Origin of the sequence: Pseudonocardia benzenivorans CB1190, assembly GCF_000196675.2 — a bacterium.
Lineage (GTDB): Bacteria > Actinomycetota > Actinomycetes > Mycobacteriales > Pseudonocardiaceae > Pseudonocardia > Pseudonocardia benzenivorans.
The window spans coordinates 6,407,771-6,520,723 of sequence record NC_015312.1 but is presented as its reverse complement, the minus strand read 5'-3'; the positions used below and the strand labels follow the sequence as shown (position 1 = coordinate 6,520,723).

Here is a 112,953-nt window from a genome sequence, read left to right as displayed (position 1 = left end):
GCGGGATCGCACGTCGCGGAGCCCGATGCCGAGCGCGGGCACTGGTACACGGTCCGGCGGGTCGAGGGCACCCGCCTCACCGTCGACGTGATCGCGCACGAGGGCGGCGCGGCCACCTCCTGGCTGCGCCGCGCCGAGGTGGGCGACCTGCTCTCGGTCACCTACCGCAACAGCTGGTTCGTCCGGCCCGCCGACGTCCGGTGGCAGCTGTTGCTCGTCGACACGACCGGGTTGCCGGCCGCCGGGCGGATCGCCGAGGAGGCTCCCGCCGGTCTGCGCACGCTGGTCGTCGCCGAGGTGTCGACGGCCGACGACGAGCAGGAGCTCCCGAACGCCGAGGTCAGGTGGGTCCACAACCCCGGCGTCCGGCACGGCGCGTCCGAGCTCGAACGGCTCGCCCGTGAGGTCGAGATCCCCGAGGGGCCGGGGTACGTCTACGTCGCCGGGGAGGCGGCCGCGACCCGGGCGGTCCGCCGGTACCTGCGCCACGAGCTGCGGCTGCCGTCGGGCTCGTACGGGGTGATCGGCTACTGGCGGCGCGACGCCGCGGCGTGGGCGGAGCGGCTCGCGCGGGCATCGGTCGATCTCGGCGACCTGTGGGAGCGGTCGGAGGCCGAGGCGTCCGACGAACAGGAGGCGCTCGACCTGTACGAGGAGCGGTTGACGCGCGCCGGGCTGCTCTGAGGGCATTCTCTCTCTGATTGCGTATCTGCGTGTATACGCAGATAGTAGGTGAGTGCTCCCTGAGATCCGCTCCGCCGTGTGCGCGCTCGCCGCGTTCGCCGTCGCCGCCCCCGGTCAGCTGCTGGGCGCGCCCGCCGCGCTGACCGTCGTCGCCTGGGTGGTCTGCTACGCCGCGGGCGGATGGGAACCGGCCTGGTCGGGCCTGCGAGCGCTGCGGCACGGCAAGCTCGACGTCGACCTGCTGATGGTCGTGGCCGCGCTCGCCGCGGCGGCGATCGGGCAGCCGTTCGACGGCGGCCTGCTCGTCGTCATCTTCGCGACGTCGGGCGCGCTGGAGGCCGTCATGACCGCGCGGACCCGGCGCGGGATCGAGGCGTTGCTCGACCTCGCGCCCGAGACGGCGGTCCGGGTCGACGACAGCGGCGAGACCCGAGTCCCCGCCCGCGACCTGCGCGTCGGCGACGTCGTCCTCGTCCGGCCCGGCGACCGCGTCCCCGCCGACGGCGAGGTCGTCGACGGGGCGAGCGAGATCGACACCGCGTCCCTGACCGGCGAACCCTTGCCGCGGGCGGCCGGGATCGGGACCGCCGTGCACGCCGGCACGGTCAACGGCACCGGGGTGCTGCGGGTACGGGTGACGCGCGAGCCCCGGGACTGGGTCGTCGCCGGCATCCGGGAGCGGGTGCAGCGTGCCACGGACTCGGCATCGCGGCGGCAGCTGCTGATCGAGCGCATCGAGCAGCCCTACTCGGTCGGCGTCGTCGTGGTGACGCTCGCGCTGCTCGGGGTGCCGCTGCTGTTCGGGGCCGCGTTCGAGCCGACCCTGCTGCGGGCCATGACGTTCATGATCGTCGCGTCGCCCTGCGCCGTCGTGCTCGCGACGATGCCGCCGCTGCTCGCCGCGATCGCCGTCGCCGCCCGGCGCGGGGCACTGCTGCGCGACGCGACCGTCGTCGAGGCGCTCGCGGCCGTCGACGCCGTGGCCATGGACAAGACGGGGACCCTGACCACGGGTAGGCCACGCGTCGTGACGGTGCGCGCCGCCGATCCCGACGGGCTCGTCGCGCTGGCCGCCGCGGCGGAGGCCGGGAGCGAGCACGCGCTGGGGCGCGCGGTCCGCGAGGAGGCCGAGCGCCGGCGGCTGACCGTCCCGGCGGCGAGTGCCTTCGTGGCCGAGCCGGGAATCGGGGTCCGCGCCACGGTCGGCGGGCGGGAGGTGACGGTCGGCCGCCCGTCGCGGGGCGATGCGGCCGGTCCGGCCGGTTGGATCGGTCCGGCCGGGGCGGTCGAGGACGTCGAGGGTTCGGGGGCGACGGCCGTCGTCGTGAGCGTCGACGGGGAGGTCCGGGGAGTACTGGGCATCGCCGACGACGTGCGCCCCGGCGCCGCGTCCGCCGTCGACGCGCTCACCCGCCTCACCGGCGCGGCCCCCGTCCTGCTCACCGGGGACGCCGCGCGCCCCGCGGCCGCGGTCGCCGCGCGGCTCGGCCTCGTCGACGTCCGCTCCGGACTGCTTCCCGACGACAAGGCCGACGTCGTCGAGGCCTGGCGGCGCGACGGGCGGACCGTCCTCGCGGCGGGAGACGGCGTCAACGATGCGCCCCTGCTCGCCGTCGCGGACGTCGGGCTCGCGGTCGGGGCGGGTGCGAGCGCCCTGAGCGTGCAGGCCGGCGACGGCGTGCTGCTGCGCGACCCCATGGCCGTGCTGCCCGCGCTCGTCGAGCTCGCTCGCCGGGCCACCCGCGTCGCCCGGGCGAACCTCGTCGTCGCCGGCGCAGTGATCGCCGGGTTGGTGACCTGGGACCTGGTGGGGACGTTGCCGCTGGTCCTGGGGGTCGCCGGGCACGAGCTCTCCACCGTCGTGGTCTGCCTCAACGGCCTGCGGCTGCTGGTCGGCGGCGCGCGGGTCGCCCGGGAGCTCCCTCTGTCGGCCGCCGACCGGGCCGAGGGCAGCAGCGAGGTCGTCCGGGGATAGCCGGCCGCAACCTGGCGGTCGTTGCCGGGGCGGTGGGCAGCAGTGGGGTTGCGCGGGGATGGCCGGCCGCAACCTGGCGGTCGTCGCCGGGGCTGTGGGCAGCGGTGAGGTTGCGCTCGGGTGGCGGGCAGCAGCCTGTCGCGCGAGGGGGAAGCGGGCGGGTGGGCTCGGCGGCCGGGTGGTCAGGCCGCGGGAAGCGTCGTCAGGGCGGTGAGGGCCATGCCGCGCAGGAGCGCGGCGACCTCGCGGGTGCTGCCGCGCGCACCGCTGTGCGGGGTCGAGTTGAGCAGCCCGAACGCGCCGTGCGCCGCGATGCGGGCGGCCTCGGGCGTCAGCCCGGGGGTGATCTCCCGCAGCACGTCCACCCAGATCTCGACGTAGGTGCGCTGCAGCAGGCGAACCCTGCGCCGCGGCTCGGGGGGCAGGTTCGCGAGGTCGCGGTCCTGCACGACGATCAGGTCGGGCGAGGTCAGCGCGAAGTCGAGATGGAAGTCGACGAGTGCCTCGAGCGTGGCCCGGGCGTCGCCGTCGACGGTGGCGCGTTCGCGGCCGCCGGCCAGCAGGTGCTCGCTGATTCCGACGAGCATCTCCGCGAGCAGCGCCTCCTTGCCGGGGAAGTGCCGATACAGCGCCGGGCCGCTGACGCCCACCGCCGCGCCGAGGTCGGCGATGCTCACGCCGTGGAACCCGTGCCTGGCGAACAGCCGGGCCGCGACGGTGAGGATCTGCTCGCGCCGGCCGGTGGCGGCACCCGTCGGAACGGCCATCGGCGCAGCGTAGCCGGTTAGCAACCGCTAACGCAGGGGGTGTGGCCGCGGCCTCGCGACGGGTGCGGCCGGCGGGCGGCGCGTCGGCTCGCGGGTCGGGGCTGCGCTCAGGCCGAGGTCAGCTCGAGCCAGCGACGCCGGTCGAGCAGGACGTCGATGTCGTCGCGAAAGGCTCTGGCGAGGCTGGGGAACTGCGGCGTCGCCTGGCGGATCCGGGCGCAGAGGGTGGTGAGATGCCGGTCGAGCGTCGCCAGGTCGGGGCACTCGTAACTCGTGCCGCGCGGCCCGGTGACGACCGTGAGGACCTCGGAGTCCTCGGGCGATGACGTGGTCTTCGGAGCCATGTGGGCCTCCTTCTCCTGGCGCGTCGCTGTGGCGCGCTCGACGCTGTATGCCCGTTTCCCGGTCGTCGAATCCTGCGGGACGCAGAAATCCGGCGGGGTGGCGCTCCTCGCACGTCCCCGGTGGCCCTGGCGCCCGACGTTAACAATCGCTAACATGTTAACGATCGCTAACCGAGGAGGGTGTCCATGACGTCGCTCGACACCGACGTCCGGGGGGTGGCCCCCGTGCTGGGAACCGCGGCCGACCCCACCTCCGAGTCGTTCCGGCGCAACTCCGCCGCGCACCGCGACCTCGTCGCCGACCTCGCCGCGACCCTCGCGACCGCCCGGCTCGGCGGTTCGGAGCGGGCCCGGACGCGGCACGTCGAACGCGGCAAGCTCCTCCCGCGCGACCGCGTCGACGCGCTGCTGGACCCGTCGTCGCCGTTCCTGGAGCTCTCCCCGCTGGCCGCCCACGGGCTCTACGGCGGCGACGCGCCGGGTGCCGGGATGATCACCGGCGTCGGCCGGGTGTCCGGGCGGGAGTGCGTGATCGTCGCCAACGACGCCACCGTCAAGGGCGGCACCTACTACCCGATGACGGTCAAGAAGCACCTGCGTGCGCAGGAGGTGGCCCTGCACAACCGGCTGCCCTGCATCTACCTCGTCGACTCCGGCGGCGCGTTCCTCCCGCAGCAGGACGACGTCTTCCCGGACCGCGAGCACTTCGGGCGCATCTTCTACAACCAGGCCACGATGTCGGGCCTCGGCATCCCGCAGATCGCCGCGGTCATGGGATCCTGCACGGCGGGCGGGGCGTACGTCCCGGCGATGAGCGACGAGGCCGTCATCGTCCGCAACCAGGGCACGATCTTCCTGGGCGGTCCGCCGCTGGTGAAGGCCGCGACGGGCGAGGTCGTCACCGCCGAGGAGCTGGGCGGCGGCGAGCTGCACTCCACCGTCTCCGGCGTCACCGACCATCTCGCCGACGACGACCCGCACGCCCTCGCGATCGTCCGCTCGATCGTCGCCACCCTGGGGCCACGCGCTCCGCGGCCGTGGGACGTCGTGCCCACCGAGGAGCCGGTGGTGGACCCCGCCGAGCTCTACGGGATGGTGCCGACCGACACCCGCACCCCCTACGACGTGCGCGAGGTCGTCGCGCGGATCGTCGACGGGTCGCGGTTCCACGAGTTCAAGGCCGGCTACGGCACGACGCTCGTCACCGGCTTCGCGCGCATCCACGGCCATCCGGTCGGGATCGTCGCCAACAACGGCATCCTCTTCAGCGAGTCCGCGGTGAAGGGTGCGCACTTCGTCGAGCTTTGCGACCAGCGCGGCGTCCCGCTGGTGTTCCTGCAGAACATCTCCGGCTTCATGGTGGGGCGCGAGTACGAGGCGGGCGGCATCGCCAAGAACGGCGCGAAGATGGTCACCGCCGTCGCGTCGACGCGGGTGCCGAAGCTGACCGTCGTCATCGGCGGGTCGTTCGGCGCCGGCAACTACGCGATGTGCGGCCGGGCCTACTCGCCCCGGTTCCTGTTCATGTGGCCCAACGCCAGAATCTCCGTCATGGGCGGCGAGCAGGCCGCGACCGTGCTCGGCACCGTCGGCACCGCCGACCCCGATGCGATCCGCGCCCAGTACGAGACGCAGGGCCACCCCTACTACTCCTCGGCCCGGCTGTGGGACGACGGCGTCATCGACCCCGCCGACACCCGCCGCGTGCTGGGCCTGTCCCTCTCGATCGCCGCCAACGCGCCCCTCGGGGATCCCGCGTTCGGCGTCTTCCGGATGTGAGCGCCGTGCGCATCAGGCTCCCCGAGCTGCAGGAACGGCACTTTCCCGCAGCCCAGTTGCGGGAAAGTGCCGTTCCTGCACGAGGCGTCGGCCACGAGGAGGTCCTGTGTTCGGCACGGTGATGGTCGCCAACCGCGGCGAGATCGCGCTGCGGGTCATCCGCACCCTGCGCAGGCTGGGCATCCGGTCGGTCGCGGTGTACTCCGACGCCGACGCGGGCTCCCCGCACGTCGCGGCGGCCGACGTCGCAGTCCGGATCGGGCCCGCCGCCGCGGCGGAGAGCTACCTCTCGATCGAGCGCGTGATCGAGGCCGCCCGCGCGACGGACGCGGAGGCGATCCACCCCGGCTACGGCTTCCTGTCGGAGAACACCGCGTTCGCGGCGGCGTGCGAGGCCGCCGGGATCGTGTTCGTCGGCCCACCGGCGTCGGCGATCGAGGCGATGGGCGACAAGATCCGCGCCAAGCAGACCGTCGCGAAGGCGGGGGTGCCGGTCGTCCCCGGTTCCGACGGCGCCGGCCTCTCCGACGACGACCTCGCCGCCGCCGTCGACGAGATCGGCTACCCGGTGCTGCTCAAGCCGTCCGCGGGCGGCGGCGGCAAGGGCATGGTCGAGGTGCACCGCGCCGAGGACCTCGCCGACGCCATCGTCGGCGCGCGGCGCGTGGCGAAGGGCGCGTTCGGCGACGACACCCTGCTCGTCGAGCGGCTGGTCACGACGCCGCGGCACATCGAGATCCAGGTGCTGGCCGACGCCCACGGCACCGTCGTGCACCTGGGCGAACGCGAGTGCTCGCTGCAGCGCCGGCACCAGAAGATCGTCGAGGAGGCGCCGTCGGCGCTGCTCACGCCCGAGCAGCGGGAGCGGATGGGCGCGGCGGCGGTCGAGGCGGCCCGGTCGGTCGGCTACACCGGCGCGGGGACCGTCGAGTTCATCGTGGGCGGCGACCGGCCGGACGAGTTCTTCTTCATGGAGATGAACACCCGGCTGCAGGTCGAGCACCCGGTCACGGAGCTGGTCACCGGTCTCGACCTGGTGGAGCTGCAGCTGCGGGTGGCGGCGGGCGAGCGGCTCCCCCTCACGCAGGACGACGTCTCGCTGCAGGGGCACGCGATCGAGGTCCGCGTCTACGCCGAGGACCCGGCCGCCGGGTTCCTCCCGACGGGCGGGCGCGTGCTCGCGTTCGAGACGCCGACCGGCCCGGGTGTGCGGGTCGACGCGGGCATCGAGGCCGGCGGCGTCGTCGGCTCCGACTACGACCCCATGCTCGCCAAGGTCATCGCCCACGGTGCCGACCGCGACGAGGCGATCCGCCGCCTCGACACCGCCCTCGCCCACACCACGCTGCTGGGTCTGGGCACCAACATCGGCTTCCTGCGCACCCTGCTCGCCGACGACGACGTCCGCGCCGCGAACCTGGACACCGGCCTCGTCGGCCGCCGGCTCGAGGACTGGACCACCGCCGACCTGCCCGCCGACGTCCTCGGTGTCGCCACCGGCGTGACCCTGCTCGGTCTCGAGCCCGCGGGACCCGTCGTCGACCCCTTCGACATCCCGGGCGGCTGGCGCCTCGGCGACCCCGCCGCGACGACGCGCACCCTGCTCGTCGCGGGCCACGACCCGGTCGAGGTCCGGGCCCGTGGCCGCGCGGCCGACGCGTCGCTGGCGATCGCTTCCGACGAGCCGGTGCAGACCTGTACAGAGGTCGTGAGTGGCGATGGTCGCCGTGGCGACTATCGCCACGCACAGGGGGGTGTCAGCCGGCGGTACAGGGCAGCGCGCGCCGACGACGGCACGCTGTGGATCGGCCGGGACGGGTACACCTGGGCCGTGCGCGAGCAGGGACGGCTCGAGGCGGCCCGTGCCGACGCCGCGGCCGGCGGCGGACCCGTCGTCAGTCCCATGCCCGGCACCGTGACGGTGGTCGACGTCGCCGAGGGTGACACCGTCGTCGCGGGTCAGCGGCTGGTCGTGGTCGAGGCGATGAAGATGGAGCACGTGCTCACCGCACCGGTCGACGGTGTGGTCCGCGACCTGCGCGCCCGGGCGGGCGCGGCCGTCGCGAAGGACGCGGTGCTGCTCAACGTGGACACGGAGGAGGAGTAAGCGGTGGATCTCGAGCTCAGCGAGGAGCAGGAGGCCCTGCGTCGCACGGTCGAGGACTTCGCGCGCAAGGACGTCGCCCCCGTCATCGGGGAGTTCTACGAGCGCGAGGAGTTCCCGTACGAGCTCGTCGCGAAGATGGGCCGGATGGGCCTGTTCGGCCTGCCCGTCGACGAGGACCTGGGCGGCATGGGCGGCGACTACACCGCCCTGTGCATCGCGCTGGAGGAGCTGGGGCGCGTCGACTCGTCCGTCGCGATCACCCTGGAGGCGGGTGTCTCGCTCGGCCTGATGCCGATCTACCGCTTCGGCACCGACGAGCAGAAGGCCCGCTGGCTGCCCGACCTGGTCGCCGGCACCAAGCTCGGCGCGTTCGGCCTCACCGAGCCCGGCGGCGGCTCCGACGCGGGCGCCACGCGGACCACCGCCCGCCTCGACGGCGACGAGTGGGTCATCAACGGCTCGAAGTCGTTCATCACCAACTCCGGCACGGACGTCACCTCGCTGGTGACGGTCACCGCGATCACCGGCGAGCGCGAGGGCGGCAAGAAGGAGATCTCGGCGATCATCGTGCCGTCGGGGACGCCCGGGTTCACGGTGGCACCGAAGTACTCCAAGGTCGGCTGGAACGCCTCGGACACCCACGAGCTGTCCTTCGACGACTGCCGCGTCCCCGCCGGGAACCTGCTCGGCGAGCGCGGCCGTGGCTACGCGCAGTTCCTGTCGATCCTCGACGAGGGCCGCGTCGCGATCGCCGCGCTGGGCACCGGGCTCGCGCAAGGCTGTGTCGACGAGTCGGTGCGCTACGCCCACGAGCGCGAGGCGTTCGGCCAGCCGATCGGGAGCTACCAGGCGATCCAGTTCAAGATCGCCGAGATGGAGTCGCGGGCGCACACGTCGCGGCTGGCCTGGTACGCCGCGGCGGCGAAGATGCAGGCCGGCAAGCCGTTCAAGAAGGAGGCGGCGATCGCGAAGCTGGTGTCGTCGAACGCCGCGATGGACAACGCCCGTGACGCGACGCAGATCTTCGGCGGCTACGGCTTCATGAACGAGTTCCCCGTCGGCCGCTTCTACCGCGACGCCAAGATCCTCGAGATCGGCGAGGGCACGTCCGAGGTCCAGAAGATGCTGATCGCCCGCCAGCTCGGGCTGTAGCGGGCCCGCGGTACCGTCGCCGCGACGACCGGGAGGAGCCGACGTGGCCAGCTGGGACGATCTCGTGTCCTACGTCCGTGTGCGCTACGAGATCATGCGCCAGAGCGACGAGGAGCTCTGGTTCAACCTGCCGACGAGGGGCGAGCGCACCCAGCTCGTCGTCGTGCGTCAGGTCGTGGGCGACGACGGGCACGCGTGGGCGCAGATCTCCTCGCCGATCTGCCGCGTGGCCGACGTCGACCTCGCCGAGCTGCTGACCCTCGCGAGCGCGTCGGTGGTCGGCGGGGTCGCGGCCACCGACGGCGTCGCGGTGTTCCGGCACTCCGTGCCGCTGGCCGACGCCGAGCTCGGCGATTTCGACAGGCCGTTCCGGGTCGTCGTCGCGGTCGCCGACGACCTCGAGGAGAAGCTCACCGGCGGCGACGAGCACTGACCGGCGCCGAGCACCGACCGGCGCCGAGGAGCACCCGGTCCGCGGCGCGTCAGCTGATCGGTTCCAGCGCCTGGTCGACGACGACGCGCAGGCGCGCGAGCAACTCGTCGGCCTCGGCCCAGGTGAGAACGCCCGACCGGATCCCGAGACGAATCTCCTCGGCCACCGTGCGGGAGAAGTGCGTCGCCCACTCGGCGCGGCTCCACGCTGCGTCCATTCGCAGATGGTGCCCTGCGCCACACCCGTGTCACGATCCGGGGGTGCGTAGACACGTAGCGTGACCGAAGGCCACGCTACGCGGTCGGCTCAGTGCGCCGACGTGACGACCACCCCGCCCAGGACACCGGGGACGGCGGCCACCGACCGCAGCTCCGTCACCGTCGGGTGGCCCGCGGCGAGCAGCCCCACGTCGCTGGTCGGCGACGGCTGCTCGCCCACCTCGTGCAGCGACGACCGCAGCGTCCCGTGCGTCGCGCCGCCCGGTCCGGCCTCCCGGTGCTCGACGACGACCTGCGCCGTGCCGAACTCGGCCAGCTCCGCCTCCCGCAGCTCGCGCAGCGCGGCGGGATCGACGTCGGGCGCGTTGTAGGACAGGACCGTCCCGGGATCGCGGGAGAGCAGCAGGTCGAACACCTCGGGCAGGCCGGCCGTCGCGGCTTCCCAGTGCGGGTGCTCCGGCGGGGTCCAGCCGGTGTCGAGCGACACCGCGAGTCCGTACCAGCCCTGCAGGCCCGCCGTCAGCGCGGCGCCGACCGTGCCCGAGTGCAGCACCGACCGTCCGACGTTGGCACCGAGGTTGATCCCGGAGACGACGAGATCGGGCTTCGGCTCGAGCCAGCCGCGGCCGGAGGCGTAGACGATGAACGACGGGTGCCCCTCGACCGCGTACGCGGGAACGCCGTCGAGCCCGGGCAGCTCGCGCGGGTGCACGGCCACGCCGTCCTCGCCACGGACCGCGAAGACCGAGGCGCCGACACCGCTGGCGTCGCGGTGCGGCGCCGCGACGACGACGTCGAAGCCGGCGTCGCGGGTGGCGTCGGCGAGCGCCCAGAGGCCCGGGGAGTCGATCCCGTCGTCGTTGGTGATCAGAGCCCTGAGCCTGCGCGAGGATGCCACGGCTCCACGGTAGGCGAGGGCGCCCGTGCCGACCGCCGGACGAGAGCAGCCCCACCCGCCCGGACGCGACGTTCAGTTCAGGTTCGCCAGCTGGGCACGCGCCGTCTCCCGCAGCGCGTCGCGCTGCGCCGGCTCGAGCGGCGCCTCGGGGTCGTCGGCGGCGTCGCGCAGCAGCGTGGCGGCCTCGGGCCAGCGCGCCTGCTTGCCGAGCGCGTCGGCCAGCTCGACGAGCAGCGGGATCGCGGTCTCCGGGGCGCCGGGGACGGCCAGCCGCATCCGCAGCACCCACTCCAGGTCGGCGGGGCGCCTGCGCCTGCCGTAGACGCCGCGCAGGTTCTCCAGCATCCGGACGAGGATCTGGCGGTTCGTCGCGACGGGCATGAGGTCGCGGCTGAACCGCACCGAGCGCGTCGCCGATCCCGTCGACGCCCGGAACAGCCGCTCGCAGTCCGCGTCGTCGAGCAGCCGGCCGCCGGAGAAGACGTCGACATGGACCCCGGTCTCGGCCTCGCGGACCAGGAAGTGCCCGGGCATGCCCACGCCCTGCAGCCGTACCCCGGCCCGCCTGCCCACCTCGATCGTCACGACGGCGAGCGTGATCGGGATGCCCGTGCGCCGGCGCAGGACGTGCGGCAGCAGCGAGTTGCGCGGGTCGTAGTAGTCCGTCGTGTTGCCGGTGAAGCCCTCCTCCTCGAACAGCACGCGCAGGACGCCGGTGACGCCCGAACCCGCCGGGACGGCGGCCGCGAGCCGGTCGAGCTCGCGCAGCCAGCGGTCGGGGTCCAGGCCCGGCTGGGCGCCCGCGGCGATGGCGAGCGCGCCGACGTCGAGGTCGGGCTCGCCCCGGCCCACGAGGGCGCCGAAGCGCGCGACGGGGTCCATCCCGACATCCTCCGCCGCCGGGCCCGCCGGTGGCAGGTCAGAGAGTCATGGTCACCCGAATGACGGTGCCCCCCGCGTCGCTCCACACCTGCAGGACGTCGGAGAGCTCGGAGGCCAGCCACAGCCCGCGCCCGCGCACCCCCGTCGGCGGCGGGGCCACCAGCCCGGGGAACGGCACCCGCAGCCGGCCCGCGTCGTGCACCTCGGCGACGACCTGGCCGTCGGTGACCCACATCCGCAGGGTCCCCGAGCCGGGCCCGTGCTCGACGCTGTTGCTGGCGATCTCGTTGACGGCCAGCACGAAGTCGGCGACCCGTTCGGTCCGGAGCCCCCCGTCGGTGGCCACGGTCGCGACGGTGCGGCGCAGCCCGCCGAGGCCCTCCAGACCGAACGGCAGCACGACCCCGGGCTCACCCAGGTCGGGAGGTGGCGGAGGGGGGAACTCGGCGACGACCTCCAGCGGCTCGCGGAACGCGGCCGTGGGGACGGAGTGCCCGCCGGAGAGCAGCGTGCGGTGCGTCGTGCGGGAGAGCACGTCGTCGCCGTCGGGGAACGGGCAGAGCACCTCGACGGGCAGCCCGGCGAGCGCGACGTCGAGCGCCGCGTCCAGGCGCGCCCAGTAGCCGGGACCGTCGCCGCCGGGCAGCGCGACGTGTTGGCCGACGACCGTCGCCCGCGCGCCCGGCTCGGCCCGTCGGCTCAGCCGCGCCCAGCGCACGGCGACGGTGAACGCCGGGACCCGGTAGACGTCGGCGGGGTCGAGGAACTCGATGCCCGACGCCGCCGTGCCCAGCTCCGCGCCGAGGGCCGCACGCTCGGCCTCGTCGAGCACGGCGACGACGGGCGCGGCCGTCCGGAGCGCGGCGTGCAGCCGCGGGGCCAGCTGGACGGCGAGGGCGCCGGCACCGCCGAAGGGAACACCCTCGTGGTGGGGGGTGACGGGATCGGGCGGATCGGTGGCCGTCACGGTGGGTCCGCCGCGAGTGCCGCGGACGTCCGGGCACACCCGTCCCGATGCGTCATGGCACCACCGTTTCCCTGACGGGACCGGTGCCCCGCCCCCGCGGCTCCCGGCCCCTACGCCCCTGTCGCAGGCCGCACGATAGTGCCCCCGGTGGTGCGATCGCGAACCGAGAGCGGATCCGCAGGTGTGGCGCTCGCCGCGGCGGGGGCGGTGCGCGGATGTGGCAGGGTGACCGGATCGGCCGGGGTCGCCCGGGAGCCTCGCGGGAAGGGCAGGAGATGCGCGTCTTCAACGGTGTGGACGATCTGAAGGGGGCCGTCGGGACGACCGTCGGCGAGAGCGACTGGTTCACCATCGACCAGGGCCGCATCGACGGCTTCGCCGACGCCACCGAGGACCACCAGTGGATCCACGTCGACGTCGAGAAGGCGAAGGCCGGTCCGTTCGGGACGACGATCGCGCACGGCTTCCTCAGCCTCTCGCTGCTGCCCGTGCTGATCGGGCAGGTCTACCGGATCGAGGGCACCCGGATGGGCATCAACTACGGCCTCAACCGGGTCCGCTTCACCTCGCCGGTGCCCGTGGGCAGCAAGGTGCGCGCCGTCGTCGAGATCGCGGACGTCACAGACGTCGACGGTGGCGTCCAGATCACCACGAAGGCGACCATCGAGATCGAGGGGTCGGAGCGGCCCGCGCTCGTCGCGGAGTGGCTGACCCGCCAGTACGTCTGAGCAGTCCGTCCGGGCCCGTCCGCGGGCAGGCGGTCGACGGGATCGAGGTAGGGGCGACGATGCGTGACGCGGTGATCTGCGAGCCGGTGCGAACCCCCGTCGGGGGTTTCGGGGGGTCGCTGCGCGACGTCCCCGCGCAGGTGCTCGCCTCGACGGTGGTCGCGGCGCTGCTGGAGCGCACGGGGTTGCCGGGCGAGGCGGTCGACGACGTCGTGCTCGGGCACTGCTACCCGACGATGGACGCGCCCGCGATCGGCCGGGTCGTCGCGCTCGACGCCGGTCTGCCGGTCACCGCGGGTGGCATCCAGATCGACCGCCGCTGCGGCTCCGGACTGCAGGCCGTGATCTACGCGGCGATGCAGGTGCAGACGGGCGCGGCCGAGGTCGTCCTCGCCGGTGGCGCGGAGTCGATGTCCAACGCGCCGTTCTACTCGACGGGCATGCGCCGTGGGGTCAAGGGCGGGCCGGGCGTGATGCTGCACGACGCGCTGGCCCGCGGCCGCGTCACCGCGGGCGGGGTGAACCATCCGGTGCCCGGCGGGATGCTCGAGACGGCCGAGAACCTGCGCCGGGAATACTCGATCCCGCGCGAGGAGCAGGACGAGTTCGCCGTGCGCAGCCACCAGCGGGCGGCGGCCGCGCAGGCGGCGGGCCGGTTCGCCGACGAGCTCGTCCCGGTGACGGTGAAGGGACGGAAGTCCGACACGGTGGTCGATCAGGACGAGCACATCCGTCCGGACTCCACGGTCGAGGTGCTCGCCGCGCTGCGCCCGGTGCTGGGCCGCGACGACCCGGAGGCCACCGTCACCGCGGGCAACGCCTCCGGGCAGAACGACGGCGCCGCGATCTGCGTCGTGACCCATCCGGCACGGGCGGCGGAGCTGGGGCTGCGGCCGCTGGCGCGCATCGTGTCGTGGGGGCTCGGTGGCGTCGCGCCGAGGACGATGGGCATCGGCCCGGTCCCTGCCGTCGCCAAGGCACTCGACCAGGCCGAGGTCGCGCTCAAGGACATCGACCTGATCGAGCTGAACGAGGCCTTCGCCGCGCAGGTGCTGGCCTGCACCCGGGAGTGGGGCTTCACCCCGACCGACTTCGACCGGCTCAACGTCAACGGGTCCGGCATCTCGCTGGGCCACCCGGTCGGTGCCACCGGCGGCCGCATCCTCGCGACGCTGACCCGTGAGATGCAGCGGCGCGGGGCCCGGTACGGGCTCGAGACGATGTGCATCGGCGGCGGGCAGGGCCTGGCCGCGCTGTTCGAGCGCGTCTGAGCGGAGCGGCACGTCGTGAACGGGTTCCGGCCGCCGTCGCCCGACGCCGAACCGGGCGCCGGCGGGCTCGCGCCCGCCGCGGTCGGCGACGCGGGGGTCCTCGACATCGACGGCGCCGACCGCATCGGCACGGGGCTCGTGCGGCTCGTCCGGCTCATCGAGCGCGCCTACGCCCTGCACCAGATCGAGCATCCCGACGGCGTCGAGCGAGCCACCTACGTGCTGCTCGTGCACCTGGTGAAGGACGGCCCGTACCGCTCGCGGGCGCTGGCCGACGCGGTGCACTCGGACCCGTCGACGGTGAGCAGGCAGGTCGCGCACCTGGTGCGGCTGGGGCTCGTGGAAAGGGTCACCGATCCCGACGACGGCCGCGCGGTGCTGCTCGTCGCCACCGACGAGGGGCGTCGCGTCTTCGCCGAGAACCGGCGGCTGCGCAACGAGGGGATCGCGCGGATGCTGGCGGACTGGCCGGCGGCCGACCGCGACCGCTTCGCCGACCTGCTGACCCGTTTCGCCGACGAGATGGAGAAGACCCGGGCCGCAGAGGGCCCACCCGGTGCCGCCGGGCGACGCTGACGAGGCCGCCACCGGGGGACGTGCGAAAGGACCGGCCGGATGGAGGTCCGGGGTCCGGGTGTCGCCGTCGGCCGGCCGAAGCGCCTGTCCGGGCAGGTGGGCGAGGCCGGCTCAGCCGCTGCCGCGCGACGCGGCGAGGTCGGCGGCGATCTCGGCGAGGAAGTCGTCGAGGAGGCGGTTGAGCTCGGCCGGTCGTTCCAGCCAGACGAGGTGGCCGGCGTCGGGGACGATCTCGAGGCGGGCGCCCGGGACGGCCTCCGCGACCGCGCGGTTGTACCAGGGCAACGTGATGAGGTCCTGGTCGCCGTGCACGACGAGCGTCGGGCAGGTGATCGTGCCGAGGCGGTCCCGGGTCTCGTGCGACAGGTCGGCCCGGAAGTGAGCCGCGGTGCCCGGCGGGTTGCGGGACGTGTACTCACCGAGGAGCGTTTCCACCTCGCGTTGCAGGTCCGGTTCGCGATCGACTACCGCGGGCGCGGACATCCAGAACGCGAACTGGGCGAAGACGTCGAGCGGCCCGTTCTCCAGTGCGTACAGGCGCGACTCGAAGTGCCGGCGGATGTGGTGCTCGCGCGCCGTCGACGACCAGGTCGCGACCAGACCGAGAGCGTGGACGAGGTCCGGACGGGCGAGGGCGAGCTCCTGCGCGACCGCCGATCCCAGCGACAGCCCGACCACGATCGCCGGGCCGACGCCGACGGCGTCCATCCACTCGGCGACGTCCCTCGCGAGCTCGGCGACGGTGAGGTCGTCGAGGGGCCCTTCGCTGCCCGCTCCGCGCAGGTCGACGGTCAGGCAGCGGTACCGGTCGGAGAAGTGGTCGGTCTGCGGCGACCAGCTGCGGCCGTACAGACCTGTGCCGGGGATCCAGACGATCGTGGGCCCGGCACCGGTCTCCTCGTGGTGGACACTCACCGCGCCACAGGTTGTGATGGGCAACTCGGCTCCTCCGTTGCTCGGGAGGGGACCGTAACCCCCATGTCGGACGGCGGAGGCAGACTGCGTGAACGAGGCCGAAACCGCCGGAGGTGTGAGTGTGACCGGACGTCCGGACAACCCCGACTGGATCATCCGGCGCAAGATCACCCCGCCGCCGCTCGGCCCGACGGTCACCCGCCGGCCCCGTGTCGAGGCGCTGCTGACCAGGTTGATCGAGCAGCATCGGCTCGTCGTCGTGTACGCGTCGGCGGGCGCGGGCAAGACCACCGCCGTGCTCCAGGCCGCCGAGCGGCTCGAGCGGCCGCTGGCCTGGCTCGACCTCGACACGACCGACGTCGCCACCGGTCGGCTGCTCGTCTATCTCGAGGCGGCGCTCGCGCGCCGGATTCCGGCGATCCGGGGTGTCGCCAGCGGGGCGCTCGCGGCGAATCTCGCCCACTCGGAGGTCGCGGGGCTCCTCGCGGAGGCGGTCGAGGGCAGCGACGTCCTCGTCGTGCTCGACGACGCCGAGCGCCTGGCGGACTCCCCGGCGGCTCTCGGCGTGGTGTCCGCCTTCGTCAACTACCTGCCGGCCTCCGCGCGGCTGGTGCTGCTGAGCAGGGTCGAGCTGGCCGTCACGACCTCGGGATGGGGACCGTGGGTGGCGGCCGTGGGTGAGGAGGACCTCGCGCTCACGGTCCAGGAGGCCGCCGACGCGCTGGAGATGTCCGGGCGCACGGACATCGACCCGGTGGAGGCCCTGATCGAGACCGGGGGGTGGCTGACCGGCGTCCTGTTCGAGGCCTGGCGTTCGACGGACCACGTCATCGGCCTGGGCGGCGAGGCCGATCCGCTGCACGGCTACCTCGCGACGCAGATCCTCGACCAGCTGGACCCGGCCGACCAGGACTTCCTCGTGACCACGGCCGTGCTGCAGGAGGTCACGCCGCGTGCGGCCGAGGCCGTCGGGTTGCGCGGGGCCTCGTCGCGGCTGCACGCACTGCGCGGGCGGCGGCTCCCCGTGAGCTGGGACGGCGACCGGATGCGCTGCCATCCCCGGTTCCGCGAGTTCCTCCTGCGCCGGCTCGAACGACGCGGCGAGGAGGAGCTGCGCAGGCTTCGGATGGCCTACGCGCGGCTGCTGCTGGCGTCGGGACACGACGAGGAGGCGCTGGAAGAGCTCTTCGCTGCGGATGCACTGGACGAGGCCATGGCGGTGGTCCAGCCGGCCCTCGAGCGCGCGATCGAGCGCACGGACTTCCCGACGGCCGAGCGCTGGCTCGAACGGCTGCAGCCGGTGCGCCGCGAGCACCACGTCGCCCTCGCCGGAGCCGAGCTGATGCTCGCCGTCGTCCGTGAGGGCTACGCCGCGGGTGTCCGGCTCGCCGACCGGCTCGACGCCGCGGGCCGACGCGACGAGCTGGCCAAGGCGTCGGGACGGGCGGCGGGACTCATGGCGTGGTGCTACCTGCACGCCGGACGTCCGGAGGACATGCGCGAGGTGATCGAGTCGGGCGTGCCGGGGCCCGACGTCGACGCCGCCCGGTACGCCATGCGGATGGTCGACGTCGAGGCCCCGCCCGACGATGTGGCACCCGGCCTGGGGGCGCTGAGCGGCGGACCGCTCGACGCCCTGGTCATGCGAGCCCACTTCGACCTCGGCCGGCTCCAGGAGATGGACACCCGCCCCGCGTCGCTGTGGGCCCAGCGGGCCGCGGACTCCTGGATGGTGTCCGGGCTGCTCGCCACGGGCCGCACCGCCGAGGCGTTCGAGCTCTACCACCGCCTCGTCGACGCGGTCAGCGAGCACAGCGTGTGGCTCCAGGCGCTGGTCGGGCCTCGACTCATGGCCGAGCTCGGCGAGGAGGAGGCGGCCTGGCGTCTGCTGCGCGACGGGCGCGAGCGGATCGCCGGCACGGGTTCGGTCCTGTTCGAGGCCTACAGCCGGTTGATCGAGGCGGAGTTCGCCCTGCGCCTGGACCACGACCCGGCGGCGGCGACCCGGGCGTTGCGGCCCCTCGTCGCCAGCTCGATCGGACGCAGCTACTCGCTGATCGCGGAGCACCTGGCGACGGTCCAGGGCCGGATCGCCCTCGCCCAGGACGACGTGGACGCCGCGATCGCCCACCTGCGGCCCGCGGTGCAGGGGATGCAGCGAGGCGGACGGCTGCTCCACCTGCCCGCCGCGGCGGTCTACCTCTCCGAAGCCGCCTGGCGGACCGGGGACGAGGACGCTGCGGACACTGCGGCGGATGTCGCGCTGGAGGCGGCCAGGGGCCAGGGCTCGACCCACATCCTGCTGAACGCACTGGCCGAGTTCCCCGACGTGCTCGCGCGTCGCCTCGACCTCGAGGTGACGGCCGAGTCCGCATGGCACGAGCTGGGCCGTGCGCTCAGTGCGCGGGTCGGCGGGCTCGGTGAGGTGATCGGCGCCGCGGTACACGTCGCGGAGTTCGGTCGCACCGCCGTGATCCTCAACGGTCAGGAGGTCAAGCCGCGACTCGCCAAGAGCGTCGAGCTGCTCGCGTACCTGTCGAACCGTGGGGAGCGTGAGCACGCGACCCGCCCGCAGCTGCTCGATGCGTTGTTCGAGGGGCGACGCGACGAGTCCGCGTCGTCGTACCTGCGGCAGGCGATCCTGCACCTGCGCAAGGCGGTACCGGACGTGCTGGAGACCGAGACCGGTCCCGGCGTCGTGCGGCTCGCATCTCGGGTGCGGGTGACGACCGAGTCGAAACGGGTGGTGTCGCTCCTCGCGCAGGCCCAGGCCCTGCGCGGAGCCGACCGGCTCGGCCTCCTGCTCGACGCCCTCGCGATCGCGGGCCGCGGCGACTACCTGCCGGGCATCCGGTCGGGGTGGGCAGAGGAACGCCGTGCCCAGCTCGCGGAGATCCTCAAGGACGTCCGGTTCCAGGCGGCGGAGGCAGCCTACGAGACCGGGTCCTTCCGCCATGCGGAAGAGCTGCTGGCCGCCGTCCTGCGGGCGGATCCGGCCCGGGAGGCGGGCTGGCGCCTGCAGATGCGGCTCGCACACGCGGTGGGGGACTCGGACCGGGTACTCGCCGCGTACCGATCGTGTGAACGCGCGCTGCGCGAGCTCGGGACGAAACCGTCGGCGACGACGTGCGCGCTGGTCGAGGATCTCCGCCGCTGATCAGGCCCGGTTTCGCCCCCTCGTGAGGGCGGTACGGACCCTGCCGACACCGGCTCGGGCACGCGCACGGACGCGTGTGGGTACTTCGTTCGTTTCGCTGCCGTTCACGCCGCCGCTTCCGTCCTCCGGTGCCCGCACGCCACGGTTCCGCATCACCCCGCGGCCGGCTCGGCCGCACGAAGGAACGAGGAGCCCGGCGTATGCCGTCCACCTGGCTGCTGATCGCCCACGGCACCGTCGTCGACGGCGCCGGCAACCCGCCCGTCCCGAACTCGTCGGTGCTGGTCCGGGACGGCCTGATCCATGCGGTCGGCGCGGACGTCACGCGTGAGCAGGTGCCGCGCGGCGAGACCCTGCGGGAGATCGATGCGACCGGGCGCACCGTCATGCCCGGCCTGATCGACGCGCACTGCCACATGACCTACGGCGAGTCGCGGTCCGAGGAGGAGATCGACCTCTACACCAGCCCGGAGTCGCGCACGCTGAAGGCCGCCTTCCACGCGCAGAAGGTGCTGCGCGCCGGGGTCACCGGGATCTCCCAGCCCGGGGGCAGCTACTACATCGGGGTCGCGCTGCGCGACGCCATCCGCGACGGGGTCGTGCAGGGCCCACGCATGACGTCGGCGGGTCGCTACCTGTCCACCAGCAACGGGCTCACGGACTGGTACCCCGACTCCGTCGGGGTGCCCGAGGGTTCGATCGGGATCGTGCACAACCGGCTCGACGACATGATCGACGAGGTCCGCCACCAGGTGAAGAACGGCGTCGACCTGATCAAGCTCGCCGACAGCCCCTACGGCGACTTCCAGGCGTTCACCACGCACGAGATGACGGTGCTCGCCGATCTCGCCCACCAGCTCGGCAAGAAGATCACGATTCACGCCCGCGGTTCGGCGGAGGTCGACGCGGCCGTCACGGCCGGCATGGACTGGATCATGCACGGCAACATCCTGAGCGACGAGACCGTCGCCCACCTCGCCGAGTCCGGGACGCCGCTCGTCCCGACCCTGCTGCTGCTCGCCAACGCCGGGGACTGGGGCCATCTCGTCGGTGCCCCCGCCCCGCTGCGCGACGGGATGAAGCGGATGCTGGAGAAGTCCGCCGACGCGCTGCACCGGGCACACGCGGCCGGCGTCCCCATGGTCCTCGGCACGGACTCCGGGTTCTCGCTGAGCCCCTACGGTGTCTGGCACGCCCGGGAGCTCGAGCTGCTGATGCGCTACGCGGGACTGACCGCGCTGGAGGCCATCCAGGCGGGCACCGGCAACGGCGCCCTCATGCTCGGCCTCGAGGGCAGGATCGGGACGGTCGCCCCTGGAATGATCGCCGACCTGATCGTCGTGAACGGCGACCCGGTCGCCGACATCACCGTCCTGCAGCGCCGCGAGGCGATCGAGACGGTGGTCCAGGACGGCCGGGTCGTCGAGTTCGACGAGGACGCCATCGCCCGCTCGTGGCCACACGAGCGCGGCATCGGCTACTCGGTCACCGACCTCACCTACGACGTCGTCCACGGGCTGGGCAACGGTGCGGACCCTCGCGACCTCGCCACGCCCGGGGAGTTCCGCTTCGACGACGAACGCGCCGCCGACCTGGTCTCGGACATGGGCCGTCGGGAACGTTCCGCAGGCACCTTCTGAGGAGCCGTGTCCGGCGGCCCACACCGCACCGTGTAAGCCCCATCCGTGATCCCACCCACGAGAGAGGGACGCCCGTGTCCACGAGTGACGAAATCTCCGACCCCCTGTCGGACGCACTGTCCGAGGACGGCCTCGACGACATCGAGCTCGTCGACGAGAAACCGCTCTCCTGGTTCGACGTCTCCGCCATCGGCACCGGTGAGATGCTCTTCACCGCCGGCTGGGCGTGGATCGTGTTCATCGCCTCGTCCTTCGGGATCCTCTGGTCGATCCTGGGGTTCGTCGGCGGTGTGGTGATCATCCACACGGCCTGGTGGCTGTACCGGGAGATGATCACCGCCGTCCCGGAGCCCGGGTCGCTCCAGTCCTACGCGCGTGAGGCGGGGGTCTTCCCGCTCGGCACGAGCTACCTCGTGCTCTACGCGCCGGTGTACGGCGCGTTCATGTGGCTGGAGCTGCTGATCGCCAACGAGCTCTTCGCGCTGCTCTTCCCGAGCGTCCCGGCGGCGATCTGGCCCTATGTGGTGCTCGTGCCGGTCCTGGCACTGAACCTGCTGGGCCACCAGATCACCGGCAAGGTGCAGTCGACGCTCGTCGTCATCACGCTCGTGGCCGACATCGTGCTGGCGATCTGCGTGTTCGCCCTGATCGCCAACGCGGACTCGTTCTCGCTGAACTGGCCCTCGCCGACCCCCATCACGTTCCTCGGCTTCTTCACGATCGTCGGCCTCTGGCTCGGGATCATGGCCGGGATCATGGAGGTCCAGCAGGTCCTCGTCGACGAGTGGAAGGACTTCCGGCGCTCCCGCGACATCGGGCTGCTGTCCGCGGCGTGGCAGCTGTGGATCCGCCAGATCCCGCTGGCCATCGGCATCCTGGGCAGCCTCCCGATCGCCGCGCTGGTGCTCATGCCGGTCCCGACGATCGGGGTCGTCGAGGAGAAGTTCGGGAACAACCCGCTGTTCTTCCTCGCGCTGATCGCCATGCTCATCGCGACCTACACGACGCTGTCGGTCTACTTCATGGGCATGGGCAAGATCCTCGCCCTCTACAGTCAGCAGGGCGCCCTGCCGCGGGTCATCGGCCGCTACTCGCGCCGCTCGGTCCCCTGGGTGGCGATCCTCATTCTCGCGGTCTTCGCGCTGATCGGCGTCTACATCGGAGACTTCACGTTCGTGTCGCACGTGCTGTCGACGTGGTCGGCGACGCTGTACTTCTTCGTCGCGCTGTTCTACCTGCTCATGAAGCGGCGCAAGGATCTCGACCGGCCGCTGGTGGCCCGCCTCGGCACGCCGCTCGCGGTCTTCCTGCTGGTGGTCACCGCGATCGTCGGCATCGCCATCGCGGCGACCGACTGGGCCGCCGCCACGACGTGGGCCGCCCTGGTGGTCGTCGTCGTCCTCTACGACATGTTCGTGGTGCCGCGGACCAAGCGCGGCGCCCTCTACCGCCAGCAGCTGCTGCGCCGGCGCACGTCGGCCGCCCGGCTGTAGGCCCTCCGCCGCCACCCCACGGCCCCACCGCACCACGGAAGGACCCTGCATGAGCACGACCAGGCACGCGGAGATCGCGGGTGCCGGCCTCGGCGGACTCGCGTTGGCGATCGCGCTCGCCCAGAAGGGATGGAGCGTCCGCGTCCACGAGCGGTCGGACGACCTGCGCATGTTCGGCGCCGGGATCTGGCTGTGGGAGAACGGGTTGCGCTCCCTCGAGGCCCTCGGCGTCGAGCAGACCGCCACGGCGAGGGCGAAGCGGATCGAGACCATGGTCGCCCGCGACCAGGACGGTCGGCCGTTGCTGCGTCGTTCCTTCGGCACCGAGGACCGGCTGATCCTCCCGCCGCGGGCCGATCTCTACGACGCGCTGATCGCCCGCGTCGGGGAGCTCGGCGTCGAGGTGGAGCTGCGGTCCACGGCCATCGGGATCACCCCGCGCGGCGAGCTGGAGATCGAGGACGGCAAGACGCTGCAGGCCGACCTCGTCGTCGCGGCCGACGGGGTGTTCTCCCGGCTGCGCGAGGCGCTCCTGCTGACCAGGCGGGTCGACTATCTCGACGAGGGCTACACGCGGCTGCTCATCCCGCGCCGCCCCGACGACCCGGACACCGAGGTCACCGAGTACTGGAGCGGGTCGCGCCGGCTGCTCTACGACCCCTGCACCGACGACGTGGACTACGTCTGCCTGTGCTGTCCCGTCGACGACGAGGCCGGCCGCCGCGTGCCCGTCGACAAGGAGTCCTGGCTCGCCTCCTTCCCGATGCTCGGCGGGATCATCGAGCGGATCGACGACTCGGGCCGTTGGGACCGCGCCATGCGGGTGACACCGCGGGCGTGGTCGCGTGGCGTCGCCGCGATCGTCGGCGACGCAGCCCATGGCCAGCCGCCCAACCTCGGACAGGGTGCGAACCTGACGTTCCAGAACTGCCTGGCCCTGGCCGAGTACCTGGAGCGTGACGCCGACGTCGCGACCGCGCTGGCCCGTTGGGAGCGGGAGGAGCGCCCACTCACCGACCACATCCAGCGCTGGACCGACCTCTACGGTCGGGTCGCGAGTGCGTGGCCGGACCGGTTCGCGCACCGGCGCAGCCAGGTCCTGGAGACGGTGACCAGGATTCCGTGGGTGGACCGGCAGCTGAACAAGGCGGCGCGACACCGGCCCCTCGGGGCCCGGTGAGGAGATGACGATGAGCGAGGACACCACAGGCACGCAGTACCTCCCGCGGCCGGAGAAGATCACGGCGGAGTACATGAGGGACGTGCTCGACGAGTACTACGCGAAGAAGTGGAACGCCAACCCCGACACGGTCGCGGCCGTCTCGTCGTGGCGGAACTGGCCGCTCGTGGTGCGGATGCCGGACCTCAAGCAGGACTTCACGGTCCTGATCGACGACGGCGTCGTCCAGAAAGTCAGTGTCGGGCTCCCTGAGCGGCCGCGCATCCTCACCGTGATGCTCGCGGACACCATGCAGCGCATCTACTACGACGAGACGACGTCGGCCATCGAGTCCATCTCCGGGCGGATCAAGATCCGGGGCAACGAGGTCGAGCGACGGCGCCTGCTCGCCGCGATCTCCTTCCTGACGTGGTGAGGAGGAGGACGTGACCGAGACACAGGCCCGTCCCACGGGCGTGGCGCCGCGGCTGGTCGGGACGTCCGTCCCGCGCAAGGAGGACCTGGCTCTGCTCACGGGCACCGCGCGGTTCGTCGACGACCTGCGGCTGCCCGGGATGGTGCACGCGCGGATCCTCCGCAGCGAGGTGGCCCATGCCCGGGTCCGCTCGATCGACACCGCGCCGGCGCTGGAGGTCCCCGGCGTCCTCGACGCCCTGGCCGGCGCCGAGCTCGTCGGCAAGGTCAAGCCGTGGGGCGACCTCATGCAGGACCTCCTGGTCGGCGACCACTTCCCGTTCGCCACGGACAAGGTCCTCTACCAGGGCCAGGAGCTCGCCGCGGTCGTCGCCGAGACGAAGTACCAGGCGTGGGACGGCTGCGAGGCCGTGCGCGTGGACCTGGACGAGCTGCCGGCGGTCGTCGACCCGGAGGAGGCGCTGGCGCCGGACGCGCCGCTCGTCCAGGAGCAGATCGTCTACGAGTTCGGCGAGGGAAACGTCTTCGACCGCTACAAGGTGCGCATCGGCGACTTCGGCGCCGCCGAGGCCGGGGCGGCCGTCGTCGTCCGGCAGCGGTTCGCCACCAACAAGCAGGCCGGTGCGGCCCTCGACCCGCACGGGTGCGTGGCCGACTACGACTCCTTCACCGGCGTGCTCACGCTGTACTCGTCCACCCAGTCGATCTACATGGTCCGGGACGTGCTCGCCGACGTCCTGCAGATCCCGCGGACGAAGGTCCGGGTCGTGGTGCCCGATGTCGGCGCGGGGTTCGGGTCGAAGGCGCAGATCTTCGGGCACGAGGTGATCGCGTCGCTCTTCTCCATGCGCCTGGGCCGCCCGGTCAAGCTCGTGCTCTCCCGCGGCGAGATCTTCCGGTCCGGCACCACCCGTAACGCCCAGGTCCGCTACGCCGAGCTGGCCATGGCCGCCGACGGCGAGATCACCGGCTACCGGGACTACGTCGTGCACAACACCGGGGCGATGTCGGTGTGGGGCAACCAGGTCGTGCACATCGGCACGAACGTCGGCATGCTGCCGTACCCCATCCCGAACATCCACGTCGACTCCGACATCGTGCACACCACGACCGCACCGGGGGGCCCGCTGCGCGGCTTCGGGATCCCGCAGGCGATCTGGGCCAAGGAGCAGCTCGTCGACATGGCCGCCCGCGAGCTGGGCCTCGATCCGCTCGCCGTGCGCGAGCGCAACGTGATCGACCCCGACGAGTTCCCCTTCCGGACGCCGATGGGACACGTGATCGACTCGACCTCGATCAAGCAGTGCCTGCAGGCGAGCGCCGAGGCCGTCGACTGGTCGGCTCCCCGTGCGCCGTACGAGGGCAAGGGCCTGGCGGTGTCGATGAAGTACACCAGCTGCCGGCACCCGTCCCTGGACACCGACCTCTCCGCCGTGCGGCTTCGCCTCGAGACCGACGGCACCGTCACGATCTACTCCAGCGACGTCAGCCACGGGCAGAGCCACGCGACCATGCTGGCGCAGATCGTCGCGGACGGGATCGGCGTCGGTATCGAGAAGGTCAGCCTCGCCCCGCCGGACAGCATGACGGCCCCGTTCGGGCTGGGCACCTACGCATCGCGCGGGGCGGCGGTGCTGGGCACGGCCTGCCGGCTCGCCACCGAGCGGTTGCGGGACAAGATCCTCGCGATCGCGGCGCACGTCCTGGAGGTCGGGCCCGAGGACCTCGACACCGGCCACGACCGCGTCTTCGTCAAGGGCCTGCCCGACAGCGGCATCTACCTGGAGATCATCGCGGCGACGGCCGCATACCGCACCCACCAGCTCCCGCCCGGCTTCGAGCCGACGTTGGAGACCGTCGCGACCTACGACACCCCGACGGAGCGTGAGGGCAGCGACGGGTCCGGCAACCTCAGCGTCACCTACTCCGGAGCGGCCCACGCCGCGCACGTCCGTGTCGACCCTGACACCGGCCGCGTCACCGTCGTCGACTACGCGATGGTCCACGACACCGGAACGGTGATCAACCCGCTCGTCGTCGAGGGCCAGCACCACGGCGGCTTCGCCATGGGGCTGGGGATGGCGCTGTCGGAGGACTACGTCTACGACGCGCAGGGCCGCCAGCTGAACGCCTCGTTCAAGGACTACCTGGCGGTGACCGCGCCCGACGTCCCCGAGCTGACCAAGACGGCGGAGATCCCCGCGCCCTCGACGATGATCCCGGGCGGGCAGAAGGGCGCGGGCGAGTCAGGAACCGGTCCCGTCCCCGCCGCGATCGGCAACGCCGTCTTCGACGCCACCGGGGTTCGGTTCACCGTCCTGCCGATCACACCGCAGCGCATGCTCGTCGCGTTGCGGGAGAAGGAGCGCCAGGGCGTCGAAACGCTGCGCTACCCCGACGACATGCCCGACTTCACCGGGCCCCGCCGTCACGCCGACTGGCCGTCGCCGGTCTCGGCGGGCGCCGACCTGGACTTCGACTTCGACTGGGAGGACGACGACTGATGCGGCCGTTCACCTGGCTCGCCCCCGACACCACGGAGGAGGCCGTCGCCCTGCTGCGCGAGCACGGCAGCGGAGCGCGTGTGATCGCGGGCGGCCAGAGCCTGCTGCTGGCGATGAAGGAGCGCACCGTCGGGCCGTCGCACCTGGTCTCGCTGGGCGGCATCACCGGGCTCGCCGGGGTCACGACCGAGCCGGACGGCGCGCTCGTCGTCGGCGCGGCCACGACCTACGCCGCGCTGACCCGAGCCGCGCTGCGCGGCTGGCACGGCGTGCTCTCCGACGTCGCGGGCGACCTCGCCGACCGTCCCGTCCGCAACCGGGGGACCATCGGCGGCGCGCTGTGCGCCGCCGACCCCCGCTTCGACGTGCCCGCGTTCGCCGTCGGGGTCGACGCGGTCCTGCGGATCAGCGGGGCCGGGGGCGACCGGACCCTCCCGGCGGGGGAGTTCCTGCTCGGCAACGGGCTCACCGCCATCGGCCAGGACGAGATCCTCACCGCAGTCGTGCTGCCGCCGCCGGCGACGTGGGACGCCGTGGTCTTCGAGAAGTTCCGCCACCGCGTGTTCGACGCCGCGATCGTCTCGGCGACCTGTGCCCTCCGCCGCGGCTCCGGCGCAACGCCGGCGGCGGTCCGGGTCACCGTCGCGGGGGCGACCGCCACCCCCGTCGTCCTCGCCGTCGACGCCGGGGCCACCGGCGCGCACGCCGGGGAGGTCGCGGCCGCGTCCGTCCTCCCCGACGCGACGGACGAACCCACGCGCTACCGCCGCGAGCTGGTCCGCACCCTGGTCCGCCGCACCGTCGACCGTGCCCGCACCCAGCAGGGAAGTGCCTGATGCAGAAGGTCTGCCTCACCGTCAACGGCCGCGAGGTCAGCGCCGAGATCGACGAGCGAACGCTGTTGCTCGAGTTCGTCCGCGACGTGGCCGGTCTGACCGGGACCCACAACGGCTGCCTGGAGGCGCGCTGCGGATGCTGCGTGATCGAGGTCGACGGTGATGTCGTCAAGTCCTGCAACGTCCTCGCCGTCCAGGTCGACGGCGCCGAGGTCACGACGATCGAGGGTCTCGCCCCACAGCGGCTCGCCCCCGTCGACCACATCACGACGCAGAGCCTCGCGGGGATGTACCGGCCGCTCGAGGCCGTCCGCGGGACGCCCGACGACCTGCACCCGGTGCAGGCGGCGTTCCATCGGTGCCACGCGGTGCAGTGCGGGTTCTGCACCCCGGGGATGGTCATGGTCCTCAAGGACTACCTGGAGGAGAACCCGGAGCCGACCCGCGACGACGTCCGCCGGGCGATCGCCGGCAACCTCTGCCGCTGCACCGGCTATCAGCACATCGTCGACGCCGCGATGGAGGCGGCCGCCGAGCTGCGCGGGGACCCGGCGCCGGAGGGTGCCGCGCACGGAGCGACGGCCGCTGCCGACGGTGGCTGAGCCCGCCGGCGGCGCTGACGACACCGCTCCCGCCGACGCCGTCGCCTCCCTCGTCGCGGCGCTCGGGGGCACCGGGTACGTCGCGGACCGTGAGCTCGCGCTCGTCCTGCACCTCGCGGAGGTCCTGGAGCTCCCGGTGCTCCTCGAGGGCGAGCCGGGCGTCGGGAAGACGGCTGTCGCCGAGGCGCTCGCGGCCGCGACGGGCGCGCGGCTGGTGCGGCTGCAGTGCTACGAGGGCCTCGCCGCCCACCACGCCCTCTACGAGTGGGACTACGCCCGCCAGCTGCTGGCCATCCGCATGGCCGAGGCGCGTGGGCCGGTCGGGGAGGAGCTGCGCGCGGAGGTGTTCTCCCCGGACTTCCTGCTGCGCCGGCCTCTGCTGGAGGCGATCGACCCGCAGGACGACCGACCCGTCGTCCTGCTCGTCGACGAGGTCGACCGGGCCGACCAGGAGTTCGAGGCCCTGCTGCTGGAGGTGCTCGGACAGTTCCAGGTGACCGTCCCCGAGCTCGGCACGATCGTCGCGACGCGCAGGCCGCGCGTCGTGCTCACCGCCAACCGCACCCGCGCCCTGTCCGACGCGCTGCGCCGGCGCTGCCTCTACCACTGGCTGCCCTACCCCACGACCGACCGCGAGGTGCGGATCGTGGAGGCCCTCGTCCCCGGGGCGTCCGAGGAACTGGTCCGGCGCGCGTGCGCGCTGGTCGCGCAGGTCCGGGCGAGCGGCTACCGCAAGACGCCCGGGGTGTCCGAGACCGTCGACTGGGTCCGGGCGCTGACCGCGCTCGACGGTTCCCTCGACGCCGACACCGTCCACGGCACGGCCGGCTGCCTCGTCAAGGACGCAGCGGACCTCGCGCGGTTCCGTGCAGGCGACGGCGCGCGCCTGCTGCGCGCGGTGGGCGGCGGGTGAGCGGCGAGGCGTCGCGACCGGGAGGGCGCGGCGGAGCGCGGCACAGCGTCGCGCGCGCCCGCGACGCCCGCCGCCGGCGCACCGGTCGGCTCGCCGACGACATCGTGATCTTCGCAGAGCTGCTGCGTTCCTGTGGCGCCGCCGTCCCCGGCGGGGCGCCCGCCCGGGCCGTCCGCGCGCTCGGTGAGGTCGCCCTGGACCGCCGGGAGGACGTGCAGGCGGCGATGCGGGCCACGCTGGTCTCCGATCGGCCGTCGACCCGGCTCTTCGACCTGGTCTTCCCGGTCTTCTGGAGCCGTGCCGACGTCGCCGTCACCGCCGCGGACCCCGTGGCGGGGGACACGTCCACCTCGCCCGCCGAGGGCGGCGCCGCCGAGGACGGGGACAGCGGCGGGGACGCGGGCCGGCAGGGGGACCGCCGGGTGCCCCGACCGACCGCGAGCCTGCGACGTGGGGAACCGATGCCGGTCACCGCGGTGGACGACGACGACGTCGACACGGAGGTCCGCCGCATGGTGCGGGCCCTCGCCCGCGCACCCGGCCGGCGACGCCGCACCGCGCCGGCGGGGGACCTGCTCGACCTGCGCGCCAGCCTTCGCCACGGGCTGCGCTCCGGCGAGCTCGTCGAGCTGCTGCACACCCGGCCGCGGCCCGCCCGAGCCGAGGTCGCCGTGCTGTGCGACGTCAGCTCGTCGATGGCCGGTGTCACCGGCCTGTTCCTCGCCGTCACACACGCGCTCGCGCGGCACGCGCGGCTCGTCGAGGCCGGCGTCTTCCACGTCGAGCTCACCCTGGTCGGCGCCGAGCTGCGGCGCCACCCGCGACAGGTCGCCGTCCGCAGGCTCGCCGCCCGGGCGGGCGCGCTGTCCGGCGGCACCCGGATCGGCCACTGCCTGCGGGAGTTCGTCGACGCCGTCGAGCCGGGGCTCACCCCGCGGACGGTCGCGTTCGTGCTGTCCGACGGTTGGGACGTCGGTGAGCCCGACCTCCTCGCCGCCCAGCTGCGCCGGCTGCGCGAGCGCGTCGGGCGGGTCGTCTGGTGTGACCCGCACGCCGCCGCCACCGGCTTCGATCCCCAGGTCCGCGGGCTGCGCGCCGCGCTGCCCCACGTCGACGACCACCTCGACCTCTCCGGCACCGCCGCCCTGCGCGGCGTCGCCGACCACCTCGAACGACACCATCGCAACCCCGGAGGAGCCCATGACCGTTCGTGAGGAGCTCGTCGTCCCCGGCGGGCCGCCCGCCGTCTCGCACTACACCGACGCCGTCCGCTTCGGTGACCTGCTCCACGTCTCGGGGATGGTCGCCCTCACACCCGACGGCGAGGTCGTCGGCAAGGGGGACGTCACGGCACAGGCCCGGTACGTCCACGAGCTGCTGGGCAGGACGTTCGGCCTGGTCGGGGCGTCGTTCGCCGACGTACTGAAGGTCACCGTCTACCTGACGGACATCGACGACCGCCAGGCCGTCAACGAGGTTCGCAAGGAGTTCTTCGGCGCCGCGAAGCCGGCGTCGACGCTGGTGCAGGTGTCCGCGCTGGTCCTGCCCGAGCTGCTCGTCGAGATCGAGGCCGTCGTCGGGATCCCGTCGTGACGGCGTTCCGCCGGCTGGGCCCGGCAGGTTCCGAACGTCCGGTCGTCGAGATCGACGGCACCGTCTTCGACCTCACGCCGCTGACCGCCGACATCGACGGCGCCTTCCTCGCCGCGGACGGCCTCACCCGGGCAGCGGAGGAGGCTCGTGCGGGTCGGCTCCCCGTCGTCGATCCCGCCGGTCTGCGGATCGGCCCGCCGGTCGCGCGACCGCAGGCGATCCTGTGCATCGGGCAGAACTACGCCGCTCACGCGGCCGAGTCCGGCAGCCCGGTCCCCGAGCAGCCGATCCTGTTCCTCAAGCACCCCAACACCCTCGTCGGACCCGACGACGACGTCGTGCTGCCGGCGGGCTCGACTCGTGGCGACTGGGAGGTCGAGCTGGCCGTCGTCATCGGGTCACGGGCCGCGAACTGTGTCACCGACGAGGACGCGCTCTCCCACGTCGCCGGGTACGTCGTCGCGAACGACGTCTCGGAGCGCGAGTACCAGTTCGATCTCTCAGGGGGCCAGTGGTCGACGGGCAAGACGTTCCCGACGTTCTGTCCGCTCGGTCCCGACCTCGTACCGGCCGCGGAGGTCGAGCCGCAGGCGCTGCGGTTGCGATCCTGGGTGAACGGCGAGCCACGCCAGGACTCGTCGACGAAGGACATGGTCTTCCCGGTGGCAGCTCTCGTCCGGGTGCTGTCCCACCGGCTGGTGCTCGAGCCGGGTGACCTCGTACTGACCGGGACGCCCGAGGGCGTTGCCCTCTCGGGTCGCTTTCCGCATCTGCGCCGCGGGGACGTCGTCGAGATGGAGATCGACGGTCTCGGTCGTCAGCGACAGAACGTCCGCTGACACGGCGAGTCCGGCCGTCGAGGGCCGAGGAGAGGATCCGGGCCGCAGAGGGCCCACCCGGTGCCGCCGGGCGACGCTGACGCGGCCGCCACCGGGGGACGTGCGAACGGACGCTAGTGGTCCTCGTGCTCCGCGGCGGCCTCGTGGGCGCGCTTGCGGGAGGCGAGGATCTCGGACTCGGCGTCGGCGCGGCCGACCCACGTCGCGCCCTCGACGCTCTTGCCCGGCTCCAGCGTCTTGTAGATCTCGAAGAAGTGCTGGATCTCCGCCCGGTCGAACTCGGGCAGGTGGTGGATGTCGCGCAGGTGCTCCTGGCGCGGGTCGTCGGCCGGGACGCAGAGGACCTTGTCGTCGCCGCCCTTCTCGTCCTTCATCCGGAACATGCCGATGGCGCGCGAGCGGATCAGGCAGCCCGGGAACGTCGGCTCCTGGACGAGGACCAGCGCGTCGAGGGGGTCGCCGTCCTCCCCGAGGGTGTCCTCGATGAATCCGTAGTCGGCCGGGTACTGGGTCGCGGTGAAGAGCGTCCGGTCGAGGCGGATGCGTCCCGTCTCGTGGTCCACCTCGTACTTGTTCCGGCCGCCCTTGGGGATCTCGATGGTGACGTCGAAGTCCACGGTTCGTTGCTCCTGATGGGTCGGTGGCGGCTGTCGGGAGCCGACGCCGGTCGGGCGACCGGCCCCGGCGCCTACCTCTAGTGTGGGGGACCGCCCGACGGTGTGGGCCCTCCGGGGGTGCGGGTCACCCCCGTGAGAGAGGTCGCAGGCAGGAGGAACGGGTGGGTTTCGGACGTCGGATCGGCGACACGTTCCGAGTCCCGGGTCGTGGGCTGCGCCGCGGCGTCGCGGTGCTCACTGTTCTCGTGACGGCCGCGGCGATCGGTTCGGCGGTCGCGCTGTCGGCTCCCCAGCTGCTCGGCTCGTCGGCCGCGGACGCCCCGGCGATCCCGGTCCCGGTGCCCGCGCTGGGGCCGCTCCCGGCCGACGCGCCGCTGCCGACGGCCGCCGGCCTGACCGCCGCGCTCCAGCCCGTCACCGGGACCAGCGCGCTCGGGACGTTCGGCGGTGCCGTCGTCGACCCCTCGACGGGGTCGCAGCTGTGGCAGCGCGCCGTCGACCAGCCGCTGGCCCCGGGATCGACGGCCAAGCTGCTCACCTCCGCCGCCGCGCTGCTGACGCTCGCGGGGACCGATCACCTCTACACGAAGGTCGTCCAGGGCCCGACGCCCGGCTCGGTCGTGATCGTCGGCGGCGGTGACCCCTCGCTGACCGACCTGCCCCCCGGCAAGGACTCCGTCTACCCCGATGCCCCGCGGCTGGCCGATCTCGCCGCCGCGGTCGAGAAGTCGATGGGGAACCAGAAGATCACCTCCGTGATCGTCGACACCAGCCGCTACACGGGGCCGACGTTCGCGCAGGGGTGGGACCGGGCCGACATCGCGGGCGGCGACATCACGCCCATCGAGCCGCTGATGCTCGACGGCGGGCGCATCGACCCCACCGCGCAGGACGGTGCCCGCGTCGCCGACCCGGCCGGTGCGGCGGGCCAGGCGTTCGCGAAGGAGCTGGGGCTCGACCCGTCGGTGGTCAGCTCGGGCACCGCGCCGCCGAACGCGCAGGTGCTGGGCACGGTGTCGTCCGCGTCGATCTCCGACCTGATCGAGTACATGCTCGAGGCGTCCGACAACGTGACGGCCGAGATCCTCGCGCGCGAGGTCGCGATCGCCCGTGGCGGGGAGCCGTCGTTCACCGGCGGCGCGGCGCAGGTGCTGGCCGCATTGAGCCAGGCCCGGATCGACCCGTCGGGCGCGGTGCTGGTCGACGGCAGCGGGCTCTCGACGGTCGACCGCATCCCGCCGCGACTGCTCACCGGCATCCTCGCGGCCGCCGCCGCGCCGCCGCAGGGTCCCGACGACACCGACTTCCTGCGGCCGATCCTCGCCGGCCTGCCCGTCGCGGGCGGCGACGGGACGCTGGAGGACCGCTTCGGCACCGGGACGTCCGCGGCCGGGCGCGGCGTGGTGCGCGCGAAGACGGGCACGCTGACGGGTGTGAGCAGCCTCGCGGGCGTCGTCACCGACGCCGACGGCAGGCTGCTGGTGTTCGCGTTCATGTCCAACGGCCCCAGCCCCGCCGACGTCCGGCCCCGCCTCGACGCGATCGCGGCGGAGTTGAGCCGCTGCGGCTGCCGCTGACGGCCCGGCCCCCGAGCCGACTACGCCGACCCACGAGGCAGGACGCCGGCCCACGAGGCAGATGGAGTGCCGTTCGGGGTGCGGTCGGACCACCCCGGGTGCGTAGCCTCGGGTAGGTGCCGTCCGCTCCGACCCAGACCCCTGTGCCCGCCCCGTCCGGCCTGCCCGTCAACTGGGACCTGGCCAAGCGCACCGCCGGCCGACTGATGGGCCCGGGCCCGCAGGCGTCCCGCGCCGAGGCCCGCGAGCTGGTCGTCCGGCTGCGGTCCGACGCGGCCGTCGCCGAGGGGCACGTCCGCCAGGTCACCGGGTTGGGCGCGGGCCTTCCGCTGCTGCCCGCCGACGTCGTCGACCGGCCGGCATGGGCCGCGGCGGCCGTCGACGGCATGGCCGCGCTGACCGCGGGCGCGTCGCTGCCCCGCACGGCCCGGGTCGCCCGTGCCGTCACCGGGACGACGGCCGGTCTGCAGGTCGGGTCGGTGCTCGCGTACCTGGGCGGGCGGGTGCTCGGCCAGTACGACCCCTTCGGCGGCCCCGACGGCGCGGGCCGGCTGCTGCTGGTCGCGCCGAACGTGCACGCGGCCCGGCAGTCGCTCGACGTCCCGGCCGCCGAGTTCGGCCTGTGGGTCTGCCTGCACGAGGCAACGCACAGGCTGCAGTTCACCGCCGTCCCGTGGCTGCGCGACCACTTCGCGGGACAGGTCGGCAAGTTCCTCTCGTTGGCCGACACCGACGGCAGCGACGTCCTGTCGCGGCTGCCGGAGGTCGCGAGGCGCATGCGGGAGACGAAGGGCGACGCGCTGGCCGTCGTCGAGCTGCTGCAGGGCCCGGAGCAGCGCGAGGTGCTCGACGGCCTGCTCGCGCTGACGACGTTGCTGGAGGGCCACGCCGACCACGTGATGGACGCGGTCGGCCCGTCGGTGGTGCCGAGCGTCGCGACGATCCGTGAGCGGTTCACCGTCCGGCGCCGCGGCGGCGGGCTGCTCGACCGGCTGCTCCGTGCGCTGCTGGGCGTCGAGGCGAAGATGAAGCAGTACGCGGTCGGGGCGGCGTTCACGTCGTACGTGGTGCTGGCGGTGGGGATGGACGGGTTCAACCGGGTGTGGGAGTCCCCCGAGACGTTGCCCACGCGGGCCGAGCTGGCCGAGCCGGCGGCGTGGCTGCGCCGGATGGGCTGAGCGGCGCGCGGTGACGACGACCCGGGCGGGGAGCGCCGTGGCGTCGCTGCGGCTCGCGGTCCGGCGCGCGCTCGTGGCGCTGCCCGCGCCGGTGCGGGAGGCGCCCGTCGTCGTCGGCTGCTCCGGGGGTGCCGACTCGCTCGCCCTGACCCTGGCCGCCGCCGCCGAGCTGCCCGGACGGGTCACGGCGGCGATCGTCGACCACGGGCTGCAGGAGGGCTCCGCCGCCCGGTCGGCCGCGCTGGCTGCCGATCTCGGCGCGCGGGGCGTCCCGGCCGGGGTGCACCCGGTCGTCGTCGGCGGACCGGGCGGGTTGGAGGCGGCGGCCCGGCGCGCCCGGTACGCCGCGCTGCTGGCCGCACGCCCGGCTCCCGACAGCCCGGTGCTGCTCGGGCACACCCTCGACGACCAGGCCGAGACCGTCCTGCTCGGGCTCGGCCGCGGTTCGGGGCCGCGCTCGATCGCCGGGATGCGGCCGTGGGACCCGCCGTGGGCGCGGCCGCTGCTCGGCGTCCGGCGTGCGACGACCCGGGCTGCGTGCGCGGAGCTGGGCGCGACCGCGTGGAACGACCCGCACAACGACGACCCCCGCTTCACCCGCGTGCGGCTGCGCCGGGAGGTGCTGCCGCTGCTTGAGGACGTGCTCGCGGGCGGGGTCGCGGAGGCGCTGGTCCGCACGGCCGCGCAGCTGCGCGAGGACGGCGATGTGCTCGACGCACTGGCCGGCGAGCTGCTGGCTGCGGCCCGGCTCCCCGAGGGGGGCCTGCGGGCCGCGACACTCAGCCCGGCACCGCAGGCCGTGCGCCGCCGAGCCCTCCGGGAATGGCTCCTGACCAGCGGTGTGAGAGATCTCACCGACCTCCACCTGCGCGCCGTGGACGATCTCGTCGGACGCTGGCGCGGTCAGGGCGGCGTCGCCCTCCCGGGCGGTTTGGACCTGGTCCGCCGAGATGGCAGGCTCTCCCTGCATCGGGCCGAGCCACCGCCGGTGGGCTGAGCCCGCGGAGGTACGTCCCGGGGACACGACCGCACGAACGTCGGGCCGACGAGCCCGGACCGAGGAGGCCCACCCCGTGTACGACGACGGCGACATCGCGTCCGTCCTGGTCACCGAGCAGCAGATCCGCGACAAGATCGCCGAGCTCGCCGAGCTCGTGGGGCGGGACTACGCCGATCGTCCGCGGGGGCGGGAGACCGATCTCCTGCTGGTCGGCGTCCTCAAGGGCGCCGTGATGTTCATGACCGACTTCGCGCGGGCGATGCCGCTGCCGGTGCAGCTGGAGTTCATGGCCGTCAGCTCGTACGGCTCGTCGACGTCGTCGTCGGGTGTCGTGCGCATCCTCAAGGACCTCGACCGCGACATCGCCGGCCGCGACGTGCTCATCGTCGAGGACATCATCGACTCCGGGCTGACCCTGTCGTGGCTGCTCAAGAACCTGGAGTCACGGCGTCCGGCGTCGCTCGAGGTGTGCACGCTGCTGCGCAAGCCCGACGCGGTCAAGGTCGACGTGCCGGTCAAGTACGTCGGGTTCGACATCCCCAACGAGTTCGTCGTGGGCTACGGGCTCGACTACGGCGAGCGCTACCGCGACCTGCCGTTCATCGGGACGCTCGCACCCGAGGTCTACGCCTGACGGTGGGCGCCCGTCCGGCTCGGCTCAGCCGCCGAGCGGCGGGCCCGCCGGCACCGCCACGGCCGTCGCGGGGACGCCGGGCGGGCTCTGGGTGAACGCCCGCGTCCCCGGCACCAGCGCGATCGGGCCCAGCCCGCCGTACTCGTTCGCGTAGGCCAGCGCCCTGGCCAGGTCGGCCACCCCGTTGCTGACGGGCAGGGGTGCGAGGTTCAGCGTCGACAGCACGGCGACGGCGCCGCCGTTCGCGTCGAGGTAGCCCGACCCGGAGTCACCGGGGACGCCGGGGCTCGTCGTGTAGACCTCGTGGCCCCAGCCGCCGTTGGTGTCGCCCGCGCTCACGCCGCCCTTGGGGCTCAGCGCGCTGATGCCGCCGCGCAGCGGGGAGTTGCCGTAGGTGAACGTCTGCGCGCCCTCGGGCAGCCCCGCCGAGGAGACACCGGTCGGGCCGCCGAAGAACGGCATCGTCGGGTTGACCGACGCGACGTCGGCCGGGTCGATCGCGACGAGCGCGAAGTCGTTGGCCTCGCACGCACCCCGGTCGGTCTCGCCGCGTGCCTGCATGGCCGACCACGAGCTGTAGGCCAGCACGCCCTTGCGGGTCGCGCCCGTGATGTCGACCTCGGTGCCCAGCGGCAGCAACGTCGAGGTGCACCCGTCGGTGTCGGTGGCCTTGCCGGTGGCGCCGCAGTGCGCGGCCTGCCCGAGGTAGGTGCGTCCGCCCGCGGTGAACACGAAGTTCGACGTGCACTGGCCGCCGCCCGTCGTCGTGGTGAGGACGCCGGGGTGGATGGCCGCGCTCTGCTCGGGCGCCCAGGCCGGGGCCGCCGGGGCCGCGGGGGCGACGGCCGCCGCGGGGCGCGCGGGTTGCGCCGTGGCCGTCGCGGGCAGCACCAGTGCCGTCACGGTCGCCGCTGCGGTGAGCACCGCCGCCGTGACCGCCCCACGCAGCTTGTTCCCGGACCCTCGACGCATGCGTTCCCCCCGCGGAACGAGGTGGGTCGACGCCCCCTCGCGTGTCGTGCTCGTCGGCTGCCCAACGACCGTCGGCAGCCCCGGGATACCCCTTGCCGGACGATCCTTCCCGGGGCCGCCGGCGGGAACACCGGCGGGGTGGTGTTCGTTGCCCGGGCACGTACCGGTGGTGCTCCGTCCGCGGGGCGCTGCCGCACGCGCACCGATGCCGGTGAGCAGCGGTGCCGCGGTCGGCCCGACGGGCAGCTATCCTGGCTGATCCGGGGCCGGTGCGAGTCCGACAGACTGCTCGGGGCGAGTGTCGGACGCCGCCGGGAAAATCGTCCAGGGAGGGTGAAGGCCGCGAGGCCGATGCTGCATGGATCGCAAGCGCCTGCTCCGCAACCCGTTGATCTGGGTCCTCGTCGTGATCCTGGTCTACTTCGCCTTCTCCACGCTGTTCGACGACACCCGCGGGTACACGCAGGAGCCGACGTCCACCGCGATCGCGCAGATCACCAGCGGCAACGTGAAGGACGCGGTGATCGAGGACAAGGAGCAGCGGCTCCGGCTCACGCTGGCCACCCCGCTGCCCGGCACCTCGACCACGCAGATCATCACCCAGTACCCCGCGGCGTCGTCGGGCGCGATCTTCGACGCGCTGCGCCAGGCGGGCAACAACCCGAGCTACAACACGATCGTCCGTCAGGACTCGTTCCTGATGTCCATGCTGATCTACCTGATCCCGCTGGGCCTGGTGCTGCTCATCCTGTTCTGGATGATGAACAACGCCCAGGGCGGCGGGAACCGGGTGATGTCGTTCGGCAAGTCCCGGGCCAAGCAGCTCAACAAGGACATGCCGAAGACCACCTTCGGTGACGTCGCGGGCGCCGACGAGGCCGTCGAAGAGCTCTACGAGATCAAGGACTTCCTGCAGAACCCGGGCCGGTACCAGGCGCTGGGCGCGAAGATCCCCAAGGGTGTGCTGCTCTACGGCCCGCCCGGCACCGGCAAGACACTGCTGGCGCGCGCGGTCGCGGGCGAGGCGGGCGTGCCGTTCTACACGATCTCGGGCTCCGACTTCGTCGAGATGTTCGTCGGTGTCGGCGCGTCCCGGGTGCGCGACCTGTTCGAGCAGGCCAAGCAGAACAGCCCCTGCATCATCTTCGTCGACGAGATCGACGCGGTCGGCCGCCAGCGCGGCGCGGGCCTCGGCGGCGGGCACGACGAGCGTGAGCAGACGCTCAACCAGCTGCTCGTCGAGATGGACGGGTTCGACGCGCGCGGCGGCATCATCCTGATCGCCGCGACCAACCGCCCCGACATCCTCGACCCGGCGCTGCTGCGGCCCGGCCGCTTCGACCGGCAGATCCCCGTCGGCGCGCCCGACCTCGCGGGGCGCCGCGCGATCCTGGCCGTGCACTCGAAGGGCAAGCCGTTCGCCAACGACGTCGACTTCGACGGGCTGGCCAAGCGCACCGTGGGCATGTCGGGCGCGGATCTGGCCAACGTCATCAACGAGGCGGCGCTGCTCACCGCGCGCGAGAACGGCACGCTGATCAACGGTGCCGCGCTCGAGGAGTCGGTCGACCGCGTCGTCGGCGGCCCGCGGCGCAAGGGCAAGATCATCTCCGAGCAGGAGAAGAAGATCACCGCCTACCACGAGGGCGGGCACGCGCTCGCCGCGTGGGCGATGCCCGACCTGGAGCCGGTCTACAAGCTCACGATCCTGCCGCGCGGGCGCACCGGCGGGCACGCGCTCGTCGTCCCCGAGGACGACAAGGGCCTCATGACCCGCTCGGAGATGATCGGTCGCCTGGTCTTCGCAATGGGCGGGCGCAGCGCCGAGGAGCTCGTCTTCCACGAGCCGACGACGGGCGCGTCCTCCGACATCGACCAGGCCACCAAGATCGCCCGCGCGATGGTCACCGAGTACGGCATGAGCGCCCGGCTCGGCGCCGTCCGGTACGGCCGCGAGCAGGGCGACCCGTTCCTCGGCCGCTCGATGGGCAACCAGGCCGACTACTCGCTCGAGGTCGCCCACGAGATCGACGAGGAGGTGCGCAAGCTCATCGAGGCCGCGCACAACGAGGCGTGGGAGATCCTCAACACCTACCGCGACGTCCTCGACGACCTCGTCTTCGAGCTCCTGGAGAAGGAGACGCTCACCCGCAAGGACCTCGAGCGGATCTTCGACCGGGTCGAGAAGCGGCCGCGGATCACGGCGTTCAACGACTTCGGCGGCCGCACGCCGTCGGACAAGCCGCCGATCCAGACACCTGCCGAGCGCGCCCGCGAGCGTGGCGAGCCCTGGCCGCCCGACACCCGGCCCGCGCTGGAGCCGGCCCCGGTCGGCTCGTACCCCGGTGGCGGCAACGGCGTTCCCGCGCCGGGCCCGAACGGCGGTCCTCCCGGCAACCAGCCGCCCTACCCGGGCGGCGGCTTCCCGCAGGCCCAGCAGGGCTGGCAGGACCGGTCGACGCACCAGGTGCCGCTGCGGCCCGGTCAGGCGGCTGTCGCGGGACACCACCCGCCGCGGTCGTCGCAGTCGAACCCCGGGCAGCCGAACGCGGTGCCGCCCAACTACGGCGCGCCGCCGGACTGGCGTCCGGCCACCACCCCGGCCGGGCAGAGCTGGCCGCCCCCGGAGTGGCAGCCCGGCCCCGACGCGCCGGCCACCGGTCCCGCCACGGGCCCTATCGCGGGCGGGACGCCCGTCACCGGCAACGGGCACGGACCGGACCACCAGGCGGCCGGCGGGCATCCCGCCGAGGGCGGCGGCAACGGCACGGCGCCGCGCGACGGGTCCGACGAGCGTCCCGGGCAGGGGGCCTGATCGTGAGCTCCGCTTCCGCGGCCGCCCCGACCTCCTCCGTCAACGGGCACCGCGGCGTCGACCGCGCGCGCGCCGAGGCGGCGGTGCGCGAGCTGCTCATCGCCATCGGTGAGGACCCCGACCGGGAGGGCCTGCGCGACACCCCGGCCCGGGTCGCGCGCGCCTACGAGGAGATCTTCGCCGGGCTGTACACCGACGCCGACGCCGTGCTCGACAGGACGTTCGACGAGCAGCACCAGGAGCTCATCCTCGTCAAGGACATCCCGATGTTCTCGACGTGCGAGCACCACCTCGTGCCGTTCCACGGCGTCGCGCACGTGGGGTACATCCCCAACGTCACCGGTCGCGTCACGGGCCTGTCGAAGATCGCCCGCGTCGTCGAGAACTACGCGCGCCGCCCGCAGGTGCAGGAGCGGCTCACCGGGCAGGTGGCCGACGCGCTCGTGCGCAAGCTCGAGCCGCGCGGGGTCATCGTCGTGATCGACGCCGAGCACCTCTGCATGGCGATGCGCGGCGTGCGCAAACCGGGCTCGCGCACGACGACGTCGGCGGTGCGCGGCCTGTTCTCGACGTCGTCGACGTCGCGGGCCGAGGCGATGTCGCTGATCCGGAGCGGCTGACCCGTGGCGGGGGACCTGCCGCAGCCGGGACGGTGCGCGGTCCTGGGCATCCTCAACGTCACGCCGGACTCCTTCTCCGACGGCGGGCGCTTCCTCGACCCCGATGCCGCCGTCGCCCACGGCATCGCGCTGCGCGAGGCGGGGGCGGACATGGTCGACGTCGGCGGCGAGTCGACGCGGCCGGGCGCGCACCGCGTCTCGGTCGACGAGGAGCGGCGCCGCGTCGTGCCGGTCGTCCGGGAGCTCGCCGGGCACGGCGTGCCGGTCAGCATCGACACCACCCGCGCCGAGGTGGCCGAGGCGGCGCTGGAGGCGGGCGCCGACGTCGTCAACGACGTGTCGGGCGGGATGGCCGACGCGCGGATGGCCTCGGTCGTCGCGCAGGCCCGGGTGCCGTGGATCCTCATGCACTGGCGCGGCCACAGCGACCGGATGGACGATCTCGCGCGCTACGACGACGTCGTCGCCGAGGTCCGCGACGAGCTCGTCGCGCGGGTCGACGCGGCCGTGCTCGCCGGGGTCGACCCGGCCTGCATCGTGCTCGACCCCGGCCTGGGCTTCGCCAAGACCGGCGACCACAACTGGGCGCTGCTGCACCGGCTCGACGTGTTCGTCGAGCTGGGCTTCCCCGTCCTGGTCGGGGCCTCGCGCAAGCGGTTCCTCGGCACGTTGCTCGGCGGACCGGACGGCGTCCGGCCGCCTGCCGGCCGGGAGGTCGCGGGCGCTGCCGTCACCGCGCTGGCGGCGCAGGCGGGTGTGTGGGGGGTCCGGGTGCACGACGTCGCGTCGTCGGTCGACGCGATCGCCGTCGCGCGCGCGTGGCGGCTCGGCGCGGCGCCCGATCGCGCAGGAAGGACGAGCAGGTGACCGACCGCATCGAGCTGCGGGGGCTGCGGGTCCGCGGCAACCACGGGGTGTTCGACCACGAGCGTCGCGACGGGCAGGACTTCGTCGTCGACGTCACGGCCTGGGTGGACCTCGCACCGGCGGCCGCTTCCGACGACCTGGCCGACACCCTCGACTACGGCGCGCTCGCCCAGCGCGCGGCGGCGATCGTCGGCGGCGAGGCGTGCGACCTCATCGAGACCGTCTCCGCCCGGGTCGCCGACGACCTCATGGACTTCGACGCGCGGCTGCAGGCCGTGGAGGTGACGATCCACAAGCCGCAGGCGCCCATCCCGCTGGAGTTCGCCGACGTCGCGGTCGTGGCACGGCGGTCGCGGAAGGCCCACGACAACCGCGGACGGATCGTGCCCGCATGACCCGGGCCGTGCTGAGCCTCGGCTCCAACCTCGGCGACCGGATCGCGCACCTGCGCGCGGTCGTCGACGACATGGCCGACGTGCTCGTCGCCGCCTCCCCGGTCTACGAGACGGCGCCGTGGGGCGGGATCGAGCAGCCCGACTTCCTCAACGCCGTGATCGTCGTCGACGACCCGGGGACCGACGCCTGGGGCTGGCTGCGCCGTGGGCAGCGGTTGGAGCAGGCGGCGCACCGGGTCCGTGAGCAGCGGTGGGGCCCGCGCACGCTCGACGTCGACGTCGTCGCGGTCACCGCCGACGGCGCCGACGTGATCAGCGACGATCCCGAGCTGGTGCTGCCGCATCCCGGCACGTCCGAGCGCGCCACGGTGCTCGTCCCCTGGCTCGACGTCGACCCGGGCGCGGTGCTGGCCGGGCGCGGTCCGGTCCGCACCCTCCTCGACGCGTTGCCGGCCGGCGAGATCGCCGACGTCCGCCGTCGCGACGACCTGCCGCTCGTCGTGGGCAGCGACGCGAGATGACCCCGACCCGCCCGCGCGACCTGGTGATCGCCGGGCTGGTCGCGGCCGTCGTGGCGCACCTTCTCGTCCGGTTCACCTACTCCGCGCTGCCGACGTTCCCGCTCACGGCGGGGATCACGCTGGCGGTGCTCGGCATCGTCGAGGTCGTCGCGGGCAACCTGCTGCGCGCCCGGATCGAGCATCGGCCGGGAACCCGTCCGGTGGAGGCGCTCGCCGCGGCCCGGGCGGTGATCGTGGCCAAGGCGTCGTCGCTGGGCGGGGCGGTCGTGGCCGGGCTGTGGGCCGGCCTGCTGGTCTACGTGCTGCCGATGGTCGGCGACGTCGTCGCCGCGGGGTCCGACGCCCGCGCGGCCGGGGTCGGGCTGGTCAGCGCGCTGGTGCTCGTCGCGGGCGGGCTGTGGCTGGAACGCTGCTGCCGCACCCCCGACGACCCGCGCGACGAGGAGGCCGGCCGCGGCCCGGGCGCCGGGCGCTGACCCTCCGCGGCGCCTCGTGATCGCCCCGTAGGCTGGGGGGCCATGACGCAGACCGTCGCCATCCCCACCCGGCAACGCCATCGCCGGGTGGTTCTCGCGCCGGTCATCGGCCTCGTCGTGCTGGCGATCTGCGGGCTCGTCGTCGTGGGTGTCGTCGCCGCCCGGATCGGCGTCGGGGCGGTGTTCGTCGGCGCGATCTGCGCGCTGCTGCCGGTCGGGCCGGTCGTCGCGGCGTTCCTGTGGGTCGACCGGTGGGAGCCCGAGCCGCCGCGGCTGCTGCAGCTCGCGTTCCTGTGGGGCGCGGGCTTCGCCGCGCTGTCGGCCCTGCTCATCAACAGCAGCGCCGCGCTCGCGGCCGACGACCTGCTCGGCCGCGGCACCGGCGACGTGCTGGGTGCGGTGGCCATCGCGCCCTTCGTCGAGGAGGCCGTGAAGGGCCTGTTCCTCGTCGGGTTGCTGGTCTTCATGCGCCGCGAGATCGACGGCATCGTCGACGGCATCGTGTACGCGGGGCTGGTCGCGGCCGGGTTCGCGTTCACCGAGAACATCCTCTACATGGGCCGCGCCTTCGCCGAGGGTGTGGGCACCGAGACCGGCAGCGTGCTGACGGTGCTGGTGCTGCGCGGGGTGTTCTCCCCGTTCGCGCACCCGCTGTTCACGTCGATGACCGGCATCGCCGTGGGGCTCGCGGCTGGCTCGCGCCGGGTCGGCACCCGGGTCCTCTGGGTGCTCGGCGGCTACCTGTGCGCGGTCGCGCTGCACGCGCTCTGGAACGGCTCGGCGACCCTCGGCGGCAGCGGCACGTTCATCACGGTCTACGTCGCGATCATGCTGCCGGTGTTCGTCGCGACGATCGTGCTCATCATCTGGCAACGACGCCGTGAGCAGCGCACGGTCGCCGACCAGCTGCCGGGCTTCGCGGCGGCGGGCTGGATCGCGCAGAGCGAGGTCGAGCTGCTGGCCAGCCTGGCCGGCAGGCGCGGGTGGCGGCGGGCGGTGCGCAGCCGGTCGGGTCCCGCCGCGGCGCGGGCCGTCGCCGAGTACCAGGCGGCCGTCACCGAGATGGCGTTCATGCGGGCCCGGATCGCCCGCGGCGCGGTCCAGCAGCGAGCCCAGCAGCGCAACGACGATATGCTGCTGCTGCTCAAGAAGGCCCGGGCCAAGGCGCTCGGCATGCCCGACGCGCTCTCCGCGGCCTGGAAGCAGGCGCCCCCGCCGGGCTGGGAACCGCCGACGATCATGGTCGCGCCGGGCGGCCGGCCGGCGCCGGCTCCGACGCCGCCGCCGTGGCCCGCCCAGGGCCCCGGTCCCGGCTACGGACCCCGCCCCGGCCCGCCGCCCCCCGGCTACGGCCCGCGCCCGGGCTACGGCCCGCCGCCCGGTCACGGCGGTCCGCCCCCGAGCCACCGCCCGTGAGCGACCCCTGACCAGGCGGACCGGTTCACCTGCCGGTCGCGGGGGCGTCGCGACGGGGGTGGCCGACGCCGCTCGTGAAGCGGCTCACGCGGGCGTCATCCGGGGGCCGGGGCGCGTCTAACCTGTGCACGTCGTCAGCCGTAGCCGACAACTCGTCTGGTACCCGCGACCGGGACTGGAACGAGCGAGGAGTGCGTGATGAGTGCAGGCAGGCCTGCGCGGCTCGCCGTGGGCGTCGTGTCCGCGGGCCGGGTGGGTTCCGTCGTCGGTGCCGCACTGGCCGCCGCGGGACACCACGTCGTCGCGACCTCAGGCGTCTCGCGGGCGTCCGTCGCCCGCGCGCAGACACTGCTGCCCGACGTCCCGCTGCTCCCGCCCGACGAGGTCGTCTCCCGCTCCGACCTCGCGCTGCTCGCCGTCCCCGACGACGTGCTGCCCGGCCTCGTCCGCGGTCTCGCCGCCGCGGGTTGCTTCCGGCCGGGCCAGATCGTCGTGCACACCTCGGGTGCGCACGGCGTGGCGGTGCTGGACCCGGCCGTCGAGCACGGCGTCCTGCCGCTGGCCCTGCACCCGGCCATGACGTTCACCGGCCGCGTCGAGGACGTGCAGCGGCTGACGTCGTGCTGCTTCGGTGTCACCGCCCCGGAACACGACGAGGCGGCCTGGAACGTGGGCGAGGCGCTCGTCGTCGAGATGACGGCCGAGCCCGTGCGGGTGCCCGAGGCCGCCCGGCCGCTCTACCACGCCGCGCTCGCCCATGGCGCGAACCACCTGGTCACCCTGGTGCGCGACGCCACCGACCTGCTCGAGAAGGTCGGCATCCGGCCGGCCGAGCGGCTGATCGGGCCGCTGCTCTCGGCGGCGCTGGACAACGCGCTGCGCCACGGTGACCGTGCGCTGACCGGGCCCGTCGCGCGCGGGGACGTCGGCACCGTCGCCACCCACCTGCGCGAGCTCGACGCCGCCGATCCCGAGCTCGCGCGCACCTACCGGACGCTGGCCGCGCGCACCGCGCACCGCGCCACCGCCGCGGGGCTGCTCGCCGAGCAGGCCGCCGACGACGTGCTCACCACCCTGCGGGAGGACCGATGACCAGCGTTGCCCGGACCACGGGCGGCTACCGCGCGGGCGAACTCACCGTCCACCGTGTGCCCGCCGAGGTGCACGCCGTCTCGCGGGCCCTGCGGGGCGCGGGCCGCCGCGTCGCACTGGTCCCGACGATGGGCGCCCTGCACGACGGGCACCGCGAGCTGATCCGGCACGCCCGGCTGCTCCCGGGCTCGACCGTGACCGCGGTGTCGATCTTCGTCAACCCGCTGCAGTTCGGGCCGAACGAGGATCTTTCGCGCTATCCGCGGCCGCTGGAGGCCGACCTCGAGGTGCTGCGCGAGGAGGGCGTCGAGCTCGCGTTCGTCCCGTCGGTCGACGACATGTACCCGCCGGGTGCGCAGACCCGCATCGTGCCCGGCCCGCTCGCCGACGAGCTCGAGGGCGCGATCCGCCCCGGTCACTTCGAGGGCGTGCTGACGGTGGTCGGCAAGCTGTTCCAGATCGTCGCGCCGGAGATCGCGATCTTCGGGGAGAAGGACTACCAGCAGCTCGTGCTGCTGCAGAAGATGGTCCGCGACCTGAACTTCCCGCTCTCGATCGTCGGCGTCCCGACCGTGCGGGAGCCCGACGGGTTGGCGCTGTCGTCGCGCAACGCCTATCTGTCCGACGAGCAGCGCACCCTCGCGCCGTTGCTGCAGAAGGCCCTGACCGAGGGCGCGGCGGTCTCGGCACGCGGCGCCGACGCCGTGCTCGCCCGGGCCCGTGACGTGCTGGCCGCCGAGCCGGCACTCGACGTCGAGTACCTGGAGCTGCGCGACCCGGAGCTCGGCCCGACGCCCGCGACCGGCCGTGCCCGGCTGCTCGTCGCCGCCCGTCTGGGCACCACCCGCCTGATCGACAACGTCCCGGTCCAGCTGTAGCTCGGAGGCCACCATGTACCGCACGATGATGAAGTCCAAGATCCACCGTGCCACGGTGACGCAGGCCGACCTGCACTACGTCGGATCGGTGACCGTCGACCTCGACCTGATGGAGGCCGCCGACCTGCTCGAGGGCGAGCAGGTCGCGATCGTCGACATCACCAACGGCGCCCGGCTGGAGACCTACGTGATCCCCGGCGAGCGCGGCTCCGGCGTCATCGGGATCAACGGCGCCGCCGCGCATCTCGTGCACCCCGGCGACCTGGTCATCCTGATCTCCTACGGTCAGTACGACGCCGCCGAGCTCGCCGCGTACGACCCGCGCGTCGTGTTCGTCGACGGCCGCAACCGGGTCGCCGAGATCGGCGACGACCCGGGGCACGCCCCCGCCGGGTCGGGCCTCGTGTCCGGCTCGGTGACCCGGATGCGCTCGGCCTGACGCCGGTGCTGCTCTGCATCGACGTCGGCAACACGCAGGTCGCGCTCGGTCTCTACGACGACACCCCGGTCGTCGACGACGGCAGCGAGCCCGACCCGCGACCGCCGCTCGTCCGTGACTGGCGGATGCGCACCGACGCGCGGATGACCGCCGACGAGCTGGAGGTGGCGATCAACGGCCTGCTCGGCGAGCGGGCCGCGGCGGTCTCGGGCGTCGCCGCGCTCTCGACGGTGCCGTCGCTGCTGCGCGAGCTGCGGCTGATGCTGGAGCGGCGCGGCGGGCGGATGCCGACGGTCGTCGTCGGCCCGGGGGTGCGCACCGGGGTGCCGCTCCTCGTCGACAACCCGCGTGAGGTCGGCGCCGACCGCGTCGTCAACACGCTCGCGGCGCACCGCATCTTCGGGACGGCGTGCGTCGTCGTCGACTTCGGGACGTCGACGAACATCGACGTCGTCTCCGCGCGCGGGGAGTTCCTCGGCGGCGCGCTCGCTCCCGGGATCGAGATCTCGATGGAGGCGCTGGCCACGCGGGCCGCGGCGCTGCGGACCGTCGAGCTGGTCCGCCCGCGCGCGGTGATCGGGAAGAACACCGTCGAGTGCCTGCAGTCCGGTGTGCTGTTCGGGTCGGCCGGACAGGTCGACGGGCTGGTGCAGGCGATCATCGCCGAGATGGGCCCGAAGGCCGGCCCGGTGACGGTGCTCGCCACGGGCGGTCTCGCCCCGCTCATGGACGGCGTCTCGCGGACCATCACCGAGTACGTCCCCGATCTGACGCTGCTCGGTCTGCGCCTGACCTACCTGCGCAACCTCCGGACCACGGTCGGGACCGTCGGCGCCGCACACCCGGTGCCCGCGGGCCCGGCCTCCGGGCGGCCCTCGCGGTAGGCCCGCGCCGCAGCCCGACCGTGCCGCGTTCGGTTCGGCGACGAACCAACGGGACGCGCCGCACGCCGCGCGCGGGAGGTGGGGCAGGCGATCCGTCCGGACGCGACCAGCACCGATGGCAGCGGGCGTCGGACACATGTCTACGCTTGCTCGGCGTGACCGACGAGCACTCCACACCCGCCGACGACGACCTTCCCGAGCAGCTCCGGGTCCGCCGGGCGAAGCGGGCGGAGCTGCTCGAGCAGGGGATCGACCCGTACCCGGTCGAGGTCGGCCGCACGCACACGTTGCGTGAGGTCCGCGACGCGCATCCCGATCTCGAGCCCGACACCGCGACCGGCGACAAGGTGGCCGTCGCGGGGCGCGTCGTCTTCCAGCGCAACACCGGCAAGCTCTGCTTCGCGACGTTGCGCGAGGGCGACGGCACCGAGCTGCAGGCGATGCTCAGCCTGGCCGACGTCGGGGAGGAGTCGCTGGCGCAGTGGAAGGCGATGGTCGACCTCGGCGACCTCGTGCTCGTCGAGGGGGAGGTCATCACCTCCCGCCGCGGCGAGCTCTCGGTGTCGGCCGACACCTGGCGGATGCTCGCCAAGGCCGTCCGCCCGCTGCCCGTCGCGCACCGCGAGCTCTCGGAGGAGACGCGGGTGCGCCAGCGCTACGTCGACCTCATCATGCGGCCACGGGCCCGCGAGATGGTGCGCGCCCGCTCGACGGTGCTGCGGACGCTGCGGCGGGTCTTCGAGGAGCGCGGCTACATCGAGGTCGAGACGCCGATGCTGCAGGTGCTGCACGGCGGCGCGACGGCCCGTCCGTTCGTGACCCGCTCGAATGCGCTGAGCCAGGATCTCTACCTGCGGATCGCGCCGGAGCTCTACTTGAAGCGGGCCGTCGTCGGCGGGATCGAGCGCGTGTTCGAGCTGAATCGTGTTTTCCGTAACGAGGGCATCGACTCGACGCACTCGCCCGAGTTCGCGATGCTGGAGGCCTACCAGGCCTATGCCACCTACGACGACATGGCCGAACTCACGCGTGAGCTGATCCTGGAAAGCGCCAGGGCCGTCTTCGGTTCGACGGTCGTGCGGCGCGCCGACGGTTCCGAGCACGATCTCGGGGTCCCGTGGCGCAGCGTCACGCTTCACGCATCCGTGGCCGAGGCGGTCGGTCGAGAGGTGACCATCGACACCTCTGCCGAAACTCTGCGTAAGATCGCCGCGGAACACGACGTCGAGTTGAAGGATTCCTGGTCGGCCGGCGAGATCGTCCTGGAACTGTTCGAGAAGCTCGTCGAGCACACGCTCGTGGAACCGACGTTCGTGCGCGACTACCCGGTCGAGGTCCGGCCACTCACCCGGCAGCACCGCGACGACCCGAGGCTCGCCGAGGCCTGGGACCTCATCGTTTTCGGAACGGAGCTGGCCACCGCCTACTCCGAACTCGTCGATCCCGTGGAACAGCGGGAGCGCCTCTACCGGCAGTCGCTGCTGGCGGCGGCGGGCGACCCCGAGGCGATGCAGCTGGACGAGGACTTCCTGCGGGCCATGGAGTACGGCATGCCGCCCACGGGGGGTATGGGGATGGGCGTCGACCGTCTTCTGATGACGCTCACCGGCCTCGGCATTCGCGAGACGATTCTGTTCCCGCTCGTCCGTTCCGAGTGACGCGGCCGCCGGAGTGGGACTTTCGGCCTTCCCGCTTCGGTGAACCCGGGTCGACACCGCTTGCGGAATGCATATAGTCTCGCTTTAGCGGCGTCGCCGCAGTTGTAAGAGCTCAGCGTTGTGAGAATGGAGGCTGCGGCGGTGGCGCAGATCCGTGAGATCAGACTGATCGACGACCTGGACGGTAAGGCGGCCGACGAGACGGTCGAGTTCGGGATCGACGGCAAGACGTACGAGATCGACTTGTCCGAGTCCAATGCCGGAAAGCTGCGGGACGCGCTCGCGACCTATGTGGCCGCGGCCCGCCGTGCCGGTGGGCGTCGTCGCGCCTCGGCGGGCTCGGCGCCGTCGAATCGGCGCCAGTCCGTGGACCGCGAGCAGAACCAGGCAATTCGGGATTGGGCCCGGAAGCGGGGAATGAAGGTGTCGGACCGGGGCCGTATCCCGGCCGAGGTGCTCGAGGCTTACCACCAGGAGAACTGAACGCGGCGGAGACGTCGAAACGAACGGGGCCGATCGATGTGATCGGCCCCGTTCGTCGTCGGGGACGCTTTTCGGTCGTGGAACGCGGCGCCGCGTCGCGGTCGGCGCCGGGGTTCGCCGCCCCGCGCGGGGGCGCGGGGGCGGCGTCGGGGTTAGGGTGGCCTTACCGTCGGCGTTCGCCGGACGGACTCCGACGGAGGGGAGAGCCGATGGCCCGCACGGCGACGAGTCTGGAAGTCCTGCGGACCGAGCCCCTCGGCCCGCACATGATCCGTGTGGTCCTGGGTGGCGACGAGCTCGCGCGCTTCCCGGACACCGGGTACACCGACCGCTACGTCAAGCTCCTGTTCACCCCGCCCGGCGTCGAGTACCCGGAGCCGTTCGACGTCGAGGCGATCCGGCGCGAGCTCCCGCGCGAGCAGTGGCCCCGGATCCGGACGTACACCGTCCGCCGGCTCGACCACGACGCGGGCGAGCTGACGATCGACTTCGTGCACCACGGCGACTCGGGTGTGGCCGGTCCGTGGGCCGCCGCCGCCCGGCCGGGCGACCTGCTGCGGCGGCTGGGTCCCGGCGGCGCCTACGCCCCGAACCCCGCGGCGGACTGGCACCTGCTCGTCGGCGACGACGCGGCGCTGCCCGCGATCGGCGCCGCACTCGAACGGCTGCCCGCGGGCGCGACGGCGCTCGCCGTCCTGCAGGTCGACGGACCCGCCGACCACCAGGACTGGCACACCGCGGCCGACGTGCGCGCAACCTGGCTGCACCGTGCCGACCTGCGGGCGACCGGGGACGTGGGCGAGGCCGCGGCGACCCAGCTGCTCGACGCCGTCGCGGCGCTGGAGTTCCCGGTGGGCGACGTGCACGCGTTCGTCCACGGCGAGGCGGCCGCGGTGCGTGGCCTGCGTCGGCACCTGCTCGGCGACCGCGGCGTCCCGCGCGACGCCCTCTCGGTCTCCGGATACTGGCGGCGAGGTCGCGACGAGGACGGCTTCCGCGCCGACAAGGCAGCCGAGCGGGCGGCCGAGCAGACCGGCGACGGAGCCGCCGCGGCGGCCGTCCGGGGCGGCGCCGAGGGCCGCTGACCACAGCGTTCACCCCACCGACGGGAATCGTGCGGGGGGCGGCGCGCGTTGCGACGGGCGCATCGTCATGTGGGCGCACGGAGGCGGTGGGACCCGTCCGACCGATACAGTGGTATGGGGCGTCCGCGGCGCAGTGTCACAGGGATGCTGGGCGCGCCGCATGTGTGGGCGCAGCAGGCAAGGAGTGCGAATGTTCGAGAGGTTCACCGACCGTGCACGGCGCGTTGTCGTCCTGGCCCAGGAAGAGGCCAGGATGCTCAACCACAACTACATCGGGACCGAGCACATCCTCCTTGGCCTGATCCACGAGGGTGAGGGTGTCGCCGCAAAGGCGCTCGAGTCGCTCGGGATCGCTCTGGAGGGTGTCCGCCAGCAGGTCGAGGAGATCATCGGCCAGGGGCAGCAGGCACCGTCGGGGCACATCCCGTTCACGCCTCGGGCGAAGAAGGTCCTGGAGCTCTCGCTGCGCGAGGCGCTGCAGCTCGGCCACAACTACATCGGCACCGAGCACATCCTGCTCGGCCTGATCCGCGAGGGCGAGGGCGTCGCGGCGCAGGTGCTGGTCAAGCTGGGAGCCGACCTCAACCGGGTCCGGCAGCAGGTTCTCCAGCTGCTGTCCGGCTACCAGGGCAAGGAGCCCGCCGAGGCCTCCGCGGGCCGCGGCGAGGGCACCCCGTCGTCCTCCCTCGTCCTCGACCAGTTCGGTCGCAACCTCACCCAGCAGGCCCGCGAGGGCAAGCTGGACCCGGTCATCGGCCGGGAGAAGGAGATCGAGCGGGTCATGCAGGTCCTCTCCCGGAGGACCAAGAACAACCCCGTCCTGATCGGCGAGCCCGGCGTCGGCAAGACCGCCGTCGTCGAGGGCCTGGCCCAGGGCATCGTCAAGGGCGAGGTGCCCGAGACGCTCAAGGACAAGCAGCTCTACACCCTCGACCTGGGATCGCTGGTCGCGGGCTCGCGCTACCGCGGTGACTTCGAGGAGCGCCTGAAGAAGGTGCTCAAGGAGATCCGCACGCGCGGCGACATCATCCTGTTCATCGACGAGATCCACACCCTCGTCGGTGCGGGCGCCGCCGAGGGCGCGATCGACGCGGCGAGCATCCTCAAGCCGATGCTGGCCCGCGGCGAGCTGCAGACGATCGGCGCCACCACGCTCGACGAGTACCGCAAGTACGTCGAGAAGGACCCCGCGCTGGAGCGCCGCTTCCAGCCGATCCAGGTGGGCGAGCCGAGCGTCACGCACACCATCGAGATCCTCAAGGGCCTTCGCGACCGCTACGAGGCGCACCACCGGGTCACCATCACCGACCCGGCGCTCGTCGCCGCGGCCACGCTGGCCGACCGCTACATCTCCGACCGCTTCCTGCCCGACAAGGCGATCGACCTGATCGACGAGGCCGGGGCCCGGATGCGCATCCGTCGCATGACGGCGCCGCCGGACCTGCGGGAGTTCGACGAGAAGATCGCCGGCGTGCGTCGCGACAAGGAGTCGGCGATCGACGCGCAGGACTTCGAGCGGGCCGCGTCGCTGCGCGACACCGAGAAGCAGCTGCTCGGGCAGAAGTCGGAGCGCGAGAAGCAGTGGAAGTCGGGTGACCTGGACGTCGTCGCCGAGGTCGACGACGAGCAGATCGCCGAGGTCCTGGCCAACTGGACCGGCATCCCCGTGTTCAAGCTCACCGAGGAGGAGACCACGCGTCTGCTCCGCATGGAGGACGAGCTGCACAAGCGGATCATCGGCCAGGAGGACGCCGTCAAGGCCGTCTCCCAGGCGATCCGCCGCACGCGTGCCGGCCTGAAGGACCCGAAGCGCCCGTCCGGCTCGTTCATCTTCGCCGGCCCGTCCGGCGTCGGTAAGACGGAGCTGTCCAAGGCGCTCGCGAACTTCCTGTTCGGCGAGGACGACGCGCTCATCCAGATCGACATGGGTGAGTTCCACGACCGCTACACCGCCTCGCGGCTCTTCGGTGCCCCTCCCGGGTACGTGGGCTACGAGGAGGGCGGCCAGCTCACCGAGAAGGTGCGGCGCAAGCCGTTCTCGGTCGTGCTGTTCGACGAGATCGAGAAGGCGCACCAGGAGGTCTACAACACCCTCCTGCAGGTGCTCGAGGACGGCCGGCTCACCGACGGCCAGGGCCGGACGGTGGACTTCAAGAACACCGTCATCATCTTCACCTCGAACCTGGGCACCCAGGACATCTCGAAGGCGGTCGGGCTCGGCTTCGCGCAGAGCAACGACGAGGCGTCGAACTACGAGCGGATGAAGACGAAGGTCCACGACGAGCTGAAGAAGCACTTCAGGCCGGAGTTCCTCAACCGTATCGACGACATCATCGTGTTCCACCAGCTCACCGAAGAGCAGATCATCACGATGGTCGACCTCATGATCACGCGCGTCGAGGCGCAGCTGGCGAACAAGGACATGGGCATCGAGCTCACGCCCGCCGCCAAGTCGCTGCTCGCACGCCGTGGTTTCGACCCCGTGCTGGGCGCCCGGCCGCTGCGCCGGACCATCCAGCGCGAGATCGAGGACCAGCTGTCCGAGAAGATCCTGTTCGGCGAGGTCGAGCCGGGTCAGATCGTGCTGGTCGACGTCGAGGGCCTCGACCCCGACGCCCCCGAGGGGTCGCGGGCGGCCGACGACAAGGCGCACTTCACCTTCCGTGGTGAGGCCCGCCCGGCGGCGCTCGTTCCCGACGCCCCGCCCGTCGACCTGGCCAAGACCGACGACTGACGGGTAGCAGGCACGACGAAGGGGCCGGTCCGCGAGGACCGGCCCCTCGCCGTCCCGACCCCCCGGGTCTCGGCGGAGTGGTCAGTGCCCGCGGTGGGTGGCGTCCGTCCGCGAGAGCGTGGTGAGGCGGGCGCCGCTCCCCGGTCGGCGCAGCCGCAGCAGCCAGCCCTCGGTGAGCGGTTCCAGCACGGCCTCGCCGAGCAGGCCCAGGCACAGGGCCGCACCCGAGGGCTCCGGCAGGTCGATCCGGTCGGGCAGCCAGCCGAGCGGCTGGGCGGCGAGCACCCGGCCCGCCGGAGTGAGCAGCGCGCCCGGTTCGTCGCGCAGCTGGACGAGCCGCGCGAGGTGACGGGCGCGCATCCGCTCGTCGCGCGCCGCTGCCAGCGTCGCCAGCTGGTTCTCCGCCAACCGGGCGGCGGCCGCGGTGAGCATGAGCGTCGTCGGATGGAACGTGGCGCCCATGCCCGTGACGTCGACGACTCCGATCAGCCGGCCGTCCTCGGGCTCGTGGATGGGTGCGGCGGCGCAGGTCCACGCGTGGAGGGTGCCGACGAGCCCGGTTCGGCCGTCCGCGTGCGGCACCTCGCGCTCGCCGTCGCGCCAGAGGATGCGGCCGTTCTCGTCCGTGACGATCATCGTGTGCGTCGCCTCGTCGGCGATGCCGAGCAACGTGTCGCGGAGCAACGGCACTGCGGGCGCCAGCGGATGCGCGCCGCGCAGGTCCGTCTCGACCGAGTTGCTCGTCATCAGCGCCATCGTCGCGCGCTCCGCCCGGTCAGGCAACCCTTATCGCGATCCTCGTCTGCGTTCCTATCCCCATGGATAGCTCGCAACTACGGGCTGCGCACCGGCAACACGACTGTGTGAGCGATGGTCGCTATCGCGACGATCGCCGCTCACGTGCCGCGTCCAGCGCCTCCAGCGCTTCGGCTGCGGGCAGCGCGAGTCTGATCCCGCGACCGTGGCGCACCTGCGGCTCACGGACGTTGATCCTGATCAGCGCGCCCGTCGCCGCGGTCGCCAGCTCGGCCTGGCGGCGCACCGTCGGCACCGCGGTCCCCGCCCCGATCTCGACGACGACGAGCCTGCTCCGGTGGGTCCGTACCCACGCGACGTGCTCCTCGAGCTGCGGCCGGGCCTGCGAGTCGTCCCACGACCAGTCGCCGAACATCAGGATCGCCGGCCGGGCGAGACCGCCACAGCCCGGGCACGCCGGGAGCGGGCCTCGGGCGCGCATCGTCGTCGGGTCGACGTCGACCTCGACCCCGTCGGCCGGCCACACCGGCTGCCCGCATCCGGCGAGACACTGCAGGTGGTGGATCGAGCCGTGGCACTCCGCGACGGTCGACGGCGCGAACCCGGCCTTCTGGAACTGCCCGTCGACGTTCGAGGTGAACACGCGCGTCGGGACGCGGTCCGCCCAGCGGCGGAGCACGGCGAACCCGGTGTGCGGCGTCGTCACCCGGTAGAGCGACAGTCGATGGCCGTAGAAGCCCCACGCGAGCGCCGGGTCGTCGGCGAAGTGGACCGGGTCGGCCAGCTCCTCGAACCGCAGCCCGAGGGCGCGATAGGGCGGGTAGGCGCGCCAGAAACCCTCGGGTCCTCGGAAGTCGGGCAGCCCGGAGTCGACGCCCATCCCGGCGCCGGCGCACACGAGCAGCGCGCCGGCGCCGTCGACGAGTTCGGCGGCGCGTCGGAGGTCCGCGCTCAGTCGGCGTCCAGGTCGACGACCTCGAACTCCAGCAGCGACGCACCCGTCGACACCGGCTGCCCCGACGCCGTCGGCGCCTGCGCGCCGCCGCCGTGCGCCTGCATGGCCGGGCCGTTGCGCCAGGCCTGGAAGGCCTCGTCCGACTCCCACCGGGTGACGACGAAGTAGCGGTTGTCACCCGACACCGGGCGCATCAGCTCGAAGGAGATGAACCCGGGCTGGTTGTCGACCGCGTGCTTGCGGTGGGCGAACCGCTTCTCCAGCTCCGGGCCCGATCCTTCGGGTACTTCGATCGCGTTGATCTTCACGACGGTCATGCACTTCAGGTTAGTTTGCGCGGGTGCGGCGTTCGGTGCGGACCTCCGACGGCGTGTACCTCGCCGTCGTCGAGTTCGGGGGCCGGGGTACCCCGATGCTGCTGCTGCACGGGCTCATGGGTCGCGCGACGACGTGGTGGCCCGCAGTGGGCTGGCTGTCCGCGCACGGCCGGGTCGTCGGTGTCGACGCCCGTGGCCACGGCCGCTCCCAGGCCGCCGGGCCGTGGAGCACGGAGCGGATGGCCACCGACGCCGCCGAGGTGCTGGAGCAGCTGGGCGGCGGCCCGGCGATCGTCGTCGGACACTCGATGGGCGGGTTGCACGCCCTCGCGCTGGCCGCGAGCCGCCCCGATCTGGTACAGGCCGTCGTCGTCGAGGACATGGCCGTCGACCTCACCGGCGCACCCGACGGCGCGCTCGCCGACGCCCGCGCCTGGTTCGGGGCGGTGCCGCAGCCGTTCGAGTCGCTCGCGCAGGTGCGCCGGACCTTCGGGCACCCGCGCCCCGAGTTCGGCGACTACATGGCCGAGTGCGTCGAGGAGCGTGCCGACGGCTACCACCTGCTCTGCCGGGTCGACAACGCCGTCGCGATCGCCGCCGAGTGGACGCGGCAGCACCACTGGGACGCGCTCGCCGCCGTCCGTGCGCCGGTGCTGCTCCTGGCGGCGGCCGAGGGCATCGTCCCCCGCGGGCAGTCGGAGAAAATGATCGAAGCGTTGCGCGGCAACAGGTTCGGCCCCTACGCGCGGCTCGTCACCCTGCCCGGCACCGGGCATCTTGTGCACGCTTCTGCCCCCGACGCCTTCCGCCTCACCGTCGAGGGCTTCCTGTCGACGACGGCCGCCCTCCGCAACCCGACCTGACCCACCCGCTCCGCCCACCCACCCGCTCCGCCCACCCACCCGCTCCGCTGCCCCGCCCGCTCCGCCGCCCCGCCCGTCCGCTCCGCTCTTCTGCAGGAACGGCACTTTCCCGCAACTGGGCTGCGGGAAAGTGCCGTTCCTGCAATCCGGGGGAGCGGCGCCTCGCCCGGGGGGCGCCTCACCCGGGGAGCGGCGCCTCGCCCGGGGGGCGGCGCCTCACCCGGGGAGCGGCGCGTCACCGGGCGAGCGGCGCCTCACAGGGGGGCGGCCTCGCCGGTGCGGGTGTCGGCGACCTCCAGGGCCGTCACCGCGGCGCGGACGGGGCGCAGGGGGTGCAGCGTCGTGAAGGCGGTCGCGGGGTCGCGGGTCGCCAGGACGCAGTGCGGGACCCAGGAGCCGGGCAGGTAGGTCGCGACGGGCCCCCGGACCTTGCCCGCCAGCACGTCGTGCACGGCGTCGTGCACGGCCAGCAGCTCGGTGTCGACGACGGCGGCGAGCACCAGCTGGTCGTCACGCCCGGCGACGGCGGTGAGGTTGGTGAGCCACAGCGTGGGCAGGGTGAGGACCCGCACCGCGGTGGCCAGCGCCGCCCTGGCCGGCGAGGGGATCGTCGTCGCGGCAGCGACCGTGACCGCGGGCCGCCCGACCGGCACCGGCACCCCGGCGACGACGAGCCGCGCCCGCAACCCCGTCAGCTCGGCGGCGGCGTCGTCGGCGAGGCGGAAGCGGACGGTCTGCGCCACGGTCGGTCCCGGGGCTCAGGCCGGCAGGGCGAAGCGGCCGTCGTCGAGCTGCTCGGCCAGCCCGTCGACGAGCAGCGAGTCGAGGCAGCGGTCGCGCTGGGCGGCGTCGGCCCACGCCCGGTCGAGCGCGGCGCGGTCGACGGGCCCGGTCGCGCCGCGCAGGACGTCGAGTAGCCGGCCGCGGACCTGCCGGTCGGTGCCCGCGAAGGCCTGGGGGGCGCGGCGCGGACCGTCGTAGGTGGGCGCCCCCGCGGCGAGCCAGGCGCACCGCTCGCGGACCGGGCACGCGGCGCAACGCGGGGTCCGCGCGGTGCACACCGTAGCGCCGAGCTCCATCATCGCGATCGAGAACGTCGCGGCCTCGGCCTCGTCGGCGGGCAGCAGCGCCTCGACGTCGGCGAGGTCGGCCCGTACCCGGGCGGGCCCGGCGTCGCCGGCGCCGTGCACGGCCCGGGCCACGACCCGCCGCACGTTGGTGTCGACGACCGCGCACCGCCGCCCGTAGCCGAACGCGGCGACCGCGCGTGCGGTGTAGGACCCGACGCCGGGCAGCGCCTCCAGGGCGTCCACGTCGGCGGGGACGATGTCGTCGTGCACGGTCGCGATGGTCGCCGCCGCCTCGTGCAGCCGCAACGCCCGCCGCGGGTAGCCGAGCTTGCCCCACGCGCGCAGCACGTCAGCCCTGGGGGCGGCGGCCAGTGCGGACGGCGTCGGCCAGTCGGCCATCCATCGCAGCCAGACGGGTTCGACGCGGGCGACGGGCGTCTGCTGCAGCATGAACTCGCTGACCATGACGCCCCACGGCGTCGTGCCGGGGCGGCGCCACGGCAGGTCGCGGGCGGCGACGGCGTACCAGGGGACGAGCGTCCCGGCGAGGGGCGGCGCGACGGGCGGTGGCACGAGGGCATCGTGCCACCCACCCGCCGGTCGTCCGTGCGGACCGGTCAGCCGACCACCTCGTTGAGCTTCCCGGTCGCCACGTCGAAGACGAAGCCGCGCACCGACTCCGTGTGCGGGACGAACGGGCTGGCCTTGATCCGGGCGATCGACTGCACGACGTCCTCGTCGATGTCGCCGAACGACTCCGGCGCCCACGGCGGCTTGATGCCGGTCTCCTCCTGGATCGACCGCTTGAAGTCGTCGTCGGTGAACGTGAGCATGCCGCAGTCGGTGTGGTGGATGAGGATGATCTCGGTCGTGCCGAGCAGCCGCTGGCTGATCGCGAGCGACCGGATCTCGTCGTCGGTGACGACACCGCCGGCGTTGCGGATGACGTGCGCCTCGCCCTCGCCCAGCCCGAGGACGCGGTACACGTCCAGGCGCGCGTTCCATGCACGCGACGACGGCGACGCCCTTCGCGGGCGGGAGGGGGAGTGGGCCGGAGAAGGTCTCGGCGTAGGACGCGTTGTTGGCGAGCAGTTCGTCGGTCACGGACATGACGGGTTCTCCCTGGTGAGCGAAGTCGCGGGCCGGACGCCCGCGGTAGGTCGGGGCGCGCGCAGGCCACGAGCGGCCGCCGCAGGGGCGGTCGCTACGCGGCCGGGCGACAGAACTCGTCGAAGTGCACGACCCGGCGGCTCGGCCAGAAGAACTGGAGCCGCATCCGCATCACGCGACGAGTCAAGCGCGCCGCGCGGTGACGCGCAACCACGTCAGTCGCCCGGGTGGTTTCCGGGTCCCGGACGGCGCCACGCCGGGACGACGTCGGCTGCGGCTGGTAATCATCGATCTACTCTGCGTCACATGTGGGAGCCGACCGGACCGTTGCCCGCGTCGGTCTACTGGCGGCGACGCTGGGTTGCTCTCGCATCGGTCGTCGTACTGTTCGCGGTGCTGGGGCTGACGGTCGCCGCGCTGGTCCACGGCCGCTCCGAGCCGACGAGCGACGAGCCGACGGCCCTTGCGGCCAACCAGGCGGCGCTGAGCGGCGAGGCGCCCACGTCCGTCCTCCCCGCCGCGCCGCCCGGCGACCCCACGGCGTTCGTCGCCCCCGGCGCCGACCCGGCCGATCCGACGGTCGGAACCGGCGTCACGACGGGCCCCGGCACCCAGATCGCACCGGCCGGCGCACCGTCCACCGCCCCGGTGACCGACGAGTCCCGCGTCGAGACCTCGCCCGTCGCGGCCGCGGAGGCGCTCCCGCCCGGTGACCAGCAGCCGTCCCCGCCCGCCACCGTGCCGCCGACCGGACCGGTTCCGTGCACCAACGACATGCTCAGCGTCGGGGCGACGATCGACCGGCCGGACCACAAGGTCGGCGACAAGCCGGTCGTCGGCGTCGTCGTCACGAACACGAGCGGCGAGCCCTGCGTGCGCGACCTCGACGGCAGCCGGCTGGAGATCGTCGTGTGGAGCGGCGACGGGGTGAACCGCCTCTGGTCGAGCAACGACTGCGCCAACCCGTCGACGCCGGACCTGCGCACGCTCGTACCAGGCCAGCCGGTCTCGTTCTCGGTGACGTGGCAGGGCCGCACGTCGACCCCCGGCTGCGCGGCGCCGCGGACGGTCGTCCCGGCCGGCGCCTACCGGCTGCTCACCCGCATCGACGACCTCATCAGCCCGCCGACCCCGTTCCTGCTGACGTCCTGACCCGGCCGCCCCCGAGGCCGGGACGCAATATCGAGCGCAACCCCACGGTCGTCCGAGCCGCTCCCCGCGACCGTGGGGTTGCGCCCGGACCGGCGGCCGGGTCTCAGTCCCGCCGCAGCCTGCGGACGACCTGCCCGAGGTCCGCGACCTCCTGCACCTTCATCCCGACGGACCGGACGTCGCTGTCGGGCGGCACGAGCGCCTGCGTGAAGCCGAGCCGGGCGGCCTCGGCGAGCCGCCGGCCGACGCCGTTGACCCGCCGGACCTCGCCCGCCAGCCCGATCTCGCCGAGCAGCACCATGTCGGGGGGCAGCGCGAGATCGCGCTTCGCGGAGACGACGGCGAGCGCCAGCGCGAGGTCGGCGGCGGGTTCGGTCACCTTCATCCCGCCGACGGTCGCGGTGTAGACCTCCGCGTCGTGCAGCGTCACCCCGACCCGGCGTTCGAGCACGGCGAGCAGCATGGCCACCCGGGCGCTGTCGAGCCCGCTGACGGCCCGCCGCGGGCTCGGGATGTTCGCGCCGGCGACGAGCGCCTGCACCTCGGCCAGCATCGGCCTGCGCCCGTCCATGACGACGGTGACCGCCGTCCCGGGGACCACCGCGTCGCGGGTGGCGCCGAAGCGGGCGAGGAAGAGTCCCGACGGGTCGGCGAGCCCGACGATGCCCTCGTCGCGCAGCTCGAAGCAGCCGACCTCGTCGGCGGGCCCGAAGCGGTTCTTGACGCCGCGGACCATGCGCAGCGTGGACTGCTTGTCGCCCTCGAACGCCAGCACGACGTCGACGAGATGTTCGAGAACCCGTGGCCCGGCGATCGAACCGTCCTTGGTGACGTGCCCGACCAGCACGACCGGCAGCCCGCGCTCCTTGGCCAGCGCCGTGAGCCCGACGGTCACCGCGCGCACCTGCGTCACGCCGCCGACGCCGCCGTCGACGTCCGATGTGGACATCGTCTGGATCGAGTCGACGATCAGCAGGCCGGGCGCGAGGGCGTCGAGGTGGCCGACGATCGCGCCGAGGTCGGACTCGGCCGCGAGGTAGAGATCGTCGTGCAGGCCGCCGGTGCGTTCGGCGCGCAGCCGGACCTGCCCCGCGGACTCCTCGCCGGTGACGTAGAGGACCCGGCCGCGGTGCGCCGCCTTCGCCGCGACCTCGAGCAGGAGCGTCGACTTCCCGACGCCCGGCTCACCGGCCAGCAGGACGACCGCGCCGGGCACGAGTCCGCCGCCGAGGACCCGGTCGAGCTCGTCGACACCGGTCGGCCGCGCGCGTGCCGAGTCGAGCTCGACGTCGGCGATCCGGCGGGCGGGTGCCGACGGCGCGCCGGCCGCGACGCGGGGCCCGCGCCCGGACGGGACCGACTGCTGCGCAAGGGAGCCCCACGCCTGGCAGGCGGGGCAACGCCCCACCCACTGGGCGGCCTGGTGGCCGCACTCCGCGCAGACGAAGCCCGCGCGGGCGGTGCGGGTGCGGCCGGTCAGTGGCCGCCGCCGGAGGAGCCGGTCGCGGGCGGCTGCGCGCCACCGGAACCGGGGCCGCCGGGGACCAGGTTGTCCGGGTTGCCCATCGGCAGGTCGACGGTGACGTTGCCCGCGCGCTCGAACGTGAGCACCAGCGGGTAGCTCAGGCCGGGCGAGACGTCCTGGCTGAGGCCCTCCAGCGTCATCTCGATCGGGAGGCCGGTGTTCCCGGGGACGCCGCCGGGAGTGGTCGACGCCGTGAGCGCGCCGTGCGGCGGGATGGTGGTGTCGCCGGTGATGCGCACGCTGCCCGCGACGGGGCTGCTCGCCGAGACGAGCCGGTCGGGCAGGTCGTCGTCGTTGGCGATGCTCATCGTGATCGGGGCCGAGGACCCGGCCGTGTAGGCCGCCAGCCGCTGCGAGCCGCCGACGGGGAACTCGATCTCGGCGTTGCGGATCTCGATGTGCTGCGCGGTGACGTTGGCGCCGGAGACGGCCGCCTGCTGCTCCGCGGTCTGTGCGATCTGGCCCGCACCGCAGCCCGCGAGGGCGAGCGCGCCGACCACGGCGCCGGCCACCAGTGCGACTCGGGTCGGGCGGAAGCGCTGGGTGCGGCTCACGGGTCTGCTGTTCCTCTCGTGCCGGAGGGCCCTCCCCGTGGTCGGGGTGACCAGGCGGAAGCGTAGTCGCGCGGGTCCGGGAGCCCCAACGGGCCTCCGGTCACACCGGGTGGGGTTTCGGTCACGGAGCCGTACACGCACGTTTGCCTCTGGTTGTCAAGGCCGTGACCTGCGACGACGGTCCCTCCCGGTGGGCGGGGGCCAGGCCGCCCGTGTTAACCTGGGTACAGCGAAAGGGGCAGAGGACACATGGTTTTCAAGGTCGGAGAGACCGTCGTCTACCCGCACCACGGTGCCGCTCTCATCGAGGCCATCGAAACCCGCACGATCAAGGGCGAGGAGCGTAAGTACCTCGTCCTCAAGGTCGCGCAGGGTGATCTCACGGTGCGTGTTCCCGCAGAGAATGCCGAGGTCGTCGGCGTTCGTGACGTGGTGGGCCAGGAGGGCCTCGACAGGGTGTTCGAGGTGCTGCGTGCGCCCCACACCGAGGAGCCGACGAACTGGTCTCGGCGGTACAAGGCCAACCTCGAGAAGCTGGCCTCCGGCGACGTGAACAAGGTCGCCGAAGTGGTGCGTGATCTCTGGCGGCGCGAGAAGGACCGCGGCCTGTCCGCGGGCGAGAAGCGCATGCTGGCCAAGGCGCGGCAGATCCTCGTCAGCGAGCTCGCGCTCGCCGAGGGCACCGACGAGGAGCGGGCCGAGGTCCTGCTCGACGAGGTGCTCGCCACAGCCGCCACGGCCTGAGAGTCCCGCCCGGTCCCGATCGTCCTCCTCCGGTACCCGTCGTGAGCGTCGTCGCGGTCGTTCCCGCTGCGGGCTCGGGTCAGCGGCTGGGTGCGGGGGAGCCGAAGGCCTTCGTGACCGTCGGCGGTACGCCCATGCTCGTGCGGGCGGTGGACGGGCTGCTCCGGTCCGGTGCGGTCGATCATGTGGTCGTCGCGGCCCCGGCGGAGCTCGTCGAGTCCGCCCGGCGGCTGCTGCCGGGACGTCCGGTCACCGTCGTGGCGGGCGGTGCGGACAGGACCGCGTCCGTGCTGTGCGCACTCGGCGCGCTGCACGACGGCGGTGATCCGAACGGCGTCCACACTGGAGATGAACGATCGGGGACCCGTCGGGGTGACGCCCCCGAGGTCGTGCTCGTCCATGATGCGGCCCGCCCGCTGACGCCGCCCGCGCTCGTGGCGGCGGTAGTGGCGGCGGTGCGCGCGGGGCATCGGGCCGTGGTGCCGGTGCTCCCCGTCGCCGACACGGTGAAGCGGGTCGACGCCGTCGGGCGCGTCGTCGAGACGGTCGACCGGACGGTGCTGCGCGCGGTGCAGACGCCGCAGGGCTTCACCCCCGAGCTGCTGCTGCGCGCGCACCGCGCCGCCGCGGCCCGGGGAGCCGCCGCCACCGACGACGCCGGACTCGTCGAGGCCATCGGTGAGCCGGTCCACACCGTCCCCGGCGACGCCACGGCGTTCAAGATCACCACTGCGTGGGACCATCGGATCGCGGAGAACCTGTTGCAGGACAACGACAACACCAGCATCGTCCGGTGACGGCCGCGTTGCTCCGCGTCGGCGTCGGCACCGACGTCCATCCCGTCGAGGCGGGCCGGCCGTGCTGGCTGGCCGGGCTGAGGTGGGACGGCGTCGACGGCTGCGCCGGCCACTCCGACGGTGACGTCGCCGCCCACGCGCTGTGCGACGCGCTGCTGTCCGCGGCCGGGCTGGGTGACCTGGGTGCGGTGTTCGGTACCGGCAGGCCGGAGTGGGCCGGTGCGGGCGGGGTGCAGCTGCTCGCGGAGGTCCGCCGGCTGTTGGCGCGCGACGGCTGGACCGTCGGGAACGCCGCGGTGCAGGTCGTCGGCAACGCTCCGAAGATCGGCACCCGGCGCGACGAGGCGCAGCGCGTGCTGTCGGAGGCGGTCGGCGGACCCGTCGCCGTCTCCGGGACGACGACCGACGGGCTCGGCCTCACCGGCCGCGGCGAGGGCGTCGCGGCGATCGCGACGGCACTGATCGTCCGGGGCCCCTGATCGTCCGGGACCACAGATCGTCCGGGACCACCGAGGGCCGGGCCTCGGGCGCGACGCGTTGGGCCGCAACGCCTCTAGGGGGCCGCTGGCGGATCGCCGTCGATGGGCTCGGTGATCCGGGCGGTTCGTGGCAAGGCGGAGCCGGGTCGGCATACCGGGCGTATTCGGGCCGGCGACACCGCAGCCACGGGCCGTGCGGGCGCCGAGACCGCGGCGAGTGATCCGTCAGACCTGCCCTTGGCGCACCCCGTCGAGCCGGGCCTGCACCTCGTCCGGGGTGAGGGTCTCCAGCGCCGCAGAGACCATCCAGTGGTGTCCGAACGGGTCGGCGACCCGGCCGCCGCGCGAGCCGTACTCGTGGTCGCTCACCGGGTAGACGACCGTCGCGCCGGCCGCGAGCAGTCGCTCGGTGACGGCGTCGGCGTCGGACACGTCCAGTGACATCAGGACCGGCGGGTGCTGGCCGGGCGTCGGCGCGGGATCGCCGTCGCCGGCGTCCTTGAGCTCGAACCGCAGGCTCCCGACGGTCAGCGTGGCGTGCACGATCCGGCCGTCCATCGTGTAGCTCTCCTCGACGACGGCGCCGAGCGCCGCGGTGTAGAAGGCGAGCGCAGCGGCACCGTCGGCGACGACGAGCTTCGGCGTGAGCTGGAGGATCTCCGTCATGCCCCCAAGCCTGCCGGGTCCGCGCGCCGCTGTCGTGGACGAATGGGATCCGGGGCGACGATCGGAGCCTGCCTGGTCACCCGTAGTCTGTGTGGGGTGAGCCTGCGACTGCACGACACCGCGACCAGGGAGCAGCGTGACTTCGTACCGCTGCGGGCCGGGACCGTGTCGATGTACGTGTGTGGGGCCACCGTCCAGGGCGTCCCGCACATCGGCCACGTCCGCAGCAGCCTCAACTACGACGTGCTCCGGCGCTGGCTGACCTACTCGGGGCACGACGTGCTCCTGGTGCGCAACGTCACCGACATCGACGACAAGATCCTGCGCAAGGCCGCGGACGCCGGTCGTCCCTGGTGGGAGTGGGCGGCGACGCACGAGCGCGCCTTCTCCGCGGCGTACGACGCGCTGGGCTGCCTGCCGGCCTCGGCGGAGCCGCGGGCGACGGGGCACGTCACGCAGATGGTCGACCTCATCGCGCGGCTCATCGATCGCGGGCACGCCTACGCCGCGGGCGGCGACGTCTACTTCGCCGTGCGGTCCTTCCCCGAGTACGGGTCGCTGTCGGGCCAGAAGGTCGACGACGTCGCGCAGGGCGAGGGCGACTGTGGCGACAAGCGCGACCCGCTCGACTTCACGCTCTGGAAGGGCGCCAAGCCCGGTGAGCCGTCCTGGCCGACCCCCTGGGGCGCAGGGCGTCCGGGCTGGCACCTCGAGTGCTCGGCGATGGCCACGGCCTATCTCGGTCCCGAGTTCGACATCCACGGCGGCGGCCTCGACCTGGTGTTCCCGCACCACGAGAACGAGCAGGCGCAGTCGCACGCGGCCGGCGACGGGTTCGCCCGCTACTGGCTGCACAACGCGTGGGTGACCATGGGTGGCGAGAAGATGTCCAAGTCGCTCGGCAACACGCTGTCGATCCCGGCGATGCTGCAGCGGGTGCGCGGCGTCGAGCTGCGGTACTACCTGGTCGGCCCGCACTACCGGTCGTCGATCGAGTACTCCGACGCGGCGCTGTCGGAGTCGGTGTCGGCGTACCGGCGCATCGAGGGCTTCCTCGGCCGGGTCACCGAGCGGGCCGGGACGCCCGGCGTCGCCGCCGAGGTCCCGGCGGCCTTCGCCGCCGCGCTCGATGACGACCTGGGCACCCCGGGTGCGCTGGCCGTCGTCCACAACACGGTGCGCGAGGGCAACTCCGCGCTCGATGCGGGGGACCACGCCGCAGCCGTCCGGGCGGCGGAGTCGGTGCGCGCCATGACCGGCGTGCTCGGGCTCGACCCGCTCGACGAGAAGTGGGCGGGCGGGGGGTCCGACACCGCGGCACTGGGGGCGCTCGGCTCGCTCGTCGACGACCTGCTGCAGCGCCGCCAGGAGGCGCGCGCGGCACGCGACTTCGCCGCGGCCGACGAGGTGCGCGACCGGCTGACGGCCGCGGGCATCTCCGTCGAGGACGGGCCCGACGGGCCGAGCTGGTCGCTCAAGGACGTTCAGTAGGTGTCTCAGGGACCGTCGGGTCCCGGTGAGGTAGTGGGTAGATCATGGCCGGCAACTCCAAGCGGCGCGGCGCGATCCGCAAGGACGGCACCAAGAAGGGTGCCGTCGTGGGCTCGGGCGGCCAGCGTCGTCGTGGGCTGCAGGGCAAGGGCCCGACGCCGCCGGCGTCGCTGCGTCCCGGACATCCCGCCGCCCGCAAGGCCGCCCGCGACGCCAAGGCGCAGGCCAAGGTCGCGGGCCGGCAGGGCGGTGGCGCGGGCAACCGCAGCCGGCGCGCGGGCGACGGCGAGACGCCGGAGACGGTGCTGGGTCGCAACCCCGTCGTCGAGTGCCTGCGGGCGGGCGTGCCGGCCACGGCCCTGCACGTGGCGGTGGGCGCGACCGCCGACGAGCGGGTCAAGGAGGCCGTCCACCTCGCGGCCGACGCGGGCATCTCGATCCTCGAGGTGCCGCGCAACGACCTCGACCGCATGGCGGGCGGTGCGCTGCACCAGGGTGTGGCGCTCGTCGTGCCGCCCTACGAGTACGCCCACCCCGACGAGCTGCTGGAGGCCGCGGTCGGCTCCGGCCGCCCGGCGCTGATCGCGGCGCTCGACGGCGTCATGGATCCGCGCAACCTCGGTGCCGTCGTCCGGTCGGTGAGCGCGTTCGGCGGGCACGGCGTCGTCGTCCCGCAGCGGCGTGCGGCGGGCATGACGGCCGTCGCGTGGCGGACCTCGGCGGGTACGGCGGCGCGGCTGCCGGTCGCCAGGGCGACGAACCTGACCCGAACGCTGCAGGAGTACGCCAACACCGGTCTCATGGTCGCGGGGCTGGCCGCCGACGGCGACGTCTCGATCGACGACTTCGACCTCGCCACCGACCCCCTCGTCCTCGTGATCGGGTCCGAGGGCAAGGGCCTGTCCCGGCTGGTCCGCGAGACGTGCGACGTCACCGTGTCGATCCCGCTGGCGCGGGAGGTGGAGTCGCTCAACGCGTCGGTGGCGGCGGGCGTGGTGCTCGCCGAGGTCGCGCGGCGCCGCCGGGTCGGCTGACGTCCCGCCGCCGACGAACCCGCACGTCGCCCTGCCGAAGGACTGCGCCGACGAGACCGCGCGCAACCTCACGGTCGTGTTCGCGCGCGTCGACGACGCTGAGGTTTGCGCTCGACCGGACGCCGCGCGGCGACCGGCCGATCGGCGACCGCCCGGCGGTTGGGGCCGATCAGCCCGTCCGGACCTGGCCCCGGACCCTGCCGATGATGCGGCACACCAGGTAACCGAGGAACGCGATCGTCGCGACGTATCCGGAGATCGGCAGCCCGGGCGCCAGCGAGAGCACCGTCCCGCCGACGAGCGCGACCTCCGCGATCACCACGGCGAGCACCGTGGCCACGACGGGGCTCGCCGTCACGCGCGCGGCCGCGGCGCCGGGGATGATCGTCACCGACAGCACGAGGATCGCGCCGACGATCGGCACCGCCAGCGCCGTCACCAGTGCGATGAGCACGGCGAACAGCGGCGACAGCAGCCGCACGGGCACCCCGCGCGCGACGGCCACCTCCGGGTCCGTGCTCGCGAACAGCAGCGGCCGGTAGATGACGGCCATCGTGGCCAGCACCAGGATCGTCACAACGACGAGAACCTGGAGGTTCGTCGAGTCGACCGACACGATCGAGCCCGTGAGCAGGCCGAACTTGTTCGACGCCCGTCCGGGGTAGAGCGCGAGCAGCAGCACCCCCAGCCCCAGCCCGAACGCGAGTACGACGCCGATGACGGAGTCGCGCTCGCGCTGCCGCAGCCCGAGCAGGCCGAACACGAGCCCGGCCAGCACCGACCCCGCGACCGCGCCGACGCTCACGCTGACCCCGAGCAGCAGGGCGGCGGCGCCACCGGTGAACGCCAGCTCCGACGTCCCGTGCACCGCGAACCCCATGCCGCGGGCGACGATCAGCGGCGCGAGCACACCCGCGACGAGCCCGAGCAGCGCGGCGGCGAGCAACGCGTTGCGCACGAACGGCTGGGCCAGCAGGTCGCCGGTCCCGTCGAGGCTGAAGAGCTTGCCCAGCACGTCGTTCGCAGTGGCGTCCATCGGGCTGTTCACCGGGCCGCTCCGCCCGGCGCGGGGACGACCGCGTCGTGATGGTGCCCCGACTCCTCGACCCCGACGACGACCAGCCGCTCCCGCACCCTCAGCACCTCGACGTCGGTCCGGTAGAGCCCCGAGAGCGTCTCCGACGTCATGACCTCCTCCGGCGTGCCGAACCGGAACCGGCCGTCGACCAGGTAGAGGACCCGGTCGACCAGCGGCAGGACGGGGTTGATCTCGTGCGTCACGAACACGACGGCCGTGCCCGCGTTGCGGCGGCGCTCGTCGATGAGCCGGCTGACCGTCCGTTGATGGGCGAGGTCGAGGGAGAGCAGCGGCTCGTCGCACAGCAGTACGCGCGGGTCGCCGACCAGCGCCTGTGCCACCCGCAGCCGCTGCTGCTCGCCCCCGGAGAGCCTGCCGACGGGCGAGCGGGCGTACCGGCCGGCCCCGACGGCGTCGAGTGCCGCGTCGACGCGGCGGTTCCGCTCGCGGCGGCCGCGCAGGCCGAGCCCGAGATGGTGCCCGTCGAGCCCGAGCCCGACGAGGTCGCGCGCCCGCAGTGGCAGGTCCTCGGGCAGCGCCTTCTGTTGCGGCACATAACCGATGCCCTCACCGCCGCGGCGGGCCGGGTGCCCGTCGACGAGCACCTCACCCGCGTCGAGGGGCTGGAGGCCCAGCAGCACGCGCAGTAGGGTCGTCTTGCCCGATCCGTTGGGCCCCAGCACGGCGACGAACTCGCCCCGTGGGATCTCGAGGTCGAGCTCCTCCCACAGGGTCCGGGCGCCGAACCGGACCGTCGCGCCCCGCAGCGTCACCGCCGCGGGCTCGCGGCCGTCGACGGGGGGCGGGCCGGTCATCGCACCTTCCCGGAGAAGGGTCATCCGAGCGCCCGGGTGAGCGCGTCGATCTGCTGGGACTGCCACGAAACGTAGTCGGTGGTCCCGGCAGGCAGCGTCTCGGTCACCCTGACGACGGGGATCCCGGCGGCGGTGGCCGCCTGCTCGACCTGGGTCGTCGACGGGCTCTCGGTCTGCGCGTTGGAGACCAGCGCCTTGACCGACCGGTCGCGGAACAGGGCGAGGGTCTCCTGCAGGACGGCGGCCGGTGGGTCGTTGCCCTCCTCGGCGGCCTCGGAGAACTTCTCGGGCGTGACGTTGCGCAGCCCGGCCGCCTCCAGCAGGTACAGCGGGACGGGCTCGGTGATGGCGACGGCCGCGCCGTCGTGCCGGGACTTGACGGCGTCGAGAGCCGCGGTGAGCCCGTCGATCCGCTGCGAGAACGCGGCGGCGTTGGCGGTGTAGGTCGCGGCGTCGGCGGCGTCGATCCGGCCGAGGTCGGCGGCGAGCTCGGTGGCAAGCCGCTTCATCGTCGGCAGGTTGTACCAGACGTGCTCGTTGAACTCCTCGCCCGCGGGCACCTGTTGCTGCAGGCCCGAGAGCTGGGCGACGTCGATCGTCGTCGGCTTGCTCTCGGCGGCGTCGACGAGCTTGGTGGCGAAGTCGTCGTAGCCCGCGCCGTTGACGACGACGAGGGCGGCCTTGCTCACGGCCAGCGCGTCCGCGGGTGTCGTCTCGTACTCGTGCGGGTCCTTCGCGGGGTCGTCGATGATCGAGGTGACGTCGACGTGGTCGCCCCCGACGGCCCTGACGATGCTGCCGTAGACGTCGGTCGACGCGACGACGGCGACCTTGCCGTCCGCGTCGTCCGCGGCCGTGTTCGTGGATCCGCCGCTGCCACAGGCGGCGAGCGTGGCCGCGGTGAGGAGGAGGCCGCCGATCGTCACGGCGGTGCGGCGCAGGTGCATGTCGGCTCCGTATCAGCGAATGCGCATATTTGTATTGAAAACCATTGTCAATTCACTCTACAGTGTGGTCCCCGCGGATCAAGCCGCACGGGGCCGCCCTTTCTTCCCGCCGTCGCCGTGGTTAGCTTTGGAAGATGTCTCAGCCGAATGCGCGCAGGCCTGCCACGCTGGCATCCCTGGCCGCGGAGCTGGGCGTGTCCCGCACGACGGTCTCCAACGCCTACAACCGCCCCGACCAGCTGTCGGCGACGTTGCGCGCCCGCGTGCTGGAAGCCGCCCGCCGACTGGGCTACCCGGGGCCCGATCCCGTGGCCCGGTCGCTGCGCACGCGGCGCGCCGGCGCCGTCGGGCTGCTGCTCACCGAGGCGCTGTCCTACGCCTTCCGCGACCCGGTGGCCACCGGCTTCCTCGAAGGCCTCGCGCTGGCCTGCGAGCAGGCGGGTCAGGGCCTGCTCCTGATCCCGGTCAGCCCGTCGCAGCCCGACGTCACGACGGTCCACCAGGCGGGTGTCGACGGGTTCGTCGTGTACTCCGTCCGTGAGGACGACCCGCACTTCCTCGCCGTCCTCGAGCGGCCCGTGCCGACCGTGGTCTGCGACCAGCCGGTGGGCATCGACGGGGTGGACCGCGTCGGGATCGACGACCGCGCCGCCATGCTGGGGATGGCGCGCCACCTCACGGGGCTGGGGCACCGCCGGATCGGGGTGCTGTGCATGCGGCTGGCCCCCCAGCCGAACGACGGCCCGGCCGACCTCGCGCGGCAGGGCGCCACCAGCTACCCCGTGCAGCGGGCGCGGCTCGGCGGCCTGCGCGAGGGTTTCGCCGAGGTCGGGATCGACTGGGCGGACGTACCCGTCCACGAGCGGTTCGACCACTCCGTCGACGCCGGCGAGTCCGCCGCCGCCGAGCTGCTCGCCGCCAACCCCGGGATCACCGCGCTGGCGTGCACGTCGGACATCCTGGCGTTGGGTGCGCTGCGGCACGCCACCGCGCGCGGCCTGTCCGTACCCGAGGACCTCACCGTCACCGGGTTCGACGGGGTGCCCGAGGCCGAGCGGGCCGGGCTCACGACCGTGCGGCAGCCGGTACGGGAGAAGGGTCAGGTCGCGGGCGAGCTGCTGCTGGAGCGCGGCGAGCGCAACCGGCCGCGGCAGGTCGTGCTGCCGACGGAGCTCGTCGTCGGACACACGAGCAAGGGCCCGCGGGAGTCTCGGTTCTTCTCCGGCTGGTGAGCCAGCTACGCCTCCGCGCGGCCCGCCGCGTCGCGCCGGGCGTCGAGCAACCGGGTCAGCACCTCGGACATCTCCGCGGGGTCGGCGACGCGGTGTGACGCGGCCGTCGGGCCCTCGCCGACCTTGATGCCGACGTCGCCCGGGTGCAGCCGGGCGAACGCCGTCTCGTCGGTGACGTCGTCGCCCGCGAACAGCACGACCTCGGCGCGCGTGCGCTCGCGCAGGACGTCGATCGCGGCGCCCTTGCTCACCTCGACGACCGCCAGGTCGATCACGGCCTTGCCCTCGGTCGGGTCGATCCCCGGCGCGGCGGCCGGGCCGCTGCGTACCGCGGCGAGCACCCGCTCGGCGACGGCCGGCTCGGCGTTGCGCACGTGTACGGCGGCACCGGCGGGCTTCCGCTCCAACGCCACACCGGGCTCACCGTCGACCAGCTTCTCGAGCTCGGCGATCAGGTCCTCCCGGCGACGGCGTTGCGCCTCGTCGAGGAAGCCGTCCTCGGCGTCGGAGAACTCCCCGCCGTGGCTCCCGACCAGAACGGCGGGCGGCCCGAACCCCGAGACCGCCCGCAGATCGGCGAGCCCGCGGCCGGAGACGAGCGCGACCGTGGTGCCCGCCAGCCCGGCGAGCCCCGCGATCGCGCGGGCCGAGGCGGGCAGTGGGCGCGCCGCCGACGGGACGTCGACGATCGGGGCGAGCACGCCGTCGAAGTCGAGCGCGACGAGCAGCCGCTCCGCGCCGGCGAGGCGGTCGAGCGCGGCGTCCAGCGGCTCAGGCATCGGCGGGCGACGGCAGGCCGAGGGCGTCGAGGAACGACCGCGCCCACCTGTCGACGTCGTGGGTCATCACCTGGCGGCGCAGCGCCCGCATCCGCCGGCGGTTCTCCTCGGCGGGGGCGTTGGCGGCCTGGGCGATCGTCGCCTTGATGCCGTCGGTGTCGTGCGGGTTGACCAGGTAGGCCTGCGTGAGCTCCACCGCCGCCCCCGCGAACTCCGACAGCACCAGCGCGCCGCCGTGGTCGTAGCGGCAGGCGACGTACTCCTTCGCGACGAGGTTCATGCCGTCGCGCAGCGGGGTCACCAGCATGACGTCGGCCGCGAGGAAGAACGCCGCCAGCTCCTCGCGCGGCAGCGCCTGGTGCAGGTAGTGCACCGCCGGATGGCCGACGCGGGCGAACTCGCCGTTGATCCGGCCGACCGTCAGCTCGATGTCGTCGCGCATCTGCTGGTAGTGCTCGACGCGTTCACGGCTGGGCGTCGCCAGCTGGATCATGACGGTGTCGTCGGCATCGAGGGTGCCCTCGGTGAGCAGCTCGTGGAACGCCTTGAGCCGCACGTCGATGCCCTTGGTGTAGTCGAGGCGGTCGACGCCGAGCAGGATCCGGCGCGGCTCGCCCAGGTCGGCCCGGATCTCCGCGGCCCGCTTCTGCACCGCGTCGGTGTGCGCGAGGCGGTCGAGCGCAGCGGAGTCGATCGAGATCGGGAACGCCCCGACCTTCACGAGCCGGTCGCCGACGAGCACCTCGTTGCGCCCGGCGCCCGCGCGGGCGTCGGCCAGCCGCGTCGCCAGCCAGCGGAAGTTGCGCGCGCCGCCGGAGGTGTGGAAGCCGACGAGGTCGGCCCCGAGCAGCCCCGCGACGATCTCCCGCCGCCACGGCAGCTGCATGAACAGCTCCGTCGGCGGGAACGGGATGTGCAGGAAGAAGCCGATCCGCAGGTCGGGCCGCAGCTCGCGCAACGCCGCGGGCAGCAGCTGCAGCTGGTAGTCCTGGATCCAGATCGTCGCGCCCTCGGCCGCGACGGCGGCGGTCGCCTCGGCGAACCGCTGGTTGACCTTCACGTAGGCCTGCCACCAGTGCCGATGGAACGCCGGTGGCGCGACGACGTCGTGGTAGAGCGGCCAGAGACAGCCGTTGGAGAAGCCCTCGTAGTACTCCTCGACCTCGTCGGCGGTCAGCCGCACCGGGTGCAGCTGCAGCCCGTCCTCGACGAGCGGCTCGACGTCGGCGTCCGCGAGGCCGGGCCAGCCGACCCAGGCGCCCTCGCGGCTGCGCAGCATCGGCTCGAGCGCGGTCACCAGGCCGCCGGGGCTGCGCTTCCAGCGGGTGGAGCCGTCGGGCAGGCGCTCCAGGTCGACCGGGAGCCTGTTCGCGACGACGACGAACTCCGCACCGGGCAGCTCGGACTCGTCGGCCGTGTGGACCGCCACCGTTCCTCCTCGACGGGCGCGGCCGGGGGAGCCGCGGACCCGGCCCTGAGATTACTGGCGCTCCGCGTCCTGCGGGTCGTTCGTGAGCGCCGGAACCGGCGTCGGACGCGGCTGCCGGTGACGGTCGCGGGTGATGAACTCGCCCAACGCGACCCCGGCGGCCAGCGCCAGGCCGATCGCGAGCGCGAGGGTCACCGTGACCAGTCCCTCGGCGACGCCCTGCACCGCGAGCTGGTAGAAGCCGCGGTAGGCGGTCAGCCCGGGCAGCAGGGGCGTGATGCCGGCGAGGGTGACGACGAGCGTCGGCACCCTCGTCGTGCGCTTGAGGAGGCCCGAGAAGACCCCGACCACGATCGCGGCGACGCCCGTCGCCGCGATCGGCCCGGCCGCGGCGACGTGCGTCAGCAGGATGTAGACGCCCCACCCCGCGGCGCCGGCGGCCCCGGCGAGCGGCAGCGTCCGTAGCGGCGCATAGCCGGCGAGCGCGTAGGCCGCCGCACCGACCGCGCCCGCCGCGACGGAGATGCCGAACTGGCCCGCCGAGGCCGACACGTCGCCGGAGACCTCCAGTACGACGCCCACCTGGAAGCCGACCTTCAGACCGATGACGACGCCGGTCAGCAGCCCGGCCGAGAGCAGCCCGATCTCGGCGACCCGGCCGGCCGCGGTGACGTAGTACCCGGTGATGGCGTCCTGCACGGTGCTGACCACCGACAGCCCCGACAGCAGGACGGTGATGCTCGCGGCGACGACCAGCGACGGCCGCGCTCCCGGCGGGAACGCCCCGGCCGCGAGCAGCCCGACCGTGCACAACGACGCCAGCAGCCCGCCCACGACCTGCTGGAAGAACGTCGGGAGCTGCCAACGGTTGAGCAGCCGCCCGGCGCGGTCGATCAAGCCGGTCACGACGAACGCGATCAGCCCGGTGATCGGGGCGCCGCCGAGCAGCACCGCGATCGCCGCGGCGAGCAGCGCCCAGCCCGCCGTCGCGACCCAGCGCGGGTAGGGATGCGCGGCCTGGGTGGCCGTGGAGAGCGCCGCCGCGGCCCGCCGCACGTCGAGCTCCCCGGACTCCAGGTTCGTGACGATCTCGCGAACCGCCGCGAGGCGCGTGAGGTCCAGGGCCCGGTAGCGCACCAGGCGCATCGACGTCACCGGCGGCGCGACGCGGCCGCGATGGCAGCACATCGTGATCGAGGTGAACGTGATGTCCACGTCGACGGCGGGTAGGCCGCCCGTCCTGGCCACCGACAGCATCGTCGCGGTGACCTCGTCGACGCTCTCGCCCGACGACAGCAGGACCTCGCCGATCCGCATGGCGAGGTCCAGGACCTCCTGGACGCGGGAGTCGTCGGGCACCTCTGGTCCGACGACGAGCATCGGCAACGTCGGCGGTCCCGCGGCGAGCAGCCTGCGGGCGTCGCGCCGCAGTGCGCCGCGCAGCCGCCGGGTGAGCCGGTCGGCCGGACCGTCGAGGTGGCCGGCCACGTCAGCGGAGGAGGTGGGGGGCGGGCACGGGCACGAGGGCCAGGGTAGGGACTCGCGCGGATCTTCTCAGCGGCTGGTGCGTCTGCGGTAGCAGGCGGTCGCGAACGCGAACGACACCGCCAGCAGCCCGACCGCCCAGAGCGGCCCGAGCCAGCTCGCCGAGCCGATGGGCGTGCCCGTCAGCAGACCGCGGACGGCCTCGATCACCGGCGTGACCGGCTGGTGTTCGCCGATCGTGCGCAGCACCGCCGGCATCGTCTCGGTCGGGACGAACGCGCTGCTCAGGTAGGGCAGGAACAGCATCACGAAGCTGAGCGCGCTCGCCGACTCGACGCTGCGCGCCAGCGTCCCCAGGCCCGCGGCCAGCCACGACAGCGCCAGCACGTACATCAGCACCAGCCCTGCCGCGAGCAGCCAGTCCACCGGCGACGCCGACGGCCGGAAGCCCATCGCGAGCGCCGCCAGCACGACGACGGTCGTCGCCACCGCGTTGCGCGCCGTGCTCGCCACGACGTGCCCCGTCAGCACCGCCGAGGCGCGCACCGGCATCGACCGGAGCCGGTCGATCATCCCGCCGTTCATGTCGTCGGCCACCGCCATCGCGGTCGACGCGGCGCCGTACCCCGCGCACAGCAGGATCGTGCCCGGCACCACGTAGGTGACGTAGGCGGTGCCCGTGTGGATCGCACCGCCGAAGACGTAGACGAACATCGCCATCATCATCAGCAGCGGCAGGACCACGGACATGATCATCGTGTCGACGTTGCGCCTGGTCAGTCGGATGCTGCGGCCGATCATCGTCGAGGTGGCGGACAGCGAGACGGCGGACGGAGAGGGCAGGGCGGCGGTCATCGGGGATCTCCGCCGGGTCACGCGGGGACGTGGTGGGCTCGTCGAGGAACCGCAGGCGTGCCGCCGCGACGAGGCTCATCGCGAGGTCGAGGCGTCGCCGCGACCCGCCGGGGTAGGTGACGACGCGCCGGTCGGCGGCCTCGGTGAGGTCGAACCGGTCCACAGGGCGGCGGCGCGTGTCGCGGCGCCACGTCTGCTCAGCCGCAGGAGCCTGCCGATCATCGTCAGGTTCTCCCGGCCCGTCTGCTGGGCGTCGACGGCCGCGTACTGGCCGGTCAGGGTGATGACCTCGCGGACCTGCCACGGTTGGGTCACGACGTCGAATCCCGCGATCCGGGCCCACCCGCCGTCCGGTCGGGTCAGCGTGCCGAGGATGCGGACCGTCGTCGTCTTGCCCGCGCCGCGGGCCACGACCGACCCGCACCGTCGAGGAGATCGTCCGCGCCGCCGTCGAGATCGCCGACGCCGACGGCCTCGCCGCGGTCTCCATGGCCCGTGTCGCCGAACGCCTCGGCAACGCACCCATGGCCCTCTACCGGCGCGTCCGCAGCAAGTCCGAGCTGTTGATCCTGATGGCCGACCTGGCCATGGAGGGTCCGCCACCGCTGCCCGCGGGCGGCGGCCGGCGCCCCGCCCCTCACCGCGTGGGCCCTCGGCGTGGTGGCGCTGTACCGCGCCCACCCATGGGCGGCGACGCTGCCGTTGACCGGGCCGCCCGTCGGCCCCACCAACCTCGCCTGGTTCGACGCCGCCCTCGGCGCCCTCGACGGGACCGGCCTCGACGCCGGCCACAAGGTCGCCGTCGTCATGGGGCTGATCACCTACGTGCAGGGCGAGATCCGGCTGACCACCGATCTCGCCGCCGCCTTCGCCGACGATCCCGCGGCCTTCGGCGCCCGCTACGGCGCGGCCCTCAGCCGTGTCGTCGACCCCCGCGCCCTCCCCGCCCTCGCCGCCGTCGTGGCCGCCGGAATGTTCGACGTGACCGCCACCGACTTCTGCGCCGACGTGGCCGCCGACTTCGACTTCGGGCTCGGGTGCTACCTCGACGGCGTCGCGGCCGTCATCGCCCGGCAGGGCACGGCACCGGGCCGACGCCCCGCGACCGGCGCGCGACGCCCCCGCCTGCGGCCACTAGGATTCGGAGGCTCCAGCACCCGCCGGTGTAGCTCAGTGGTAGAGCAACCGCCTTGTAAGCGGTAGGTCGTCGGTTCGATCCCGACCTCCGGCTCCAGGTGTGACCAGCGGTGTTGCGATCGTAAAGATCGCCACGTGCTGTCGCGTGGGATCAAACGTGGTGCGAGTGCGGTAGGTTGCTCCCATGCCGCGCGCTTCCGCCGCTGGCCAGCGGCGTGCCAAGGGCAGCATCGAGACGCTGCCGAGCGGTGCCCTGCGTGTCGTCGTCTATGCCGGCATCGACCCGGTGACCAAGCGCCGGCACTACCTCCGCGAGGTCGTCCAGCCCGGACCGAAGCTCGACGCCCGCGCCGAGGCCACCCGCGCCCGCTTGGTCGCGGAGGTCGCCGAGCGCCGGAACCCGCGGACGAACGTGACCATCGACCAGCTGCTGGAGCGCTACCTCGACCAGTTCGACGGCTCCCCGAACACGCTCACGCTGTACCGCGGGTACGTGCGCAACCACATCTCGCCGCTGCTGGGCTCGACGCGGGTCGGTGCGCTGGACGCGGAGATGCTGGACTCGTTCTACGCCGAGCTGCGCCGGTGCCGGCTGCACTGCACGATGCGCCGTGGCCGGGTCGATCACCGAACGGACGGCGAGCACGAGTGCGACGAGCGCTGCCGTCCGCACGTCTGCAAGCCGCTCGGCCCGACGACGATCCGGCACATGCACTTCATCCTGTCGGGTGCGTTCAAGAAGGCCGTCCGGTGGCGCTGGGTCGCGGTCTCGCCGGTGCCGCAGGGTGAGCCGCCCGCGGCGCCGAAGGAGAACCCGAGTCCACCCACGCCGGCCGAGGCTGCGCGGATCTTGACCGCCGCTTACCGCGACCCCGATTGGGGCACGTTGCTGTGGGTGGCGATGACGACGGGTGCGCGGCGGGGTGAGGTGTGCGCGATCCGGTGGTCGGCGGTGAACCTCGACGAGGGTCGGGAGACGATCTGGCTGCGCCACGGCATCCGCAAGGACGGCCGCGGCGGGTGGGAGGAGGCGTCGCTCAAGACGCACCAGCAGCGGCGGATCGCGCTCGACTCCGAAACCGTCGCGGCATTGGTCGAGCACCGGGAGCGGGGTGAGCAGCGGGCGGCCGCTCTCGGGTCGGTGCTGCAGCCGGAGGCGTTCGTGTTCTCCGATGCGCCGGACGGTTCGACCTTCACGGTGCCGGACACGGTGTCGCAGCGGTACGAGCGATTGGCGCGCCGGCTGGGCCTGAGGACGACGCTGCACAAGCTGCGCCACTACTCGGCGACCGAGCTGATCCTGGCCGGGGTCGACGTCCGCACGGTGGCCGGTCGGCTGGGGCACGCCGGCGGCGGTACGACGACGCTGCGCACGTACACGGCGTGGGTGTCGGAGGCAGATCAGCGGGCGGCGGCCGGGTGGACGACACGGATGCCGGAACGCGATCAGCTCTCGCAGTCGCGCAGCTGGGCGCGCATCAGCCCGCAGCACCGGTACGAGCGGGTCGCCGCGGCCTTGGCTGCGCAGGTCGAGTCCGGCGTCCTCGCTGCCGGCTCCCCGGCGCCGTTGGCGGCGGTGCTCGCGGAGGAGCATGACGTCTCGGTTGCCACCGCTCGGCGGGCTGTGGCACTTGCGAAGGAGTGGCGAGTGATCGTGCCCGATGCTGTGGGCCGGCCTCGGGTCGCCGCTCTGGCGTCCGCAGCTGCTCCGGCGGATCCTGCGCCGGCGCAGGCACCCCAGGGGTCGGTCGGGGAGTACTGGTCGGTGGTGGTGACGGGGCCGGGAGGCGTTCGTCTTGCTCCGCGGATGGTCAAGGGCCGGATCGACGAGCCCGACACTTTTCGCTCGCATCTGGTGGGCATCGTGCGCGCGGAGAAGCCGGCGCTCGTCGACGAGCCCGAGGACTTGTGGATCGGCGACTACGAGCTGCTCGTGCGCCGTCCAGGGTCCGACGAGGCGGAGGCGATTCTCAGGCTCGGCTGATGGCCTGGTCGCAGGAAGATCGTCGGCGTAGCGTCGATCGGCTGTGGACGAGCTGACGGCACACGAGGTGGCGGATCTGAGCGGCGCCGAGGTTGCGGACGTCCGTGCGGTCGTGGAGTGGTTCGGCGACCGCGAGGATGCGATCCCCGCGGACTTGGCGGAGACCGTGCGCGGCGTCCTCGACCCGGACGGGCACCGGTCGGCGTTTCACCGCATGAGCGAGGAGGAGTCGCTGCGGTGGTCGGCGGTGGAGTACCTCGAGAAGGGAGATCGGGCGGCGCTACGGCGGATCGCAGACGCCTGCGGGGCGGAGATTGCGCACGCCCTGTCGATGGATGCTGCGATCGGTGGCCTGCCGGCCGGGGCGGAGTGGGCAGCGAAAGTCGATGCCTGGTTCGCCGAAGTCGTCGACGCGCCGCGGTTCGGGATCACGAGCCCGGCGCTGAGTCGACCGGCGACGAGCTGACGATCGAGGAGATGCGCGCGGAGTATGCGTCCGTTCGGGCGATGTTGTGTCAACGAGCCGCGGCGGTTTCACGGCCGGGACAGTGTGCGCTCATGGGCTACTTCTGCAGGCGCCTCTATCCGGCCGAGCATGCCCCTATCGCTGGGCGGATGCTCAGCGCGGAGATCCCGTGGCATCGCATGACCGAGCACCTCGACACCGGTCGCGTCCAGGTCGACGGCGAGGTGGTCGCCGATTCCGAGCTGTCGGCACCGCGGCAGTCGGCGGCGCTGATGCTGAACATCCCGTGACGGGGCCGGTCAGCGCATTTTGGTGGCGCCCTTGCCGGCGTCGGGGTTACTTCCGGGCCACCAGTAGTCCGGGACGGTACGCACGCACATCGGGTCGAACTGGTCGCGGACTTCGCCGCTGTAGTCGTTGAGCAGCGTCCCGTCCGGGTGCAGCCCGCCGGTGTCGGGGTCGAGCCAGGACAGCAGCACCCGGATATCGCCGGGCTCAACGCCCAGCTCGTCGGCGAGCTCGTCGACGGTCAGCCGCCCGATCTCGCGGTCGCGCCGGCCGCCGGTCGGTGGGCCGCCCTGTGGCGTCGGCGGCCCGGTGCGGAAGGGATGGCGCCGAGCCCAGTCCATCGCCTGCCGTACCAATGCGGTGGCGGCGGCGCCGCGGGCAAGGGGTCCGTCGCGTTCGCCGGCGTAGCGGCGCCCGATCTGCGCGTCTTGAGCGAGTTGTTCGCGGCGGCTCAGCCGGTCCCGGTCGCGGGTGCGCAGCGGGCGCGGAGCGATGAGCTGGTGGGCGTGGGAGTCGCAGGCGTAGCTGTGCCAGACGGTGCCGGTGCTGGCCAGATACAGCCCGACCGCGGTCACCGGCGCCGGGCACGCGAGGTCGCTGTCGTCACCGTCGACGCCACCGCACCCGGCGTCCATCGCACGGAACGCCATCCCACTCCCCGCCCTTCGTCGTCGACGTGCTGGTCTAGCGATGCAGTCCAGCTGCGCGATCGACAGCTCCGACGAGGCCGACCGCGGCCCGGGTGACCTCGGGCGGGAGCTGGTCGACGTGGTGTCCGCAGGCCGTCACCAGTGCGGCGACGCTGGCGCTGATCGCGGCCCGGCGTGGGTCGGATCCTTGTTCGTGGACGGCGAGTTCCTGCAGGACCTGGGCGGCGTCGACGAAGCCGCGGGAGTCGTGGGTGGTGGACGTGGTTGCCGGCATTCGCTTCCTCTCGTGGGTGGGGTGGCCGCGGCGGGCGCGCCCTGCCCCGGCGCCCCGGCCGCCGCCCGCCGAACCTACGGGCTCTAGAACGGGCGTTCGATACCCTTGACGGGTGAGCTACCGCCTGTAGACACCTCCTCACTCGATGGGTGAGTGAATCCCGACCCGGCGCGGCTCGGTGATCGCCACCCTCGGTCCGCTGCAGGTCAGCACGCTGTGACGTGCTTACAGTCGGGCGGTGGGAGCAGGCGCCGGGGCGGTCGAGCTGTTGCCGCCGGTCGTGCCGATGGTGGCCCGCGCGGTCGACGACCTCCCGGTCGATGACGGGGACGGGCGGTGGTCGTTCGAGCCGAAGATGGACGGCTTTCTTAACTGAACTCTCGGGTGTCCTGGTTCTGCTGGGCTATGGCTTCGGCGTGGCGTCGACGGAGGTGTCGGTCAAGTCCTCGGACGTGGTGTTTCGCGGCGAGCGCGTGATCTTCGTGTAGTTGTCAGGCGCTGAGCGCCGGGATGTCGCTGGTGGAGACCTCCTCGGGAGTGATGGCGGGGTCGGGAACGGTCGTGAGACGGGCTCGTTTGAGCACCTCGAGGCCGAGGTAGCGCCGGCCCTCGATCCACTCGTCGTGCTGCTCGGCCAACACCGCGCCGACCAGCCGGATCAGCGCGTCGCGGTGCGGGAAGATCCCGACCACGTCGGTGCGCCGGCGGATCTCTCGGTTGAGCCGTTCCTGGGGGTTGTTCGACCAGATTTGGCGCCACAGCTCCTTCGGGAAGCTGGTGAAGGCGAGCACGTCGGCTCGGGCGGTGTCGAGGTGCTCGGCGACGGCCGGGAGCTTCTCGCCCACCGCATCGAGGATCCGATCGAACTGCGCCTGCACCGACATGGCGTCAGGCTGGTCATAGACCGAGTGCAACAACGCCCGCACCCACGGCCACGACGACTTCGGAGTCGCCGACATCAAGTTCGCCGCGTAGTGCGTGCGACAGACTTCCACTGTCAACCTGCGAGCTATTCGATCTTCTGGATCGGCGCAGCATTGGCGGCCGCGCGGCCTGCTCGCCGGCGGCTGAAGAAGGGCGCTGGTCAGCCTGTGGTGAGTGCGGCCTGGGCGGTGGTGTGGCGTTTCGGGTCGTAGGGGGTGTGAGTGCTCCAGCAGGTCCAGAGCACGCGCATCCAGCGGGCGGCGAGGCCGCGAAGTGCGCGGTGGTAGTGCTGGCCGCGCTGGTCACGAGCGTCGCGGAACGCCGCCTTGGCCCAGGGTGCTTCCTTCATCGAGTTGTAGGCCCACCACATCGCGGCCTCGCGCAGGATCGTGTTGGCCGCGTAGCGGAAGCGGACCTTGCGCGATCGGCCGGAGGCGCGGGTGACCGGAGCCAGCCCGGACTCGGCGAGCAACGTCGCCGGCGTCGGGAACCGGGCGCGGTCCTCACCGATCTCGGCGAGCAGCGTTCCGGTGAGGACTGGCCCGACGCCGGGGAAGCTGGCGAAGATTGGCATGTCGGGGTGCTCGGTGACCGCGGCGGCGATGGCGTCGTCGTACTCGGCGAGTTGGGTGTTGAGCAACTGCAGCAGCCGGGCGAAGGACTGGGCGGAGTAGGACTTGCCCGCGACAGTGCCGGTCGAGGCAGCGAGCAGGTTCTCGCGCAGCCGCTCGGCGAGGACCTGGCCGGGAACCCGGCCGGTATAGCGGTGGCGGCTCAGGAACCCGTTCATCCGGGTGGTCTTGATCCGTGACGCCGCCGCCGGGGTCGGGTAGTCGAGCACGAAGTGCAAGGTGATCTGCCGGTCGACCGAGGAGAACAGCCGCGCGGGCGCGGGGTGGTAGGCCTCGAGGATCGCCCGCAGCTGGGACTCGGTGGCCTGCTGGGTCTGCTGGAGACGGTCCCGGTCGCGGGTCAACGCTTTGATCTCGGCCAGCAGCGGCGAGGGCGGGGTCAAGGCCCGCCAGTGCGGGTGCTCGTGGCGCAGCGTGTCGGCCAGCACGAACGCGTCGAACCGGTCGTCTTTGACCGCGGCGACCCGGTAGCGCTCCCGCGCCCGGGCGGCGATGCGCGGGGACACCGGAAACACGGTGTGGCCGCGGGCCTGCAGATGCTCGACGAGCAGCCCCTCGGCGCGCTCGACGGCGATCGGCAAAGCCCTCCCGTGCTGGGCGAGCGCGGTGTCGAGCTCGGTCAGCCCGGCGACGTCGTGTGTGACGCGCTGCTGGGTCAGCCGCGTTCCAGTGGCGTCGAGGACGCAGAGTTGGTGTTCGCTGCCGCCCCAGTCGACGCCGGCGAACGCCGGCCAGTCCCGCGAGTTGTCTCGATCGGACAAGACGTGCCCCTTCGGGTGACGGGTCCGCTCCGGGCCGATCCCCTTCGGGCGCTCATCCAGGTGCTCGTGGCACGACTCCCACTGGCCGATCGAGGAACGACCACCACCGGGAGGGACGAGTCTGCCGCTGGACCTCAAGGGTCACGCTGCCAAGGTCCTCTCCCGGTGGTGGAGGTGGACCAGCGGGAACTTCCCGCCGCTGCTGATGTTGACGGATGACCGCTGCCAACCGGCGCCGGGCAAGGTCGCCCCGATCGCCGCGACCAGCCCAGCGTGCGCGTCGCTGGTCACGAGCCGGACACCGGACAGGCCTCGAGCGGTGAGGTCGCGGAAGAACGCCAGCCAGCCGGCTCCGTCCTCCCCGGAGGTGACCTGAACCCCGAGGATCTCCCGATGCCCATCACCGTTGACCCCGGTCGCGACCAGGGCATGCACGTTCACGACCCGCCCGCCCTCGCGCACCTTCAGGACGAGGGCGTCGGCGGCGACGAACGTGTAGGGCCCGGCGTCCAGCGGGCGGGAGCGGAACTCCCCAACCTGAGCATCGAGCTCGGCGGCCATGACGCTGACCTGCGACTTCGACAACCGGGTGATGCCGAGGGCATCGACGAGCTTCTCCATCCTGCGCGTGCTGACGCCCAGCAGGTAGCAGGTCGCGACCACCGTGGTGAGCGCACGCTCGGCCCGGCGGCGCCGCTCCAGCAGCCAGTCCGGGAAGTAGCTCCCTTCGCGCAGCTTCGGGATCGCCAGCTCCACGGTGCCGGCGCGAGTGTCGAGCTCGCGGTGGCGGTAGCCGTTGCGCACGTTGGTGCGCTCGGGGCTGGACTCACCGTAGGGAGCGCCGCAGACCGCGTCGGCCTCCGCCGACATCAGCGTGTTCATGAACGTGGTCAACATCTGGCGCAGCAGATCCGGCGAGGCGGACCCCAGCTGCTCGTGCAGGAACCGGGTCGGGTCGATACTGGACGGTGCGGTCATCGCGTAGAACTCCTCGAGTCTGTGAGAGGTCTCAAGAAGATCACGCGATGGCCGCCCTACTCGTCCACGCCACACCCTCACCAGGGCTTACCGCACACCACTCTGCTGGACGCCACTGAGGTGTCCGAGGCTCTCTTCGAGCGCTGCGACTTCGCCGAGCCAGACCTTGTCTCGGGCTTCGGACAGGCGGGCTTCCGCGTTGGCGGTCATGTCCTCGATGCGGCCGATCTGGGCGGGGTCGACGCGGAGGAAGCGGCACCGGGTGCAGGCGTGTTCATGGACGCAGGGTGTGCCGTAGGGGCGGTGGCAGCTGCCGAGAGCGACCTTGCGGAGCAGGAAGTGCTGCTCGAACTCGGCCCATTCGTCGCTGGTCGCGGATCGCAGTTCGCCGTCGGGTCGCAGCTTTCGACGCCGCTCGATGGCCGCTTCGTGGGCGGCGATGACGTGCTCGGGGAACACGGCGGTGTAGCCGCGGGTGGTGTCGAGGCTGAGGTGGCCGAGCAGGCTGGCCGCGATGTGCAGTGGCAGCCCGGAACCGACGAGTTCGGTGGTGAACAGGCGGCGGAAGTCGTGCGGGGTGAAGTGGACGGGGCCGTCGGCGTCGCGCAGGCCGGCCCAGGCGGCGGTGCCGCCCAGCAGGGTGCGGACGTAGAACGGAGAGATCACTTCCTGGCGGGTGCCTAGGCGGCGGGCGAACAGATGCGGCAGGGGTTCGCCGTGGGTCTTCTCGTGCGGGTCGTAGCGGACCGAGAGCGGGACCTGGTCGGCGCCGTTCTTAGCGCGCCGTTGCACCGCGAGCAGAACGGTGACTAGTTCGGGGCTGATGGGGATGAGTCGTTCGGCGTCGGTCTTGGACGGGACGATGTGCAGCAGCGGGACGAGGGTATTCGTCGTCGCCGGCGTGTAGTGGCGCAGCGACAGCTGCGTGAGCTCGAGGAGCTCCTCGATCCGGATGCCGCTGTGGCGCAGCGTCTCGACGATGGCCCAGGCCCAGAAGGCGTCCTCCTCGAGCTTGGAGATGTTGACGTGTCCGCGGTCGAGCGGGACGGGCCGGGCACCGGGCTCGATGTGAAGGACGTCGGCCCAGGTCTGGGAAGGGCGGAGGTAGTCATAGCGGCTGGTGGTCGGGCGGCGGGTGTAGTGGACGCCGTCGACGACGAACGTCTCGATTTCCGGCGTGTCCTGAGCGGCCTGAAGCAGTCGTTGGCCCCAGTCCATGCGGGCGTGGGCGGCTGCGAGGTAGGCCGGCAGCAGTGGGGTGAGAGCGCGGGTGCGGGCTTGGGTTTGGGCCTTCTGCCGGCGCTTGTCTTTCGCGGCGGCGCGGGACTGCGCGCGTGGGACCGGGCAGGGTGCGACCCACACGCCCCAGCGGGCCGGGTCGTCGTGCGCCCATTCGGCGAGGTCGCGGTAGAGCGCTCGGATCGCGAACAGGATGGAGTGGATCTCGCGGCGCGGTCGTCCGTCGCTGGTGACGGCCAGCCGCTCTCGCCAGGTCGCAATCGTGTGCGGGTCCAGCCGCAGGTCGGCCTGGCTGGGGTTGATCTGCAGGATCTCCCACCAGAACAGCCGGACCAGGCGGTAGGCCAGGCCACTGAGCGAGGCGTAATCCATGCCGGGCTTGAGCTCGTTGAGGTAGTCGACGAGCAGGTCACGCACGCCTGATGGCGCGATGCCGTAGCGGTCGACGAGGGTGGCGACGGAGTGCTGGCGGGTGTTGCCCTTGGCCGACCACGCCGCGCGCAGCGTCGGTGGTTCGTTGGTGAACACCCCGAGCGTGACGAGCAGTTCCCAGGCGAGGTGTTCGCGGCGGCTCCGGCCGGAGGTGCGGACGACGTCGGCATAGTGGAGCAGGTCCTCGCCCTGCAGGTCGACGAGCGGTTTGCCGGTCCGGATCATCACGCGGGCGATGCCGTGTTCGGCGTCGCGTTGGTGCCGGGCCAGTGCGTGGCGGTAGGGCTGGAGGTCGCGGAGGCGAGGAAGGTCGTCAGAGGCGTTGATCTGCAGGAACCGCTCGAGCCCGACATAGACGCGGCTGCAGGTCAGCAGCCAGCCGTAGGAGGGCCGCAGCACGCGCGCTTGGATCAGCATGTAGAGCCCGCCGCTGAGATCGGCGCGCTGCCAGGTCGAGGTGAAGTCGGGGAAGGCCGTGGTCGCCCAGGTCTTCGGGGCGGCGTCAGCGCCAGATGCGAGCCAGCGCTGTTCCCACGTGTCACCCTCGAAACGATCGAGCCAGCCCAACAAGACCCGGCAGCGTCGGGGAACAGTCTTGCCGATCAAGACAGACCTGCGGTCGGGGTCAAGGCGATCGAGCACCGCGGCGGTGGTGTCATCGACGTCGAGGTGTTGCACCGCGTGGCCGGCCCCATGGGCAGGCAGCGGGGGCGGTGGTTGGCCGGCGTCGTAGGCGACCATCAGCCGGACCTTCCCGTCCGCGCCGAACCGGTCATCCGGCGGGATCGCTGCCGCAACCGGCGACCCGGGCCGAGACAGCAGCTGAATGCGGGGGCTGCTCCCACGTCGGGTCGCTGCGGCGATCGCGCGTGACGGCGGGATCTGTGAGGGCGGGATCATCGCCGGATGCCGAGTAGTTCGTGGACAGCGGACGCGTCGTAGCCGGGGTCGAGCGTCGGCGCCGGCGCCGGCGGTCGAGCGTAGTGCTCAAGCACCTTCTCGATCAGGTCCTCCAGCCTGGGCTGGGTGTAGATCTGGGTGGTCGTCACGCTCGCGTGGCGCAGGATCGTCTGCACGTCGACCAGGGTGAACGCCGGGTCGGCGAGCATCCGCTGCGCCGCGGTGTGCCGCAGGTCGTGCAGCGTCCAGTTAGTGCCCAACACGGCGTTCGCGCGCTGCAGGGCGGCGCGGGCGGCGTGATAGGTCAACGGCCGCGGCGGCTGGGTGCGGGTCCACCAGAGCGGTCCGCCCTCGACCAGTGGTGGGCGGTCTTCGGCGAGGTAGAGCGCCAACCAGGCAAACGAGTCCACGCTCGCCGGGACCTCCTCGCGGGCCCGGCTGCCCTTGCTGACCACAGTGATCGTGTGGGCGCCGACGTCGAGATCGCCGTGGCGCAGCCCGAGCAGCTCCGCGGCACGGACCCCCGAGGACAGCCAGAACGAGATCAGCGCGCGGTCGCGGTGGCAGCGCAACACTCCGAACAGCTGCTCGGCCGCCTGGTCCGGGATCGCCCGCCAGGTCGGTTTCGGTTGCTTCTGCCGGTAGGTCGCCCGTCGGTGGACGACGAAGTCCTCCATCGGGTTGTGGTGAGCCAGCACTCGCCCGCCATCTCGTCCTCGCTGCGCCGGGACCGGGTTGACCAGCGGCCCGAAACCGGCCGCGCAGGCATGGTCGTAGAACCCGAACAGCACGCTGAGCTGGTGGTTGATCGTGCGGGCCGCGTACTGCCTGCCCGGCGCCTGCTTGCCGGTGCGCGGGTTGACCACCCCGAGCGGCGGCGCGTCCGGGCGGCCGCGCCGCCGCTGCGGGTTCGGGACCTCGCGCAGGTGCTCGACGAACGCGCGCACGTCGGTTCGTTCGGCGCCCCCGCGGCGTGAACGGCTCCAGCGGGTTGTGGTGCGCGTGCGCCCGCTCGCCCCGCTCCCGCTCCCGCGGAACCGGGTTGATCAGCGGGCCCCGGCCCTGCTCGATCCAGTAGTCGTAGAAGCTGCGCAGCACCGCGTTGCTGTGCCGGATCGTCCGCGCCTGATACCCATCCCCGGGATAGGGCTTACGGGTCACCGGGTTGATTGTCGTGCCCACCGTCCTCGCCGACGCCCGCCGCGCCGCCGGTCGGGGCTTGCGGGCCCGCTGGAACCACAGCACGAAATCCCGGACCTCGGCCGAGGTGGCCTTGTCCCACTCCACCCCGACGGCCTGCAGGAATCGCCACCACCGCTGCAGCGCGAAGGCGTAGCTGCGCACGCTGCTCGCCGCCCCGTCCTGGGCGACGAAGTCCCGCAGGAACCGGTGGATCGGCTCCACCCGCGCCCCCGCCGGGTCGAGCACCTCCCAGCTCACGACACCCTCACCGGCAGCCACCCGACCCCACCTCGGCAGCCGAATCACATCGACATCCCGCTCCGTCGCCTGCCCGACTGGACGCATCCGCACTCCCTTGTTCAGGAATCCGGAGTCGTACGCCCAGCACCATTTCCAACAGGCGAGACACACCGGACATCAGCGAGTTAGTCCGGTCAACAGAGCACTGAGCGAGTTTGTCCCACACCGCGTCGTCCCCATCGCCGGCGGACCCGGGCCCCGGAGCCGGCCGTTCGGTCGGGGCGGACTCGGCGACGAGCGGAGGGCCCTCAGCTGAGCCTCCGCCGCCGTCGCCGCTGCTCTGGGCCGACCCAGATCCGCTCAGGTCACCGTCATCGCGGGCTGAGCTGTCCTCGTCACCGGTGGTCTGCTCCTCGCCCGAGTCGCCGCCGGTGCTGTGCTCGTCTCGCCGGTCCTGCTGGCCCCGCTGGGAGTCCCCGCTCTCTCCGCCGGACTCGGGGTGGTCGACGGTGATGCCGGCGGCGGTCAGCTTGTCGGCGAGCTCGCGAGCGGTCGGGTCGTCGTCAGCGGCGGCGAGCCTGTCGGCGAGCTCGCGGGCCCGCTGCTGCCAGCCAGCATCCTGCGAGTCCCCGTCCTGCCCGTCGCCGGTGCTCGAGCTTGATCCCGAGCCGCTGTTGCTCCGGGACGCCCTGAGCCCATCCGAAGCCGACTCACCGGAGGAGGAGTTGCTCTCCTCGTCCGTGCTGGTGTTGTCGTTGGGCTGGGCGCCGGTGTTGTTGCGGACCTGGCGGTCCTCGTTGATGTTGTTGTTCTTGACCGAGCTGTCGGCCTCCTCAGCGTCCTGGGCTGTGTTGGTGTGCTCGTGATCAGTGTGGTTGGTAGGCGCGGTGGTGGGCCTGGACAACGGCGATCCCGACGAGCCGGTGCTGGGGTTGGTGATGCCGACGGTGGCGAGTGTGTCGGCCAGTTGCTGGGCCTCGGGGTCATCGGTGGTGGCGAGCTTGCCTGCCAGGTCGCTGGCCTGTCGTTCCCAGGCCGCAGCCTCACTGCTGCCCGCGCTCGCTCCGTCGGCGCCGGAGCTGCCGGTGTCGCTGGTGCCAGAGGTCTCCGGCTCCGATCCGGCTGCACGGTCGGAGGACGGGCCGGGGTTGGGCAGGCCGGGCGGGGCCTGGTGTTCGCCCGCCGGGGTGGAGGGGCTCTGGGGTTGGTCGTCCTGATCGGGCTTGGGCTGGTCGGTCGTGCCGGAGGTGTCGGGGCTGGTGCCGCAGATCTGCATGTCCGCCGCCTTCTCGACCGGCTGCTCGGCCGAGGTCTGGGCCTGGGGCGGGGCGGTCAGCTGGATGCGGCCGATCGCGTCGGCCAGCGCGCCGGTGGTCGCGGCGGAAACGATGTCGGGTGCCATGGCGGGTACGGCCACTGGCGGGGAGGCCGCGGCCGCGGGTGCGGCCTGTGGCGTCGTTGTGGACGTCGATGCGGGAGTGAACCTCAGGTCGGCCGGGGTGGGGGAGAAGCCCGCGCGGGCGAGGGCGACCGCCGCGTCCTTGGCGCGTGGGTCGTTCATCGAGGTCATCAGGGCGTCGGCGAGGTCGTGGGCCTGCTGGCGCCAGCCGCTGGCGACGGCCGGGGTGACGCCCATGGACCGGAACTGGTCAGCGAGCCCGATGGCGCGGTTGTCGCCGACCACGCTCGACAGCTCGGTGACCAGCTCCCGGGCCCGTTGCAGTAGCTCAGCGGCCTGCTCCGGGCTCAGCTGTTGGGTGTTGCCCGCGCCGGAGATGCGCTGTTCACAGACTGAGTACGCGGCGTCGGTGATGCTCGGCGGGGCCGCGACGACCGGGCCCGCGACGACCGGGCCCGCGGTGAGCGCGGCCGCGGTCAGCGCGGCGACGGACGGAAGGAAACCGGGCATGTCAATGCTCCAAAGCGGTCACGAGAGGGAGGAGGTCACGAGCCGGATGAGCCGGAGTGATCGGCCGGGGAGCGGGAAGCCCCGCCGCTGCTGCCGCCGTTGTTGATCTCGTCGGTGGTGCTGGCGTCCGCGGCCGTGGATCCGGTGCTGGCCTGCTCATCGGTGCTCGGGGACTGCGAACCGTCGAGTGAGTACTGCTTGACCCAGTCGACGTGCATGTAGGACTCCTGCACGTCCCCGCCCTTGGGGAACCAGTCGAGCTGGATACACAGGTGCATCGGCCCGGGCGGGAAGATGCTGGTGTCGGTTGTGGTCCACCACTGCGCGCCGTCGACGAAGGCGGTGATCTTGTCCGGGGTCCACTCGACGGCCCAGTTGTGCCACTGGGTGGCGTCGATCTTCACCTCGCCGTGGACCTGGGAGTTGTCCGCGCCGTAGTGCAGGAATAGCTCGGTCTTGCGGCGGGTGTGATCCATCATCTCCATGAAGTCGACCTCGCCGCCGACGGGGAAGTTCTCGGCGTCGGGCCACAGCAGCAGCAGCGCGTTGTAGCTCTCGTCGCTCGCGGGGGCCTTGACCCGGCCCTCCCAGCGGCCGTACTTCTGGCCGGGGTTCCAGGCCATACCCGCGGTGTTGCCCGCCGAGTCGCCGGTGATGGTCAGGATGCCGTCGGCGATGGACACCGCGTCCGGGGTGCGGCGGCCGTTGCCGGCGTGGCCGGGGCCGTCGTAGATCGACCAGTTGTCGGCGCTGGCGGGGGAGTCGAACTCGTCGACCCGGTTGGGGGTGCCCCAGCCGTAGCGCCGCGCCGCCGAGGTCCCCGCGCCGGCCGATGACCCGCCGGAACTCGATGAATCACCGGGCCCGGGCGCTGCACCGGAGCCGAATGAGTCGTCTCCGGAGCGCGCCGCCCCGCCCACCCCCGTCGACCCGCCAGAGCTCGTCGATGCGCCAGAGCTCGTCGATCCGCTGGACGGGCCAGACCCCGCCGACCGGCCGGCCGACGGCCCAGCCTGGTTCGACGCGCCGTTGTCGGTGCGTTCCTGCTGGTCAGCGCCCGACCGGCGCCGCTCGGGCAGGAAGTCCGGTTCCCCCACACCGGAGGCACCGAGCAGGGTCCGCAGCTCCACGGCGCGGGTGTTCTGCTCCCCGGTGAGCTCCTGGTGCAGCCGCACGGCCGAGCGCCGCCAGGCGCACGAGTCGGCCGATCCCGCATCGACGGCGGGGGTGAGCGTGGCGTTCAGCGACAGCGCCGCGGCCGTGGTCGCCGCGAATAGCCCGACGCCCATGTCAGCCTCGCCCGCCGCCAGGCTCAGGACTGCGGGAGTCGTCGGCCTCCGATGGCGTTGCGGAGGCGACGGAGCCGTTGGAGGACGATCCGGAGGCGGCGCTCACCCGCGGGCCGTCGATCCAGACCTCGGCGGTGCTGGTGTCGGCGTTGCCGCGGTAGATGCCCATCTTGAGGTAGTTCTCGTCGCTGCTCATCGTGGCGCGGCTGTAGCGCTGCACGGTCTGCACGCCGTTCTCCCAAGCCTCCACGAACCCCTGCGAGGGGTCCTGGGAGAACCCGGCGTGCAGGGTGTAGTGCACCCATTCGCCGGGGCGGACCGGGCCGATGCTCTGGCGTTGGTGCTCGACCCCGTCGCCAGCGATGTCGACGGTGCCCTCGGGGCTGATCTCGATGGCCAGCGGTGGGGAGCCGCTACCGGAGTGCCACTGCATGACGATGAACCAGTCGCCCTCGACCGGGTTCGGGAAGTCCTCGCCGAAGCGCAGGGAGAACTCGTACCAGCGTTCGTCGCCCTCGCGGGTCAGCGCTTCCTCGCTGTGCGCGGCGACCTCGGAGCGCTCACCCCCACCGAAGTCCGGGACGTCGCCGGGGCCGACCACGAACCGGGCGACCTGCCCAACCTTTTGCCCGGCCTCCTCGCCGGCCCGCCCGACCTGCTGGCCGAGCCGGCTGACGGCGTCGCCGGAGACGACCGAGGCGCTGTCGCCGCCGCGGTAGCTCGAGCACGACGCGTTGACCTCGCGGTTCTGGCAGGTGTCCCACTCGGACAGATCACCGGTCTCGTAGTCGGCCTCGAACACCACCGTGGTCTCGCGCGGGACCACCGACGGCCCCGGCTCGGGGGAGCGGTCACCGCTGTTTCCGATCGGGCCCGTGGAGCGGCACCCGCCGGATGAAGACCCGCCGGGCGACGCATCGCCGGGCCGGATCCCCAGCTGGGTGAGCGCCACCAGCAGGCTCTCGGCGCGGGTGTCGTCGACGCCGGTGAGCGAGTCGGCGAGCGCCCGCGCGGAGTCCCGCCACGAGCACAACGCGCCGGGATCGGGCCCGGACGGCGCGGCCGGAGCGAGCGCCGAGATGAGTGTGACCGTCGCCGCGGCCGCGACGTTTACCCCGAGCCCCATGTCAGCCCCGCTCTCCGGGGTGTGAGGGGTAGTTCCAGCTGAACTGGTCGGCCACGTGCGCGGCCAGGGCCAGCGCGGCGTGGTGGGTGGGTTCGCGCAGGTGGTCGAGCTGGATGTGGCCGCCGGTGGCCAGGTGCGGGTCCTCCGGGATCTCCACGACCGCCCGGCACCGCGCCGCGAAGTGGTCGATCACCGCCTGCCGGTCGATGTCGCGGGAGAACCGGTCGCACGACAGCGCCACCACCGCGCCCGAGACCAGGTCGTTGTAGCCGTGGGCGCGGAGCCAGTCGAGGGTCTTGCTGGCCCGGCTGCCGCCGTCCACCGTGGGCGCCCCGACGATGACCAGGGTCTTGGTGGCCTCCAGCGCGCCGTGCATCGCCGAGTGGATCAGCCCGGTTCCCGAGTCGGTGATGATGATGTTGTAGAAGCGCTTGAGCACGCCGGTGACCTGCTCGTACTCGATCTTGTTGAACGACTCGCTCATCGCCGGGTCCTGTTCGGACGCCAGCACCTGCAGCCGCCCGGCGAGGTTGGTGTAGCGGGCGATGTCGGTCAGCGACCCGATCGTGTGCAAGTTGTTGACCAGGTCCCGGACCGTGTAGGGCACCGGGTGGCCGAGCAGCCGGTCGGCCAGCGTGCCCGCGTCGGGATTGGCGTCCAGGGCGACCACCCGGTCGCCGCGGTGCTCGGCCAGCGCCAGCCCCAGCAGCGCCGACACCGTGGTCTTGCCGATCCCGCCCTTCATCGACGCGACCGTGATGGTGTGCCAGCCGGCCAGCTGGGCCCGGATCCGGGTGATCTTCTGGCGGCGGTCGGCCTCGGCGGGGGACAGGCCGGGGTTGAGCCGCCCGCGGGTCAGCGTGTAGACGGCGCGGCGCCAGCCTTGGGTGGGCCGGTCGCCGCGGCTGCGCACGATGAGGTCGTAGGACAGGTCGTGGGCCGTGCCCGTGCCGCCTCGAGCCTCGCGCTCCGGGCCGGGCAGCGGGGCCGAGGCCGGCTCCGGCCGCGCGGACGGCATGGGGGCGGACCCGGACACGCTCGCCCACGGCGGCGCGGTGTCGCGTGGCCGTCCCGAGTTGCTCGGCGGGGACCAGGGCAGCGCTCCGGAAGCGCCGAGACGGGGCGCGGGGGGCTCGTCGTCGGTGTGGTGTTCGGTCCTCTGCGGGGCGGGCGACGAGTCGGTCATGCGAGCTGCCGAGAGGTCGGTGGCCGAGGTGAGATGGCGGAGTTCGTCATCCCAGCCCCGCTGCAGCGGACGCGGCCCGACGCTGTTGTTCTGCTGTTCACTCATCACGGCACGTGCCCTTCGGCGTCGTCGGGGTCAGGGATGGTCGACAGGTCGACGACCAGGTCTCCGCAGTCGTGGCGGCGGATCGGGACGGTCAGGCGCATCCACACCGCGGCGCAGACCCGCCAGCCCGGGGCCGTCGGGGCCGGGGCCGCCGACCACCGGCCCCCGTCGGGGAGCACGTCATTCGGGGTGGCCGGCGCGGATCGGGGTTCGGTGCGCTCATACGGCGTCACCCGCACCCGGACGTCGATCCAGAGCACGAAGCCGTCGGCCACGACCTGCCCGGCGCAGGCGAAATCGGCGCGCTGGCGTCCCTGGCCGGACCAGCCCAGGGTCGTGTCGGCCGACTCCGGCAGATACCGGCGCAGCACCTCGGCCCGGCGGGTGGGCCGGTCCTCGTCCCAGGACAGGTAGTCCATCGCGAACGTGGTGGCGAGCTGCGCCGCCTCCGCCGGATCGACCGGCAGCGAGGCCGCCAGCGAGCGCTCCACATTGGCCCGCGGCCGGCCCGTCGAAGAGTGAGAATCGGCGGGGCGGACCACCTCCGGGCGCCTGGACCGCGTCGGGCGCGGACGCACCAGCTGCGCCGAACCGTTCGCTGCCCAGGCCGGTCGCGCCGGGCGCGGGGGATCAGGCACCCAGATCTGCTGCGGTACGTCTTCGCCCCCGTCCGGCTCCGCGACGTCGTGCAGCCAGTGCCCCCTCGGCAGCTGCGTGATCGGAGGCGTCGAGTTCGCCCCTGGCGTCGCGTCGGGCGGCGACACCTCGAACGCAACCTGACCGGTGGTGGCTGAATGTGGCGGCGCGACGGGCTGTGCCCCAGATGGGTGGGCTGGGCTGGGCGCTCCGACCGGCCATGGGGGCGGCCCATCGACCTGCGAGCTCGGCTGCTCGCGCGACATCGGCGGTAACGGCCCCGGCTCCTCGAGGCCCGCCGCGGTGCCGGGCCCCGGGCTCGGGTCCGGGCGGGCCGCGTCCCACCAGATCGGCGGGCCCTCCGGCGCCGCGCGCCGCTGCCGGCCGTCACCGCGCCGCCGCATCGGTCCTCCAACCGACCGCGGTCACCGCAGCAGCGGGGCGCGCCTCGTCCCGACCGGATCCGAGCGCCTGCGCAGGAACAGACGGCAACGGACGCGCCGCTATACCGGATGTGATGGTGCAAGGCGGCACCCGATGTACCACCTGCGTCCCGTGAACCACCATGAATCCCCTGCTCAGTACGTCTGAAGACGGCCTGGACTGCAGCCGTCGGTACCCACCGACGACGTACGACTGTACCGATTTCATCTCCGTACAGCTATACATAAGTCGTGAAGGTGTCCGGCGAGTAGGGGTTGTTGCGCTCAGTAATGTGTGCAGGGCACACGTGGGGTAGCCGCCACGTACCGACAGAGGGGGTGGCCCGCATGGCCGGCGAGCACGTACAACCGGGTGGGACAGCCTCAGCCGCCGCGGACCCTGACGGTGGTCGCGCTCGACCTGGGCCCAACCGGCGTGGATCGATCCCGGAGCGGCTCAACTACCTGTTCGAGACGGTCCATCCGCCGGGCCGCAAGCCGTACAGCGCGGCCGAGGTCGCCCGCTGGATCAACGCCAACGGCGGCAAGATCTCCGCGGTCTACATCCTCAAGATCCTCAACGGGGAGCGGGAGACCCCCAGCCACCGCTACCTCAAGCAGATCGCCCAGTTCTTCGGCGTCTCCCTCGGCGTCTTCTACGACGACGACCCCCCCGAGTTGGACGCCGAGGCGCTGCACACCCAGATCGCGCTGCGCGACGACAAGGTGCAGTCGATGATGCTGCGGGCCTCACGGCTCTCGCCCCGCTCCCAGGACGCGATCAGCGACATCATCGACAACCTGCTCCGAGCAGAGGGAAAGACGCCCGAGGACGACGCCCGCCGATGAATGTGCCGGTGTGGCTGGACGGCCGGCCGCATCAATGCTGCGGCGCCGCGTTCGCCGTGGGCGCCGAGGTGGAATGGCAGCTGGTCGCCGGCGACGCCGCCTTCTTGGCTCCCATCCTGAGCAGCCATACGCCCGCCTGGGAGACCGTGCTGCCGGTCCGCAGGCAGCTGGAGCACGGTCTGGCCCAGGCCCCAGCGGTGGGCGTGGGAGACCTATGGGTACAGGTGGAGCAGGCTCCCGACGGCTCCTCCAACCGTTGAACCACCGGCGCCTGTTCCAGGCCTGCGGCGACATCCCACCCATCGAGCTCGAGCAGGCCCATTACCGTCACCACGCCGCCCTCACCGAGGCCGGTCACTCAACCCTTTAGGTCTCCGGACACGCCGGGGCGGTTCACAGGGCTACCGGCGGCACGGTGGCCAAGGTCGGCGCTGATCCGCTCGGCTGTGCGCAGCATGAGCGGAACGACCTCCTGGCACAGCAGGGAGACGTTCGAGCGGCCGCTCGAGGTCGAGGAGGCGAGAGCGGCGACGACCACGCCCGACTGATCGCGAATGGGAGCCGAGACCGAGAGCAGGCCGTCCTCCAGCTCCTCGTTGACCAGGGCCCAGCCCTGATCCCGGACCTCCTGCAGCGCCTGCCGGAACCTGCCAGGGTCGGTGATCGTCCGTGCGGTGCACGCCCGCAACCCGGATTCGTCGATCACGCGGTCGACTTCGGACGACGGCGCCCAGGCGAGCAACACCCGGCCCATTGACGTCGCGTGCGCGGGTACGCGCGTACCGATGGACACGTTGATGCTCATGATCCGGCGCACCGGCACTCGCGCGATGTAGACGACCTCCGTCCCGTCCAGCGTGGCCAGAGAGGCGGACTCCTGGGTTCGCTCGGCCAGCTGGAGAAGGTGCGGTTGAACGATCTCGATCAGTGCGTGGGACGCCGAGTAGTGCTGACCGATGCTGAGGACCCTCGGCGTGAGCGCCCATCGGCCGTCGGAGCCCTTGACGTAGCCGAGGCGCTGCAGGGTGAGGAGGATCCGCCGCACGGCCGGCCGTGACAGCCGCGTCGCGGCAGCGATCTCAGCGAGCGTCGGGTTCGTCCGTTCGGCATCGAACGCGAGGAGCACCGCGAAGCCGCGTTCGATGCTCTGGATGTGGTCGCGGTCGTTCTCCGCCATTTCCTCATCTTTCCGTACGAACCTCTTGACCCGGCCTCGTGGGTACGGCACTCTGCGCTGTACGCAGAAAGGGCAACCTGAACGCACAGCGTACAAGGAGGTACGGTCCATGGTCCTTGACCCCCGCGAACTCCGGAACGGGTTCGGCCGGTTCGCCACCGGGGTGACGGTGGTGACCTGCGCGAACGATCTCGGTCAGCCCCGCGGTGCGACGGTGAACGCCTTCACGGCCGTGTCCCTCGATCCCGCGCTCTGCCAGGTCACCCTGACCCGCCGGTCCAGGACCTGCACCTACCTCGACGGGGCTCCGTTCGTTGTGAATGTCCTCGCCGCGGATCAGCTCGGCACCGCATTGCATTTCGCCGGGCGTCCCCAGAAGCCGGAGCCCGAGTGGGCGCAGGGCACGACCGCCCCGATCCTGGTCGGCTGCGCGGCGACCATTTCCTGCCGTCCGTGGCGCACCTACGACGGCGGGGACCACCTCATCGTCATCGGTGAGGTGGACGACCTCGAGATCACCGACGCCGAGCCGTTGCTGTTCTTCGCCGGCCAGTTCCGCGAGCTCGCCGCCCGGCCGACGGGTGTGCACTGGAACGGCTCGATCGACTGCCCGGAGAGCGGCTGGTTCGACGCCACCACCGTGTTCACCCCGCTGCGCGCCCACCAGCCCGCCGCGTCCTGAACGGCCCCGTCCAGTCCCTCTTACGGGAGAAGGGTTCTTCCATGACTGTCCAGCAGGACCACGTGACCGCCACGTCCGAGACCGCCACGCCCTCCGCTGCGGGCGGGGCGCCGGTCACCCGGCCGATGACCGGTGACGAGTACATCGAGTCGATCCGCGACGGCCGCGAGGTGTGGATCTACGGTGAGCGTGTCCCCGACGTCACCACCCACCCGGCGTTCCGCAACCCGGTCCGGATGACCGCGCGGCTCTACGACGCACTGCACGACCCCGAGCGTGCCGACGTCCTGACGACCCCGACCGACACCGGCAGTGCCGGGTTCACCCACCCGTTCTTCCGCACCCCGCATTCGACGGCCGACCTGCTCGCCGACCGGGACGCCATCGCGGAGTGGGCCCGGATGTCCTACGGCTGGATGGGCCGCAGCCCGGACTACAAGGCGAGCTTCCTGGGCACCCTCGGCGCCAACAGCGAGTTCTACGCGCCCTTCGAGGACAACGCGAAGCGCTGGTACAAGGAGTCGCAGGAGAAGGTCCTCTACTGGAACCACGCGATCATCAACCCGCCGGTGGACCGCAACCTGCCGCCGGACGAGGTGGGCGACGTGTTCATGAAGGTGGAGAAGGAGACCGACGCCGGGCTGATCGTCAGCGGCGCGAAGGTCGTCGCCACCGGTTCGGCGATCACCAACTACAACTTCATCGCCCACTACGGACTCCCGATCAAGAAGAAGGAGTTCGCGCTGATCTGCACGGTGCCGATGGACGCGCCGGGCGTGAAGCTGATCTGCCGCACCTCCTACACCCAGCAGGCCGCGGTGATGGGCAGCCCGTTCGACTACCCGCTGTCGTCCCGGATGGACGAGAACGACACGATCTTCGTCTTCGACAAGGTTCTCGTGCCGTGGGAGAACGTCTTCTGCTACGGCGACGTCGAGAAGATCAACGGTTTCTTCCCGGTCTCCGGCTTCATCCCGCGCTTCACCTTCCACGGCTGCACCCGGCTCGCGGTCAAGCTGGACTTCATCGCCGGCCTGCTGCTCAAGGCCCTGGAGGCCACCGGCACCAAGGACTTCCGCGGCGTGCAGACCCGCGTCGGCGAGGTGATCGGCTGGCGCAACGTGTTCTGGGCGCTGACCGACGCCATGACCAACAACCCCGACGAGTGGATCGGCGGCAGCAAGCTGCCCAAGCTCGACTACGGCCTGACGTACCGGATGTTCATGATCCACGGCTACCCGCGGGTCAAGGAGATCATCGAGCAGGACGTGGCCAGCGGGCTGATCTACCTCAACTCGCACTCGATGGACTTCAAGACGCCGGAGGTCAGGCCCTATCTCGACAAGTACGTCCGCGGCTCGAACGGCTACGACGCCGTCGACCGGGTCAAGGTCATGAAGGCGCTCTGGGACTCGGTCGGCTCGGAGTTCGGTGGGCGTCACGAGCTCTACGAGCGCAACTACTCGGGCAACCATGAGAACGTCAAGGCCGAGCTGCTGTTCGCCGCCGAGGCCCAGGGCACGACCGGGGCCATGAAGGGCCTCGCCGAAGCCTGCCTCGGTGAGTACGACCTCGACGGCTGGACCGTCCCGGACCTCGTCGGTAACGACGACGTCTCGTTCTTCCGCAACCGCTGACCGCAGCATCCCACCTCAGGAGCATCCGTTGACCACCACTGACAAGGTGTCACCGACCGCCGCTGGGTCCGGCGCCTCCGCTACCGAGACGTTCCGTGCGAACCAGCAGCATGGCGCCCCCGAGGGCGTCTCCCCGGAGCGCGTCGGGACTGTCGTGCGCGCCGTGCTCGACAGTGTCCACGAGGCCATCCGCGCCCACAGGGTCACTTATCCCGAGTTCCAGGCCGCGAAGAAGTGGCTGATCGAGGTCGGTGAGGGCGGTGAGTGGCCGCTGTTCCTCGACGTGTTCGTCGAGCATGTCGTGGAGCAGGTGGCCGCCGAGACCCAGCAGGGCAGCAAGGGCAGCATCCTGGGCCCCTACTACCTGCCCGGCCAGCAGCGGCTGCCCTCGGTCGCCGCGCTGCCGGCCCGGCCGGACGAGAAGGGCGCGCCGCTGGTCTTCGCCGGCCAGGTCCGCGACATCGACGGCCGCCCGATCGCCGGCGCGGAGCTGGATATCTGGCACGCGGATGCGCAGGGCTACTACTCCGGGTTCGCCCCCGGCATCCCGGAGGGGAACCTGCGCGGGGTCGTCGTCGCCGACGACCAGGGCCGCTTCGAGATCAGCACGGTCCAGCCCGCGCCGTACCAGATCCCCACCGACGGCCCGACGGGCAGGCTCATCGAGACCGCCGGCTGGCGCCCCTGGCGGCCGGCCCACCTGCACCTCATCGTGCGGGCGCCGGGCTACCGGCCGGTCACCACGCAGCTGTACTTCGAAGGCGGCGAGTGGCTCGACAGCGACGTCGCCAACGCCACCAAGCCCGAACTGGTGCTCAGCCCGAAGGCGCAGCCCGACGGGCGGCTGCGCTCGGAGTACGACTTTGTCCTCGACCGCACCTGAGTGCGGCCGGGTGGTCCGATCCCCGACAACAGAAAGACGCCCGATGAGTGACACGCGGATCGACCGCGTCGAGACCGTTCTGCTCGACGTGCCGCTGCGCCGCCCGCACCGCTTCGCCCGCACCGGCATGGACGCCCAATCGGTGCTGCTCGTCTTCATCCGCACCGCGGGGGGAGTGACCGGCGTCGGCGAGGGCGTCGTGCCGGGCGGGCCGTGGTGGGGCGGCGAGTCCGTCGAGACCATGCAACTGGTCATCGAGCGGTTCATCGCGCCGCTGCTGGTCGGCCGCACTGTCGACGACATCGCCGGCATCCAGCGCGACGTCGACAACGTGATGGCGGCCAACCTCTACGCCAAGGCCGCGGTCGAGGTCGCCCTGCACGACGCCTGGGCCCGCTGCCTCGACGTGCCGGTGCACACCCTGCTCGGCGGCCTGGCCCGCCGATCGGTCCCGGTCACCTGGGCGCTGGGCACCGAGCCCGCGCCGGTGGTCATCGAGGAGGCACTGGCCAAGATCGACGCCGGGCTGCACCACAGCTTCAAACTCAAGATGGGCGCGCAGGACCCGGCCGACGACGTGGCCCGCATCTGCAGTGTCGCCGAGAAGTTGGCCGGCGTCGCCGGTGTGCGGGTCGACATCAACGCCCGCTGGGACCTGCTCACCTCGCTGACCCACCTGCCCCGGCTCGCCGAGGCCGGCATCGAGCTCATCGAGCAACCCGTGCCCGGCGCCGAGTTCGAGGCCCTCGCGGAGATCAACCGGGCGCTGCCGATCCCGGTGATGGCCGACGAGAGCCTGCGCACCCCCTCCGACGCGCTCCGGTTGGCCCGGCTGCGGGCCGCGGACGTGTTCTCGCTCAAGACCACCAAGTCCGGCGGGCTACGCGCGACCAGAGCGATCGCCGAGGTGGCCGCCGCAGCCGGCATCCCCTGCCACGGCGGGACGTCGATCGAAAGCCCGATCGGCACCGCGGCGTCACTGCACCTGGCCTGCGCCGCTCCCGCGGTGACCTGGGGCAGCGAGCTGTTCGGCCCGCTGCTGATGCGCGAGGAGCTACTCACCACGCCGCTGCGCTACGCCGACGGCGAGCTGCACCTGCCCGACGGTCCTGGACTCGGAGTCGAGCTTGACCCCGACGCCGTCCGGGCCTGGACGAGGAAGTAGGAACGATGCTCTTCCACGTGAAGATGGACGTCGCGGTCCCCCGCGACCTCGACCCCGACGAGCGGGCACGCCTGGTCGGCACCGAGAAGGAACGGGCCCTGGAGCTGCAGCGCGCCGGCACCTGGGTGCACCTGTGGCGCATCGTCGGGCAGTACAGCAACATCAGCATCTTCGACGTCGACTCGACCGACGAGCTCCACGAGATCCTGTGGTCTCTTCCGTTGTTCCCGTTCATGCGCGTCCAGGTCACCCCGCTAGCCCAGCACCCATCGGCTCTGGCCGCTCAGCCCTGAGCCACCGCGCCTCCGCGGTCCGGCCGACCCGGAGCCGAACCGCCCCTCCGGCACGGTGAATCGCGCGACGACTCACTGCGCAGCAGCCAACCATTCACCACCGCCTCATCCGCCGACTGTTCGGCCCGAAATATCAACCCAGGAGCAGCCATGCCCAAACTCAATCGATCTGAGTGGTACGACCTGACCAGGGACATGAACTGGACCTTCCGATACGTCGAGGAGGAGCAGGTCTTCCCCGAGGCGCTCAGCAATGGTCGGGGAATCCCGGCGGAGGAGTGGTGGCGCTGGGACGAGCCCTACAAGATCAGCTACCGCGAGTACGTGCACAACCAGTCCGAGAAGGACGAGTCCGCCTACTCGATCAACGCGGCGATCGGTCGGTCGAACCACTTCGAGAACCTGGACGCCGGCTGGAAGTCCGGAATCGTTGCGCACTACGGTGCGATTGCCATCCCCGAGTATCTCGCTTCAATCGGGGAATCGCGGATGGGGCGCTTCGGCCGTGCCGCGGCATGGCGGAACATGGCCACCTACGGCACGCTCGACGAGATGCGCCACGGCCAGATCCAGACCTACTTCCCGCACACCTTGCTCGACAAGGAGGCGCGGATGGACTGGGCGCACAAGGCGTTCCACACGAACGAATGGGGTGCGATCGCCGCCCGATCGCTGTTCGACGACATGTTCACCGCCAACGACGCGGTGTCCATGGCACTGCAGTTGACGTTCACGTTCGAGACCGGGTTCACCAACCTCCAGTTCCTGGGTATGGCGGCGGACGCCATGAAGGTCGGCGACGTCGACTTCGGCGCGCTCATCTCGAGCATCCAGACCGATGAGGCGCGGCATGCCCAGCAGGGCGAGCCGACCCTGCGCATCCTGCTGGCCAACGGCCAGAAGGAAGAAGCGCAGCGGTTGATCGACCACATGTTCTGGAGGGCCTGGCACCTCTTCGCCCTGCTGACCGGTCTGTCGATGGACTACTACACCCCCCTGGAGCATCGCTCCCACTCGTTCAAGGAATTCATGAACGAGTTCATCGTCAAGCAGTTCATGGAGCAGTTCCGTGACTTCGGGATGGATCTCCCGTGGTACTGGGAGCAGTTCCTCGAGGAGATGGACTGGTACCACCACGCACTGCACCTCGGCGTGTGGTTCTGGCGGCCGACGGTGTGGTGGAACCCGGACGCGGGCATGTCCGTCGAGGAGCGGGACTGGCTGGAGGAGAAGTACCCCGGCTGGAACGACACCTTCGGCAAGTGGTGGGACGTCATCACCGAGAACGTGCGCAGCGGCAACGTCGATCGCACGCTGCCGGAGACCTTCCCGATGGTGTGCAACATGTGCCACATCCCGGTGTGCACGCCGGCCGGTCACGTCACCGGTCACTTCGCCAGCCCGGCGCCGCTGCTCGTCGACTACGAAGGCCGTCGGTACACGTTCTGCTCCGAGCCGTGCAAGTGGGTTTTCGAGAGTGACCCGAAGCGGTTCGCCGGTCACAAGTCGCTGATCGACCGCTTCCTGGGCGGCGAGGTCCAGCCGCCGACGGTCGAAGGTGCGCTGCGGTACATGGGCCTGTCGCCCGCGGAGTGCGGGACCGACGCCGACGACTATGCGTGGGCGTTCCCGGGCGGCGCCGCGGGTGAGATCCGACGCGCGGTGTGACCTGCGCATATCGTGACGAGTGACAGGAGAATTTCGTGGCACCATTTCCGATCCAAGGCATCGTGCGGGGTGACTTCGTCGTCCATCTCGTCGCGGTCGATGACCAGGACCCGATGAGCAGCGTGGCCGACCAGGTCGCCCACCATGCGATCGGACGCCGTCTCCCGGATACCGGAGCGCCCCTCCAGGTGTTCGTCGGTGGTCGGGAGCTGCCGGCCAGCATCACGGTGGCCGAGTCCGGCCTGCAGCCGCTGGACTTCGTCGAAGTCGCCGCCGGCTGAGGGCCGATCGATGAGCGATGAGAACGAGACCGCGACCCGGCAGGAGGAAGATCGCTGGGTCACAGTCGCCTCGATGGAGGACCTGTGGGAGGGCGACCTCCAGGCGGTTGCCGTGGACGGCGAGGAGGTCCTGCTCGTCCACCTCGAGAGCGGGGAACTCCGTGCCTACCAGGGAACCTGTCCGCACCAGGAGAGAACGCTCGGCGACAGCGACCTCGACGGCGACCTGTTGGTGTGCACCGGCCATCACTGGGAGTTCGACGCCAGGACCGGCAACGGACTCAACCCGATGGGATGCAAGCTGTTCACCTATCCCGTGCGTGCTGACGGCGAGGACATCCAGATCCTGTTGCCGCCGCCGGGCACCCCTCGCCACTACCGGTACACCGCCACCCTGGAGCCCAGATGACCACGACGGCGAAGAAGGTCGGTCCTGTCCTGCGCGGTCTCGACGACCGCATCGTCGATGCTGTCATCGAGGCGGTACAGGCCGACAACCCGAACGCGGAGGTCGAGGTCGACGACCGCGGCGGCTATGTGCGAGTGACCTGTGATCGGGAGTGCCGCCTGACTCGGGCCAGCTTGGAGGACGCGCTGGACGAGGAGTTCACACTCGCGCAGCTGGAACCGGCGCTCAGCGGTTTCGCCGGACGGATGCGGTACGTCAGTGACGACGAGATCGTCTGGTTCCTGGAAAGAGAGGACTAGAAGTGAGCATCACGCCACGAGCCCGGCGCGCCACCAAGACCTGGAGCAAATCCGGCCAGGTTCGCCGCAAGCCGAGTCCCTACGAGATCACCGGCTCCCAGTTTCACTACCACTTCCGTCGTGAACCCGCTCCCTTCGAGCTCAGCCCGGACACACCGATCAACGAGTGGTATCTCAAGCACCGCGAGGGCTCGCCGCTCCAGATCGAGGACTGGGAGACGTTCCGGGACCCGGACAAGCTGAACTACCGCAGTTACGTCTCCCTGCAGCACCAGCGGGAGACCGTCATGGACGGCATCGTCGACGAGTACGAGCGGCGCGACCACGATGCGACACTCGGTGCCGACTGGGCCGCGACGTTGACCGTGGCCTTTGCTCCCGCCCGTTTCGCCATCCACGCGCTGCAAATGGCCGCGCTCTACCTGGGGCAGGTGGGACCCAGCGCCTTCATCACGAATGCCGCCCACTTCCAGGCCGGTGACGAGATGCGGCGGATCCAGTGGCTCGCCTACCGCTGCAAGTCGCTGTCCTTGGCCGGCACGCCGGAACTCGTCTCGAGCACGCTGGCCCGCAACACATGGGAGAACGACGAACGGTGGCAGCCGGCCCGCAAGCTGCTCGAAGAGCTGCTCATCGCCTACGACTGGGGCGAGGCCTTCGCCGCCCTGAACCTGACGGTGAAGCCGGTCCTCGACATCGTCCTCAACGAGGAGCTGGCGCTGGTGGCCGAGGCCAACGGCGACGGCCTGCTGGCCTCCATGCAGCGTGAGCACGCCCATGACAGCGAGCGGAGCCAGCGCTGGAGCAAGGCGCTGGTGGCGACCGCCGTCGCCGGCGCCGATGGGAACAGGGACCACCTGCAGAAGTGGGTGGACCAGTGGAGCTCCGCGGCGTACGACGCGGCGGATGGTCTCCGCTCGCTGCTGGCCGACGCCCCGGTCGCGCCGCAGCCGGCCCTGCTCGGACGTTCGGACATCGTCGGACGACACGAGGCGTTCCTCGCCTCGTGCGAGCTCGGCCGCTGACGGGGGGAGACGAAATGCGCGCTGTCGTCTACCAAGGAGCCCGGCAGGTGTCGGTCGAGAACGTCGACGACCCCACGATCGAGGCCCCCACCGATGTCGTCGCCCGGGTCCGGTTGAGCTCGATCTGCGGGTCCGACCTGTATCTCTACCGGGGAGAAGCGGGAGACCTCGCCATCCCCGGCCGGACATCGCTCGGGCACGAGCTCGCGGGCGAGGTGGTCGAGGTCGGCTCGAACGTCTCGCGGTTCCGGGTGGGGGACCGGATCACTGTTCCGTACTCGATCAGCTGTGGGACCTGCTTCTTCTGCCGGGCCGGCCAGACCGCCCACTGCGAGACCACGGGCAAGGCGATCTACGGGTTCGGGGTCGGCTTCGGGGACATGGGCGGCACCCAGGCGGAGTACGTCCGCATCCCTCTCGCCGACGCGCATGCCGAACCGGTCCCCGAGTCGATCACCGACGAACAGGCCCTGTTCCTCAGCTGCAATCTTCCGGCGGCCGTGCACGCTGTGTCGGAGGTCCCGCTGACGGGGTCGAGTTCGGTGGCCGTGCTGGGGTGCGGCCCGACCGGCCTTCTCGCTGTGCAGTTGCTGCTCCGCCGCGGCCCCGCGCAGTTGATCGCCCTGGACGAGGATCCGGCGCGGTTGCAGCAGGCCGAGAAGCTGGGCGCGCACCCGGTCAGCACCTCCGACGGCGACCCCGTCGAGGCCGTCAAGGAGCTGACCTCGGGGCGCGGCGTCGACGCGGTGGTGGAGTTCGTCGGCCGCGGGCCGGCGTTCACCACCGCGGTCGGGATCACCCGGCCGGGTGGAACGATCTCCGGCGGCGGGGTGTACCTGGAGCAGGACCACCCTGTGTCGCTGTTCACGATGTACCTGAACAATCTCCGTATCCAGCTCAACGGCTTCTCGAACGCGCGCACGGCGCTCTGGGACGCCCTCCGGTTGATCGAGACCTCGGCTGTCGATCCGACGGCGCTGGTGACACATCGATTGCCGCTCGGTGACGCAGCGGAGGCCTACCGTCTGTTCGACACCCACGACGACGGTGCCCTCAAGCAGGTTCTTCAGGTGCCGTGAGAGGGCAGTGAGATGACCACCCACCACGTGGCGATCGTCGGAGCCGGCGTGGCTGGCGTGCAGACCGCGGAAGAGCTGAGACGGCAGGGCTATGCAGGCCGCATCTCCTTGATCAGCGGCGAGGAGCACCCGCCCTACGACCGCCCGCCGCTGAGCAAGGAGTACCTGACCTCGGCCTCGCCGGAACTGCCCCTGCTCCGTCCCGAGCAGAGCTACGTCGATCATGCGATCGACCTGCAGCTGGGCGTCTGTGTCACCGCGGTCGACCTCGCGGACCGGGCGCTCACCACGGGGGACGGTGACCGGATCCGCTTCGACGCCTTGGTGCTGGCCACGGGCTCGCGCGCTCGCCGACTGGGCTCGTTGCCGCGCACCGAGAACGTGTTCTACCTGCGCACCCTCGAGGACGCGGTCCGTCTGCGTGAAGCTCTGCGACCGGGTGCCGAGGTGGTGATCGCGGGTGGCGGCTTCATCGGTCTCGAGGTTGCCGCTGCTGCCCGGGCGCTGGGGAACGCGGTGACGGTCGTGCAGATGTACGGGGCTCCCTTGGCTCCGGTCATCGGCGAGAACCTGGGCCGGGTGGTTCAGCGACTCCACGAGCAGCGCGGGGTCACGGTGCTCACCGGCGAGTCAGTGATCGGTGTCGTCGGTGATCCGATGGTCCGCGAGGTGGCCACCAGCGGCGGGCTCCGCCTGCCCTGCGACGTCTTGGTGGTCGGGGTCGGGGCGGAGCCTGCCGACGAGCTGGCAGCCGCGGTCGACCTGGCGGTTGACTCCGGCATCCTGGTGGATCCCAGCTGCCGGACCTCCGCGCCAGGAGTGTACGCGGTCGGTGACGTGGCCCGTCACGACCACCCGGTCCACGGCCGCATCCGGGTCGAGCACTGGGACGTCGCCCGCCGGCAGGCGGCCACCGCCGCGGCCGGGATCCTGGGCCGGGAGGAGGCGTGCACCACGCTGCCGTGGTTCTGGTCGGATCAGTACGAGTTCAACTTCCAGTACATCGGTCACGCCCAGGGGTGGGACGACGTCGTGGTGCGAGGCGACGTCGATGCGATGCAGTTCACGGCCTTCTTCTGCCGTGACGGGCGGGTCGAGGGCGCCTTCGGCACCGGACGCCCCCGTGAGATCAGGCCGGCGGGCCGGCTCGTCGCTACCCGCTCGGTCCTGCCCCGGGAGCTCTTGGCCGATCCGAAAGTCGACCTTCGCCGCATGACGGCGACGACGAAGTCGGCCGAGGCCGCTCAGGCCCGGTCCCCGGTGGTCGTCGCAGACCGGGGCGGCCCGTGCACCGAGAGGGACCTTCGATGATGGATCGCGCAAGATCGACCGGATGCACGGTCACCACGCACAGCGGTCGTTGCGGTTCCGGTCGCACGCTCTTCACAGTGGCGCCGGTGAACATGCGGACCCGGTCGTGGTTCCCGCTCGGACGCACGGAGGTCGAGTCGTGGGTCGAGCACCTCCGGGACGTGGCGGCCCGGCCGTGAGCCGGTCGGCTCTGCTCGACCCCGTGCTCGCGCCGGTGTGGCGCGGCCTGGGCGAGATCCCGGACGGCTGGGGCCGCTGTGTCGTCACACTGGGGGTCTTCGACGGCGTCCACCGCGGCCACGCCCACCTCATCGGCAGTGCGGTGCGTCTCGGGCGGGCCCGGCGGCTGCCCACGGTGCTGGTCACGTTCGATCCGCACCCGGCGAAGGTGCTCGGGCTGCCTCGCGACACCGCGGCGTTGAGCACGGTCGAGCGGCGCGCGGAGCTCGCTCACCAGCTGGGGGTCGACGCCGTCTGCGTGGTGCCGTTCACCGCTGCCCTGGCGCGGGTCGAGGCGGGCGACTTCGCCGCGCAGGTGCTGGTCGGGGCGTTGCATGCGGACGCGGTGGTGGTCGGCAGCAACTTCACCTTCGGGCACCGCGGCACCGGCGACGTCGATGCGCTGCGCCGGCTCGGGGAGGAGCACGGTTTCAGCACCCATCCCGTCGGGCTGCTGCACGCCGTCGGCACGCCGTGCTCGTCGACCTACATCCGCGGCTGCCTCGCTCGCGGTGACGTCGTCGCCGCCGCCCGTGCCCTGGGCCGCCCGCACCGCGTGGACGGTGTCCTGTTCCTGGCGGGGGAGGTGGTCGGAGCCGAGGTGGTGGTCGCCGAGGGCGCCGCCGTCCCGGCACCCGGGCGGTACGTCGGCCGGTTGACCGGAACCGTGGGACGCCCCGTCGACCTGGAGGTCACCGCTGCCGGGCGACTGTTCGTCCGGCTTCCCGGCCGGGCGGCCGACCTCGCCGGGCAGTCCGTCGCCGTGGACTTCCTGCGCCGCGGGGAGGACCGGTGACCACGCTGGAGCAGCGGCTGCAGCGGCTGGAGGACCTCGAGGCGATCCGCGCCCTGGACGCCAAGTACTGCCGCGTGCTCGACGACGGCGAGTGGGCGGCACTGGTCGACCTGTTCACCTCCGACGGCGAGTTCATCGGCCTGAGCCGCGCCCGCGGGCACGAGGAGCTGCTCGCGTTCTTCAGCGGCCTGGCCGAGGGCGGGCTGACCGCGTTCTGGCACCACGTCACCAACCTCGAGATCGACCTCGACGGGGACACGGCCTCCGTCCGGTCGTTCCTGTGGCAGCCGTGCGTGCTGCACGGCGTCCCCCACGTGGCGGCGGGCCGGTACCGCGACACCGTGACGCGTGCCGGCGGGCGGTGGCGCTACCGCACGAAGCAGGTGCTGTTCCACTACTTCGCGCCGCTGAGCGAGGGTTGGGGTGATGGCGTGTTCACCCTCGACGCGGCGCGGGCGACCCATCCGCGACACCAGTGAACCCCGAGTGACCAGGAGGCTGTGGCATGGCACCGAAGACCGCGGCGGTGGAGCTGCACCACGTGATCGACGGACCACCTGATGCCCCGGTGGTGGTCCTTGGACCCTCGCTCGGCACCGATGTGGGGCTCTTCGACGCCCAGGTCGCCGCGCTCGCCGACCGGTGGCGCACCATCCGGTTCGACCTGCGCGGGCACGGCAGGTCGCCGGCCCCGCCCGGACCCTACACGATCGCCGGCCTGGCGGGCGACGTCCTGGCGCTGGTCGACGCCCTCGGCGTCGAGCGATTCCACTACGCGGGCGTCTCCATCGGGGGCGCGATCGGTCAGTGGCTGGGCATCCACCACGCGGACCGGCTGCTGAGCCTGACGGTCTGTGCCTCGGCAGCGCGGTTCGGCGCACCCGAGTCCTGGCCGGTGCGGGCGGCCACGGTGCGGGCCGAGGGCACCGAGTCGATGGTGGCCTCCCGCCCCGGGACGTGGTTCGTCCCGAAGTTCGCTCAGGAGCAGCCACGCGAGGTGGAGCGGCTGCTGGCCATGCTGCGCAGCACCTCGCGCGAGGGATACGCCGGCTGCTGCGAGGCCATCGCGACCTACGACGTCCGCGAGCAGTTGGGGCGGATCACGGCCCCCACGCTCGTGGTCGCCGGGGCAGAGGACCCGGCCACCCCAGTCGACATGGTACGGGCGATCGCCGATGGCGTTCCCGGCTCGACCTTTGTCGTCGTGCCGGACGCCGCGCACCTGGTCAACGCGGAACGGCCCGAGCCCGTCAACCGCGCCCTCGCCGAGCACCTCGAACGCTGCGCCCCCGAGCAGGTCAGGGTCCTGGACAGCCGTGCGGCTCGCCGAGAACAGCTCTCGTCCCCCATTCAAGGTTGACACCAGCAGACGAGAAAGTGGTTTCATCACGTTCGACCGTCCGCCATTCATCGGTTGTGGTCAGCCACGAAAGGCCCTCGCGTGTACCTCGTCTCCTGGCGTCAGGACGAGCGCCCTCTGGCGGGGCTTGTCGCCGAGGCCACGTCGGCCTCGTATCCCATTTCGCTCATGGAAAGTCCCGCCGGCCTCGAAATCGGTGCTGGTGTCGCGGCAACGCATGGACTGTCGGAGGTGCGACGTTGACAGCAGAGCCCTACTGGAGTTGGTCCGCGGCGCGGATCGCCCGGGCGGTGGCCAGCAGGCAGGTCCGCTGCCGAGAAGTCACCGAATCCTGCCTCGCGCGCCTCGATGAGGTCAACGGCGACCTTGTGGCCGTGGTGGACGTCGACGCAGCCGGGGCGCTCGCAGCGGCTGATCGAGCGGACGAGAAGGTCGATCGGGGCGAGCCACTGGGTGTGTTGCACGGGGTCCCGGTGACTACGCAGGTCAACGTGGACCAGCATGGTTGTGCGACCACGAACGGGGTCAGGGCTTTCGAGCACCGGCTAGCGCTCAACGACAATCCCGTGGTGGGTAGCTTGCGGGAGGCCGGGGCAATCATCCTGGGGAGGACGAACACGTCCTCGTCCTCGTGGCGGTGGTTCACCGACAACGAGTTGTACGGCCGCACCCTCAACCCGTTGAACAGCGAGATTACCGCCGGTGGGTCCAGCGGCGGCGCCGCGGCCGCGGTCAGCGCCGGGATCGTGCCGGTCGCGCAGGGCAGCGGCTCCGTGGGCTCGATCCGTTATCCGGCGTTCGCATGCGGAGTTCTGGGGCTGCGCCCCACCCAGGGGCGGATTCCCTGCTTCGACGCAACTGAACCGACCGACAGCCCACCGTTTTCCCAGCTGATGAGTGTGCAGGGCGCGCTAACCCGCACAGTGGAGGACATGAGGCTGGCGCTGCAGGCGATGGCCAAACCCAGCGATCTGGATCCCTGGTCGGTACCTGTGCCCCTGGAACTGGCCCCCACCGCACCGTGCCGGGTCGCGATGGTCCGCAGTGTCCCGTGGGCTGCTGTTGATGTCTCCGTCAGTTCTGAGGTCGACGCGGCCGCGCGACTGCTGGCCGCGGACGGGTACGAGTTGGTGGAGGTCCTTCCGCCTAGCTTCGAGCAGGTGATGGAGGTGTTCCGGGCAAAGGCCTGGGAGGCCCGGAACAGGCTGTTGCACCAGGTTGGAGAACTCGGGGACCGATCAGTGCGGGACGTGGCCGGGGCGATGACCAGCCTTGCCGCAGGCATGGACGGCGACCGATACCTCGAGCTGTTCGCCCGGCGCACCACGATCCTGCGGGAATGGTCGGCCTTCCTGGACGACTACCCTCTGATTCTATTGCCCGTTTCCTGGCGTCGACCCTTTCCTGCGGACCATGATCAGCGCGGGCCCGATATGGTTCGCGAGCTGGTGGACGCCCTCGAGCCTTCGATCGCGGCCAGCATCTGCGGGCTGCCTGCCCTGGCCGTTCCGACCTCGATCGGCCCGGCAGGCCCGGGCGGAGTGCAGCTCGTCGCCGGGCGCTTCCGCGAGGATCGGTGCCTGTCCACGGCCGAAGTCCTGTTGCGCGACGACCCTGCGCACACGCTGCGCCGAGACCCACCCGCGCTCATGTCTTGACCCGGGTTCGGCCAACGGGTCATCGGGCAAGGTGTGATGTGTCCCGGGTGCGGCGGAGTCGGCTTACTGGATGATCACGGTCCTCCGACCGAGAGGATCTCCAGTTCCGTGCCGAAGAGGTATCCACCCGAGTTCCGCCGCAAGGTCCTCGATCTGGTCGCGGCCGGCCGCCGTATCGCGCAGGTCGCCAACGACCTCGACATCAGCGAACAGACGATCTTTGTCTGGCGTCGTCAGGAGCTCATCGACACCGGCCGGATTCCGGGCACGACGACCAGCGAGAACGCCGAACTGATGGCGGCTCGCAGGCGGATCGCGGAGCTCGAGGCCGAGGTCGCCATCCATCGCGCGCCGCGGAGCTGCTCGGCCGGGGGGTGGACCCAAAAGATGTTGATGCCTCTGGCGGGGCGCTCGCGGCTGGATGAAACTGGGGGCGCGTCGCCCGCTGACGTCGTTGGGGCTTGGTGCGGGTTGAGCCCGTCCAAAAGATTGACGCTGGAGCCCGTTGAATCCCCCCGGCGTGTCCGGAGACTCCATCTCCTCACAAGATCGAGTCTCCGGACACGCCGGGGGGATTCAGAGCGGTGGCGTGCTGAGGCCCTGCCCCCTCGGCCGACCATGGTCCACGTCTCCACGATGACGCCCCGTGGCGTGGTGTAGATCGTGCGCGGCGGTCAGCTTGGTGGTGATGATGCCGCGACGAGCTCGGCCCGCGCTACCTCTTGCTTCGCGTCGCTGGCGCGGAGGGCGGCCATGGAGCCTTCGGAGAGGTAGCGGCGATCCGAGACCTGCCACTCGTCGTGGGCCTCGACCAGGACCGCGCCGGCCAGGCGCAGCAGCGCGGCCGGGTTGGGGAACACCCCGACCACGTCGGTGCGGCGTTTGATCTCTTTGTTCAGCCGCTCCAGCGGATTCGTCGACCAGATCTTCTTCCAGTGGCTGACCGGGAACGCGGCGAAGGCCAACAGCTCCGGCTCGGCCTCGCGCAGCATCGCCTCCACCACCGGAAACTGCTGCCCGAGCATGGCCGCGACGACCTCGAAGTGCTCGCGGACGTGTTCGGCGTCGGGCTGGGCGAAGATCGTGCGCACCGCCGCGGCGACCATCTCCGCGCTCCCTTTCGGGACGCGGGCCAGCACGTTGCGCAGCAAATGCACCCGACACCGCTGCACCGAGGAACCGGCGAACACAGCCTGGACGGCGTGCCGCAGCCCGAGGTGGGCATCGGCGATGACCAGCTGCACCCCACCGAGCCCGCGCGCCTTCAACGAGCGCAGGAACTGCGTCCAGAACGCGCCGTCCTCGGAGTCGCCCACGGCGAACCCGAGGACTTCGCGGCGCCCGTCCGCGGCCACCCCGGTGCCCACGACCACGGCCTGGGACACCACCCGGCGGTTCACGCGCGCCTTGCAGTAGGTGGCGTCGAGGAACACGTAGGGGAAGGCCTGGTCGGCCAGGGAGCGGTCGCGGAACGCTCCGACTTCGTCGTCGAGGTCGGCGCAGATCCGCGACACCTCGGACTTGGAGATCCCAGTGTCCGCGCCCAGGGCCCGGACCAGGTCGTCGACCTTGCGGGTGGACACGCCATGCAGGTAGGCCTCCATGACCACCGCGAACAGGGCCTGGTCGATGCGGCGGCGCCGCTCCAACAGCGACGGGAAGAACGAGCCGGTGCGCAGTTTCGGGATCCGCAGCTCCAGGTCCCCGACCGTGCTGGTCAAGATGCGCGGACGGTGCCCGTTGCGCTGGGCGGTGCGCGCGTCGCTGCGTTCGTGCGGGGCGGCGCCGATCACCGAGGTCAGCTCGGCCTCGATCAACGCCTGATAGATGGTTTCCGCCGCCGTGCGGACGCGGTCTTCGACATGGGCGGCCTTGAGTGTCTCCAGCACCTCGAGCAGGGCAGACTGGTCCAGGGTCATCGTGCGTCGTGTCCTTCCGCGAGCACCTTTGAGCCGGTCTCGCTGACCGTCGCACGATGGCCCCCCACAACGCGGTCACCCACGCCGTCATCAGGACCGACGTCCTACACCACGCCCTGGGACACAACTCGTCTCCACGTCT

109 protein-coding genes, 1 tRNA gene and 5 pseudogenes (1 of these 115 running past the window's edge) are annotated in these 112,953 nt (G+C 72.4%); 74 read left to right on the top strand and 41 right to left on the bottom strand.

What is annotated here, in order from left to right; all coding sequences use genetic code 11:
* Together PSED_RS30915 and PSED_RS30910 are read left to right on the top strand one after the other, a co-directional pair.
* Positions 1-684, top strand: partial view of a siderophore-interacting protein gene (locus tag PSED_RS30915; protein ID WP_013678153.1) — the 3' portion only. The gene continues 135 nt to the left of window position 1, outside the view; only the last 684 of its 819 coding nucleotides appear in the window; its start codon lies beyond the left edge, outside the window; its stop codon occupies positions 682-684.
* Positions 685-736: 52 nt separating this feature from the next.
* Positions 737-2,659, top strand: coding sequence for a heavy metal translocating P-type ATPase (locus PSED_RS30910; protein ID WP_013678152.1), 1,923 nt, complete (start codon positions 737-739; stop codon positions 2,657-2,659).
* 182 nt (positions 2,660-2,841) lie between these two features.
* On the opposite strand, the gene PSED_RS30905 is transcribed toward PSED_RS30910, so the two are convergent.
* A complete protein-coding gene (locus PSED_RS30905; RefSeq protein ID WP_013678151.1) occupies positions 2,842-3,426 on the bottom strand; it encodes an SACE_7040 family transcriptional regulator in 585 nt (194 codons plus the stop codon).
* 107 nt (positions 3,427-3,533) lie between these two features.
* Positions 3,534-3,770 (bottom strand): hypothetical protein, encoded by a 237-nt coding sequence (locus PSED_RS30900; RefSeq protein ID WP_013678150.1) that lies wholly within the window; start codon positions 3,768-3,770, stop codon positions 3,534-3,536.
* 186 nt (positions 3,771-3,956) lie between these two features.
* Between PSED_RS30900 and PSED_RS30895 the strand changes: the two genes are divergently transcribed.
* The 4 genes from PSED_RS30895 to PSED_RS30880 all read left to right on the top strand — a co-directional run bounded on the left by PSED_RS30895 (position 3,957) and on the right by PSED_RS30880 (position 9,241).
* A complete protein-coding gene (locus PSED_RS30895; protein ID WP_013678149.1) occupies positions 3,957-5,549 on the top strand; it encodes a carboxyl transferase domain-containing protein in 1,593 nt (530 codons plus the stop codon).
* A gap of 106 nt (positions 5,550-5,655) precedes the next feature.
* Positions 5,656-7,656, top strand: a complete 2,001-nt coding sequence (locus PSED_RS30890) for an acetyl/propionyl/methylcrotonyl-CoA carboxylase subunit alpha (protein ID WP_013678148.1) — start codon at positions 5,656-5,658, stop codon at positions 7,654-7,656.
* Positions 7,657-7,659: 3 nt separating this feature from the next.
* Positions 7,660-8,808: an acyl-CoA dehydrogenase family protein gene (locus tag PSED_RS30885; RefSeq protein WP_013678147.1), complete on the top strand. Its 1,149-nt coding sequence runs from the start codon at positions 7,660-7,662 to the stop codon at positions 8,806-8,808.
* 43 nt (positions 8,809-8,851) lie between these two features.
* Positions 8,852-9,241 carry a hypothetical protein gene (locus PSED_RS30880; RefSeq protein WP_013678146.1) on the top strand — a complete coding sequence of 130 codons (390 nt, stop codon included), beginning with the start codon at positions 8,852-8,854 and terminating at the stop codon, positions 9,239-9,241.
* A 49-nt stretch (positions 9,242-9,290) separates the two neighbouring features.
* Here the strand turns inward: PSED_RS30880 and PSED_RS30875 are convergent, their stop codons facing one another.
* The 4 genes from PSED_RS30875 to PSED_RS30860 form a co-directional block, all read right to left on the bottom strand.
* Complete coding sequence (locus PSED_RS30875; RefSeq protein WP_013678145.1) at positions 9,291-9,458, bottom strand: hypothetical protein; 168 nt, start codon at positions 9,456-9,458, stop codon at positions 9,291-9,293.
* 89 nt (positions 9,459-9,547) lie between these two features.
* Positions 9,548-10,357, bottom strand: a complete 810-nt coding sequence (surE, locus tag PSED_RS30870) for a 5'/3'-nucleotidase SurE (protein WP_013678144.1) — start codon at positions 10,355-10,357, stop codon at positions 9,548-9,550.
* A gap of 72 nt (positions 10,358-10,429) precedes the next feature.
* On the bottom strand, positions 10,430-11,239 hold the full coding sequence (locus PSED_RS30865; RefSeq protein WP_013678143.1) for a SirB1 family protein: 810 nt from the start codon (positions 11,237-11,239) through the stop codon (positions 10,430-10,432).
* Between the two features lie 37 nt (positions 11,240-11,276).
* Positions 11,277-12,206, bottom strand: coding sequence for an ATP-binding protein (locus PSED_RS30860; protein WP_013678142.1), 930 nt, complete (start codon positions 12,204-12,206; stop codon positions 11,277-11,279).
* Between the two features lie 275 nt (positions 12,207-12,481).
* On the opposite strand from PSED_RS30860, the gene PSED_RS30855 reads away from it, so the two are divergent.
* The 3 genes from PSED_RS30855 to PSED_RS30845 are packed head-to-tail and all read left to right on the top strand — an operon-like array spanning position 12,482 to position 14,781.
* Entirely contained in the window at positions 12,482-12,934 is a 453-nt protein-coding gene (locus PSED_RS30855) for a MaoC family dehydratase (RefSeq protein WP_041760161.1), read from the top strand.
* Between the two features lie 59 nt (positions 12,935-12,993).
* A complete protein-coding gene (locus PSED_RS30850) occupies positions 12,994-14,205 on the top strand; it encodes an acetyl-CoA C-acetyltransferase (protein ID WP_013678140.1) in 1,212 nt (403 codons plus the stop codon).
* Positions 14,206-14,220: 15 nt separating this feature from the next.
* On the top strand, positions 14,221-14,781 hold the full coding sequence (locus PSED_RS30845) for a MarR family winged helix-turn-helix transcriptional regulator (protein WP_013678139.1): 561 nt from the start codon (positions 14,221-14,223) through the stop codon (positions 14,779-14,781).
* A 111-nt stretch (positions 14,782-14,892) separates the two neighbouring features.
* Here PSED_RS30845 and PSED_RS30840 read toward each other — a convergent pair whose 3' ends face one another.
* On the bottom strand, positions 14,893-15,696 hold the full coding sequence (locus tag PSED_RS30840; protein WP_041760160.1) for an alpha/beta fold hydrolase: 804 nt from the start codon (positions 15,694-15,696) through the stop codon (positions 14,893-14,895).
* Between the two features lie 121 nt (positions 15,697-15,817).
* On the opposite strand from PSED_RS30840, the gene PSED_RS30835 reads away from it, so the two are divergent.
* The 12 genes from PSED_RS30835 (at position 15,818) to PSED_RS30780 (ending at position 30,867) form a co-directional block, all read left to right on the top strand.
* A complete protein-coding gene (locus PSED_RS30835) occupies positions 15,818-18,853 on the top strand; it encodes an AfsR/SARP family transcriptional regulator (RefSeq protein ID WP_041760159.1) in 3,036 nt (1,011 codons plus the stop codon).
* Between the two features lie 200 nt (positions 18,854-19,053).
* Positions 19,054-20,493: an amidohydrolase family protein gene (locus PSED_RS30830; RefSeq protein ID WP_013678136.1), complete on the top strand. Its 1,440-nt coding sequence runs from the start codon at positions 19,054-19,056 to the stop codon at positions 20,491-20,493.
* A gap of 74 nt (positions 20,494-20,567) precedes the next feature.
* Positions 20,568-21,986 carry an APC family permease gene (locus tag PSED_RS30825; protein ID WP_013678135.1) on the top strand — a complete coding sequence of 473 codons (1,419 nt, stop codon included), beginning with the start codon at positions 20,568-20,570 and terminating at the stop codon, positions 21,984-21,986.
* Positions 21,987-22,035: 49 nt separating this feature from the next.
* Positions 22,036-23,166: an FAD-dependent oxidoreductase gene (locus PSED_RS30820; RefSeq protein ID WP_013678134.1), complete on the top strand. Its 1,131-nt coding sequence runs from the start codon at positions 22,036-22,038 to the stop codon at positions 23,164-23,166.
* Between the two features lie 10 nt (positions 23,167-23,176).
* Positions 23,177-23,581, top strand: a complete 405-nt coding sequence (locus PSED_RS30815) for a hypothetical protein (RefSeq protein WP_013678133.1) — start codon at positions 23,177-23,179, stop codon at positions 23,579-23,581.
* Positions 23,582-23,591: 10 nt separating this feature from the next.
* Positions 23,592-26,084, top strand: coding sequence for a xanthine dehydrogenase family protein molybdopterin-binding subunit (locus PSED_RS30810; protein ID WP_013678132.1), 2,493 nt, complete (start codon positions 23,592-23,594; stop codon positions 26,082-26,084).
* Positions 26,084-26,920, top strand: a complete 837-nt coding sequence (locus PSED_RS30805; RefSeq protein ID WP_013678131.1) for an FAD binding domain-containing protein — start codon at positions 26,084-26,086, stop codon at positions 26,918-26,920. The genes PSED_RS30810 and PSED_RS30805 overlap by 1 nt, the downstream gene beginning before the upstream one ends.
* Complete coding sequence (locus PSED_RS30800; RefSeq protein WP_013678130.1) at positions 26,920-27,522, top strand: (2Fe-2S)-binding protein; 603 nt, start codon at positions 26,920-26,922, stop codon at positions 27,520-27,522. Before PSED_RS30805 ends, PSED_RS30800 begins: the two co-directional genes overlap by 1 nt.
* The gene (locus PSED_RS30795; RefSeq protein WP_013678129.1) at positions 27,515-28,435 is read left to right on the top strand and encodes an AAA family ATPase; all 921 of its coding nucleotides are present in this window, start codon (positions 27,515-27,517) and stop codon (positions 28,433-28,435) included. Before PSED_RS30800 ends, PSED_RS30795 begins: the two co-directional genes overlap by 8 nt.
* Entirely contained in the window at positions 28,432-29,649 is a 1,218-nt protein-coding gene (locus PSED_RS30790; protein ID WP_013678128.1) for a vWA domain-containing protein, read from the top strand. Before PSED_RS30795 ends, PSED_RS30790 begins: the two co-directional genes overlap by 4 nt.
* Positions 29,636-30,028 carry a RidA family protein gene (locus PSED_RS30785; protein WP_013678127.1) on the top strand — a complete coding sequence of 131 codons (393 nt, stop codon included), beginning with the start codon at positions 29,636-29,638 and terminating at the stop codon, positions 30,026-30,028. The genes PSED_RS30790 and PSED_RS30785 overlap by 14 nt, the downstream gene beginning before the upstream one ends.
* Positions 30,025-30,867 carry a fumarylacetoacetate hydrolase family protein gene (locus tag PSED_RS30780; protein ID WP_013678126.1) on the top strand — a complete coding sequence of 281 codons (843 nt, stop codon included), beginning with the start codon at positions 30,025-30,027 and terminating at the stop codon, positions 30,865-30,867. Before PSED_RS30785 ends, PSED_RS30780 begins: the two co-directional genes overlap by 4 nt.
* Positions 30,868-30,980: 113 nt before the next feature.
* Here PSED_RS30780 and PSED_RS30775 read toward each other — a convergent pair whose 3' ends face one another.
* A complete protein-coding gene (locus PSED_RS30775) occupies positions 30,981-31,484 on the bottom strand; it encodes an inorganic diphosphatase (protein ID WP_013678125.1) in 504 nt (167 codons plus the stop codon).
* Positions 31,485-31,645: 161 nt separating this feature from the next.
* Here PSED_RS30775 and dacB point away from each other — a divergent pair, with 161 nt between their 5' ends.
* From dacB to hpt, 4 genes are all read left to right on the top strand, one after another.
* Entirely contained in the window at positions 31,646-33,061 is a 1,416-nt protein-coding gene (gene dacB, locus PSED_RS30770; protein WP_013678124.1) for a D-alanyl-D-alanine carboxypeptidase/D-alanyl-D-alanine endopeptidase, read from the top strand.
* 116 nt (positions 33,062-33,177) lie between these two features.
* Positions 33,178-34,239, top strand: coding sequence for a zinc-dependent metalloprotease (locus PSED_RS30765; RefSeq protein ID WP_013678123.1), 1,062 nt, complete (start codon positions 33,178-33,180; stop codon positions 34,237-34,239).
* Positions 34,240-34,249: 10 nt separating this feature from the next.
* Positions 34,250-35,236, top strand: coding sequence for a tRNA lysidine(34) synthetase TilS (gene tilS, locus PSED_RS30760; RefSeq protein ID WP_013678122.1), 987 nt, complete (start codon positions 34,250-34,252; stop codon positions 35,234-35,236).
* A gap of 76 nt (positions 35,237-35,312) precedes the next feature.
* Positions 35,313-35,873, top strand: coding sequence for a hypoxanthine phosphoribosyltransferase (gene hpt, locus PSED_RS30755; RefSeq protein WP_013678121.1), 561 nt, complete (start codon positions 35,313-35,315; stop codon positions 35,871-35,873).
* 24 nt (positions 35,874-35,897) lie between these two features.
* Here hpt and PSED_RS30750 read toward each other — a convergent pair whose 3' ends face one another.
* Positions 35,898-36,845, bottom strand: a complete 948-nt coding sequence (locus tag PSED_RS30750) for a hypothetical protein (protein WP_013678120.1) — start codon at positions 36,843-36,845, stop codon at positions 35,898-35,900.
* 358 nt (positions 36,846-37,203) lie between these two features.
* Between PSED_RS30750 and ftsH the strand changes: the two genes are divergently transcribed.
* From ftsH to PSED_RS30675, 15 genes are all read left to right on the top strand, one after another.
* Positions 37,204-39,660 carry an ATP-dependent zinc metalloprotease FtsH gene (gene ftsH, locus PSED_RS30745; RefSeq protein WP_013678119.1) on the top strand — a complete coding sequence of 819 codons (2,457 nt, stop codon included), beginning with the start codon at positions 37,204-37,206 and terminating at the stop codon, positions 39,658-39,660.
* A gap of 2 nt (positions 39,661-39,662) precedes the next feature.
* A complete protein-coding gene (gene folE / locus PSED_RS30740) occupies positions 39,663-40,280 on the top strand; it encodes a GTP cyclohydrolase I FolE (RefSeq protein WP_013678118.1) in 618 nt (205 codons plus the stop codon).
* Positions 40,281-40,283: 3 nt separating this feature from the next.
* Positions 40,284-41,147 carry a dihydropteroate synthase gene (folP, locus tag PSED_RS30735; protein WP_013678117.1) on the top strand — a complete coding sequence of 288 codons (864 nt, stop codon included), beginning with the start codon at positions 40,284-40,286 and terminating at the stop codon, positions 41,145-41,147.
* The gene (gene folB, locus PSED_RS30730) at positions 41,144-41,542 is read left to right on the top strand and encodes a dihydroneopterin aldolase (protein WP_013678116.1); all 399 of its coding nucleotides are present in this window, start codon (positions 41,144-41,146) and stop codon (positions 41,540-41,542) included. Before folP ends, folB begins: the two co-directional genes overlap by 4 nt.
* Complete coding sequence (folK, locus tag PSED_RS30725) at positions 41,539-42,063, top strand: 2-amino-4-hydroxy-6-hydroxymethyldihydropteridine diphosphokinase (protein WP_013678115.1); 525 nt, start codon at positions 41,539-41,541, stop codon at positions 42,061-42,063. The genes folB and folK overlap by 4 nt, the downstream gene beginning before the upstream one ends.
* Positions 42,060-42,539, top strand: coding sequence for a DUF3180 domain-containing protein (locus PSED_RS30720; protein WP_013678114.1), 480 nt, complete (start codon positions 42,060-42,062; stop codon positions 42,537-42,539). The genes folK and PSED_RS30720 overlap by 4 nt, the downstream gene beginning before the upstream one ends.
* Positions 42,540-42,581: 42 nt before the next feature.
* Positions 42,582-43,955, top strand: a complete 1,374-nt coding sequence (locus PSED_RS30715; protein WP_013678113.1) for a PrsW family intramembrane metalloprotease — start codon at positions 42,582-42,584, stop codon at positions 43,953-43,955.
* 198 nt (positions 43,956-44,153) lie between these two features.
* Complete coding sequence (locus PSED_RS30710) at positions 44,154-45,047, top strand: Rossmann-like and DUF2520 domain-containing protein (RefSeq protein ID WP_013678112.1); 894 nt, start codon at positions 44,154-44,156, stop codon at positions 45,045-45,047.
* On the top strand, positions 45,044-45,925 hold the full coding sequence (panC, locus tag PSED_RS30705; RefSeq protein WP_013678111.1) for a pantoate--beta-alanine ligase: 882 nt from the start codon (positions 45,044-45,046) through the stop codon (positions 45,923-45,925). The genes PSED_RS30710 and panC overlap by 4 nt, the downstream gene beginning before the upstream one ends.
* A 13-nt stretch (positions 45,926-45,938) precedes the next feature.
* On the top strand, positions 45,939-46,364 hold the full coding sequence (panD, locus tag PSED_RS30700) for an aspartate 1-decarboxylase (protein ID WP_013678110.1): 426 nt from the start codon (positions 45,939-45,941) through the stop codon (positions 46,362-46,364).
* Between the two features lie 5 nt (positions 46,365-46,369).
* Complete coding sequence (locus PSED_RS30695; RefSeq protein ID WP_013678109.1) at positions 46,370-47,248, top strand: type III pantothenate kinase; 879 nt, start codon at positions 46,370-46,372, stop codon at positions 47,246-47,248.
* 155 nt (positions 47,249-47,403) lie between these two features.
* Complete coding sequence (lysS, locus tag PSED_RS30690; RefSeq protein ID WP_013678108.1) at positions 47,404-48,906, top strand: lysine--tRNA ligase; 1,503 nt, start codon at positions 47,404-47,406, stop codon at positions 48,904-48,906.
* Positions 48,907-49,047: 141 nt separating this feature from the next.
* A complete protein-coding gene (locus PSED_RS30685) occupies positions 49,048-49,389 on the top strand; it encodes a histone-like nucleoid-structuring protein Lsr2 (RefSeq protein WP_013678107.1) in 342 nt (113 codons plus the stop codon).
* Between the two features lie 209 nt (positions 49,390-49,598).
* Entirely contained in the window at positions 49,599-50,474 is an 876-nt protein-coding gene (locus PSED_RS30680; protein WP_013678106.1) for a siderophore-interacting protein, read from the top strand.
* A 190-nt stretch (positions 50,475-50,664) separates the two neighbouring features.
* Positions 50,665-53,208 (top strand): ATP-dependent Clp protease ATP-binding subunit, encoded by a 2,544-nt coding sequence (locus PSED_RS30675; protein WP_013678105.1) that lies wholly within the window; start codon positions 50,665-50,667, stop codon positions 53,206-53,208.
* Positions 53,209-53,289: 81 nt separating this feature from the next.
* Here PSED_RS30675 and PSED_RS30670 read toward each other — a convergent pair whose 3' ends face one another.
* From PSED_RS30670 to PSED_RS30660, 3 genes are all read right to left on the bottom strand, one after another.
* Positions 53,290-53,955, bottom strand: coding sequence for a GAF domain-containing protein (locus tag PSED_RS30670; RefSeq protein ID WP_049803546.1), 666 nt, complete (start codon positions 53,953-53,955; stop codon positions 53,290-53,292).
* Positions 53,956-54,085: 130 nt separating this feature from the next.
* Positions 54,086-54,844 (bottom strand): SIR2 family NAD-dependent protein deacylase, encoded by a 759-nt coding sequence (locus PSED_RS30665; RefSeq protein WP_083845507.1) that lies wholly within the window; start codon positions 54,842-54,844, stop codon positions 54,086-54,088.
* A 71-nt stretch (positions 54,845-54,915) separates the two neighbouring features.
* On the bottom strand, positions 54,916-55,236 hold the full coding sequence (locus PSED_RS30660; protein WP_013678102.1) for an antibiotic biosynthesis monooxygenase family protein: 321 nt from the start codon (positions 55,234-55,236) through the stop codon (positions 54,916-54,918).
* Between the two features lie 35 nt (positions 55,237-55,271).
* Here PSED_RS30660 and PSED_RS30655 point away from each other — a divergent pair, with 35 nt between their 5' ends.
* Complete coding sequence (locus PSED_RS30655) at positions 55,272-56,099, top strand: alpha/beta fold hydrolase (protein ID WP_013678101.1); 828 nt, start codon at positions 55,272-55,274, stop codon at positions 56,097-56,099.
* Between the two features lie 254 nt (positions 56,100-56,353).
* On the opposite strand, the gene PSED_RS30650 is transcribed toward PSED_RS30655, so the two are convergent.
* The 3 genes and pseudogenes from PSED_RS30650 to PSED_RS30640 all read right to left on the bottom strand — a co-directional run bounded on the left by PSED_RS30650 (position 56,354) and on the right by PSED_RS30640 (position 58,279).
* Positions 56,354-56,842, bottom strand: coding sequence for a hypothetical protein (locus tag PSED_RS30650; RefSeq protein WP_013678100.1), 489 nt, complete (start codon positions 56,840-56,842; stop codon positions 56,354-56,356).
* 15 nt (positions 56,843-56,857) lie between these two features.
* Entirely contained in the window at positions 56,858-57,742 is an 885-nt protein-coding gene (locus PSED_RS30645) for an HhH-GPD family protein (protein ID WP_013678099.1), read from the bottom strand.
* Between the two features lie 44 nt (positions 57,743-57,786).
* A pseudogene (locus PSED_RS30640) lies at positions 57,787-58,279 on the bottom strand (beta-class carbonic anhydrase).
* 306 nt (positions 58,280-58,585) lie between these two features.
* On the opposite strand from PSED_RS30640, the gene PSED_RS30635 reads away from it, so the two are divergent.
* The gene (locus PSED_RS30635) at positions 58,586-59,431 is read left to right on the top strand and encodes a RodZ family helix-turn-helix domain-containing protein (protein ID WP_013678098.1); all 846 of its coding nucleotides are present in this window, start codon (positions 58,586-58,588) and stop codon (positions 59,429-59,431) included.
* A gap of 103 nt (positions 59,432-59,534) precedes the next feature.
* Here the strand turns inward: PSED_RS30635 and radA are convergent, their stop codons facing one another.
* Together radA and PSED_RS30625 are read right to left on the bottom strand one after the other, a co-directional pair.
* Positions 59,535-60,911, bottom strand: a complete 1,377-nt coding sequence (gene radA, locus PSED_RS30630) for a DNA repair protein RadA (protein ID WP_041760157.1) — start codon at positions 60,909-60,911, stop codon at positions 59,535-59,537.
* Positions 60,908-61,510, bottom strand: coding sequence for a copper chaperone PCu(A)C domain-containing protein (locus PSED_RS30625; RefSeq protein ID WP_013678096.1), 603 nt, complete (start codon positions 61,508-61,510; stop codon positions 60,908-60,910). Before PSED_RS30625 ends, radA begins: the two co-directional genes overlap by 4 nt.
* 249 nt (positions 61,511-61,759) lie before the next feature.
* On the opposite strand from PSED_RS30625, the gene PSED_RS30620 reads away from it, so the two are divergent.
* The 3 genes from PSED_RS30620 to ispF are packed head-to-tail and all read left to right on the top strand — an operon-like array spanning position 61,760 to position 63,530.
* A complete protein-coding gene (locus PSED_RS30620; RefSeq protein WP_013678095.1) occupies positions 61,760-62,254 on the top strand; it encodes a CarD family transcriptional regulator in 495 nt (164 codons plus the stop codon).
* A gap of 41 nt (positions 62,255-62,295) precedes the next feature.
* Positions 62,296-63,051, top strand: coding sequence for a 2-C-methyl-D-erythritol 4-phosphate cytidylyltransferase (ispD, locus tag PSED_RS30615; protein WP_013678094.1), 756 nt, complete (start codon positions 62,296-62,298; stop codon positions 63,049-63,051).
* A complete protein-coding gene (gene ispF / locus PSED_RS30610; protein WP_013678093.1) occupies positions 63,048-63,530 on the top strand; it encodes a 2-C-methyl-D-erythritol 2,4-cyclodiphosphate synthase in 483 nt (160 codons plus the stop codon). The genes ispD and ispF overlap by 4 nt, the downstream gene beginning before the upstream one ends.
* A 225-nt stretch (positions 63,531-63,755) precedes the next feature.
* Here the strand turns inward: ispF and PSED_RS30605 are convergent, their stop codons facing one another.
* Positions 63,756-64,196: a VOC family protein gene (locus PSED_RS30605; RefSeq protein WP_013678092.1), complete on the bottom strand. Its 441-nt coding sequence runs from the start codon at positions 64,194-64,196 to the stop codon at positions 63,756-63,758.
* Positions 64,197-64,292: 96 nt separating this feature from the next.
* Between PSED_RS30605 and cysS the strand changes: the two genes are divergently transcribed.
* A complete protein-coding gene (gene cysS / locus PSED_RS30600; RefSeq protein ID WP_041760156.1) occupies positions 64,293-65,687 on the top strand; it encodes a cysteine--tRNA ligase in 1,395 nt (464 codons plus the stop codon).
* A gap of 44 nt (positions 65,688-65,731) precedes the next feature.
* Positions 65,732-66,721, top strand: coding sequence for a 23S rRNA (guanosine(2251)-2'-O)-methyltransferase RlmB (rlmB, locus tag PSED_RS30595; protein WP_013678090.1), 990 nt, complete (start codon positions 65,732-65,734; stop codon positions 66,719-66,721).
* A gap of 169 nt (positions 66,722-66,890) precedes the next feature.
* Here rlmB and PSED_RS30590 read toward each other — a convergent pair whose 3' ends face one another.
* Genes PSED_RS30590 through PSED_RS30580 form a run of 3 tightly spaced genes read right to left on the bottom strand, consistent with a single transcriptional unit; the run spans position 66,891 to position 69,561 of the window.
* On the bottom strand, positions 66,891-67,733 hold the full coding sequence (locus PSED_RS30590; protein ID WP_041762927.1) for a metal ABC transporter permease: 843 nt from the start codon (positions 67,731-67,733) through the stop codon (positions 66,891-66,893).
* Positions 67,734-67,765: 32 nt separating this feature from the next.
* Complete coding sequence (locus PSED_RS30585; RefSeq protein WP_013678088.1) at positions 67,766-68,614, bottom strand: metal ABC transporter ATP-binding protein; 849 nt, start codon at positions 68,612-68,614, stop codon at positions 67,766-67,768.
* Between the two features lie 20 nt (positions 68,615-68,634).
* Entirely contained in the window at positions 68,635-69,561 is a 927-nt protein-coding gene (locus tag PSED_RS30580) for a metal ABC transporter solute-binding protein, Zn/Mn family (RefSeq protein ID WP_013678087.1), read from the bottom strand.
* Between the two features lie 134 nt (positions 69,562-69,695).
* Between PSED_RS30580 and PSED_RS30575 the strand changes: the two genes are divergently transcribed.
* Entirely contained in the window at positions 69,696-70,793 is a 1,098-nt protein-coding gene (locus PSED_RS30575; RefSeq protein WP_013678086.1) for a LacI family DNA-binding transcriptional regulator, read from the top strand.
* 5 nt (positions 70,794-70,798) lie between these two features.
* Here PSED_RS30575 and otsB read toward each other — a convergent pair whose 3' ends face one another.
* The 5 genes from otsB to PSED_RS30550 form a co-directional block, all read right to left on the bottom strand.
* Positions 70,799-71,572: a trehalose-phosphatase gene (otsB, locus tag PSED_RS30570; RefSeq protein WP_013678085.1), complete on the bottom strand. Its 774-nt coding sequence runs from the start codon at positions 71,570-71,572 to the stop codon at positions 70,799-70,801.
* Positions 71,565-73,001, bottom strand: a complete 1,437-nt coding sequence (locus tag PSED_RS30565; protein ID WP_013678084.1) for an alpha,alpha-trehalose-phosphate synthase (UDP-forming) — start codon at positions 72,999-73,001, stop codon at positions 71,565-71,567. The genes otsB and PSED_RS30565 overlap by 8 nt, the downstream gene beginning before the upstream one ends.
* 51 nt (positions 73,002-73,052) lie before the next feature.
* Positions 73,053-74,489, bottom strand: a complete 1,437-nt coding sequence (locus tag PSED_RS30560; RefSeq protein WP_013678083.1) for a threonine/serine exporter family protein — start codon at positions 74,487-74,489, stop codon at positions 73,053-73,055.
* Between the two features lie 66 nt (positions 74,490-74,555).
* Positions 74,556-75,341, bottom strand: coding sequence for an ABC transporter permease (locus PSED_RS30555; RefSeq protein ID WP_013678082.1), 786 nt, complete (start codon positions 75,339-75,341; stop codon positions 74,556-74,558).
* Between the two features lie 75 nt (positions 75,342-75,416).
* Positions 75,417-75,752: a P-loop NTPase family protein gene (locus PSED_RS30550; RefSeq protein ID WP_049803545.1), complete on the bottom strand. Its 336-nt coding sequence runs from the start codon at positions 75,750-75,752 to the stop codon at positions 75,417-75,419.
* Between PSED_RS30550 and PSED_RS35820 the strand changes: the two are divergent.
* The 6 genes and pseudogenes from PSED_RS35820 to PSED_RS30530 form a co-directional block, all read left to right on the top strand.
* Positions 75,665-75,895, top strand: a pseudogene (locus tag PSED_RS35820) (TetR/AcrR family transcriptional regulator); the annotation flags it as partial. The gene PSED_RS30550 and the pseudogene PSED_RS35820 sit on opposite strands and share 88 nt — an antisense overlap.
* A 103-nt stretch (positions 75,896-75,998) precedes the next feature.
* Positions 75,999-76,544 carry a TetR/AcrR family transcriptional regulator C-terminal domain-containing protein gene (locus PSED_RS35815; protein WP_202946479.1) on the top strand — a complete coding sequence of 182 codons (546 nt, stop codon included), beginning with the start codon at positions 75,999-76,001 and terminating at the stop codon, positions 76,542-76,544.
* Positions 76,501-76,575: transfer RNA gene (locus PSED_RS30545), tRNA-Thr, on the top strand. Before PSED_RS35815 ends, PSED_RS30545 begins: the two co-directional genes overlap by 44 nt.
* Positions 76,576-76,662: 87 nt before the next feature.
* Complete coding sequence (locus tag PSED_RS30540; protein WP_013678081.1) at positions 76,663-78,462, top strand: site-specific integrase; 1,800 nt, start codon at positions 76,663-76,665, stop codon at positions 78,460-78,462.
* A 43-nt stretch (positions 78,463-78,505) separates the two neighbouring features.
* Positions 78,506-78,928 (top strand): hypothetical protein, encoded by a 423-nt coding sequence (locus tag PSED_RS30535; RefSeq protein WP_013678080.1) that lies wholly within the window; start codon positions 78,506-78,508, stop codon positions 78,926-78,928.
* A gap of 149 nt (positions 78,929-79,077) precedes the next feature.
* Positions 79,078-79,218: a hypothetical protein gene (locus tag PSED_RS30530; protein WP_158511349.1), complete on the top strand. Its 141-nt coding sequence runs from the start codon at positions 79,078-79,080 to the stop codon at positions 79,216-79,218.
* 9 nt (positions 79,219-79,227) lie between these two features.
* On the opposite strand, the gene PSED_RS30525 is transcribed toward PSED_RS30530, so the two are convergent.
* Positions 79,228-79,866, bottom strand: coding sequence for a hypothetical protein (locus PSED_RS30525; protein ID WP_013678078.1), 639 nt, complete (start codon positions 79,864-79,866; stop codon positions 79,228-79,230).
* Positions 79,867-79,900: 34 nt separating this feature from the next.
* Positions 79,901-80,140, bottom strand: coding sequence for a hypothetical protein (locus PSED_RS30520; RefSeq protein WP_013678077.1), 240 nt, complete (start codon positions 80,138-80,140; stop codon positions 79,901-79,903).
* A gap of 238 nt (positions 80,141-80,378) precedes the next feature.
* Between PSED_RS30520 and PSED_RS30515 the strand changes: the two genes are divergently transcribed.
* Positions 80,379-80,516, top strand: coding sequence for a hypothetical protein (locus PSED_RS30515; RefSeq protein WP_158511348.1), 138 nt, complete (start codon positions 80,379-80,381; stop codon positions 80,514-80,516).
* 115 nt (positions 80,517-80,631) lie between these two features.
* Here PSED_RS30515 and PSED_RS30510 read toward each other — a convergent pair.
* The 11 genes and pseudogenes from PSED_RS30510 to PSED_RS30465 form a co-directional block, all read right to left on the bottom strand.
* Positions 80,632-81,138 (bottom strand): annotated as a pseudogene (locus PSED_RS30510) (transposase); the annotation flags it as partial.
* Between the two features lie 86 nt (positions 81,139-81,224).
* Positions 81,225-82,457 carry an IS110 family RNA-guided transposase gene (locus PSED_RS30505; protein ID WP_013673333.1) on the bottom strand — a complete coding sequence of 411 codons (1,233 nt, stop codon included), beginning with the start codon at positions 82,455-82,457 and terminating at the stop codon, positions 81,225-81,227.
* 198 nt (positions 82,458-82,655) lie between these two features.
* A pseudogene (locus tag PSED_RS30500) lies at positions 82,656-83,435 on the bottom strand (IS256 family transposase); the annotation flags it as partial.
* Positions 83,436-83,522: 87 nt separating this feature from the next.
* Entirely contained in the window at positions 83,523-85,847 is a 2,325-nt protein-coding gene (locus PSED_RS30495) for a tyrosine-type recombinase/integrase (RefSeq protein WP_202946325.1), read from the bottom strand.
* A gap of 155 nt (positions 85,848-86,002) precedes the next feature.
* Positions 86,003-86,953 (bottom strand): tyrosine-type recombinase/integrase, encoded by a 951-nt coding sequence (locus PSED_RS30490; protein ID WP_013678075.1) that lies wholly within the window; start codon positions 86,951-86,953, stop codon positions 86,003-86,005.
* Positions 86,954-87,209: 256 nt separating this feature from the next.
* Positions 87,210-87,533 (bottom strand): annotated as a pseudogene (locus PSED_RS35810) (site-specific integrase); the annotation flags it as partial.
* On the bottom strand, positions 87,454-89,112 hold the full coding sequence (locus PSED_RS30485; RefSeq protein ID WP_143770681.1) for a hypothetical protein: 1,659 nt from the start codon (positions 89,110-89,112) through the stop codon (positions 87,454-87,456). The pseudogene PSED_RS35810 and the gene PSED_RS30485, both read right to left, overlap by 80 nt.
* A gap of 260 nt (positions 89,113-89,372) precedes the next feature.
* A complete protein-coding gene (locus PSED_RS30480) occupies positions 89,373-90,626 on the bottom strand; it encodes a glycoside hydrolase family 16 protein (protein WP_013678073.1) in 1,254 nt (417 codons plus the stop codon).
* Between the two features lies 1 nt (position 90,627).
* Positions 90,628-91,752, bottom strand: a complete 1,125-nt coding sequence (locus tag PSED_RS30475; protein ID WP_013678072.1) for a polysaccharide lyase family 20 protein — start codon at positions 91,750-91,752, stop codon at positions 90,628-90,630.
* 1 nt (position 91,753) lies between these two features.
* Entirely contained in the window at positions 91,754-93,043 is a 1,290-nt protein-coding gene (locus tag PSED_RS30470; protein ID WP_013678071.1) for a MinD/ParA family ATP-binding protein, read from the bottom strand.
* Complete coding sequence (locus PSED_RS30465; protein WP_041760152.1) at positions 93,043-93,534, bottom strand: hypothetical protein; 492 nt, start codon at positions 93,532-93,534, stop codon at positions 93,043-93,045. Before PSED_RS30465 ends, PSED_RS30470 begins: the two co-directional genes overlap by 1 nt.
* Positions 93,535-94,449: 915 nt before the next feature.
* Between PSED_RS30465 and PSED_RS30460 the strand changes: the two genes are divergently transcribed.
* Both PSED_RS30460 and PSED_RS30455 read left to right on the top strand, forming a co-directional pair.
* Positions 94,450-94,950 (top strand): helix-turn-helix domain-containing protein, encoded by a 501-nt coding sequence (locus tag PSED_RS30460; RefSeq protein WP_013678069.1) that lies wholly within the window; start codon positions 94,450-94,452, stop codon positions 94,948-94,950.
* A complete protein-coding gene (locus PSED_RS30455; protein WP_143770679.1) occupies positions 94,947-95,210 on the top strand; it encodes a DUF6578 domain-containing protein in 264 nt (87 codons plus the stop codon). Before PSED_RS30460 ends, PSED_RS30455 begins: the two co-directional genes overlap by 4 nt.
* 98 nt (positions 95,211-95,308) lie before the next feature.
* On the opposite strand, the gene PSED_RS30450 is transcribed toward PSED_RS30455, so the two are convergent.
* Entirely contained in the window at positions 95,309-96,127 is an 819-nt protein-coding gene (locus PSED_RS30450; protein WP_013678068.1) for an IclR family transcriptional regulator domain-containing protein, read from the bottom strand.
* Between the two features lie 109 nt (positions 96,128-96,236).
* Here PSED_RS30450 and PSED_RS30445 point away from each other — a divergent pair, with 109 nt between their 5' ends.
* The 17 genes from PSED_RS30445 to PSED_RS35805 all read left to right on the top strand — a co-directional run bounded on the left by PSED_RS30445 (position 96,237) and on the right by PSED_RS35805 (position 111,552).
* A complete protein-coding gene (locus tag PSED_RS30445; RefSeq protein ID WP_013678067.1) occupies positions 96,237-96,809 on the top strand; it encodes a flavin reductase family protein in 573 nt (190 codons plus the stop codon).
* Positions 96,810-96,850: 41 nt separating this feature from the next.
* On the top strand, positions 96,851-98,446 hold the full coding sequence (locus PSED_RS30440; protein WP_013678066.1) for a 4-hydroxyphenylacetate 3-hydroxylase family protein: 1,596 nt from the start codon (positions 96,851-96,853) through the stop codon (positions 98,444-98,446).
* A 28-nt stretch (positions 98,447-98,474) separates the two neighbouring features.
* Positions 98,475-99,329 carry a catechol 1,2-dioxygenase gene (gene catA / locus PSED_RS30435; RefSeq protein WP_013678065.1) on the top strand — a complete coding sequence of 285 codons (855 nt, stop codon included), beginning with the start codon at positions 98,475-98,477 and terminating at the stop codon, positions 99,327-99,329.
* Positions 99,330-99,372: 43 nt separating this feature from the next.
* A complete protein-coding gene (locus PSED_RS30430) occupies positions 99,373-100,494 on the top strand; it encodes a muconate/chloromuconate family cycloisomerase (protein WP_013678064.1) in 1,122 nt (373 codons plus the stop codon).
* Between the two features lie 5 nt (positions 100,495-100,499).
* On the top strand, positions 100,500-100,787 hold the full coding sequence (gene catC / locus PSED_RS30425; RefSeq protein WP_013678063.1) for a muconolactone Delta-isomerase: 288 nt from the start codon (positions 100,500-100,502) through the stop codon (positions 100,785-100,787).
* 150 nt (positions 100,788-100,937) lie between these two features.
* Positions 100,938-102,455, top strand: coding sequence for an aromatic/alkene/methane monooxygenase hydroxylase/oxygenase subunit alpha (locus tag PSED_RS30420; RefSeq protein WP_013678062.1), 1,518 nt, complete (start codon positions 100,938-100,940; stop codon positions 102,453-102,455).
* A gap of 35 nt (positions 102,456-102,490) precedes the next feature.
* Positions 102,491-102,736 carry a toluene-4-monooxygenase system B family protein gene (locus tag PSED_RS30415; RefSeq protein WP_013678061.1) on the top strand — a complete coding sequence of 82 codons (246 nt, stop codon included), beginning with the start codon at positions 102,491-102,493 and terminating at the stop codon, positions 102,734-102,736.
* A gap of 10 nt (positions 102,737-102,746) precedes the next feature.
* Positions 102,747-103,145, top strand: coding sequence for a Rieske 2Fe-2S domain-containing protein (locus tag PSED_RS30410; protein WP_013678060.1), 399 nt, complete (start codon positions 102,747-102,749; stop codon positions 103,143-103,145).
* On the top strand, positions 103,142-103,444 hold the full coding sequence (locus PSED_RS30405) for an MmoB/DmpM family protein (RefSeq protein WP_013678059.1): 303 nt from the start codon (positions 103,142-103,144) through the stop codon (positions 103,442-103,444). Before PSED_RS30410 ends, PSED_RS30405 begins: the two co-directional genes overlap by 4 nt.
* 2 nt (positions 103,445-103,446) lie before the next feature.
* Positions 103,447-104,469, top strand: coding sequence for a ferritin family protein (locus PSED_RS30400; RefSeq protein ID WP_013678058.1), 1,023 nt, complete (start codon positions 103,447-103,449; stop codon positions 104,467-104,469).
* Between the two features lie 14 nt (positions 104,470-104,483).
* Positions 104,484-105,548 carry an alcohol dehydrogenase catalytic domain-containing protein gene (locus PSED_RS30395; protein WP_013678057.1) on the top strand — a complete coding sequence of 355 codons (1,065 nt, stop codon included), beginning with the start codon at positions 104,484-104,486 and terminating at the stop codon, positions 105,546-105,548.
* A 12-nt stretch (positions 105,549-105,560) separates the two neighbouring features.
* Positions 105,561-106,859: an NAD(P)/FAD-dependent oxidoreductase gene (locus tag PSED_RS30390; protein WP_013678056.1), complete on the top strand. Its 1,299-nt coding sequence runs from the start codon at positions 105,561-105,563 to the stop codon at positions 106,857-106,859.
* Between the two features lie 175 nt (positions 106,860-107,034).
* Positions 107,035-107,874 carry a cytidyltransferase gene (locus tag PSED_RS30385; protein WP_013678054.1) on the top strand — a complete coding sequence of 280 codons (840 nt, stop codon included), beginning with the start codon at positions 107,035-107,037 and terminating at the stop codon, positions 107,872-107,874.
* The gene (locus PSED_RS30380; protein ID WP_013678053.1) at positions 107,871-108,353 is read left to right on the top strand and encodes a nuclear transport factor 2 family protein; all 483 of its coding nucleotides are present in this window, start codon (positions 107,871-107,873) and stop codon (positions 108,351-108,353) included. Before PSED_RS30385 ends, PSED_RS30380 begins: the two co-directional genes overlap by 4 nt.
* A 26-nt stretch (positions 108,354-108,379) precedes the next feature.
* The gene (gene pcaD, locus PSED_RS30375) at positions 108,380-109,234 is read left to right on the top strand and encodes a 3-oxoadipate enol-lactonase (RefSeq protein WP_013678052.1); all 855 of its coding nucleotides are present in this window, start codon (positions 108,380-108,382) and stop codon (positions 109,232-109,234) included.
* A gap of 239 nt (positions 109,235-109,473) precedes the next feature.
* On the top strand, positions 109,474-110,892 hold the full coding sequence (locus tag PSED_RS30370) for an amidase (RefSeq protein WP_013678051.1): 1,419 nt from the start codon (positions 109,474-109,476) through the stop codon (positions 110,890-110,892).
* Between the two features lie 36 nt (positions 110,893-110,928).
* The gene (locus PSED_RS35805; RefSeq protein WP_407692843.1) at positions 110,929-111,552 is read left to right on the top strand and encodes a transposase; all 624 of its coding nucleotides are present in this window, start codon (positions 110,929-110,931) and stop codon (positions 111,550-111,552) included.
* Positions 111,553-111,566: 14 nt separating this feature from the next.
* Here PSED_RS35805 and PSED_RS30365 read toward each other — a convergent pair whose 3' ends face one another.
* Positions 111,567-112,811 (bottom strand): IS256 family transposase, encoded by a 1,245-nt coding sequence (locus PSED_RS30365; protein ID WP_013672518.1) that lies wholly within the window; start codon positions 112,809-112,811, stop codon positions 111,567-111,569.
* Between the last annotated feature and the right edge of the window lie 142 nt (positions 112,812-112,953).

Excerpts from the sequence above, each read along its gene's own strand:
- PSED_RS30905 (WP_013678151.1), bottom strand. The coding sequence starts at position 3,426 with ATGGCCGTTCCGACGGGTGCCGCCACCGGCCGGCGCGAGCAGATCCTC.
- PSED_RS30900 (WP_013678150.1), bottom strand. The coding sequence starts at position 3,770 with ATGGCTCCGAAGACCACGTCATCGCCCGAGGACTCCGAGGTCCTCACG.
- PSED_RS30895 (WP_013678149.1), top strand. The coding sequence starts at position 3,957 with ATGACGTCGCTCGACACCGACGTCCGGGGGGTGGCCCCCGTGCTGGGA.
- PSED_RS30875 (WP_013678145.1), bottom strand. The coding sequence starts at position 9,458 with ATGGACGCAGCGTGGAGCCGCGCCGAGTGGGCGACGCACTTCTCCCGC.
- PSED_RS30865 (WP_013678143.1), bottom strand. The coding sequence starts at position 11,239 with ATGGACCCCGTCGCGCGCTTCGGCGCCCTCGTGGGCCGGGGCGAGCCC.
- PSED_RS30855 (WP_041760161.1), top strand. The coding sequence starts at position 12,482 with ATGCGCGTCTTCAACGGTGTGGACGATCTGAAGGGGGCCGTCGGGACG.
- PSED_RS30850 (WP_013678140.1), top strand. The coding sequence starts at position 12,994 with ATGCGTGACGCGGTGATCTGCGAGCCGGTGCGAACCCCCGTCGGGGGT.
- PSED_RS30830 (WP_013678136.1), top strand. The coding sequence starts at position 19,054 with ATGCCGTCCACCTGGCTGCTGATCGCCCACGGCACCGTCGTCGACGGC.
- PSED_RS30820 (WP_013678134.1), top strand. The coding sequence starts at position 22,036 with ATGAGCACGACCAGGCACGCGGAGATCGCGGGTGCCGGCCTCGGCGGA.
- PSED_RS30815 (WP_013678133.1), top strand. The coding sequence starts at position 23,177 with ATGAGCGAGGACACCACAGGCACGCAGTACCTCCCGCGGCCGGAGAAG.
- PSED_RS30805 (WP_013678131.1), top strand. The coding sequence starts at position 26,084 with ATGCGGCCGTTCACCTGGCTCGCCCCCGACACCACGGAGGAGGCCGTC.
- PSED_RS30800 (WP_013678130.1), top strand. The coding sequence starts at position 26,920 with ATGCAGAAGGTCTGCCTCACCGTCAACGGCCGCGAGGTCAGCGCCGAG.
- PSED_RS30785 (WP_013678127.1), top strand. The coding sequence starts at position 29,636 with ATGACCGTTCGTGAGGAGCTCGTCGTCCCCGGCGGGCCGCCCGCCGTC.
- PSED_RS30750 (WP_013678120.1), bottom strand. The coding sequence starts at position 36,845 with ATGCGTCGAGGGTCCGGGAACAAGCTGCGTGGGGCGGTCACGGCGGCG.
- ftsH (WP_013678119.1), top strand. The coding sequence starts at position 37,204 with ATGGATCGCAAGCGCCTGCTCCGCAACCCGTTGATCTGGGTCCTCGTC.
- folK (WP_013678115.1), top strand. The coding sequence starts at position 41,539 with ATGACCCGGGCCGTGCTGAGCCTCGGCTCCAACCTCGGCGACCGGATC.
- PSED_RS30720 (WP_013678114.1), top strand. The coding sequence starts at position 42,060 with ATGACCCCGACCCGCCCGCGCGACCTGGTGATCGCCGGGCTGGTCGCG.
- PSED_RS30715 (WP_013678113.1), top strand. The coding sequence starts at position 42,582 with ATGACGCAGACCGTCGCCATCCCCACCCGGCAACGCCATCGCCGGGTG.
- PSED_RS30710 (WP_013678112.1), top strand. The coding sequence starts at position 44,154 with ATGAGTGCAGGCAGGCCTGCGCGGCTCGCCGTGGGCGTCGTGTCCGCG.
- panC (WP_013678111.1), top strand. The coding sequence starts at position 45,044 with ATGACCAGCGTTGCCCGGACCACGGGCGGCTACCGCGCGGGCGAACTC.
- panD (WP_013678110.1), top strand. The coding sequence starts at position 45,939 with ATGTACCGCACGATGATGAAGTCCAAGATCCACCGTGCCACGGTGACG.
- PSED_RS30680 (WP_013678106.1), top strand. The coding sequence starts at position 49,599 with ATGGCCCGCACGGCGACGAGTCTGGAAGTCCTGCGGACCGAGCCCCTC.
- PSED_RS30675 (WP_013678105.1), top strand. The coding sequence starts at position 50,665 with ATGTTCGAGAGGTTCACCGACCGTGCACGGCGCGTTGTCGTCCTGGCC.
- PSED_RS30670 (WP_049803546.1), bottom strand. The coding sequence starts at position 53,955 with ATGACGAGCAACTCGGTCGAGACGGACCTGCGCGGCGCGCATCCGCTG.
- PSED_RS30665 (WP_083845507.1), bottom strand. The coding sequence starts at position 54,844 with ATGGGCGTCGACTCCGGGCTGCCCGACTTCCGAGGACCCGAGGGTTTC.
- PSED_RS30660 (WP_013678102.1), bottom strand. The coding sequence starts at position 55,236 with ATGACCGTCGTGAAGATCAACGCGATCGAAGTACCCGAAGGATCGGGC.
- PSED_RS30635 (WP_013678098.1), top strand. The coding sequence starts at position 58,586 with ATGTGGGAGCCGACCGGACCGTTGCCCGCGTCGGTCTACTGGCGGCGA.
- PSED_RS30620 (WP_013678095.1), top strand. The coding sequence starts at position 61,760 with ATGGTTTTCAAGGTCGGAGAGACCGTCGTCTACCCGCACCACGGTGCC.
- PSED_RS30605 (WP_013678092.1), bottom strand. The coding sequence starts at position 64,196 with ATGACGGAGATCCTCCAGCTCACGCCGAAGCTCGTCGTCGCCGACGGT.
- rlmB (WP_013678090.1), top strand. The coding sequence starts at position 65,732 with ATGGCCGGCAACTCCAAGCGGCGCGGCGCGATCCGCAAGGACGGCACC.
- PSED_RS30585 (WP_013678088.1), bottom strand. The coding sequence starts at position 68,614 with ATGACCGGCCCGCCCCCCGTCGACGGCCGCGAGCCCGCGGCGGTGACG.
- PSED_RS30580 (WP_013678087.1), bottom strand. The coding sequence starts at position 69,561 with ATGCACCTGCGCCGCACCGCCGTGACGATCGGCGGCCTCCTCCTCACC.
- PSED_RS30575 (WP_013678086.1), top strand. The coding sequence starts at position 69,696 with ATGTCTCAGCCGAATGCGCGCAGGCCTGCCACGCTGGCATCCCTGGCC.
- otsB (WP_013678085.1), bottom strand. The coding sequence starts at position 71,572 with ATGCCTGAGCCGCTGGACGCCGCGCTCGACCGCCTCGCCGGCGCGGAG.
- PSED_RS30555 (WP_013678082.1), bottom strand. The coding sequence starts at position 75,341 with ATGACCGCCGCCCTGCCCTCTCCGTCCGCCGTCTCGCTGTCCGCCACC.
- PSED_RS30540 (WP_013678081.1), top strand. The coding sequence starts at position 76,663 with ATGCCGCGCGCTTCCGCCGCTGGCCAGCGGCGTGCCAAGGGCAGCATC.
- PSED_RS30530 (WP_158511349.1), top strand. The coding sequence starts at position 79,078 with ATGCTCAGCGCGGAGATCCCGTGGCATCGCATGACCGAGCACCTCGAC.
- PSED_RS30525 (WP_013678078.1), bottom strand. The coding sequence starts at position 79,866 with ATGGCGTTCCGTGCGATGGACGCCGGGTGCGGTGGCGTCGACGGTGAC.
- PSED_RS30520 (WP_013678077.1), bottom strand. The coding sequence starts at position 80,140 with ATGCCGGCAACCACGTCCACCACCCACGACTCCCGCGGCTTCGTCGAC.
- PSED_RS30495 (WP_202946325.1), bottom strand. The coding sequence starts at position 85,847 with ATGGTCGCCTACGACGCCGGCCAACCACCGCCCCCGCTGCCTGCCCAT.
- PSED_RS30480 (WP_013678073.1), bottom strand. The coding sequence starts at position 90,626 with ATGGGCGTCGGGCTATTCGCGGCGACCACGGCCGCGGCGCTGTCGCTG.
- PSED_RS30475 (WP_013678072.1), bottom strand. The coding sequence starts at position 91,752 with ATGGGGCTCGGGGTAAACGTCGCGGCCGCGGCGACGGTCACACTCATC.
- PSED_RS30470 (WP_013678071.1), bottom strand. The coding sequence starts at position 93,043 with ATGAGTGAACAGCAGAACAACAGCGTCGGGCCGCGTCCGCTGCAGCGG.
- PSED_RS30460 (WP_013678069.1), top strand. The coding sequence starts at position 94,450 with ATGGCCGGCGAGCACGTACAACCGGGTGGGACAGCCTCAGCCGCCGCG.
- PSED_RS30455 (WP_143770679.1), top strand. The coding sequence starts at position 94,947 with ATGAATGTGCCGGTGTGGCTGGACGGCCGGCCGCATCAATGCTGCGGC.
- PSED_RS30450 (WP_013678068.1), bottom strand. The coding sequence starts at position 96,127 with ATGGCGGAGAACGACCGCGACCACATCCAGAGCATCGAACGCGGCTTC.
- PSED_RS30445 (WP_013678067.1), top strand. The coding sequence starts at position 96,237 with ATGGTCCTTGACCCCCGCGAACTCCGGAACGGGTTCGGCCGGTTCGCC.
- PSED_RS30440 (WP_013678066.1), top strand. The coding sequence starts at position 96,851 with ATGACTGTCCAGCAGGACCACGTGACCGCCACGTCCGAGACCGCCACG.
- PSED_RS30430 (WP_013678064.1), top strand. The coding sequence starts at position 99,373 with ATGAGTGACACGCGGATCGACCGCGTCGAGACCGTTCTGCTCGACGTG.
- catC (WP_013678063.1), top strand. The coding sequence starts at position 100,500 with ATGCTCTTCCACGTGAAGATGGACGTCGCGGTCCCCCGCGACCTCGAC.
- PSED_RS30420 (WP_013678062.1), top strand. The coding sequence starts at position 100,938 with ATGCCCAAACTCAATCGATCTGAGTGGTACGACCTGACCAGGGACATG.
- PSED_RS30410 (WP_013678060.1), top strand. The coding sequence starts at position 102,747 with ATGAGCGATGAGAACGAGACCGCGACCCGGCAGGAGGAAGATCGCTGG.
- PSED_RS30405 (WP_013678059.1), top strand. The coding sequence starts at position 103,142 with ATGACCACGACGGCGAAGAAGGTCGGTCCTGTCCTGCGCGGTCTCGAC.
- PSED_RS30395 (WP_013678057.1), top strand. The coding sequence starts at position 104,484 with ATGCGCGCTGTCGTCTACCAAGGAGCCCGGCAGGTGTCGGTCGAGAAC.
- PSED_RS30390 (WP_013678056.1), top strand. The coding sequence starts at position 105,561 with ATGACCACCCACCACGTGGCGATCGTCGGAGCCGGCGTGGCTGGCGTG.
- pcaD (WP_013678052.1), top strand. The coding sequence starts at position 108,380 with ATGGCACCGAAGACCGCGGCGGTGGAGCTGCACCACGTGATCGACGGA.
- PSED_RS35805 (WP_407692843.1), top strand. The coding sequence starts at position 110,929 with ATGTGTCCCGGGTGCGGCGGAGTCGGCTTACTGGATGATCACGGTCCT.
- PSED_RS30365 (WP_013672518.1), bottom strand. The coding sequence starts at position 112,811 with ATGACCCTGGACCAGTCTGCCCTGCTCGAGGTGCTGGAGACACTCAAG.